The sequence below is a fragment of the Microbulbifer mixtoriginis (SeqCode) genome, assembly GCF_052467705.1.
The window spans coordinates 361,237-476,579 of record NZ_CP174322.1 but is presented as its reverse complement, the minus strand read 5'-3'; the positions used below and the strand labels follow the sequence as shown (position 1 = coordinate 476,579).

The window sequence follows — 115,343 nt, the reverse complement described above, 5'->3', positions numbered from 1 at the left end:
TTCGAACGTCTGCGCTACCGCACCGCCAGCCAGTTTAATCCGGTAGTCCCCATCTGGTTCGACCGCGCCCTGGAGCGCGGATGCAGTATCGACCTGGAACAGCGCTATTCCACCCTAACGGAATTTATGCACGACCTGGCCAATCCGAACCCGGATTACCTAAAGGAAGATCCTACTGAAAAAGGGGATGCCTCTTTGTTCTGGAAGATTCTTTGTGGGATTTGGGTGGCTACTTTGTTGGCGGTGGCGGCGTTATTTTCTTCTAGTGGTTGAGACTAGGGAGGTACGGTAGCCTCACTTAAGAACATGCTGACCCAGAATACCTATAAAGGGCTCTAGTTTAGCAGATAGTTTTGGGCGGATATCATCGATCACACTTACTCTGTTCCACTTTGATATACAGCACTACACTTTACGATTACATATTTTGTTATGAGCGCAGATCAAGAGTAGCTTCGTAAATTCATAGTAACGGATGCGCTTGCATATTGATTTTTAATAGTTTAATTCTTTAAAAAAAACGAAATATAGTACAGCCGTAATATGTCCACTAAGGTAGTTTTTTGCCGATGCTGGCCAACCTGCTGAATGATATGTCTTTTTCTGGTTAAGGTGGCTTCCCATTCTAGAAGTATGTTAATAAGTGATATGATGCAGCTTCTTTTGAATACGCTGTTATAAATCATTATGAGTACCGAAGAAATATTTAAAATAGCTGCAGCAATTATCGCTTCATTAGGCGGCAGTGCATTATTACTTGGCGCTTTCTCTCATTGGTTAGGAAGCTTATGGGCTGAGCGAATGCTGCAAAATGAAAGAGCAAAGCATGAAGAAATCCTTCAAAAATTAAAAGCTAAGAATGAGGCTACCTTAGAAGATTTGAAAGCTCAAATAGACTCTCTGAAACAAAAAGAGTTGAATCGCCACTTTGATAAACTAGCGATCTATAAAGATGTAATTCATATTGTTTCAGAAATTCTACGAGAAATAGAAGCTGTTGCTACATCAAAGCAAGAATCTATCAGTTCAGAAATTGAGCATTCTTTTTCATTAAATCGAAATAAAGCTTATGGTTACATATCGCTAGTTTCATGCCAAGATGTTTTGGATAGATACAATGAAATGATCGACTTCTTTTTACCTTTGCTTTACGAAGGTGGGCAGGCAACATGGGCTGAATTGAGAGAAAAGGCTGATTCTATGTTAAATGCCATGCGTGTTGACCTTGGAATAAATGAAGGCGAAGTCATGTACAGAGGTACAAGATGATTTAAAACAAGTACTCGGACACAATTTATGCTGCGCTTCAATTTACTCGGTGTTCCGGGCGTTAAGTGTCTAGAGCATTAATATGATTTCGAAGCCTGATCTGATAAAGATCTTATGGGGTATCGCAGTCCACAATAGCTACTAGATTGACTTAAATATCAAAATTGTTGGCGACGGTGGAGAAATTATTGCAAAATAAGAGCAGTATTTTGCACGTAAAATTGGAATTAACTTCCTACAAGTTAAATCCGAGTTATATAAATTTAGTGTGAATAGTAGTATTGATATCCCAGCTATAGTTTTGTCTAGAAAGATTCCAAAAATTTTAAAAGGAACAAAGGCGGCCAAATATCTAGATATTTGTATTGAGCAAACAAGGCTATTTAGAAATGAAAATAATTAACAATTTTATCAACGAACGTCACTGCGTGGTTGGATAGCCGATGGGGTGGCCTTGCCCGCATACTGCCCGTTATAAGACAATATGTGAATGAGAAAACATGATGAAAGTAGCGGCTTCTATATTAATTATATTATTTTTAGGGAGTTGCTATCTCATTTGGCTAGATGATCAAAATTGGAGAGACATAATACCTATAGAATTCGATCTAGGTAGCACGCTTCACAGTAACAGTGATTTACAAGGTATAAGAGAAGCTTGTGGTGTTCATATATATGAGCTTGAAGAAACAACTTTAGATAAAATCAAAGCGGAGGGTCTTGAATTTCTCAATACAGCCAAACAGGCACGAGGGCATAGCAGATTTTATTATAGCTATGGAGAATGGATGCATACTCCAAGAAAGGATTGGAAAAGACCTGAAAACTGGGCCTATGAACTGATGTGCGCAAAGATGCCGGTAAAACTACAAGGGATCATTATTGATAGTGCAATAGCACCAGGCTCTTTTTACTCCCACGGACAAGAAAAAGTTCTCATGGTAATACCTGATCACAAAATCTTGGTTTTAACACACAATGGCTAAACTTTAATCACAAAAGATTTAGGCAAGCGGACAAATTACTCCGTTTTCGGCTCCGTAATTTGTCGCTCTTTCGAACGTTCCGCAGTCGCGTAAATTTTTTACCGATCTCCGTTTCCCAAGTTAGACCCTTTCTGTAAGCGAATATATATTTCCTCACGGTGAACAGGTAAAGATTTGGGAGCACGTATTCCTATCTTCACCTGATTCCCCTTAACTTCCAATACAGTGACTGAAACATTGGTCCCAATCCTCAAGTTTTCACCAGTCCGGCGCTTTAAGATCAACATAGTTATTTCCTACTGATACTCAAACCATGGGTAGACCTTCTCTGATGGAAGGCTGAGAAAGTAACTTTTTGAGGAAATACGGGGTGGTGCGCGAGAACGGTAGGCATAGAAGAAGAAAAGGCAGGCACAACGCTTCCAAAGCTTGGGGAATCGCTCCAAGCCGCTGGATGTACTCCACTTTATTGAAGACGAGCGGGTTTCTAGCGTATGATCCATATAGCCATCTTGATAGGTCATTTATCAATTTGGTTAGCTGGCCCCTGGTGTTGCTGCACCTTGGGTCAGCGCCTTTTACTTACTGTTACGTCACGCTACCGTTCTCCTGTGAGAAGATGGTTCTTTAGAAAACTCTTAGATGTCTTGATTCTCTCGAATCCCTTTGGCCTTTGGTCATCGGCCTACAAAAGGCCACCCAATTCCGGCCAAAATATCAATAAATATCTATCGATTTTACGCAGCTTTGACACTAAAACAAACTGAATAAAATCCAATAAGATCATTTTTGTGCCTATATTTTATGCTCCTTAGCTTAGATAATTTGCGTTATCCATAAGAATGATGGTTTAGGTGGTTACTCTTTACTCGCTTTCACATGAGGAATAAAAGCAATTAATCATAAAACAACCACTCCGTGTGTCATTCTTGTGCCGATAGAAAAGATCCAAATGGCCTAAGGCTTGAAAGTATTACAGTGAGACATGGAGAGTTGTTCACTTTTAGTCGCCATGCCATTTTTATAAAGTACTTAAAACCCTGGTTAATCGGTACGTATGTTCCTATCTATGCATTGGTGATTTTTCGCCTGTACTGGCTAACTTACCGATTGATATATCCGTTCTGAGTATAGTTGTTTGCCATTTTGGCATTGGTCGACAAGTGATATGATCCAGCTTCAGTTGAGCACACTATTAAAGCTCTTTGGCAGGAAAGCATGAACTATAGAAATCTACTGTTAAAAAGAGGGTTTGGTTTCCATTAGCAATTCATAGCCAATGGAGATCCATATGGGGTATTTTCGACACCCTAAAACTAAGAACGAGATGAAGCAATACTATGCTTCGTTGGAAAATGAACTAGAGATCCCAATAAAGATTAGAAACCGTCGTCAACCAAAATGTTTACCAAACGCTTGGGATGACTATTTTCCTAGTAATATCTCTAATCGTAATTGGAAGCTTTTTCGAAGGAACCAGTCAAAGGGGTAGTTATCCACTTTAACAGGACGCTCCTGCTGAAAATCATAAGCTCCAGCTTTGACTCTACTTATGTTTTCAGCAGAGCTTGGTGTTGTATACAACCATGATTCAATTTACGGCGACAGCCACCTTGGGCACCATGAACTGCCCAAGCAAATCTAGAAACGGGATCAAACTTTACGGCATCTTACCAACTAAGAGAAAATAGCTCTTCAAATATAGTGGAAATATTTTGATTTAAGTATAGGAAATACTATGGAAGATTCAGCTTTTCACAATTACCCTTCTGTTATTGGATACTACCAAGCGCTCAGGGAAGAGGTTTGGTCTATTACACAGGAATCATGGCCCCAGACATCAATAAAAGGCATTAGTTTGAAGACAGCAAGACTGGCTGACTCTTGGAAAGAAATGAGAGGATCTAATCTAAGATCTTCGAGAGCCAGTTGGGACTGGGAGCCAGAATTTAATGCATATCAGAAGAAGCCAAAAAGATATGAAATGTCAGTTTGGTTTGAGAATCAACTTTGCGGGCTTTGTTATGGATTTGCATCCAAGCATGGTACAAAGGTAAGAATGAACCTTATCGAATCTACACCGGTAAGACCAAATCCCTTGGGAGAAGGTGTCTTTCCAATATTATCTTTTGGAGCTACGGTTTATGCCAACTTGATTAGTGCTGACGAGGTTTGGGTGTTAGACCCAGTAAAAGGTGCAATTGATTACTACGAAAGCCAAGGATTTTCAGCGCCTGAGATTTACCACGGAAAAAGAGTCGGAATGAAAAAATTATGAGTGGCTATAAATTCTCACAAGAAGAGAAAGATCGAATCAATAAGATTCGATCAAAGATGAAGAAACATGCTGAAGAAGTGAAAAAGAAATCAAAGGATACAACAATAGAAGAACCATCGGGAAAACAAACGAATCCAACTGAAATTGACCGTATGAGAGATCGAAAAAATGACGATTAAAGACAAACAGATTAGCAAGGAAGATATTAGAAAGTTTGTTGAGAAAAACAAATCTAAAATATTGAAAGAAGCTAAAGAGGTTGAAACAGCCATAAAGTCAAATAGATTAAAGAACCAGCAGAAACTATGAATCTTATACATAGTAGCTCTAGTTAATCGAGAAATAGAAGAGGCTGAATCTTCTGGACCACCTTTAAATCCGGTAAGATCTAAGGATTGATTTTATAGCTAGCTATCGCAAAGGTTAGATGATGAACTTAGCCTGCAGTTCCTTCAAAATGGCATTATTTTAAACAAGTCTCAAGCCGAGTATATCTGTCGTTTCTTTTGGGCTATGGTAGATGCATCAATTGAGGACGAAAATAACGGAGTAAAGCTTCAATGGAATGAAGGAGCTGAATTTTGGAACGAAAAAATAATGAACTCCATTTCGGCACACCTTGAAGCCTTAGGCTATGAAGAAGAAAGGGAAAACGAAGTCGATAAGCAATAGGCATAGCTAGGAAGGATAGAGCGCGCGCAGCCGCGATCTATCCAGATGGTGAACGCCATCAGCCCATCAAGACGACAGCGTCTATGAGTATTAATGATCTTCAGAACAATCAAAACCTTGACGATATATATGCTAACTAAATGAAGAAGATAGCGATATCATTTTTAGTGAAGTTAATTTTTTATACGTAGTGAACATCAAATGGAAAAGCGCAAAAAATTACTTTGGTTTAGCCTTCTTACTGTCTCTCTAATTGGAATCGGATTCATAATTGGCATGTTTGGCAGTGCCCTAAAGCCTCCAGCAAATGCTGGTGAACTATCTTCTAGTATTGATATAGCTGACCTGGAGCCGGGTGAAATACTTACTCGGGATGTAAATTATGAGGCGGGAGGGAAGTGGGGCTTTAGATACATAATTTATAAAAACTATGAGTCTGAAATCACAGTTTTTGGTGTTCCCCTCAGAGAAGGCATGGTAAATATGCCAGATATAAAGTGGTGGAGGTGGGGCACAGAATGTAGGAATTTTGGGCCGACCATGAAAAACGGTAAGGTAGTCCCACAAAGCCAGTTCAAATGTCATGATCACGAATTAAATACGTGGTTCGCCAAAGAAAATGTCTGGGATCTTGATGGGAATAACCTCGGAAAATATACAGAAGACATGGAAAGAGTAAGATTTTCAATAAAAGGTTTTGACCTAATACTACATATGTATTATTAGAAAATAAATCTACCCAGTCTGTCATAGAGCTTTTTAATGTCTGACCCGTTTCATTATGCGAGAAGTAAAAATAAAAATAATATGGGAAGAACAAATTATTTAGTATGTAGACTTAGTATCGCGATGCTATGTGGGTTCATCTCATATTTGCTGGTAGCGACCTTTCCAGCCCTTATTGCTCCAGAATTAACAAATTTTTATGGAACACTAGGACTGTATTTCCTTTATACAGCCGTTGCTCAGTTAGTAGGGTTGTTATTTGTGATATTTAGGAGCAAGCGAGTACTGAATATCGCAAACCTAGTCTTAACCTTGATGTGCTTTATACCTGTAATAATTTACTTTATAAAAATAGCTCCAGATGGCCTAAACTAATAAAATTGGTACGATCGAACCTTTTCCGCTGAGCAACTGTCGCTCTGCTGCTACAGAATTTACTGTAAGTCTTGAGTATTCCATTGGGAAGGCAAAGGTACTATTATCCAAATAGATCCTGTTAACGGTTGTGAGTAATGAGAGCAAAGTTACAAGAATTAGTAAATGATAAACCCATAGAGCAAAGCCCTCATTATCTTCTGAGCCAAGAATTAGAGTTCGAATTTTTAAAGTCTAATTTGTCATTTGCAATGGCATTTATAGGCGGCATTATTACTCTCAAAACTGCTCTTGGTATTGATACACCTATTTCTGAAGGGTTCACCTACTCTTTGACCGCCGCCGTCTTCTCAGCTCTACATGCCTTTCAAGCACAGCAAGAATTAATTAATGACCTACGTAATGGTCGAACGCCTAGTAAAATAAAACGCCTATTTAGACGTTACCCCGGACCTGTCCTCCTTGGGTTAGCTATCGGATATGCCTTTATCTATTTCGAAAGCTCACTGCACTAACTGTACAAACTTTATAATTTGTTTAAGCACTCTGGTCTCTAAACGAGTAATTAGAATAGGGGGTACGGAGAATCTGCTGTATTCTCATTCCCTGAATTTGTGGTAGCTGCTACATTGGAACGAAACAATCAATTGCACAACAGCCGTGAACTGATGATTTCATGTGTAAGTAGGAATATCCCCCAATGAAATGGAGCAAGCTTAAATCCCTTGTTGGAGAAAAATTTTCTCCATCTTTGGGTGGCCGTATTTCTATTAACAGTACCAGATATGGAAACTGTTCATGTGGCCATGCCTGGTTGACTCTTGATAAGGCGGCAATAGCAAACTTCTGTACAATGGCCTTTTGGAATAGAGCGAATGGTAATTTCTATCGAAAAGATAATCGGTGGGTAACAGATTCCGATGTGCCTGAGCACGTAAGTGAAAAGCAGAAAATATCTTATGGTGAGATGGAATATGGAGAATTATCTCGGCAAGATGCCTATCAAGCCTGCTGGGAATTCGTTCATACCCTCAAAATTGATGAAGCTATAAACTCCGAGAATCCATTGATTCAATCCCTAGCCACACTAGATAAGCGCTTAGGAAAACGTAGGCTTAAAGAAATAGACACTTCGACTTTACACCCACTAGCAAAAAAATTGTTGGCCATAAGGTTGGAATCAGAGGGATTAAGGATTACGGTTTGCACATAAGACATATGCTTCAACATTATTCTGAAGATTTCAATTCCCTTGTTACGCATGAAATAATTGTTGAATACTAGGTTAGATGTGTGAAAAAACCTAGGTTCATCCCAGGGTCTCGGATCTCATTTATAATGAGAGAATGACATTACTCGTAAACGCCCGATACTTACGATTGACAAGGATATAATACGGCCCTTCACATAGGATCACCTTCTTAATTTGCTGTCGTTCATGAGTCTCTACGGTAGAGTTTCTAAAAAATGCTTAAGCTAAGACAGTTTGATAAGTCTGATATTGATTCATTAATATTGTACCTTAATGATAATGAGGTAACGCAATATATAACAGATGCCATACCTCAACCTTATACAGTGAGTGATGCTCGTTGGTGGGTTGAAAATAGTGAGAATTCAAGCCTAACAAAAGCGATCGAGTACAATGGAGAGCTTGTGGGATGTATATCGGCTAAGGTAGGTGAATTTGAATATAGCTGCGGCGCTGAACTGGGTTACTGGATTGGAAGGAAATTCTGGAGCAATGGAATTGCTACTGAAGCAGTTGGAGTCTTTACGGATATGCTTTTTAAATATACAGATCTCGTCCGGTTATTTGTTTCCGTAGTTTCCATGAATGGTGCATCTATTAGAGTCCTAGAGAAAAATGGCTATTTGTATGAAGGTACTCTTCGAAAAGCGTCATGTAAAAATGGCCAATACTTCGACGAATATTTATATTCAAAAATTAGTGAATGAGGATACTTGAAGTCAAGGTCAAAGGTTCATTGTATGGCCCACCCCTCCACCACACGCTATACACTATGACTGAGTTCTTACATAAGTTTGCATGCTTCGATTGCCAGGTTGCCTTTTAGCGCCAGCGATTGAGGATACATCATCGGGCTCAGCACATCAGTCTGATTCAAACATCATCCATAAGTGTCCAAATTGCGGTCCTCTTTACTGCCATCCCGCTATCGAAGGTTTGTACGGACCAACTTGTGCATAACAGAGCTTTGACCCAAAGCGCTATAATCAAACTCGCGGGATAGGCTCCGCCTAGTTTGTTAAATTTTTTAAGCTGCATGACAGCTCGGTCAACCTTAGCGTTAGACAGTGGTAGGTGTCTGTCCATGCGTTCGACCACAATCGGACGCGAACGGAGAAGAATCGAAAAATGAATAGTGAACAGGCCGAAGCGTTTCTGGATGAGATGGCCAAGGCGGTATGTGATCCAAACGCTGATTCCAAGGTCACCGACCGCTACTTTACCGAAGACTTCGTGTAGGTTATCGACGACACAACGATTGGGCGATCGCAACTCGATTCGCGTATCAATTTGCTCCGAATGGAGTACTCGGCCGTCAGGTTCGATTACCTTTCCGTAATTGGTGAGGGCGATCGGATAGCTGATATGCATCTGGTGCGCGCGAAAGCGAAAAATGGCCAACAGCTCACAATCAAGGTAATCAGCCTGTACACGCTAAGAGACGGCCGGATCGCGCGCGCCGAATCCCTTAGCCGCCTTATCGAAGGGACTGCGGAAGACCTGCAATTACTCGTGCGTGGTGAATGAGGCGATCGGACGGCGTGGACCTTGGTTTCACTGAAGACGATAACGCAAACCGCCTCCGGGTATCGTTTTGTCGAAGTCCTCCAGCTTCCTCTCGAATTGCTTAATCAGCTTAAGAGTCGCCCAGAGCTTTATGATCATCTAAGGCAACACCCAAGTGCTAACCAAAGCATCCCCCTGTCCGGTACTCACGTGCCGGCTGGCATGAAGACATACCACATAACAAATGACTATGGTTACTCGTCAAGCTTTTAAGCAATATTTTCATCCCAATAGGTGTTGTTTTTCACCATGGTAGTCAGGATGATAAATTACTTTCTCAGACATGCAATTAGAGCCACATTCTTAAATTTTCCAACGTCGACTAGACGTTTCTACATTGGCTTTAATATGAAGTGGGACTTGATAGCGACATTATGGAAATACACAGGACCATACGCACACGATGTCGACCTGCCCATATACAGTAAGTGAGCGCTCTTCGCACTATAAAGGCTACAGCGATTTAGCTCACGAGAAATGGTTTTGTTTAAACGACTGAGTTGTTGCGCAATGGCTCTGGCTGTATAGTTCTGGCCCGTTGAGGACTTAAATCTGATATCGTTCGTTGAGGGTCAGCTGGCTGGTGCAGGTTCCATGGGATTGCTGGCTTATTTGCGTGGAAGTTAACCAGCCTACAGCCAACTTTCCTCCTTGGCTATCACCAAGTGTGTCGCTTTTAGTGGGGGTCTAGGATTTATGTACTGCAATATATAGGAAAATACCGAATTACAAAACACGGATTATTTACAAACAAATCATTGGGAAACAAATTTCAAGCCCGTGCTGTCCACAAAAGAACTGTTTAATATCAGTATTCCATATGCAAAGGCTATCCAATAAAACAAAGTCGCCCTGCATAATTTTTGCTACTGCCATTATTGAGCTATCTGATTCTGATGCTACTGTTAAGTTTGGTAAATATGGGGTATTGGATTGAAAACCGAATAATGCAAGTATATTGTAGACTTCTGTAGCCGTTGGACCATAGCTAAGTACGCTATAGTCAAATCCAGCTATTCCTCTACTAGTAAAAGTCAAACTATTAATAAATATTTCTCTTTCTATTTCCGATAATGCATTCAAAGGTGATTTCTCAGTTGGAGTAATCTCTAAGTATTTTTCTAATTCTAATTGATTTTTTATTGGAGCAAGCTGGTAATCCTTTTCTCTCTTATCCATCCAATATTTTTGTTTTTGTTTAATTAAACTACTGCGCGTAAATTTTTCGCCTTGACTTTTTAGTGAAGCATCTAGAGAGAACGCTGGCTGTAAGAAAAAGAAAGATAGTACTGCAATAACTAAAATAGTTAGTGTGAATGCCTTCATATTATGCCTATTTGTAAACGATGACATTTGGTTCAACGCAATAATAGCGCTAATGATAGATATTAAGTGACTATATTGGCAATCTGAGTGACAACTTTTAAAGTCTATCTCAAACCTGTTGAAAGAGAGTAATTTTGCTCTTACAAATCTAAAAAATGTGATCAGATCTCTAATTTACTTATTAAGGTATCAATTTTTCAGCCCTAGATGCCAGCATTATCATCTACAGGTTTAGCTGTTTTACAATGCTAATGGCATTCTTGATACGTCTACGGGTTTATTTTTCATTACATAGAAATATTGAGTAGTGATGTTATCAATCTCGGTAAAGTCCATTAGCCACCCCTATTCATTACAGATATTTGTTTTTCAGAACGATTCAAACCGACATTCCTGAGAGCATTATTCAGTGCTTCAGGTTCTCCCTCTCGTGGCCAACCAACAAAGTATTCGATAAATTTACCATCAGAAAAGAAATAAAATGCCGGAGTTCCTATGTTGCTACGCAACTCAGGTAACTCAGACCATGGTGGAGTCTCATGCATCAAACCTGTGGGTAAGCTTGGATAATTTCGCGACCAATCTAGGAACCCCTCAATATACAGTTTACCCCTAGGCTCAGTGAGCCAATATGAATATTCAGAGAAGATCTCTAATAGCTCCTCATCAACAATAATATGTTGAGCTGCTGAAATGGAAAAACTACATAAGGGGTTTGATGCAACCAAAATGAATGGGCCATTGTCTGGTATGCTAAAAGCACTCTGTTTAATAGAGTTCTTCTCGACTTTCCAAATTGTAGGATGCCTAGATGTTTTTTCGCCAACCCTATGAACTTCCGGTATAACTTGTAAATATCCAGAACTTTTTTGTTCAACCATGTTGCTGGCTAATTCAAATTGTCGAGTTGCAATATAGGCCTCCTGCAGAGCAACTAAGTGACGCTCTTTCACAAGATTTTTTATCTTTAAATAATGTAATACTCTAGCCATATCTTTGGCGTAATTGACATCTGGATCATAAGCAATAGCGGTTTTTGTAGCTTGAAATAGGTATTCCAGTTCAATTCCACTAAAATCACTTAAGGCTTCAGAATTTATAATGGGACTAAAGTTATCTGAGTAAAACTTCTTAGGTAATTTGTTCCCACTTAGATCCATTCGTGTATCTTTGTAGATTTGATTTATTTGGTTGTAAAGGCTCTTTATTGGTTTGTTTGTACTTGCCCAAACCTCAATGCTTGCATTAAAAATTAGCATCACAAAAATCAATATTTTAATATTATTCATTTTTTAATCATCTATTTTAAAAAAGGAGATGAGGTTATTATTATTTCTTACTGCGAAATCCTGCATCTACTACAACTGTGAAAATCGAATTGAAATTGAAGCATGTAAATATTTCAGTAATCTAACCAATAGACCTCCTCATAATGTAAATTTTAGATTCGTAAACCCAAGTATGATTTTGAAATCTCATCCAATTAGATAACAATCTCAATATATAGAGATAACCCTTCTAGCCTTCTTGATATCCCCACTCAGTTGAGTGGGGATATCAACCTAACTAACTATCAGGTGCACCAAGCAGGAAAGCAAGTTTGAAATGGAGTAAAAAGACAGGAAAATTGGTTAATAGGGCTATTCCACCTACATTGATAATCAAGCAACTGGGATGCGACTGGCATAGTATCGGCCGCATTCATTATCGATTTATCCGGTCCGGATGTTACTGATAAACCTGGTAAAAATGGAGTGACGGATTGAGACCCGAATAGCGCTAAAATGCTATAAACTTCGGTAACACTCGGTCCATAAGTAAGTGCACTGTAATCAAATGAAGCGAGACCTTTTTTGGTAAAGACCAAGCTATTAATAAATATATCTCGCTCTATTTCCGGCAGAACTCTCAGAGGACTATTCTCTATTGGAGTAATAGCTAAATAGTTTTCCAAATCAACTTCATTTTTTATTGGGGCCAATAAAAAATCCATTTCTATTTTGGCTTTATACCCGATGACACATCTGTAGAAAGTGCTTGGTAAGAGAGAAGCGAGAATAATATTGCAACTACCGGTAGGTGTAAGTTTAATTTTTTCATTTAACGCATCCTTACGAAAAAACAAATATTGAAATTGACACAAAATTTACAACATGATTATTTTGCAGTTACTTTTGCTAGTAAGTCAATAAAGGCAAGTTAATTTTTTACCATTTGGCGTATAAAGCATCACATTATTAAACCAGCGATGCTAGATCCAGCAGTAAGTCTCTAATATTAAATTTACAGGTTTTATTGGCGATAACATCGACTTCTTTGCCTCCCTAAAGTGAGCAATTTCGACAGCATCCAGCTGGTCAGCTTTGGCGAGTTGCTCTGTTGACTTTACAAAGTTTCTTACATTTGAATGATTGCAAATAACTATAGGCAGTCCCGCCTTGTGAGCAGCACAGACAAACTCCAATTCAAGCCTTCCGGTGGACTCGATAAGTACTCTTCTGGGTTTAAGGCACTACAGTTGTTGAACGGTGTCCTTAATACCATATTTATCATTGGTAACAGTAAAGAATTGGCCAGTTGATATCACAAAAATATCGAGCTGTATGCTACTAGCATCGATACCGACATTAATCTCTTGAGGTTCCATAAAATATAGGTATTTCGGCCTCACTATTCGGGCTTGAGTCCCACATAACTATTCGAGTTATGCCTAATGAGTGTCTGTTACGTTCATACTTGTTATCGGCCTTTATGAACCGACAATGCAACGAACTGTGGCAGAAAAGATCTTCGGTGACCGGCGAAGGTGTGTCTCAATTTACCCGTTAGCGAAAAGGGTTTTCAACATTTGAATCGAACTAGAACAACCATACAAACGCAGCTTTCATCTGAAAATAGCGCGGGCTGGGACGATCTATACACCGCTTCGCTCTGTTTCGGCCGCCCATATGCTCAGCGTTATATTCCACCCAATTTCAACCCCGCCTGTTGGCGACACGCTTGCAATAATTTTGTAACGGAACTCTCGTTACCTATGATTCTTGCTATGGCTACTGCACCAATGAGCATTGCAGTTATTGACAAAATATCATCTTCGTCGCAATCAACATAGCTTTTGGCGTATTCCAAAATTGCTTTGTTCATGCCATCGTAGATGCTTGCATAAGTTGCTTTTGTTTCTTCATCCTGCATGGTTATATCCGTAGCTAAAAATGCAAGTGGACATGGGTATTCACCCCGCACATGCTCTAAGCTAAGGTATCCATCAAGCAATAGGCATAGCCATTCCTTATCGGTAGTGCCATCTGGTTTAAGTTCGGCAAGCTTAGTGCCATTGACTGCAAATTTTAAGGACTCACGATACAACACCGCCTTGCTGTCAAAGTGAGCATAAAACGCTCCTCTGGTGAGCCCGCAATCTTTCATCACTCCATCCACTGTAACGCCATCAAAACCCTTGACCGTAAAAAGCCTGAACGCGCTTTCAAGAATTCGTCTACGAGTAATTTCCTTATGCTCTTTTGTATAAGGCATGAGTTCTTATGTGCCTACAATTTAATATGATCTGTATCATATATTATATGTCGTTTAACATGTAGCCTTACCTTAAACCGAAGAAAATAAAATAAATGAATATAATCAACGGTTATATTTCACGGAGATGCAAAATTGAATAAAATAAAAGGCGGCTGTCATTGTGGTTCTGTAGCATGGGAATTTAATCTTCCTATTAAGACAGTAGTGAAGTGTCATTGCTCTATGTGTAGAAAGTTACAAGGCTCTGATCACAGTACCTATGCTGTTGTTCCGAAAGAACAATTCTCATTATCTAAAGGCGAAGACTCGGTTATCAATTACCAAGCTACCGAAAAATCATACAAAAATTTCTGCTCCACATGTGGAACACCAACCCACCTTATTAACGGGAAGCATTTCCCGGGCGATTTTGTTTTACCACTAGGTATAATTAAAAATTATACTGATGAGCTAGCACCAAAAATCCAAGTTTATACATCAGAAAAGCCTCCTTGGTCGAACATCCATGATGATGTGCCACTATTTAGCTAAGGATATAAATCGGGTAGCCGGTAGTTTCTAGCTACCGGCCTCCACACCACCCATCGTACGGGTCCGCAATGGGCGGCTCCCAATCCGTAATGGATTTAGGTTCAAGCCTTCACCATGACCAAGGTATTAATCTTGGTATTAGACTACTATGTCGCCGGCTGACTTCTGCCTAATCACCTTGGTCATTACTGACTGAGGCACTGCTATGTTTCACTACTTCTTTTCCCCGCGATGGTGGCTAGCGGGTTGGGACTAATTATGAGTCAGCGGCCATGCTGACAGCTTCATATCAGCAGGTTACACAGATCTCCGCTGATACGGGGGTGACTTTCACTACACAACTTCATCATTTACTCTACCCATTAGATCACATGGCTTCAGTGCCCTTGACCACTTCGCCTCTAGGCTAAGCATTAAATGATATTTCTATTCGATAATTTGTAGTTTTTCAGTGGCACCCTTACCCAAAGATCTCACCCTGTTGCAGTTGCCATTCACTGGTAGTTAGCATTTAATGGAGTGCCATTAAATGGTGATCTTCCTACAGGGGAGTTTCACCCTATTAGTTCACGCCTATGCTTGGCGTACCAAGTGCCTGCAATCCGATCTGCGGTTGCTGTCACCTTTTTTGTCAAAACCCTGACAAAAAGATGCCAGTAGCCTCCGGCAATTGAGGCGAGCGTATCTTTCATCGTAATTGGCGCTAATTATTATGCTCTTTAAGGGATCGTGTAAATGTAAGCGTTGGCGGGTTGAGGTTCAGTTAGCTGGACCGATCGAAGGTTTGAATCCGCGCATTTGCGATTGTAATTATTGCCAAGCCAACCCGTCACTTATTATTAGTGATCCGAATATGTCAGTGGTTTTCATTGGTGATGGGATTTTAACTAAACAAAATGGTGATCAGCTTGCTAATTTCTACCATTGTAAAGCTTGTAATGAACTGCTAGCCGTAGGCTGCAATATAAATGGTCGGCTTCGCGGAGCAGTAAATTCCAATTTATTGCAAGACGTGAATCAACTTGGCAACCCTATTCAAATTCAGCCAAGACTGTTGAGTGCCGCTGAAAAGCTTGAACGCTGGGATAAGTTGTGGGGTGTCCTTAATGGTTTTTGAAACTTAAAATGTTAAGGCTTTCGGACGCTTCGGTCCGCAGCATGAGGCTTTATGAGTCAGGGAGAAAAAAACAGCGCCGATAACGCCTTGGCATTTATACAGGAACTGATATGACTAGGTCTGATAAGTTCTGGGATAGAAAAGCAGAGGAGTATGCTAGGAGCCCTATTTCTGACGAGGCAAGTTATCAGAAGAAGCTCTCAGATACCCAGAAATTCTTTACGCCTGATATGAATATTTTGGAGTTTGGTTGCGGAACAGGAACTACAGCGATTTGCCACGCTCCACATGTGCAATATATTGAAGCGGTAGATATCTCTGAAAATATGCTTGAGATTGGCCGAACTAAGGCCAGGGAAGCCTGTATCGATAATATTAGATTTACCAGAGGTACATTAACCGAATTCAATGCTGAATCGGCGAGTTTTGATGCAGTATTGGGTTTAAATGTTATTCACTTAGTACCAGATAGAAGAGATGTTTTGGCAGAAACTGCTAGAATCCTCAAGCCTGGTGGTATTTTCGTGAGTAGTACCGTTTGTATGGGTAATTCCTATATACGGTTTATTAAGCTCTTAGCACCTCTGGGAAAATTCATGGGTATAATGCCCGATGTCTTCATCCTAACAAAAGTAAAATTAGAGAAAGAAATTCAAGACGCTGGTTTTACCATTGAAGTTATATGGCAGCATGGAATGCATGACATGGTAGTTTTCATTATTGCGCGTAAAATATGAATGATATTTCTAAAACTTCGTTATGTCTCCAGAAATACAAACCATACTTAGATACTTAACAGTGAGGATACTCAAATGAATACAAATGCAGTTTGTTGGTTTGAAATTTATGTAAATGATATGGTTCGTGCAAAGTCATTTTATGAAGCTGTTCTCAAGCAGGAGTTAACTCGACTAGACAATCCTGACGAAGCAAAAGACTTCCCTCAACCCGAGATGTGGGCATTTCCAATGAAACAAGAGCCGGGGGCAAGTGGAGCAATTTGTAAAATGGATGGGGTTGAAGCTGGAGGTAATAGCACTCTAGCGTATTTTGATAGCGAAGATTGTTCTGTTGAACTGGCCAGAGTTGAGCCCGCAGGTGGGAAGGTAGTAGTGCCTAAAATGTCTATTGGAGAGCATGGCTTTATCGCAATAGCGCAAGATACCGAGGGAAATAATATCGGTTTTCATTCAATGAAATAGCTAGCCCTCACAAGAAAACATTAATTCACATAACTGGTTACTTAAATATCGTACATTGTCTTCATCAAGGCACTGGGTTGTGCTCAAATTAAGCCGGCTTACCCTATTGATGAAATTAAAATTAGCGTGGAATAGCTACGGCTAGCAATTATGTGCAGTTAACGTTTTTGGCTAGCCTTACTAAAGTAGCCCACTACCATTCCGTATCCAAAGTGCAACTGACAAAGCCGTTACACACCAAAGAACCATTTATCACAGTGCAAGAGGATGAGTTTTGAAAGGATTTAGAATTCTGACCTCCACTTTATTTCTACTCACCAGCTCTATCGCTTTATCAAGTAGCGTTAGTGTGCAAAAAGTATCTGAACACCTACATATCTTGAGTGGAAAAGAGTTCGGAACGAATATTGGCTTAATATCTACGGAAAATGGATTGGTACTCATTGATCCTATGCCAGGAAATAATCAGTTAAGTGCGTTAGATCAAGAAATTCGGTCAATTTACGATAAGCCTATCTCCTTCATCTTAAACACACACTCGCATTCTGACCACACCGGTGGAAACGCGCACTTTGAAAAGCAAGGTGGAAAACTGATAGAGAGCAGCTTCAATTTAAATGAACTCACTCACATTAAAGTCAAGTCTCATACAACAATCGACAATATCTATTACCATAAGGAAAGTAATTCTATATTTGTCGGTGATGTATTCGATACCAGCTGGCATCCAACATTTTATGCTGGCGGAATTAAAGGTTTTAATGAAGCCATTGAGGCCATTTTAAATTTGGGTGATGATCAAAGTTTGATAATACCCGGCCATGGCACTCCAGCAAACAAGCCATCTTTGCTTGAATTCAGGAAAAATACTTTTACATGGATAAATAAAATTCAAGAGCTTCATCAAAAGGGATTGGGTGTGGAACAAATAATGATTGATACACAAGTTAAGGATATTTTGGAAAAGTTCAATATAAATAATAAATCCCCATTCCTACCCCAAAAAGCTTATAAAAGATTTATAGAAAGAACTATTTAAGTGATTAATGATGAAAATTATAGACAACAAGGAAGCTTATTAGGATAAGTTCATATTAACGCTATTCTTTTTTTGTCGGAGGAAAAGCTACTCCAGCAAGGTTTTATTCATTTATGAAAATTGCAACCTCATTTTTACTAATTATTTTATCCTCATTTTGTCATGCTGAAAACATCACTCCTTGCCCAGAAAACCTTTAGCGCATTGAGAGATATGACCCTAAATATCCAATGAGAGAGTACCGACGACCTGTAAATGGCTGGGTAGTGCTAACTGCCCTGCTTAATCCTGATGGAACTTTGCAAGATATTGAAATTGTAGAGTCAGAGTCGGATAACTTATTTGATCGATCTGCTGTAAAATCAGTAAGAAACTGGAAATTTGACTGGTCAGGATGCTGGTGTAAATCTAAGACTAGATTGAGCTTCAAATTCAATGGCTAACGGTTTACACCTAGGTTGCCCATCAATACACTAGAGGCTGTTTCATAACTTGAAATCGGCTATTCTCACGCAATTACATAGAAAAAAGTCCAGCAATAGTGAGCCGATTCAAGTCAGAGTTAACCAATGATCAATGGAAATTGATCGAACCTTGTCTTCCTGAGTTAAAACGAGGAAAGGGAGGCTCTAAACCCATTGATAATCGAGCTTGTTTTGAGGGTTTTGCGTTCTGGAACGCGATGGAAAGATCTTCCTTCACACTATCCATCACCGAGTACATGCTGGAGAAGGCTTCAATTTTGGGAAGAGCAAGGAGCTTGGTTACAGGCATGGAGAAGATTTCTGTAGCTGTTGGATCAGCAGTCTTTGCTTAACTGGGAAGAGGTCTTTTCTGATGGCAGCTTTGCACCAGCAAAAAAAGGGGCTTCGAAATCGGGAAAACCAAGCGGGGCAAGGGTTCAAAGTGGATGGTGGTGGTCGATGGCGAAGGTATTCCACTGGGAGGCACCATTACTTCGGCCTCACCAGCAGAAGTTAAATTATTACACCCATTACTTGATGTTATGTATAAAAATACAAAGATTCATCGCTTAGTTTATGATAAAGCGGCGGACTCGGATCCTCTTAGAGATAGTCTGTTGAGTCGTGGAATCGACCTTATCTGTCCACACAGGAGAAATAGGAAAAAAGTCTCAAGGCAGGATGGCAGAAAGCTCAGATGGTACGCTCGCCGTTGGAAAGTTGAGAGGACTTTTGCGTGGTTGGGAAATTACTGCCGTTTAGTTATTAGATGGGAGCGATATTTGTCCACTTATCGTGCTTTTTTCTATATTGCATGCATGCTAATTACCTTAAAGAAGTTATGAAACGGCTTCTAGTATAAACCATGAAAAGATATGGCTACTAATTTACCAAGGATGATGGTGGCCTTTCCAAATTAAGCGGACTTAGATTCTTTATCGGGCTGTGTGCTTTTTTCAGTACAATTACCAGCTTGATATTCTCTGGACAGAGCCAATTAAAGTTATATTTGGCCTCACTCTTCGCTTTCTGGCTTTCTGGCTTTCTGGCTTTCTGCATTCTTGGCCGAAGTTGCCCCCAAAGTAAGATCCTACCCGGTTATATTTTCCGCAATAACGGCAAGTATAATTTTCTGGATTGATCCGAGAAATGTTTTTATAGTCCATCATTATGAAAATTGGCACTGTGTTGATATTGAAAATTTGAACGGCAAAATAATATATTTAGGTTTTTGTGGCATAGTAATAATCGCTGCGCTTTGGTCTTTGCGGAAGCAATCTCGCTGCATGTTTAGGTATCATGCTTTTTCTTTGATACGAAAATCTTAGCTACAAATAATACGTCAATTAACTAACAACTGATCCATAACTTTCTTAGCTTAATTAACATGCAGGCAATATAGAAAAAACTCTGTAAGAAGATAAATAGCGACCCCACCTGGCGACCACATAACGGTAGTTCTTAAACCATACAAAAGTTCGTTCAAATTTTTAATATCGAATATACCCACTAAGCTTTCTACCATATTTTTTCAAAGGTTTTCTACTATTCCTACAGCGAGGGCAAATCAGGTTAATTTCATGGCCGATAAAGCTATAGAGTAATAGATCAGAGTCTAGAGCTTTCTCGTAAACTAAGCGTTAATTTTTTTATTTTCATAGGTAACATTGAGTAATGGATATATTAAATTTACTTCTGCTGGTGAGTCCGGAGTAACGGTACTTCCCAATGAAATATCTTCGTCATCGACCACCACAATCCACTTTGTAACTTCGCGCCGCTTGGTTTTTCCAACCTCTGCTCTCCTTTTTTCTACTGAAGTAAAGCCTGACATCCGAAAAGACTTCTTCCCTGTTTGACAGGGCTCTTTGCTTGAGCTGTCCGAGAAACTTTCTCTAACCCCCTAACTAAGCGCCTTGCTCTTCCCCAAATTGGAGTCTTCTCCAGTATTTACTAGGCGTGATGTAAGATGAAGAGAGGTCCTTCCATCTTACTTCGGAGCGAAATTTCCACAAGATACCTTTACAACAAGCACAGTCATCAACGGGTTTTCAGCCACCTTTTCCATGTTTTAGATGGGGAAGGCAAAGCTCAATTAATTTCCAGTGAACATCGGTTAATTCAGACTGAAACTTGCTTACATATTCTTGCCTTATCGTTCCATGAGACTATAAGAATAACTGATTTCAAATTATGTAATTGCCTTTATAAATTTAGGTAAACCACTTAAATGAGCCTTCTGAAAGTCAATATATTTTATTATCTGAATAAAACGTTATACTTTGTGGTTTTATTTGAGAGAATGGTAATAAGTGGATATCGAGATACTAATAGTTAACCTGCATATTCATGCAGACTTTAAGAGGAATGTATTTGCAAAACTCTTTTAGCTACTGCAGCTTTCTGTACTACTAACTATTGTAACAATACAGATCTATATATTTACAGTATTATTTTGTGATATGAAGCAATTGAACTTCATGAATCACTTGGTACAAAAATTTAGTTCGTAATGATAGGGTTGAAGTTGATAGACATAAATTCTTTAATTTCATTAAACAAATTACTGAGCTAAAGTTGCTTCCTTTAAATCTATTCCTAATTTTTTTGAAAAAATCATATTTACAGGCAAAATTTTACCTTATCATCCTAACTGTTAAATTTTTAAAATCAAATATTTTCATATTGAATGATTACTAATTTTACGAGCACCCATACTAATTCGCGTGTAAGCAACATACCATTCATCAATCACTCGGCACATTAGCATACACGCGGCTTTATATTTTTAAGCTGTCTTTATTGAGCCAGTATTCATTAACTCTTCTGGATATGAATTTAAACTTTTATTATTATAGTTTTGAACCCATTTTCCAAACTGGTCAGACCATCTAATAGTTGGCAGATCAATCCATCGATAAAAAATTTCAGCAACCAAACAACTTGTAATAATAGTAATAAAACCGGCACCCATAGAGGCTACTAAATAACCATTATCTTCTTTAAGAACAAGAAAACTATAAAGCCCTAGAGATGAGAGAACCAAGGGGTGTACCAAGTAAAGCCCAAAAGAAATTTTTCCTAACCATCGCCCCAAAGTGCCACTTAGTAATCTACCACAAATATTATCTTGAACAATCAAATAAACCAATAGAAGTGCCCCAAGACATGGGAAAAAAATTGGCCAGTAGAAGGTAATAAAAGTATTATTCTGAATCCATACTGCAATATCTACTACAGGTGCATAAGCTTCGCTACGCCAGTTATAGCCTCCTAAATAAAGTGCAAACATAAATACAATGGGATACCAAAAGCGAGACAAGGGTGGTACAGGAACTCGATTTATATACGCGCCTAAGATGAATAATGATAAGTAAATCCCAGCTTTACCTATCACATCACTACTGCCAACTAGCACAGCGCAAATTAATAAGGCTATCAGCCAGCCAAAACGGAAATGACCAAAAAGAGCTAAAAATGAAAACAGTAAAAAAGATCCTATTAACTCAATTTGTATTGTCCAAAGAACATAATTATAAGACCTATCCCGAAATAACATTGCACCGTAGACACCTTCCTTGAGAGCCTCAACGAAGCTTGCAGAGTGCACCATTGCTTTTCCAAGAAATCCATCCACGGCAACATCTCGAGCTGGATAGAAGTCTAGGCTGATCAATAACCAGCTCAACATCACTGAAGCGAATACTGGTATTCCCAAGCGAATATAACGTTTAGTAGCTGAGTTTTGAAGTTTAGCAAGGTTATAAGATTTAAAAAAACTTAGAGACAATACATAACCACTAATTACAAAGAAGATAGCAACCGCAAAGTTTCCTTTATAGAAAAAGCTAATGGGGCTATTAAAAATAGTCTCTTCTAAGCCTGTTCCTGATGTATCACCTGTTCCAGTGTGCAGGTAGGGATAAAAGGCCAAAACAATATGTGATAGTATAACGCTAAAGGCTGCCACCCCTCGCAATCCATCAAGGCTATGTAATTTCTGTTTCATTAGTGATTGATTTTCGTTAATAATACTGACTAAATCGAGTAGTTTAACTAAAGAGAGCCACTCTGACCAATTAACTTCCCCTCATGCTTGGCATCTGATAAAAGTTACTAATCAGCAGGCGCATCGGGGAAAATGGAAGCAAGTTTGAATCTACCATTAAAGTTCAAGTTGGCCATCAACTGAAAATACAAATCCTGAAGGAAGCACTAGACGCACATTGCTTAACTTATGGGCTCACCCGTCCTCAAAGACCAAAATTATGCTGCGAGACATGGGTATGGCTGTTACTTCGAAATCGGTTTGGCGCCCCCCCCTTTTTTTGTTATCCTGCAAGTTTTAAAACCAGACAGTCCATCGAAGCATGTACTAATTGATAAAAAAATGACCGCTGAGACATCTCAACCCTAAACTGAGTAAAGCGCCCCTTTCCGACTTCATATCAATAAAGCCCGTGTAGTTGTTTACACAAATCATTCCAAAAATGAACAATTCCGGTCTCTAACTTAAGGCCACCATCAAACCAATTCATCATCAAATACTCCGGGCAACTCACCGATTTCTAGTAACTGACCGGTAAGATCGATTTCACTGACTCAGATGCGCTACCTTATCCTATTGATTAAATCCAATTCTTTAGCCTCACCATATACATGATAAATCTACGGCACGTAGCCACGTTCATCCATCCGCATACCCAGGTATCGAATCAGGCCATTGCGAATATCGCAGATCCAGCCGTGCAAGTTGAAACGCTGACTGCGGTCTCAGCCCTGCTGCATTATTTATATCATGGTCAGGTCTTGCACCTGCGCCAGGCCATTTAATTTATCTTGGCGCAATCGCGTGCGAACAGTTGGCGAATCTCTGCCCCTCAGTGGGCCTCCCCCGATAAATCCAGGCCGGAGATTTGCGCGGCTTGCACCATTTTTTGCAGATAGTCGCTAGTCATCTGGCGGCGGCGTTTTTCAGTTAGGTATTCCTCGATTCGCTCCGAAACATATTCGTATTCCAGCGGGCGGCCCGGCTCGCAGTGTTCCACATATATCAGATGCACACCGTAAGGGGTCTCCACAGGTTCTGCTACCAAACCGGTGCCCTGCTCGAATATTGCGCGCTCGAATGAGGCGACGGTATCACCGCGCCCTACTTGGCCGAGGCTGCCACCGGCTTCGGCGGAGGAACAGGCGGAGTGGGATTGGGCTAACTGGGCGAAGGTCTGTAGCGGATTGGCATCGTTGCGGATCTGCTTGAGCATTTCCTCAGCGGCGGCGCGCGCTTTGGCGCAGGCTTCGGAGTCATCCGGTGCGGCCGGGATCAGGATATGGCGCACTTCGGCGAGGGGATCGGAGCGGAATTTATGTGGGTGGGCTTCGAAATAGGCGCGGCACTCGGCTTCACTGGCCGGGGGCACTTGCAACTCACCTTTCAAAAGATCTGAAACGGCGTGATCGAAGGCCTCGCTGTGCAAGTCTTCATCGGCAGCGCAAAGCCCCTGCCCTGCGGCCTTTTCCCGTAACAGCCAACCGATAACCAATGCCCGTGCAGCGCGGTAAATTGCTTGGCGCGGGGAGTTGGCGGTCTGGTATTGCATCTCCTGGTAAATCAGGTCTGCGGGAATTTCACTGCCGTTCACGGCCACGGCTTCAGCCAGTTCGAATTCGTGCCCGGTGGCGTCGGAAGCTAGTAATGCACTCATGACTCTTCTCCACACAAGGCCCACACTTGTCGGGCCTGGTTAACGATTGCTGGGATTAGCGCGCGGCTTTGGCGCGCACTACCTGGTAATTGCGGCGGAAGTACTGCACTGGAACACTCCATACGTGCACCAGGCGGCTGAAGGGGAACAGCAGGAACAGGGTCATACCGAGGAAAATATGCAGCTTGTAGATGATATTTACGTCGGCGATAGCCGCTGCGGCGGCGGAACCATCGAGGGTGACAATGGACTGGGCCCAGGTCATCAACTTGAGCATTTCGGCACCGTCCATATGGCCGGCGGAAACCAGGATACTGATCAGGCCGAGGATTAACTGGGCGTAAAGCATCAGCAGTATGGTCAGGTCCATTTTGGAAGTGGTGGCGCGCACTCGCGGATTGGTGAGGCGGCGCTTAATCAAAATGGTTAGGCCGATAAAGCAGATTACCCCGAAGAAACCGCCGATAACCATTGCCATCATCTGCTTGGTGGAAGCTTCAATGCCGAGTAAGTGCCACACCGCTTTGGGCGTAAGCAGGCCGACAAAATGGCCCGCGAGAATGGCAATCACCCCGATATGGAACAGGTAACTGCCGATGCGCAATTGCTTGTGCTCCAACAACTGGCTGGAGCCGGTGCGCCAGGTATATTGATCGCGGTCATAGCGGATCAGGCTCCCCACCAGAAACACCGTGAGGGCAACAAAGGGATAGATGGCAAAGAGCAGCGTATTCAGATAGTTCATCTTGTTACTCCTGTGGTACGGGCTGGGCAGAATTCTGCGCGGCATCTTTGGCACTGGAGGCCCAGGTTAGGGGCTGGCCGTCGCGCAGCTGCGCAGCGCTGGGCCGCGCTATGGACTGGTCACAATTGTTGGCGCCGGTAAAGCTGACCACCTCTTCCTCCCAGATCTTGTCCAGCGCCTCGGGGGTATCGTCGCGCTCCTCATTGGCGACTTCTTCTTTGAGCGCGGTCAGGTCGACGAAGACTCCGGCCATCTGCAAGAGCGCATCCATCAACAGGTGATAGGGGCTCTCGCGCTTTGACAGGCGCGCGCTCAACAGGGCAATCACATGGGTGATATCGTGCACCCAACCGTAGGCCGCTTCACCTTGGGTGGCGCAGAACTCTAAGTAGGTGGGCAGGTAATCTGGCAGTTCGCGCTCATTCAGTTCCAGGCCGGCGGCTCTGTAGCGGTTCATCAGATCCACCATGGCCTGGCCGCGATCGCGGGATTCGCCGTGGATATGCTCGAACAGGTGCAGGGACACAGCCCGGCCGCGCTCAAACAAACCGTCGTATTCACTCTGCCAATCGAGCGCATCCATACGCTCGTAATGAGAGATAAACGCCAGCAGCAAATCGCGCAGGGGCTTGTCTAGGTCTTCGGATTCCGCCACCCAGTTGGTTAACTCATCCAGATGCACCACCAGCTCATCGGATGGGTAATCCAGCAGGCGGGCGATCAGGTTTAATACTTTCATCGGTACTCTCCCCTCAGCCTCAGTCGACTACTTTGGCCGGTATCACTTCGCGCACTGCATTCTGCTTGCCACCGAAGATGTTGGTGCTGTCGTTGCCGGTGCTGCAGCCGTTGCCGAAGCTAAAACCACAGGAGGACTTCATGTCGTAGGCGTTTTCGGCGTAAGCCTTATGGCTTGAGGGCACCACGAAGCGGTCTTCGTAATTGGCCAGGGCCATATAGCGGTACATCTCTTCTACCTGGGCTACGGTCATCCCGGCCTCTTCCAGCAACTCGCGTTCCTGCACGCCGTCTACATGGATGCCGCGCATATAGGCGCGCATCACAATCATGCGTTCCAGGGCGCGGGCCACTGGCTTTTCGTCGCCGGCGGTGAGCAGGTTGGCCAGGTATTGCAGCGGGATACGCAGGGTGGAGAGATCGGGGATCTCGGCGCCGCGCCCCACGGTGACGGTTTCCACTTGGCCGGCCTGCACTGCGTTCTGGATCGGAGACAGCGGCGGCACGTACCAAACCATGGGCAGGGTGCGGTACTCCGGGTGCAGCGGCAGGGCGATCTGCCAATCGATGGCCATCTTGTACACCGGGGATTTCTGCGCGGCTTCGAGCCAGGCTTCGGGGATACCCTCGGCGCGAGCAGCTTCCTGGACTTTGGGGTCGCTGGGGTCGAGAAAAATATCGCACTGGGCTTGGTAGAGGGCTTTTTCGTCTTCTACCGCAGCGGCTTCTTCGATGCGGTCGGCGTCATAGAGCAGCACCCCCAGGTAGCGGATACGGCCCACGCAGGTCTCGGAACAGATAGTTGGCTGACCCGCCTCGATACGTGGGTAACAGAAGATACACTTCTCGGATTTACCGGTTTTCCAGTTGTAGTAGATCTTCTTGTAGGGACAGGCAGACACACACATGCGCCAGCCGCGGCATTTGTCCTGGTCGATCAGGACGATGCCGTCCTCTTCACGCTTGTAGATGGCGCCGCTGGGGCAGGCAGAGACACAGGCCGGATTGAGGCAGTGCTCGCACAGGCGCGGCAGGTACATCATAAAGGTGTTTTCAAATTCACCGTAGATATCCGCCTGGACCTGTTCGAAGTTCTTGTCCTTCTTACGCTTGTCGAATTCGGTACCGAGAATCTCTTCCCAGTTGGGACCCCATTCGATCTTTTCCATGCGCTCGCCGCTGATCAGCGAGCGCGGGCGGGCTACCGGCTGGTGTTTTTGCTCCGGCGCCTTGTGCAGGGTCTGGTAGTCGAAGTCGAACGGCTCGTAGTAGTCGTCGATTTCCGGCATATCCGGGTTGCCAAACAGGTTGGCCAGCACCCGGTGCTTGCTACCGATCTTGGGCTGCAACTTGCCGTTTTTCTTGCGGGTCCAGCCGCCGTTCCACTTGTCCTGGTTTTCCCACTCTTTGGGATAGCCGACACCGGGTTTGGTCTCGACGTTGTTAAACCAGGCATACTCGACCCCCTCGCGGGAGGTCCAGACGTTTTTACAGGTCACCGAGCAGGTGTGGCAGCCGATACACTTATCGAGGTTCAGCACCATGCCGATCTGGGCTCTAACTTTCATTGTTACACCTCCTCTCGGTTCGGCTCTTTGACGTCTTCGCCATCCAGCCAGTCGACCTTGTTCATTTTTCTCACCACCACAAACTCGTCCCGGTTACAGCCCACTGTGCCGTAGTAGTTAAAGCCGTAGGACTGCTGGGCGTAGCCGCCGATCATATGGGTGGGTTTCATCACCGCGCGGGTTACGGAGTTGTGGATACCGCCGCGGGTGCCGGTGGTTTCCGCTCCCGGTGTATTCACGATGCGCTCCTGGGCGTGGTACATCATGGCCATGCCGTCTGGCACTCGCTGGGACACCACCGCGCGGGCAGCAATGGCGCCGTTGACGTTGAAGATTTCGATCCAGTCGTTGTCTTCAATACCCGCCAGCTTGGCGTCGTTCTCACTCATCCACACGATGGGGCCACCGCGAGACAGGGTGAGCATCAGCAGGTTGTCGGAATAGGTGCTGTGGATACCCCACTTCTGGTGCGGGGTGATCCAGTTCAGCAGGATCTCCTTGTTGCCATTGGGCTTCTGGTTCAGCACCGGCTGTACGGTTTTCAGGTTGATGGGCGGCTTGTACACACACATGGTCTCGCCGAAGTCGCGCATCCACTCGTGATCCTGGTAGAACTGCTGGCGGCCGGTGATGGTGCGCCAGGGAATCATCTCGTGCACGTTGGTGTAGCCGGCGTTGTAGCTCACATGCTCATCTTCCAGGCCAGACCAGGTGGGCGAGGAGATAATTTTGCGGGGCTGCGCCACGATATCAGCGAAGCGGATCTTCTCGTCTTCCTTGGGCTTGGCCAGATGGGTGTGATCGCGACCGGTAATCTTGCCCAGGGCTTCCCAGGCCTTCACCGCCACCTGGCCATTGGTTTCAGGGGCCAGAGACAGGATCATCTCAGCGGCATCTACGGCGCTGTCGATACGGGCGCGGCCATCGCGGGCGCTTTCATCTTTCCAGGTGCGGTTGAGCTTCTTGAGGAAGTCCACCTCGTCATCGGTATTCCAGCTGATGCCCTTACCGCCGTTGCCGAGTTTTTCCAGCAATGGGCCGATAGAGGTAAAGCGGTTGTAGGTGTTGGGATAGTCGCGCTCCACCTCGATCATGCTCGGCGCGGTAACGCCGGGGATCAGGTCACACTCACCCTTCCACCAGGCCTTCACCCCAAAGGGCTGGGCGATTTCGGTGGGGGTATCGTGATGGATTGGCAGGGTTACCAAGTCCTTCTCCACCCCCAGGTGGCCGTCGGTCAGTTCGGAGAATTTCTTCGCCACACCTTTGAAGATGTCCCAGTCGCTGCGCGCTTCCCAGGCCGGGTCCACCGCTTTGGTGAGCGGGTGGATAAAGGGGTGCATATCGGAGGTATTGAGATCGTCCTTCTCATACCACGTAGCCGTTGGCAGCACGATGTCGGAATAGAGACAGGTGGTGGACATACGGAAGTCCAGTGTCACCAGCAGATCGACTTTGCCCTCACTGGGGGTATCGTGCCAGGCCACATCTTCCGGCTTCTTGCCGCCGGCTTCGCCCAGGTCCTTACCCATCAGGCCATGCTTGGTGCCGAGCAGGTGGCGCAGCATGTACTCGTGGCCTTTACCGGAGGAACCCAGCAGGTTGGAGCGCCAAATGAACATGTTACGTGGGTAGTTCTGCGGATTATCCGGGTCCTGGTTGGCGAACTTAAGCGCGCCGCGCTTGAGCTGCTGTACGGTGTAATCCTTGGCGGACATACCCGCAGCGGCGGCATCTTTGGTCAGTTGCAGCGGGTTCATTCCCAACTGCGGTGCAGAGGGCAGCCAGCCCATACGTTCGGCGCGGCTGTTGTAATCGATAATGGAAGCCTGCCACTTGCTCTTGTCGGCCAGCGGCGAAACCACTTCATCCATCTCCAACTTCTCATAGCGCCACTGGCTGGCGTGGTTGTAGAAGAAGGAGGTGCCGTTCATATGACGCGGCGGGCGCTGCCAATCGAGACCGAAAGCGAGCGGGGTCCAGCCGGTTTGCGGGCGCAGCTTTTCCTGCCCCACATAGTGGGCCCAGCCACCGCCGCTCTGACCGATACAACCGCACATCATCAACATATTGATGAGGCCACGGTAGTTCATATCCATGTGGTACCAGTGGTTGAGGGCGGCACCCACAATCACCATGGAGCGTCCACGGGTTTTGTCGGCGGTGTTGGCGAACTCGCGCGCAACCTGGATGACGTTCTCGCGGCGACAGCCGGTAATCTTTTCCTGCCAGGCGGGTGTGTAGGGCTTGTCTTCGTCGTAACTGTGCGCACAGTTGGGATCGTCGAGGCCGTGTTCAACGCCGTAGTTGGCCAGGGTCAGGTCGTAGACGCTGGCAACTTTGAGCACCTCGCCGTCTTTGTTCTGCACAAACTTCACCGGCACCTTGTAGTCGATCACATCGCTGTGGTCGGTGTGCTGGAAGTAGTCGTGCTCGTGGGTCTGGCCACCGAAGTAAGGGAAGGCCACCTGGGCGATTTCATCGGCGCAGTCTTTCAGGCTGAGCTTTAGCTTTACTTCTTCACCACTCAGGCCGTCGCGCTGCTCAATGTTCCATTTTCCCTGCTCGCCCCAGCGGTAACCTACGGAACCCTGGGGTGACACCAGCTGGCCATCGTGGTTGACGGCGATAGTCTTCCACTCCGGGTTGTTGTCCTGGCCGAGGTCATCTGCCAGATCGGAGGCGCGCAGGAAGCGGCCCTGTACCAGCTTGCCGTCGCGCTCTTCCAGGGTCACCAGCATCGGCATATCGGTGGTGGTGCGCACATATTCGGTGAAGTAGGCGCTGGGCTTATCGACGTGGAATTCTTTCAAAATCACGTGGCCGAAGGCCATCGCCAGGGCCGCATCGGTACCCTGACGCGGTGCCAGCCAGGTGTCGCCAAACTTGGAACACTCGGAGTAATCGGAAGTGATTACGCAGGTCTTGGCGCCCTTGTAACGCACCTCGCTGAGGAAGTGCGCATCCGGGGTACGGGTCTGCGGCACATTGGAGCCCCACACGATCAGGTAGTTGGAGTTGTACCAGTCGGCAGACTCGGGCACGTCGGTCTGCTCGCCCCAAATCTGTGGAGAGGCGGGCGGCAGGTCGCAGTACCAGTCGTAGAAACTCAGGCAGTTGCCGCCGATCAATGACAGATAGCGGGCACCGGCGGCGTAGGACACCATGGACATGGCGGGAATCGGCGAGAAGCCGGTTACCCGGTCAGGTCCGTATTTTTTGGTGGTGTAGACGTTGGCAGCGGCGATCAGCTCATTGGCTTCATCCCACTTAATCCGCACAAAGCCACCCATTCCCCGGCGTTCTTTGTAGGACTTGGCCTTGGCCGGGTCCTCGACAATGCTGGCCCAGGCATCCACCGGATCACTGTGTCTCAACTTGGCTTCGCGCCAGAGTTTTACCAGACGCTTGCGGATCTTCGGGTACTTGAGGCGGTTTGCCGAGTACATATACCAGGAGTAGCTGGCACCGCGCGGGCAACCTCGGGGCTCATGGTTGGGCAGGTCCGGGCGGGTGCGCGGGTAATCGGTCTGCTGGGTCTCCCAGGTGACCAGGCCGTCTTTGACGTAGATCTTCCAGCTGCAAGAGCCGGTGCAGTTCACCCCGTGGGTGGAGCGCACGATCTTGTCGAACTGCCAGCGGCGACGATAGCCGTCTTCCCAGCTGCGGTCGTCATGGGTCTTTTCCCCGTGTCCACCGGAAAAGGGCTCTTTTTGTTTCTTCAGATATTTCAGTCGGTCCAGGAAATGGCTCATGCGGTACTCCCAGGGCATCGAAATGCGGTTAAAGCATCGGTTTAGCTGGGAATATAAAAGCGCTGTAAAAGAGGATCACCTGACCAAAAAGGGGTAGAAAAGCGCTGAGCTACCCATGAGTAGGTAAGAAAATGGCGCCAGTTGATGGTTGAGGTTGGGCGTAAGTCCCGTAATGACTTAGGCGGTATTTAAAACACAGGCAATAGGTTAAATTTTGTGCAAAACTGGCACTCTTTGGTGGTACTCACAAATTTGAGCGCTTGTAAGCGGCACAATAGAGGCTATCCAACAGCGGCCCGAGATCGAAGTGAACTGATATGTTGAATCGAATCCGACAGTCCATCGTCTATCGAATCGGCACCCTGATGCTGCTCACAGTGTTAGTCGCGCTGAGCTCCATGGTGGCCTCTTACATTATCTCTGACGCCGCGGAAAACGATGCCGCCGCAGTGAACCTGGCCGGTTCCCTGCGCGCTATGAGCTACCGGCTCGCAGCGACAGCACCCTCTGGTGATATGGAAGCCACCGCCACACTATCGAACGAAGTGACTTCGCGCCTGAGCCGGGTATTGAGTATTTCCGACTTCAGTGCCAGCGATAACCTGCGCGCGGCGCGCAACTACCGCAAGGTAATCGGCAGTTGGGAGGAAGAGATTCGACCACTGTTGGAATCCATCGCCGTCGGTCGCACCAGCATGGATTCCCTGCAGTTGGCCACCCACCTGGAACCATTTATTCACGATGTAGACACCCTGGTACTGGACTATCAAACCATCGCCGAGGAAAAGATCAGCCTGCTGCGCCTGGTACAGGTGGCTTCCCTGTTCGCCATAGTGGCGCTTGTTTACCTGTCCATGTACATACTCCATCGCTCCGTGGAGCAACCTTTGAAGCAACTCATCAGCCGATCAATGAGCATCGCCCAGGGGAACTTCAACCAAAATCGCCTGGAGATCGACAGCGAAGACGAGTTGGGGGTTCTGGCGCGCACCATCAATTATATGAGCGACGAAATTCACGCAACCCACCGTGACCTGGCCCACCGCGTCGAACAAAAAACCGCCCAGCTACAGAAGAGCCACGAGGCACTGGATTTCCAATACCGACTGGCACGGCGTATCAGCGAGGGGCCCCTGGCCGGGTCCGAGCTGGGGCAATGGCTGGGCGAGTTCGCCAATGTCGCCGACTTGAACAACCTGGACCTGTGCCTGATGACACCCGAAGGCGAAGCCCCCTACGAACATCTGGTGCAGGGGTTTGGCAACAGCCAGTGCAGCGGCAGTGACTGTCGTGTTTGCGTGAGCACCTGCGGTCCCTCCGATGAGGGAGAGTTCCGCGTGTACCGCTTTCCCCTGGAAGTGGATAAGCGCAATTACGGCGTACTGATGTGCACTCTGCCCAGAGGCAACAGCCTCGATGAGGAACAGCAACAACGCCTGGCCACCTTTGCCGACAGCGTCACCGCCGCCATTGCCATCAACGAGCGCGAGGCCCAAGAGCGCCGCGTTGCCCTTCTGGATGAGCGCGCGATCATCGCGCGGGAACTGCACGACTCCCTGGCCCAATCGCTGTCCTACCTGAAAATCCAAGTCACTAGGCTCAATCGCGCCAATCGCAGCGAGCAGGTGGATAAGTCCAAGGTGAAGGAGATTATTACCGAGCTAAAAGAGGGATTGGACTCCTCCTATCGCCAGCTGCGCGAACTGCTCACCACCTTCAGGCTGCAGATAGGCCCTGGCGGCCTACGCAATATCCTCGAGCAATCCATCCTCGCTTATCGCGAGCAACACCCGCAGATCACTATTTTGCTCGACTATCACCTCAATGAAGTACCGCTCACTCCCCACGAGGAAATCCATCTGCTGCAGCTGGTACGCGAAGCTACCCAGAATGCCGTATACCACTCTCAGGGCGATATGGTGCAAATCAGCATGATTCAGGCTAATAACCAATCGCTCAATGTGCGCATCCGCGACAATGGTGTGGGTATCAGCAACGCACCGGAAAAACGCAACCACTTCGGTATGTCAATCATGCAGGAGCGTGCCAGTAATCTGAATGGAAAATTGAATATTCAGCGGCGTACGCAGGGGGGCACAGAGGTACAATTTAACTTTATTCCCCTTTATGCCCGAGAGCGGGAATTAGTTTGGAAGGATGCGGGGTGATAGCGCCCCATCCTAGACAGCAGAGTCACTGGGTACGGATGAGCAATCACTGTATCCAGTATTTTAAATTTAGCGAAAATGCACGTTAATAATTTTTTTCGATAACCCCAATTTTTTTTCCGGCTGCATCCTCCCTATACCCATCGCTTCATGTGAAGCCGGATATCCCGTTTCCACGAATTCCTTTATTCCCCAAGATACCCAGTAAAAAATACTGTCTCCTAAATTGGCCCTAAACGGCCAGAACCAAGCACATATGCTACAAGTAGTTATCGCCAGCCATCCATGATCTACACCGATCTTCATAGTGAATATAAGCGCTATTAAGCGTCTGGCATTAAATTTCTCGTATAGGTAATAACAAGATCGATTCAATATAGAGGAGAGGTTTATGAAACTCAGTTCATTACCCAAAATCGCTTATTTAATAATGGCGATGTTTTTACTGGCCTATTCCACTTTCACCACTGCAGATAACCACAATAAAAAAGAAAAAGACTCACCAACTGCCAAACATGGATCTGGCGAGAAAGCCTGGTCCGATGCCGGAGATGACAAGCGGTTTACCATTTTTAAGGCCGACCTGACCACCGCTAACGAAAATATGCTCGGTAAAAAGGTGAATCCACAAACCCCTAAAGATGCGGGTGGCTTCTTTATTGGCGCCTACAACAACCAGACACATATGCTGAGTTTTATGGTTGGCTACAGCGATCTATCACCCGGTGGGGTAGCGATGTCGCATTTCCATATGCAATGCGCTGGCGATGGCAAAGAGCCGCCTATCTGCAAGCCCGGCAAAGCGAGCGGTCCGATTATCCAAACTATCTGTGGAATGCCGACAAACCCCGGCATGGTTCCCGATTGGCCCAAGACCAAAACCGATAAGGATAAACACGGACTGGAAAAGAAATGCTCCGTGGGCACCAGTGGATTTATTATGGGTAAATGGATGGTGGAAGAGCCTTATCGAAAAGCGCTAATGGATGGAAAGGTCTTTATTAATATGCACAGCAAACTAGATCCCAAGGGTGAAATCTCTGGATTGCTAATGAAAGGTAAATAGCATTCTTTACAATGCCTTCCAGACCCAGCTTCGATGACCCTATGGAGAACGGTGATGTCCAACTACACTACATCATTTTTTAGCCCAAGTTCCCGGGAAGATGCTTACAAGGCAGTAACCGAAAAAATGTCCCAGTGGTGGACACCGGTAAGCGCACCCTTCCTAAAGGTGGGTGACATCGCCAAAACCGGTTTCAAAGGTCAATCTTACTGGGTCTTTCGCGCCAAAATATTGAAGCCCGAGAAATTGATTGAGCTTGAATGTACTGAATCCAATATGGTTTCAGATAACGTAGATGACCCCGAGGAGTGGAAAGGCAGTACTCTGCGTTTCGAATTTTCTGAGGAGAATACGGGAACTCTGATTAAATTTACCCATATTGGTCTATCCCCAGAAATGAAATGTTGGGATATGTGTAAAAGTGGCTGGGATTATTACCTGCAGGAAAGTCTTCAGGATTACCTCAAAGATGGGGCCGGCAAGCCAAACAGCTACTAGCGATATAGACGGCCCTATAAGGACAGATTTCACAAAAAAATCTGGTGAATTCTGCCGTTACCGTTGCAATAGAATATTAAGTTAGGGCAATGAATGCCTAAAGATGTAGGGCATATCAATGCCCTTTTACCTACTGTTGACACATATTTTTTCAATTTTTACCGACTACCTCTCGCCACTAACCCTCATCCTCTTACCACAAATCGATAGCCACACCGATTAACTGGCACAAAGAAACCACTATTAGCCATTCGTAAACATGGGACACTGGTGTGGTTTCAGAATGTTATGTAAGCGTTTCGCAGTTTCGATAAGATCTTTCTCTTGGCCTTTAAGGCCGATCAGCTGTGCTCCGACCGGAAGCCCGTTCCTATCAAATCCTATTGGTAAGGTCACAACAGGATGACCCGTCAGTGAAATCGGCGTTGTAAAGGCTGCCATCGCATCAAAATAATTTACCGGTTGCTCATTGATATACATAGGGAGGGCGTAATCACGCACACCATTGCGATCGCTGGTTGGCGCCATATGCTTAAACACCGAAGTCGCCGTAACGGGCAACACCCATACACTGTTATCTGCCAAAAAGGCATCAATAGCATCAGACAATATCTTTTTTTCGTCAATTGCATTGCTAAGGCGGCTTTTATTGTGGCGATAGCCAAGCATGACATTCGCGATGAATTCTGGTGAACGGCGCGCACTTGCACGCCCAAGAATGCTGGAAAGAAAACGTACAGGCGCCGACATTAAAGCGCTTGTTTCAAACCCCATAATTTCACCAAATGCGCGACGTGCCCGTTTAAAATCGAAATCTTTTGGTTGAGCCTGTACTACGTGAACCCCAGATTCTTCCCATGCGTTTTTCGCATTTTCAAAACATTTAACGATGCTCTTACAAACTTCAATCCCGCCGCTATCGACACTCCAGTTGACCTTTGGCATTTTAAACTCTTTCTGCCCAACGTCTGGCTGGTTATTCATATGTGTCCATACCAAGTCCAAGTCATCGCAAGTTCTGGCAATCGGCCCTATTCGAGCAAAATGCTTCAGCGGTGCAGCCTGGTTTGGCATAGTCCCATCAATGGGAATGGCATCCTCGCTCGGCAGAAGGCTAAACACCCCACAAAATGAGGCGGGGATACGCAAAGACCCACTCAAGTCTGTACCAATATCGACAAAGCTCATCCCCGCCGCTATCGCAGCTGCGCCGCCACCACTACTCCCCCCCGGTGTGTATTCTAAATTCCAAGGGTTGTTAGTGGTGCCAAATAGAGTATTACTGCACTGAAAGTCCATCGAGAGAGGCGGGAGATTCGTTTTACCCATAACCTGTGCACCGGCATTCAGCAGTCGTTCCACGGCAGATGCGGTTTGGGTAGGGTGGAACCCCTTGAAACGTTCCGACCCGAATGTGCAGGCCATCCCTCGATAGTAAATTTGATCCTTCAGGGTGATGGGCAAACCCGCCAACGGACGCATGTTACTTGTAGGCTGGTTTTCATTAAGTGTTACAACGGCATTGATCACCGGGTTGAGGCGCTGTATACGTTCTAGCTGGTGGTGTATTACCTCTTTGGCCTGGATATCCCCTGCCGACAAGGCTGCACAAATCTGGGTGGCTGGGTATTGATGAAGTTGCATGGCTTAATCCCGAACAATTTTGTTCCGGACGAATTTAGCAAGTAAAGTGGAAACCTGCTGTTCCTATCATGCTTTTCTGAGTGGAATATAAATACGAGTGAGTTGTTTTGCTGGGGCGATGTAGTTCGGTGTTCCCGAATAAGCTTCGAACGGAAATTCATCACGCAGCCTATAGGCTGTCTGAGCAAGCCAGTTGCGATAAATCTGGTTCCAAGTTTGGTAGAGGAATTTGTAATCCCCCCAGTGTTCAAAGACCGCCCATGTTCCAGCGTCGAACATGTGCCAATTATAGCTTTTGTTGTTGTTCGGGCGTTCTGAGTAGGCTCCACCGTACCAAACTGTAACGGTATCATCATTGAGCATCTGGGGCGTGTTAGGAAAACAGCTCATTAAGAATTGATCCGGTGGCACTGTCTCTTTGAGTAGCGCTAAAAAATATGCACCAATATCTAAATCACTCTTGTGGAAAAACTGGCCTTCATAGGTTCCTCTCGACTGCTGAAACCGGAAATAGAATGGTCGTAGAGTGACGATCTCGACTGGCTCAATCACCTGGCGCGGCGGCTGATTGATCAAATACGGGCGGCCCTGTTGCACCCCTGTTTCCGCGGCTTCGGGAGAATTGCGAAAAGCAGAGGGGCTTATTCCGAACTGTTTTTTGAATGCCCGAGAAAAAGCGCTATGGGTTTGAAAACCGCAATTTATTGCAAGCTGCAGTAAGTTGATGTTTGGAGTGTTGGTGAGTTCCAATGCTGCGGTCTCCAGACGGCGCACAGCAATATAGCGATTCACAGGTTCTCCCATATAAGCAAAAAACAATCGTTGAAAATGAAAAGGCGATAGATGGACATGATTAGCAATATCGGTGATTTTCAAATTTCTATGAAGATTTTCCTCAATTAACTGCGCTGCTTGAGTTACTTTATTTCTATTTTTATCTAACTTCTTCATCGGATTACTTTAGTAGCCCTTGAACCGATCTCTCATGAAAAATCTACAGCCAGTATTTATATCTTCGTCTAGCTTCTTTTCCTGCACCCATACGTATTAACGTCGACAAAAAATTCTATTTGGAAAAATCTAAAATGGTTTTTTTATTGTAGACACAGGGTTCAAAGCATAATTTGCTTACTCCACTGGTCAACAATAGCGGTGACAATACGATTTGAAAGGCCAGGCTTTTACGGCCTGCACGAATAGTTTTAATAAGAACCGGCATTCCCAGTCATAAGGACAAAGTAAGGGAAGTCCGCAAAATCTGTCTGCAGCCCTTCCCCTGAGCACCGTCTATCTTAGTCACTGCCTAAGTCCTTAAAACTCAAAGCTTACTTGATAGCTTGCTACCTTAAGCTGTTGGACGCAGCTTCACCAAATCATTAAGCACGCCTTCTAGGCCGCCATAAACTGATATTTTATCGATGCGTGTACTGACTTTTTCTAAGGATTCCAATTCTTTTAGACGCAGTAATGTAGGATTGTTATCCATCATCTTGGCAGTGTTATGCAGGGAACGCATAGCCTGGGTCTCTTCACGACGCTTTATTAAATTCGCTTCAGACTCCTTCTGAGCTTCCACTACCTGATTAAGAATCATCTTCATGTCGCCTGGTAAGATAATATCTTTCACTCCGACACTGACAATCTCGATACCATAATGCGCTAGTTTTTTATGGATAGCCGTTGCAATAACAATATTCAGTCGATCTTTATCTGCTAATAAGCTATCCAGAGTCTGGGTACCCACCGCTTCACGCAAACTTAGTTGTAATTCACGATAAATATGGTTTTTATAATCACTGAGCTTCAATGCCACCCGCTGTGGATCTGTAATCTTGAAACTGCCACTTAAGTTGATACGCAGGCTAACTCTATCTTTGGTTAGAATTTCCTGGCCACTCACTTCAATAGTTTGCAGGCGCATGTCTATCGATTTCACTGCGATAGAGCGATTGTATTTCCAAAATCCATAACGACCCGGCTGCAGCGCTTTCTCCAACTTTCCATTGACAACTAAAAGACCCACATGCTCATCGGGGACTTCGTTATAGCTTACTGCCTGAGCAGCGATGCGTATTTGGCTTGCGCAGGCACCGCGACCGAGAAGCCCCAGTACATTGTCATCAATGGTGTATTCCCTGGAAATATCCACAATACCTACACGAACGGTTTCCCCTCCTTTCCATATGGCCCGGTATGAACCAGGGGGAAGGATATCTACCAGGTTACCATCCCGATAGAAAAGTCCGACTTGTTGATCAGACAATTCGTAGGACTGCAAATATTCACCTAACACTTCGCTATAAGTATTCAGCAGGAATTTTGCTTTAATCGCATCAAAAACCACCTCAGTAATATCATAGGTCTCCACCCGTACATCACCTGAGAGCAGCCAAATACGGTGACGCCCTGGTGGCAGCACCCTTTCAAATCGGCTGCGGCGAAACAGTAGTGCTCGCTCGTTATCAGCCACATTGACAATCTTCCATATTTTAAAGAGAGACTTCATTTCTCCGATCTCTTATCATTTTATTCCTTTAGGGTGGGGCCCACTCGATCTCAGAGTGGCCCAACGCTTATACACAGAGGGTGCAAAATACAGCGGTTCTGCAAAGTTCTTCTTGCACCCATCCTGGGTAACGAAGCCAACATCCTTGGCCAAAATAGAATCAATGCAAATGCTGTAATCCACACGCACAGCGTAAACCCACGCAAGGCGACACTGCCGCCGGCGTGCCTTTATGGCTAGCTATTGCTGCAATTCCCAATAACCGAAACCATAAGGCACTGTAGGCCCCGGATAGATTTCAACAAAGAGGGCTTCTTTGTGGGGACTCGAACCCCAGGCTCTCGCCTTCCCTTAAGGTCGCTTTCCAGGCGACGTGACTTTGACAGGAATCGAACCTGTAACAAACCGATTTAACGGTTGCTCTACCAATTGAGCTACAAAGTAGGCGTTTGAAGATTGCCCCAGTGGGTACACCTACCGCCAGCGTCGGGGGTGCCAGGCCGGCATACAGAACCGGCTCCGCTGACTGGAACACAAACATTCAAACTTGATTGCGGAGAGCCTGCCCTTTAGGCATAACTTCCGACATTCCTCACTATTAAACGCCTTATCCCTGGCCTGTGCTAACTATCCTTTGACACAGACTACCTGCTTGAGGGTGTAAACGATTTCCACCAGATCTTTTTGTGCTGCCATAACCTTCTCAATAGGTTTGTAGGCCGATGGGGTTTCGTCGATCACACCTTCATCTTTACGGCATTCCACGTCGACAGTAGCCGCGCGATGCTCTTCCAGGGATACCAGTTTTTTCGCCTTGGTGCGGGACATCACCCGCCCGGCACCATGGCTACAGCTGCAGAAGCTTTCCTCGTTTCCTAACCCCCGCACAATAAAAGACTTGGCCCCCATACTTCCGGGAATAATGCCCATTTCATCAACACGCGCCCTTACAGCGCCCTTGCGCGTTACCAGTACCTCCTTGCCATAGTGTTGTTCGCGGGAAACGTAATTGTGATGGCAGTTTACCGCCTCCATGCGCGCCTCAAAATCCATACCCAGTGCCTGCTTCACCGCGCCAATAGTGCGTACCATCATGACTTCACGATTGATGCGAGCAAATTCCTGCGCCCATTCCACCGCCTGCACATAGTCATCGAAATGCTCGCTACCCTCGGGGAAATAGGCCAAGTCACTATCGGGCAAGTGGATATGCCAGCGTTCCATATCCCGCTTGGCCTTTTCGATAAAGTAGGTACCAATACGGTTACCCACACCACGAGAGCCACTGTGCAACATCAGCCACACGCTGCCTTGCTCATCCAGGCACATCTCAATAAAGTGATTACCGCTGCCAAGCGTTCCCAAGTGATTGATATTATTGGTATTTTTCAATACTGGGTGCTTCTCTTTCAGCGCCTCAAACTGCTCTGCCAACGGCGCCCAGCCGGCAAGTGCATCGTCCGGCGGATTCTCCCAGGCACCCTTATCCCGACCCCTACCCCGGTGTCGACCAGTGCGGCCGTGGGGCACGGCGCGCTCAATGGCACTGCGGACGCCCGCCAGGTTGTCTGGCAGCTGTGCTGCAGTGAGGCTGGTGCGGACTGCCATCATGCCACAGCCAATATCCACACCCACAGCTGCGGGGATTACCGCTCCCAGGGTGGGTACCACACTGCCAATGGTGGCGCCTTTGCCCAGGTGTACATCGGGCATTGCCGCCACCCACTTGTGGATAAAAGGCAACTGCGAAATATTTTTAAGCTGAGCCCTGGCTTCTTCTTCAAAGGGCACACCTAAGGTCCAGGACTTAATCGGTACCCCACCTGCCTGCATCACTTCATACGGCAATGGCTTCATCTCTCGCTCCTTTAAGAATCTCATGAAACCAAGAATCTCATGAAACCGCGTTACCACTTCACGCGCTTCTTTTGCCATTGATATAGCGAATTGAGTGCCAACTTTTGCAGAAACTTTCCAAATTTCTGTAACTCATTGTTTTTTATGAAAAAATTATTTTATAGGTAGCATTCTAAGCGATAGTTAGCCCAGTACGATGTTTATAAAATCTATCTTTTAAGATAGCTATTTATTATTTTAGATAGTATGAAAACAGTAGCTATCAGTATTCTCGGCACGACTAAAGACCGGCGCGGTAAAAGTGACAAGCGTTGGGACAAGTGGCGCCCCAATATCTCTATGTGCCAGCACGATGACCTGCTGATCGATCGGCTTGAGCTCCTTTTCGACAACCACTCGAAAAACCTGGCAGACCAGGTCACTGAGGACATTGCACGTATTTCCCCTGAAACCAACGTGGTCCATCACCGGGTCAACTTCAATGACCCCTGGGATTTCGAGAGTGTGTACAGCAACCTGCTGGATTTCGCCCGCGATTACGCTTTTAAGCCGGATCAGGAGCAATACCTGGTACATATCACAACTGGCACCCACGTGGCCCAGATCTGTCTCTACCTGCTCACAGAGGCCGGTTATTTCCCTGGGCGCCTGCTGCAAACTTCTCCTGCACAGAAAAACAGTAATTTGCCGGATCAGTACCAGATTATCGATTTGGATCTATCCAAGTACGACCAGATTGCCTCACGTTTCCAGCGAGAACACCAGGAGGGCACTACCTACCTGAAAGGCGGTATCGAAACCAACAACCAGGCCTTTAACCAGATGATCGAGCAGTTAGAGCAGGTCTCTATTCGCTCCGATGCGCCCATTCTCATTACAGGACCGACGGGGGCAGGAAAATCCCAGCTGGCCCAGCGTGTCTATGAGTTACGTAAACAACGCGGAAAATTGGAAGGAGGCCTGGTAGCAGTAAACTGCGCCACCCTGCGTGGTGAGAATGCCATGTCCGCCCTATTCGGCCACCGCAAAGGAGCCTTTACCGGTGCCACCACACACCGCCCTGGGCTATTAATGGAGGCGGATAAGGGTCTGCTATTTCTGGATGAGATTGGCGAGTTGGGACTGGACGAACAGGCAATGCTACTGCGGGCCATAGAGCACAAGCGCTTTATGCCCTTTGGCTCAGATAAAGAGGTGAGCAGTCACTTTCAGCTGATCGCTGGCACCAACCGGGATCTAGTACAGCTCAGTCGCGAGGGTAAGTTTCGTGCAGACCTGCTGGCCCGTATCGACTTATGGACCTACCGCCTACCCTCTCTGCGTGAGCGTATTGAAGACCTGGAACCCAATATCGACTTTGAGCTTGAAGCCTTCTCCACAAAGTCTGGCCACCTGGTGAGCTTCAATAAAGCGGCGCGGGAGAGGTACCTGAACTTTGGCCGCTCGGTAGAGGCCAGCTGGTCAGCGAACTTTCGCGATCTTAACGCCAGTATCCTGCGCATGGGCACCCTCGCCGACGGCGGGCGTATCACGACCCAGGTAGTGGAGGAGGAAATTCACAGATTACAGATTAAGTGGCAAAGCCCACAGAATAAGTCATCACTGCCCTTGGCCCGTATTGAAACGTTGTTGGGCCGTGACCGCATCGAACAGATGGATTACTACGAGCAGATCAAGCTGGCGGGACTGATTCAAGTTTGTGAGGAGTCCAACTCTATGGCGGCGGCCGGACGCAAACTGTTCCAAGTAAGCCGCACAGCAAAAAAATCCAATAACGACTCTCACCGGATACGCCAACTTTTAGATAAATACGGTCTTAAATTCGACCAACTGAATAAAACATAGAGGCCGCCTGGCACCATTTTTTGTTAGTCTCATTCCTAAACCCTGATGCTGGATCATGGAATGAGATCTATCTACTTTTTCCCGCTTATTTTTTTACTCAGTGCCTGCGAGCCAACTCAGTTTGCAGGCGGAACCGCCTTGCCAGATGGCTCGGTATACAAGGGCGATATGTTAAACGGCCTATTTCATGGGCAGGGCCAACTCGAATGGCCCAATGGCAGCCTTTATCGTGGCAACTTTCGAGAAGGTCGCATGACGGGCGAAGGCGTATTAACCGGAAATGATGGTTGTACTTATGAAGGCGAGTTTCTCAATGGGGAGCCCCACGGCAAAGGTCGCTATACCTGCAATGGAACTGTGTGGATAGGTGAATTCCTTGAAGGGGAGCTAAAAAACGGTACGTTAAATTGGGATGACGGTGACATTTACAATGGCGAATTTTTGGCTTTTGACCCTCATGGCGAAGGCAAACTCAGTACCGATGATGGCAGCCTTTATCAGGGCACTTTTGAAAACGGCTATTTAATACAAGGCAACTTCTCGAATAGCGATGGCTATCGTTATACCGGCGGCTTTGAGTACGGCTCATACTCTGGCGAGGGTGAACTCACTCAGCCTGACGGCACTGTGATCCATGCCACATTCAGCTATGGGGAAGCTGAGGGGGAAGGTAAACAAATTAGTAGGGATGCTGAAGGCAACATTATCGAGAAACCTGGCTATTTCTCCGAAGGTATTTATTACCCTAGCGAAGCTGCTTGGCGCGCACTGGCAAATATACCCGGCGCCCAAGCGGAAACCCGCCTCTACAGTGAGAGTGAACGCTTACGAAATGCTATAAACGCACTGCCCCCACAAAGACCCGGCATCCGTGATATTTACACACTACTAGTAGGTGGTGATGGTACCTCTCCGGTATTTGCAAGGGAGCTGGAGTGGGTGGCAGAACGCCTAGATGAAGCTTTTGATATCGACCAGCGACTGCTGCGCCTTAGTAACGGTGGCGGTTACGGTTTTCCATTGGCCACTCGAACCAGTATCCAGGAAAGTCTAACAGCTTTAGACCAACTGATGGACCCCAAAGAAGATTTGCTTCTGGTGCACCTTGTAAGCCATGGTGCTCGCAATGGAGACTTCAAAATTGCCGAAGGTGAAATACCACTTAACGACCTATCTCTAAAAGATGGGCAACAGTGGCTAGACAATATTAACGCCCAGCACCAATGGATCATAATTTCGGCTTGCTTTTCCGGACAGTGGATAGAAGCTTTAAATAACCCCAACAGAGTAATCTTTACTTCAGCTGCTGCCGACCGTAGCTCCTTTGGTTGCAGTGACGACTCTCAGCGCACCTGGTTTAGCTCAGCCCTTTACGGTGAGGCCCTTAACCAAGGTGTAGACAATCCTGAAGCCTGGTTTGAAGCTACAAAATTAAAAGTAACCGAAATGGAGCAGGAGCAGGAAATTAGCAGAAGCCGTCACTCCCTGCCCCAGTATTCAGTGGGAGAGGACTTCCTGATGTGGTGGCAGGGGAAAGAGAAAGCAAATTAGATGGGTATTTCTTCGTCAGAAATAAGTTATTTCTTATTAGTTTGGCTGGAAATCTATAAATGCTTCTTCCTGTAAAAAATATTCAGGCTTTATTAGCTAATAAATCTAACAGTAGGCGAAAGGAGGTATCTTTTTGGATTTCGCTAGCTTCTCTACAGAGTTATTACTTATCTTATTTTTCGTTGCTATTGTTGCCGGCCTACTCGACACATTAGCGGGTGGCGGCGGCCTGATAACCGTTCCGGCCTTAATCTTAAGCGGTGTTCCGCCACTATCTGCCTTAGGTACCAATAAATTACAAGGCAGTATCGGTACAGCAACAGCCACTTATATGATGATTAGGGGTAAAAAAGTAAGCTGGGATGGGATTAAAAGGTTGATGCTATCCGCCTTTATTGGAGCCGCTATTGGAACCATAGCCGTACAACTTATCAATACTGACATATTATCTTTTGTTATCCCTATAGTACTGTTATTTATTGCTATTTACTTTCTGATTTCTCCGGCTATAGCCCAGAATAATGATGAACCAAAATTATCTAGCAAGAAATATCAATATGGGGTAATTCCATTTATTGGATACTACGACGGCATGTTTGGGCCTGGGACTGGGTCATTTTTCACTTTGTCAGGCATTGCTTGCCGAGGACAAGATTTATTGACCGCCACCGCAATGGCAAAGCCTCTTAACTTCTCCACCAACGTAGCCTCTTTATTGGTATTTTTAGTTGCAGGGCAAGTGGTGTGGGTTATAGGTATCCTGATGATGGCTGGACAAGTCATAGGTGCATGGATAGGGTCACACTGCCTTTTTAAAATCAACCCCACCTATTTGAGAGGGGTAGTCGTACTGATGTGTAGCGGGATGCTAATAAAATACGCACACGCTATGGGATGGATAGGTTTTATCTGAAAAAAAGCTGCTTTACCGCTTGTATCAATAATTTGCCGGTTATACGCCGGCTTATTCTTGCAATCCCCCTCTAACAATGAAGAGTGGGATTGCAAAATAATATTCTTTAAGTGGCTTTCTGCTCCGCAATAAACCGTTGCATTTGCTCTTCCAACATGGAAAGCGGTAGGGCTCCATTTTTTAACAGTGCATCGTGGAAAGCACGCAGATCAAATTTTTCTCCCAACTCCTTTTCCGCTTGAGCGCGTAGCTGGCGGATCTTAATTTCTCCCATTTTATAAGAGAGGGCTTGGCCCGGCCAGGATATGTAACGATCCACTTCTGCACGTACATTCGCTGGAGATAGCGAGGTATTACTGGAGAGGAAATCGAGCGCCTGCTGGCGAGTCCAGCCCTGAGAGTGAATACCGGTATCGATCACCAAACGTGCCGCACGCCACATTTCATAGCTGAGACGGCCAAAGTGTTCATAAGGCGTTGTATATAAGCCCATTTCCTTGCCAAGGCGCTCGGAGTAAAGCGCCCATCCCTCACCAAAAGCGCTTAAGTAAAGTTCACGGCGGAAGTCCGGTACATTCTCCAGTTCCTGAGACAAAGCACCTTGCAAGTGATGACCGGGTACCGCCTCGTGTAAGGTCAGTGCAGGCAGTTCATATAAGGGGCGCTGATCCAGGCCGTGTGTATTCAGCCAATAGGCCCCACCACGGGTGCCACCGATAGCGGCAGGATTATAGGAAGCCGTGGTGTAGTTGGGCGCGATTTCGCTGGGTACCGGAACGACGCCATAGGGGGTGCGTGGCAGCAGATTAAAGAACTCCGGCAACACATAGTCGATTCGCTTAGAGATATAGGCAGTCTCCTTTAGCAGCTCTTCCGGCGTTTTGGCATAGAACTGGGGGTCCGTACGCAGAAAGTGAGTAAATTCCGCAAAGCTACCTTTAAAACCAGATTCCTTTATTAACGCTTCCATTTCCGCACGAATACGCTTCACCTCGGCCAAACCTGTGCGGTGAATTTCCGTTGGATCCATATCCAAGGTGACGTAATAGCCGATGTTGTAGCGATAGTAATCCTTACCACCACGCAGCTGTTCAGCCCCAAGGGTCTCACTGGCGGCTTTCAGGTAATCCCCTTCAAGGAAGTTTGCTACACGGTCAAAAGCCGGAATAGCCACCTGTTCAATGGCTTCTTTGCCGGCATTGCGCAGGCGCTGCTGCTCTTCAGTAGTAATTGCAGCAGGCATCTCCGCAAATGGCTTATACAAGCTGCTTTTAGTTGGGTCTTTATAAACCTGGGCTCGCACCGTGGGGGCTATGCCTTGCACCACTATTTTGGGCAAAACAAAACCTGTGCGAATACCCTCGCGCATATTGGCAATATTCTCATCGAAGAAGCGGCCAAACTCGCGGATACGAGCGATGTAATCCTCATAATCCGCAACGCTGGCCATCGCCAGGCCACTATGCGCATCCAGGGCCGTGCCGAAAAAACTAGAGAAGGTATTGAGCGGTATACGCTTCAAGAATAACTGATTGGCCTCGATGGAGTTTTCCAGTACCCAGGTGAGCAACTCCCGATTAACCTTGTCCGAATCCGCTAATTCACTAGCGTCTATCGTTTGCAAGCGCTGAAGCAATTCTTGCTCGGACTTCAACCGACGCGCTCTATCCTCAGCAGTCACCCCCGGCAACTGACGGTTATAGTCCGACACCCCCATACGTCCCGCAGTAATTGGATCCTCGCGCAGACGATACTGCCAGTGGTCTTCGATCACATCCTGGAGCTGTTCTGTTGCCGTTGTGGCCCAAGATACTGGGGTTAGTACACAAGTGGCCAAGATAACGCCAGATAGCCGCTTAAAGTGTTTTGCCAGGGCCTTGCCGGATTTCACGCTGCTCTCCATTTAATCGCTAAGTTTATGCTCATCGAAATTGATATTCGTTATGATCGGCCAACCTTAACATGAGTGACACACTGCAAGATTGTTTTCCGTGACTCTGAAACCGAGATAGTTCGTGACTTGAGGACGAGGTGGTTGATGATTGATTACATAAAATGGTGTGAATTGAGAGGACTGTGGGAGCCGCAGTGGCTGCAACTCCCACACTATCGGTGACTAATTAGCCCCTGCGCGCATAAGAGCGAATAGCAAAGCCACCACTCAAACCGGCGGAATACATGGACTGATACCAGAAGGATTGGGTAAACCAATTAAAGAATGAAGCGCGGGATTCAAACCAGAATTCGCCAAAGTTCGGATCAAAGAAGGCGATGTCTTGCGCTACCCAGGCAGCCATGGTGTGACCGGCGAAAGTGCCATCCAGGCTGATTTTTTTATAGCAGCCCGCTCCGCCCGTTTGATCGAGAATAATTTCCCGAGCCAAGGCATTGGGAGAGAACAAACCGCTCTGCCCATTGGCTCTGCGCGGATTATTAATACCACGAATCGTATTACCACCACGCCCATTGGGGAAAGCCCCCCCAAAAATATTCTGACTGACAGGATACAGGTTTTGCACCCCCAACCAGGCTTCGGTAATCCGATCCTGATCATCGTGCATGCCTGCCTGTTGTAAAGTCATCACATGATAGAGATGGCGCTCATCGAGCGTGTTATTGGGGTATAACCAGCTCCACAAAGTACCGCCTTCAGAGTGATACTTCATCCAAAAAGCCGAGAGGGATTCACACACACCACCAGCAGTATCTTCATGCATGGTGATCAACCCCTTCACCGGATCGAAGCATTGGCTAAAGTCCTTGACAATTACTCCATTGTATCTGGGCACCGCCTGCTGCACGGGCTGTACACGTGTACCAGTTACGGTAAGAATGGTTTTGTCGACCCAAATAGGCATTTTTATTCTCTCACTTCTACTAGGCAAGAAAAGCGCTTTTAAAATCCCTTTTAAAAATTTCGTGGAATTTTTCTACGCCACTTATCAGATTGGGCCGGCATTGAAGCAGAAAAGTTTCAGCGCCAACAGGAAATAGAAAAGCTTTTTAAATCGACTCTGGCACTCTTTTTCCAGGCCGCATAAATACTTATTTTGAAGGGAGGTTTTAAATGGTGCTGGCCAAATTTTATTGGCTATAGTGGTATTTTTTTGTTCAACCACGATAAAAACAGATAGTAAGATTTTAAAAATTACTGCTGAAATTTTAATTGGTAGGGCTTTCCCTCGGAATTACCATTTCTGCTAAGACCATATACAAAACCACCCAGTTTTTTAATTGCTTAAAAAGTATAAAGAAAAAATGGAGAGGGAAATTTTTGCAGAAAACGATTGAGAAATTTCAGTAGCCATCCCCCTACGAAACTGGACCTACACTAAAAAGAGCTTGTTAAACCAATATGGGGTTCACCCTATCCAAAGTTCGCCTCAAGATAAGTGGGGCTAGCAAAGTGAGAATTATCATTCTGTTACATTTCATTCTCATTATCAGGTTTTGGCTTTATCAATACTCCGTAATAAAACTGGAGAAAAAGGAGACCCTTAGTGAAAAGCCTTTGTGTTGCAGCAGTGCAAATGGTCAGTGGCGAGAGCGTTACAAATAATCTCTCACAGGCCTACAAACTACTTGTGGAAGCTGCCGGGCACGGCGCGCAACTGATACTACTGCCGGAAAACTTTGCGCATTTCTCAGATAAAGGTAGTTTTTCCGTGGCCGAACCTTTTTGCATTTCTGGTAAAGCCAACGCAGATAGACAACCCATTCAACACGCCCTTGCAAATTGGGCAGAGGAGCTGGGTATCTGGCTGGTCGCAGGCTCGATACCCTTACTGGAGCGAGCCGACGGTAGCCCTACTGAGGGGAAGCGCAGCCGCTCAGCGTGCCTGCTATTCGACGATCAAGGCGCTTTGCTGGCTCGCTACGACAAAATACATTTATTTGATGTGGAAGTTGAGGACGCTACCGGCAGCTATCGTGAATCCGCCAGTATTGAACCCGGCAACGAGCCCTGTGTGGCGACATCGCCCTGGGGGGCTCTGGGGCTCAGTATCTGTTTTGATCTGCGCTTTCCCGAACTCTACCGCCAGCTAGCCATAGCCAGTGCTGAGATTTTTTTGGTGCCTGCGGCATTTACCCACACCACAGGGCGGGCACACTGGATGACCCTGTTGCAGGCACGTGCGATTGAGAACGGCTGCTTTGTAATTGCAGCCAATCAGGGGGGGACCCACTCGGAGAAAAGACGTACCTGGGGACATTCCGCGATTATTGATCCCTGGGGTGAAATTCTGGCCGAAGCCGGCGAGGGTGAAGCAGTCATCACTGCCACACTGGAAGCTGAAAAGTTGGCCAATATACGGCGGCAAATGCCATTACTTTCCATGCGTCGGCTTGGGGTCTAACTAAAAGCAATCTAAATAAAAGGTGTCTAAATAAAAAAGGGCCACCTAACGGTTGCCCCTTTTTTACGACATAAACTGTGGCAAAAAGGTGATATTAAACCTTCTCCACTGTCTGCTCGATACGCCCAAAAATAGACTGACCTTCACCATCGAACATCTCGATAGCGATAGTGTTGCCGAAATCCATAAACGGTGTACTAGGTGAACCATTCTGGATGGTTTCGATCATGCGGATCTCAGCGATGCAGCTGTAGCCAACTCCACCCTCTGCTACCGGTTTGCCGGGACCGCCATCCAGCTTATTGGATACGGTACCGGAACCGATAATAGTACCCGCACAGAGTGGGCGGGTCCTCGCCGCGTGGGCGATCAACTGGCCAAAGTGGAAGGTCATATCCACACCAGCATTGGGCTCACCAAACTTCTCACCGTTCAGTTGTGAGACCAGTGGCAGGTGCAATTTGCCCTCACGCCAGTTTTCACCCAGCTGCTCTGGAGTCACGCATACCGGTGAGAAAGCACTGGAGGGTTTGGACTGGTAGAAGCCAAAACCTTTAGCCAACTCCGCAGGAATCAATCCACGCAGGGAAACGTCATTCACCAACATTACCAATTTGATATGGGAGAGCGCATCCTCGGCGGATACTCCCATGGGTACATCGTCGGTGATTACGGCGATTTCCGCCTCGAAATCGATACCAAAGCCCTCACTTTGCGGCATGGTCACCGGCTCGCGCGGGGCCAGGAAGGTATCAGAGCCCCCCTGGTACATCAGCGGATCGCTATAAAAGCTCTCAGGCACCTCGGCACCGCGAGCCTTGCGCACCAACTCAACATGGTTCACATAGGCACTGCCATCGGCCCAGTGATAGGCGCGCGGTAGAGGCGATGCACACAGGCTCTGCTCGAATGGCTCTCCGGCAATCTCGCCGTTGTGCAAACGCTCGTGCAGCTTCTCCAGCTCGCCACTGACGGCTGCCCAGTTGTCCAATGCACTCTGCATGGTGGGAGCGATATCGCCGGCCGGCACCATACGGGTAAGATCATCGCTAACAACAACCAGTTGGCCATCGCGGCCGGATTTAAGGCTGGCTAACTTCACTGTGCCTCCCCTTCAGTTTTTTCCACAAACTCTTCTTCCCCGTGCATCCAGGCGGCGTGCCTTGGGGCTTTTTTAGTACGCGACCACTCTTCCAACATATCCTCAGCAACCCGCTTCAGCTCTTTGTGCATACCAGGCTTGGCGGTATTGGCGGCCAGCTCTATACGATGGCCGTTGGGGTCGAAGAAATAGATAGACTGGAAAATCGTGTGATTGGTAGGGCCGAGTACGTCGACCCCGGCCGCTTCCAGTCGCGCTTTGGTCGCGAGCATTTCTTCCATAGACTCCACTTCGAAAGCGATATGTTGCACCCATTTGGGTGTATTTTCATCGCGCCCCATCTCCGGGGAGTTGGGAATTTCGAAGAAGGCAAGCACATTCCCCATACCCGCATCCATAAAGACATGCATGTAAGGGTCCGGCTCACCGGTTGAGGGTACCTCGTTTTCGGCAATGGCCAGCTGGAAGTCCATACCGAGAAGATCGCGGTAGAATTCCACCGTCTCCTTGGCGTCCCTGCAGCGATACGCCACGTGGTGAATGCGCTTAATGCCCATAGAAGCCTCCGATTGTTATTCCTTTTCTTTAATGACGCCACGCTTGAGCTGGTCGCGCTCAATGGATTCAAACAGGGCTTTGAAGTTGCCCTCGCCGAACCCTTCGTCTTCCTTGCGCTGGATAAACTCGAAGAATACCGGGCCGAGCATATTGGCAGAGAAAATTTGCAGCAGCAGACGCGGCTGGCCGCCCTCAGTGGTGCCATCCAGCAGGATGCCGCGGCTCTGGAATTCCTCGGTAGGTTCGCCATGCCCTGGTAGGCGCTCTTCCAGCATTTCGTAGTAAGTGTCCGGCGGCGGGGTCATAAACTCCATACCGCGTTCTTTCAGGCGATCCCAACAGGCAATTAAGTCATCACAAGCAAAGGCGATATGCTGGATACCTTCGCCGTTGTACTTCATCAGGAACTCTTCGATCTGGCCACCGCCACCAGCTGCTTCTTCGTTCAGCGGGATACGGATCTTGCCATCCGGTGCAGTCATCGCCTTGGACAGCAGGCCGGTGTATTCGCCTTTAATGTCGAAGTAACGGATCTCGCGGAAGTTGAACAGGTCTTCGTAATACTTGGCCCAGTAATCCATACGGCCGCGATACACGTTGTGGGTAAGGTGATCCAGAGTGTGGAAACCACAACCTTCCGGACGACGGTCAACGCCCTCTTCCCAGATAAAGTCGATATCGTAGATGGACTCACCATCTTCGTAGCGGTCGATCAGGTACAGAGTCGCACCACCGATACCCTTGATAGCCGGCAGTTTCAGCTCCATAGGGCCTGTCTGTACATCTACCGGTTGAGCGCCCTTGCGCAGAGCTTCTTCGTAGGCAAACTTGGCATCTTTCACCCGGAAGGCTAGGCCACAGGCAGAGGGACCATGCTCCTGGGCATAGTAGTAGGCGTGGCTGTCGGGCTCGTAGTTGGTGACAAAGTTGATATCACCCTGGCGCCACAACTCCACGGCTTTAGAGCGGTGGCTGGCCACCTTAGTAAAGCCCATGGCGCTAAACACAGTCTCGAGAATGCCTTTCTCCGGCGCAGTGAATTCTACAAATTCGAAGCCATCCAAACCCATCGGGTTCTCAAATAAGTCGGCCATGCAGTCCTCCGTCTCTTATCATCGCGGCGCCATTTATCGGGGCTGCGCGCTGGTTAATTTCTAGCGCAAAGGAAGTTAGTTGCAGATGTAACTAATGTCAAGGGGGCCAGGAATACGTACCCAAAGGCAGTATTCAGTCACTGAACATGAGGGGATTATGCATTCACGTGAATTGTAAAAAGGACCGCTAGATAAGCGATTCAGGTGAGAAAGAGAGGCGCAGCACAGGCTTGTACCGCACCCTCAGCAGCAGATGCTATTTACGAGCGCACTTGCCGGTATCGGTGCGGCACATATGCTCTTTATGAAACTTGCCGCTCATCTGGTCGCACTGGGATTTGGTAACATCCCCGGCGCAGGCACTTTCTGCATGCTGGCAGCACCCAGTTTCAGCAGTGCCCATCCCGCCTTTCTCCATGGACTCTTCCTTTTTCCTCTGTTCACAAGCGGAGAGGGTCAGCACCAGCGCAGCCGCCAGTATTCCGATTGAAGCTTTGAATTGCATATAGGCCTCCTAACTAGCCGGCGAGTGGCCGGTGACATGGATGTCGCGGAATCCGCCGCCCATGGCTCTGTGCGACCCGCGTAAACATACCCGACATCTCCACCAACTGAGCGGGCTTCGCACCGGGGCACAGAGCCTCTCAGCCATCCCGTAGATTTACCGGGCCATGCATTGACTGTAGCCCACACTGGCAGCGGAACCATCTGACTGGCGGGACACTTTCGATTTTTTACAGATATCGCGCCTACCTTCTCAGCAATTCACTGATTGTGACGCCGAGAGCCGGTACAATCGCTGACCGTTTGTCGGGTCATGCCCCAATCCGCCTGTATCTTTTGAGGACTGCCTATGCTTCTCGCCGCTCTCGCCATTATCGCCGGCTTTATTGTGCTGGTCTGGAGTGCTGACCGCTTCGTGGAAGGCGCCGCTGCCACAGCCAAGCACGCCGGTATGCCCACGCTGTTGATCGGCATGGTGATTGTCGGTTTCGGTACTTCTGCCCCTGAGATGGTAGTTTCAGCCATTGCCGCGCTGGATGGCAGCCCCGGCCTGGCCCTGGGCAACGCCTATGGTTCCAATATCACCAATACCGGCCTGATCCTTGGCCTCAGCGCCCTGATAATTCCCTTGAGCGTACATTCGAAAATTGTGCGCAAAGAGCTACCGCTATTAATGGCCATCACTCTTCTGAGTGGCGCCTTCCTATGGAATGACAAGCTGGAGCGCTGGGAATCAATCATTCTGTTACTGGGTTTCTTCGGCTTGATCGGTTGGAGTGTATTCTCCGCCCTGCGCGGCAAAGGCGATAATCTGGAAGGTGAGGTCGCTGAGGAGCTGGAAGAACACGCCATGCCCCTGGGCCGGGCTCTGTTCTGGGTAGTCGCCGGCTTGGTACTTCTGATTGTCAGCTCGCGGTTGTTGGTTTGGGGCGCAGTGACCATCGCCGAATCGCTGGGCGTTAGCGATCTGATTATCGGCCTTACTATTGTCGCCCTCGGTACTTCTCTACCAGAACTGGCAGCCACCATAGTAGCCGCGCGCAAAGGCGAACACGATATTGCGATAGGCAACGTGGTGGGTTCGAATATGTTCAATCTGCTGGCCGTGGTGGGGATTGCCGGCACTATCGCTCCCATGTCCAGTGTGCCACCGGAAGTACTCACCAGAGACTGGCCCATGGTGATCGGCTTGACCCTGGCCCTGTTTGTCTTCGCCTATGGCTTTCGTGGCCAGGGTCGAATCAACCGCTGGGAAGGCGGTGCTCTTTTGACAGCTTACCTTATCTACACTGGCTACCTCATCACCACCATTACTAAAGCCGCACTTTGACCGTACTTGGGGTGGCTTCACACCACCCCAAGTTTACCGCCTGAATTCGCCATAATTTGCCCCCAAAAAGCCCATTCTTCCAGACCAGTGCCAGCTAGTATTGGCAGCACCTCAAGGGAAATAATGACGGAGATGCTTTTATGAGGCGGAGCTTTTTTGCCAAAGTTGGCATGTTGGGTTCTTTATTCGGCTTTGGAGCTATTTACCTATTAAATGCTTCCTGGTTGGCTCCAACACCCCAGGGCGAGCCCGTTCTTATTTCCCATCGCGGTGTCTACCAAACCTACAATCGCGATAATCTAGGGCGTGACGATTGTACGGCTATTCGCATATTCCAGCCTGAGCACCGCTATCTTGAAAACACAATTCCCTCCATGGAAGCAGCATTTGCGCATGGCGCGGATATTGTCGAACTCGATATCCATCCCACAACCGACGGTGAATTTGCCGTATTTCATGACTGGACTTTGGATTGCCGTACAAATGGAAGAGGCGTCACTCGGAAGCATGCCATCACTGACCTAAAGAAGCTCGATATCGGCTATGGGTACACCTTCGATGGCGGAAAAAGCTTCCCTTTTCGCGGCCAGGGCATTGGACTACTACCCACATTGAAAGAAGTTCTGCAACACTTCCCAGATCGACAATTCCTGATCAATATAAAAAGTAATGACCCCAATGAAGCAGACCTACTCAATAACTATTTACGCCAACACAAACTACTCTCCGATTCCCGCTTAATGGTCTACGGCGGCCCCCTCCCAATCGCAAGAATACGGGAGTTAAGGCCCAAAGCTTTGGCCTTCAGTAGGGACAGCGCAAAAGATTGTGCACTGGGATATTTGCTGATTGGGTGGAGCGGCTATATCCCCGAGGCTTGCCGCAACAGTATTGTTATGGCACCCAATACCTGGCATTGGGCACTCTGGGGCTGGCCGAACCGATTTATCGACCGGGTAGCCCAAAGCGGCAGTTTAGTCATAGTGCTGGATCATCGAGATAAAAAGGGCGGCCTTACCGCTATCTACCGACCAGAGGATTTAAATTTCCTGCCTAAGAATTACAACGGTGTTATCTGGATTGAGAAAATTGAAGTCATTGGTCCACTGTTACAAGCCAGCCATGAATAAACACTAACGTTTTCGCCGCTGTTCTAATCGCGCCAGCTGTGCTTGTAACCGCTCTATCTCTTCGAGTAATTCCAGCGCCAGCGCAGCACCGGCAAGATTGACTCCAAGATCCCGCTCCAGCGTGTAGACACGACGAACCCTGCGCACGCAAATACCACTAAAGCGCCAGCGGGGTTTGCGCGCACGTGGCTCGATAATACCTTCCTCCACCAGTGCCAATATACGTTCAGCAGGAAGCTCACAGGCGCGGCACAATTCGCTCAAACTCAGTTCACTCTCTTCATCAAGCAGCACACCGGTGACCTGTTCGGCCTTTCTAACTCTCATTATCAGCTCCCCATGGATTGGCGCGGATTAAAGTCAAAGGCCTTACTGAATTGACGATAGGCCTCGCGCTGGGCATCGCTAGTGGCAGAGGGGGTAACTGTCTGCAGCACGATGTACATATCACCAGGTTGTTTGGCGGGGATACCCCGCCCCTTGAGGCGAAGCTTCTTGCCGTTATCACTATTGGCAGGGATGGTAACTTTCAGGGGCCCGCTCGGTGTTGGTACCTGTACTTTGGCCCCCAAGGCCATCTCCCAAGGGGCCATGGGTAAGTCCAGATAAACCGTTGGGCCCTCGGTATGATAGAGACGATGAGAGTTGAAAATGATCTCGAGATAAAGGTCACCGGGTTTACCGCCGCCAATGCCTGCTTCACCCTGCCCGGCCAGACGAATTTGCTGACCTTCAGTAATCCCTTTTGGAATCTTGACGTTTAGTGTGCGCTCCTGCAGTTGCGGGCGCCCATCCTCCCCCAACACCGTGTGTTTAAGGGTAATCTGCCGACTGCTGCCGCGATAACTGTCTTCCAGATCTATGGCGATTCGCGCGTAGGTGTTTTCCCCCTGAGCACTGTACTGGCGCCTCTGTCTGCCGCCATAGCCCTGACTAAATCCGCCTCGCCCAAATAAGCTCTCAAAGAAATCGCTGAAGGCCTCACTATCGGCATCGGTATAACCACCACCGTGAAACTCAAACCCCTGATCCCAATTAGGGGGCGGCCGGAAATCCTGACCGGACTGAAAGCCACTACCCAACTGATCATAGGCCGCACGTTTCTCTGGATCCTTAAGCACTTCGTAAGCCTCATTCACCTCTTTAAAGCGCTCCTCGGCATCCTTCTCACTACTGACATCGGGGTGGTATTTACGTGCCAACTTTCGATAGGCACGCTTGACCTCCGCCTGATCAGCATTCCGCTCCAGACCGAGAATCTTGTAATAGTCCTTGTATTCCATGGCTTTAATAAAAGCCGATGATGAGAGGGTTCGCCACGTATTTAAAGTGAGAAAATCGACGCGACTATTATCTGATTAAGTAGATGTCCACTGGTAAATAGAAGCGCCGATAGAACAATCGGCGCCGTAGTATTAACTTAATGCCCAGTTTCGTACCACATGTTGGCTGTTACATATTCGATACTTCCATCCTTGTAATGGATATAGGCCTGCGCCTCGTTGGGTGAATAAGCTCTGACTGTCACACCGCATGAGAGCCCAGAATTACAACCTTTTATCCAATGGACCCGATCAATAGATTTAGAGATATTGGTAATACTCCAACTTCCAGAAGTGGAGCTTCCAAAACTGAAATCTATTCCATTACAGTGGGAAGTGCCATTTCCAAACACTTGGCCGCCAGATTTGACATTTAGTTGGCAAACAAGATTGGCAGAAAAAGCCGGAACGGCTAAAGAGGAAGCAAAAATTAGGGAACTCGCTAATAGAATTTTTTTGATAGTCATTTTCCTAACCTAGTTATTTTTATATATTAGTTGTCGCAGCAAACCAAATTAGCGACCTTAATCAGGTTAACATCCAGATTTTAATCTTCAAAGGCGCTTCCAGAATCCTAACGAAAAAAATTGAGAATCTTTTATCAATTTTATGCAATTTTTATCCATTACCAATAGATCAGTTTATAAAATCCAAATACGGATAATTTAAATGTCGATTCAGCCTTTAAAGACGACACCAAAAAAAGAGTATTGATGCGCCATTTCAATTAGCGACATAAATAGCACATAAACATCAACTACTCAGCTAAAGGAAACAAAAATGAATCATGCTCCCAGAGTAACATCACTACAAAACTGGTAATTATCGCTCTGCAGAATAAGGATCTTCCGCGGTCAAATAGGCAAGAATATCTGCTTTCTTTTCTTGGGAATGTAACCACTCTCGAATTTCTTTTACTTTGTCATATAGCTCTTCGCCAAATCTGCTTCTATAAACCTCAGAAAAAGTCTCTTGTGCCCTAGTATCCCTAACCTTTTTCTGCCACTCATGGGTAACCAATGAGTTCAAAGAAGCAGCAAGCCCCTCAGCTCTCAGAAGCTCCCACTCTCCCTTATCCAGCCAAATACCACCAACTGTAGGGCTATAATCTAAACGGTGTTCACTAGCCGCAGTAATTTCTAACTTCTGCATGATCATGCCTGTTACCGGACATAAAATAGCTTTCTTGGTATCTTCGGCCACGATTTCATTTAGCACAGCTATATTATCGGAAAACTGGTACTCGGGATTTTTTCTTTTCCAAGTCAGATAGTCTTCAACCAAAATCCAGTTCCCACCACAACTTGAGCAGGTATGTGCACGAAACAACTGCTCAATGACAACTGGTTTGAGTACACCTTTTTTACAACTGGTACAGCGTTTCATAATTTCTTTTCCATAAAAAATAACCCAGATCTTTTTTAAAGACCTGGGCTGCGAGATTAGAGTTTTTATCAGATAAATAACTAGTAAATAAAGCCCGAATATCGTTTATCTACCAAATCTGAAAAATATTAACTCTCTGTCTCAACGGGTTTACTTAAGTTGCCAACACCCGCTTCTTTCAAGAGAGAATCCACCAAAGGGGCCATCGCACGGTGCTTCAGAGCACTGCCGACTAAAGCTTCCGGCAGGCTTTGGCCTTTAGCTTCCGACTCTCCATCCAGAATTCCACTGGAGGCACGACCATCCACACCATTTAAACCTTCGACAGAAATAATTTTCATGCCATCAATACTTTCCATCGGTTTAACACTTTCCCGGATAATATTGGGCAGATTCTCATGCAGGCTCAGCACCTTCTTCAATGCAATCTGAGCTTCACTGAGACTGTTGTATGCCTCGTTCATCAGACGCTGACCTTCAGCATCTACTGCGTATTTCTCGCGATCTGCTTCGACCTTGATACGAATTGCCTCTGCCTCTGCAGAAGCCTGCAGGCGAAGTGCTTCGGCTTTATCTTCTGCAGCTGACTTCTCCGCTTCGGCCATTACTTTAATACCGGTAGCCTGACGCTCAGCCACTTTCTGGGCTTCGATAATCTCGATGCGCTTATCACGCTCTGCCACTTCCACGTCCTTGGCAGTGCGCACCTGCTCTTCGGCTTTTACAGCTTCAGCCAGTGCAACGTTGGCCTGCTGATCTGCCTGGGACTGCTCTTTGGATTTTTCCGCAACGGCAATTGCTCGCTCCTGCTCCGCAATCTCTACAGATTTCTCTTTGGAGATACGCTGCTCATCGAGAATACGCTCGCGCTCAATTTCCTGCTCTCTCAGGCGGCGCTCCTTTTCAATCTCCAACAGTTTAGTCGCCTGCTCTGCGGCAATCTGGGATTGGCTAACTTCACGCTGGGCTTCAATTTCTGCCTGACGCGCAGCCCTGTCTTGAGCGGCCAATTCACGAGCAATATCAGCTTTTTGTGCGGCTTCGCGATTTTCCAGCTCGCGTTGTTGCTCCAAATGGGCGTAACGTTTTTCCTTATCAATTTCCAGCTTCTGGCGCTCGGCTTCGAGGTTTTTCTTCTCGATCTGCACCATAGTTTCCTGTTCAACGTCGTTCACTTCCTTGCGGCGCGCTTCAATGGAGCGAGTCATGCTGGCAAGGCCTTCGGCATCGAAGACATTATCCTGGTTAAAAAACTCTTTGTGAGTCTGGTCCAGACCGGTCAAAGAAACAGACTCCAGTTCCAGTCCGTTTTTCAACAAATCCTCGGAAACTACCTGTTGTACTTTTTGTACAAACTGGCTGCGTTGTTCATGCAACTCTGCCATTTCCATTTCGGCGGCCACAGAGCGAAGCGCATCGACAAATTTGCCCTCAATCATTTCCTTCAAGGCTTCGGGGTCCAGAGTGCGTAGGCCCAAAGTCTGTGCCGCATTGGCAATCGCCTCGGCATCAGGTTTCACGCGCAAATAGAATTCCGCAAGTACATCGACACGCATGCGATCTTTGGTAATCAGCGCCTGGTGCTCTTTGCGGGATACCGCAAGGCGCAGAGTATTCATATTCACCGGAATAATTTCGTGCAACACCGGTAATACCAGTGCACCACCATTCATAATAACTTTTTGCCCACCCATACCGGTACGCACAAAAGAACGCTCTTTAGAGGCACGGGTATAAAGCCGTGCAAAAATAGTTCCAATAACAATCAGGGCCACTAATATAGCCCCGGCAATAAATACCATAATCGGAAGGTTTCCTATCACTGCTAGATTCTCCATTTAGTTATTCTCCATAAGATGTATACTGCTGGGGCGAGTTACTCGAAAATGTGCTCCCAGCTCTTCAACCAGTAACACCTTATCCCCCTGATTAAATTTTTCACTCTCATCTGGCTCCACCATTACATAGTGTGTGGTTCCATATTCATCACTAAAACGCGCCTCTGCCGGTGAACCGATTTCTGCTCTGCCGATCGTAATAATCGCTACACGGCCAATAAAGGAGTTTCTCTCAACCGCCTCAGATTCATCACCCACGGCAAAGCGTCGCATGATATTGCCAACAAAACGTACCTGGGGGAGAGCCAGGAAAAGGACTCCGACAGCAAGTAAACCGCCCGGCAATAGATACCCAAAGAATGACTCCATGAGTATTTGGATTAATAGGCCCGTTACTCCAAAACCAAGCAAAAAAGTAACTAACAGGATAAGTGCAGGCACCTCCCCAAAACGTAACCATCCGAGTAGTTTAGTCATCCCCCCAGATAACCCTGTGTCTGGTACGTCAACATTAAAATCTGGTAGTACGTTATCCAGTAAGTCTGAAATACCAACACCAATCAATGTCATCACGCCTTCAAGAAGCGCTATCATAAACATTAAAAGTAGCGCGCCAGTGAAGATCAGGTTTTGATCTTGCAACAAGAATATCATCAGCCCCCCGATTTAATTTTGGCTAAACGTTCTTTCACACGATTATTTCGTGCAAACTCCTCAAGCTCTGCTAACTTACTGGCATCTATTTCGGAATCAAATGTCGATATAGCTGTACTACCTATTGCTCGATTAAATGCATCTGTAGCTTGTTCTACCTGGGCTTTCGACTTTCTATCCCTACCATATTCATCAGTAACAACGCTACCTCTTGCATTTTTATTGACTGCAATAAATTCCTGTAATTGCTCACGCATTTCACGCTTCTTACCTTGCAAAGCAAGAATATAAGAACCTAGTTCCTTTATTTCTATCTCATTTTCACTGATCGCTTTCTCTAAAATTGGAAGCTGCACCTCAATATCCATTTGCTTGGCGATGGCGACTTCAGCCAAATCATCACGACCTTCATTTACAGCGATGGTAATTTGTTCAGCTAAACGTTTATGACGTGTTTTTTCTTCGTTTAACGTTCTACTATTTAGATATTTAGATGCTTCTGCTTTCCCTAGCTGATCTCGCACATCCTTAATCGCATCATCCACATCCCGGATTGCCTGTTCCATCACTGACTCTGGCGCAGCAGCTTCAACTGAGTCCACAACTGTATTCGCAGACACAGAGATTAAGCGTGAAATGCGCTTAATTAATCCTTCCCTCAAAATTTTCTTTCCTTTTACTGTTTAATTTCCACCAAAGCCAGACCAAGTCCCTCAAGATCTGACAAACTCTATTAAGTACTTACCACAACAGACTGTGGATTTACCGTTTTTATTTCAACAGTAATTCTGCCGCTTGCTTAACCATAAAACTCATTTGCGCAGATACTTATTCCGCAGTTTCACTTTCAAGGCGTTCACGAATTCTCACGGCGGAATCACGGTGAATGCTGCGTGGACTGCTCTGTTGTGACAACAGCAACATTTTTTCCAGGAAAGCCTCGACACTTGGCAACAAGTCTTTCTCTAATTCCGGTGCCATTGGCTCTTTACCGGCCACATTTTGGATAATGGCGGCACCTTCTGTGAGCAGGTCCATTACCGCCTCAATCAACAGGCTCCGCTGGTTTTCCTCCAGATAACGAGCCTTTAACGGCAGCATGGCCTCTGCAGAGGAGAGATAGCTGCGGGAAAGACAATCCCCGCCAATAGACTCTCTCGCCAGTGCAATAATTTCGCGTACTTTTTCACTTTGGGTCACCGCCCCATTGCGATCAATCGACATCAAATATGCATAATCTTCCGCCGATAGGCGTGCCGATATAGATTGTGTTTTATTGAGCATAATGATCCCTTGCTTGCCATGTATACAAAAGTACACACCACTATGTGTAGGGTCAATTAAAACTCGCATGACCTATTGGTACGACAGAACCAGCCGGTGTGGAAAAATAATCTTTTGTTGATTGTGTTATCTATAATTCAGGGGATTTTTGTAAGGATTTGTTCTGATTACCGCCAGTTGTTTTAAATTACACATCCTTACAGGGATAAATTCCCGCACAAATATTTTTGTTTTCACACCCAGAAACAGGCTTTTGGCGACACACCTATAGTTCCATCGCCAACTGACGGATGTAATGTCGATAGAAAACCTGATTCTCAATGTCGATAGCTATAAAGCCAGCCACTACCTGCAATATCCACCAGGTACGGAATTTATTAGCAGCTATATCGAGTGCCGCGGCGGGGAATTTTCTGAAACGGTATTTTTTGGTTTACAAGCTTTTATTAAACAGTACCTACAAAGACCTATCACATTTGCCAATATCGAAGAGGCAAAAAAGCTACTAGAAACCCACGGTTTGCCCTTTAATCGCGCGGGCTGGGAACATATCGTCAGTAAACATCGAGGGCTGCTGCCTTTAGAGATTTGTGCTGTAGAGGAGGGAAGCATTATTCCTTTACACAATGTTATGGCACAAATTGTTAATATCTGCCCATCCTGTTTTTGGTTGACCAGTTATCTTGAGACCGCACTGGTGCGCGCTCTCTGGTATCCCTGTACTGTCGCCACACAGAGCCGGGAAATCAAAAAAATCATTGCGCATTATTTACAGCAAACTGCCGACAGCCAGAAGAGTCTCCCCTTTCAATTACACGATTTCGGTGCGCGTGGGGCCAGTAGCTTGGAAAGTGCCACGTTGGGCGGTATGGCTCATCTAGTGAATTTTTACGGAACAGATACTCTCTCAGGAATATTAGGTGCGAGAAATTTTTACCATGCCGATATGCCTGGATTTTCTATTCCGGCTGCGGAGCATAGCACCATTACCGCCTGGGGCCGGGATGGGGAAGCATTGGCCTATCAGAACATTCTGCAACATTTTTCCGGAAAAAATAAAACCGTTGCGGTGGTCAGTGATAGCTATGATTTATGGCATGCAGTGGAAAATATCTGGGGTGGCCAATTAAAAAACACGATTCAAAACAGTGGTGGGACCTTGGTTATCCGCCCAGACTCCGGCAACCCTGTACAGATTGTTGTCGATTGTATAGAGCGATTGATGCATATATTTGGAGCTCACACCAACAGCAAAGGTTACCGTGTTTTGCCTGAGTATATTCGTGTTATCCAAGGAGATAGTATCTCCCGCTTCACTATCCCCAAAATACTGCAGGCAATGCAGAAGCATAAGCAGAGTGCCGAGAATGTCGCTTTCGGTATGGGCGGCGGACTGCTGCAAAAAGTCGACAGGGACTTAATGAGCTTTGCCATGAAAGCCAGTGCTATTCGCATCAACGGTATCTGGCGAGACATCTACAAGGACCCGCGCACAGGGCCAGAGAAAAAATCCAAGCGCGGACGCCTGGCCCTGATTCAATGCGAGAATGGCGACTTCAGAACCATTCGTCTGGAGGATGTAAATCAATACAAGAATTTTCTGAGACCAGTGTTTCGTAACGGCAATTTGCTTATAGAAACGACTTTTGCTGAGGTGCGCCAGCGCGCAGCCATTTAGCAACTTGATTCATACCCCTCCTCTTTCCGTAACCATTTGCCCCTAGCAAACCTCATTTCACCGAACCAACACTTTACAAAAGCAATCATGGCCTGTTACCTGTATAGGTTTGTTGTCTGGACAAGGCGCCCGGCCGGGCCTCTTGTATGTATCGGGCACAATAACAATAAGCACACCCCCAAACGCTATGGGGGGATAAAGGTAGCCAATGGAAAGAAGAAAATTCCTCAAGATCGCCGGCGTCGGCTCCAGTGGTATTTTATTACCACTGCAGGGTATTCAGGTCAGCGCCGAGCAACTGCTCAATGAGGGCATGCACAGCTCGCACAAACGACACCTGGCAGATGTCGCCCTGAATACGGCGCGCAAAGCCGGTGCCAGTTATACCGATGTGCGCATCGGTCGCTATCTCAACCAGTACGTGATGACCCGCGAAACCAACGTGGAGAATATCGTCAATACCGAATCCCTCGGCGCCGGTATCCGCGTAATCGCCAATGGCACCTGGGGTTTCGCCGCCACCAACGATCTGACTGCCGATGGCGTTGCCCGCGCCGCACGCCAGGCGGTTGCCGTTGCCAAGGCCAACGCCAAATACCAGACCGAGCCCGTGCGCTTGGCACCGGTTAAAGGCGCAGGCGAGGTTTCCTGGCAGACACCGATCAAACAGAATGCCCTGCAGGTGCCCATCAGTGAGAAAGTCGATTTCCTGATGGATGTTAACAATGGGGCACTCAAAGCCGGAGCCAGCTATATCCGCTCTTCCCTGTATTTAGTCAATGAGCAGAAATACTTTGCTTCCAGCGACGGCTCCTATATCGACCAGAATATCCACCGCCTGTGGGCGCCCATGCAGGTGACCGCTGTAGATAAGAAAAGTGGGGCCTTCAAAACGCGTAATGGCCTCAGCGATCCAGTGGGAAGGGGTTATGAATACCTGGCTGGCCACGACAAAGACAAAATTCGCGGACAGACCACGCTCTACAAAGCCTCCTACGATATGGCCGAGGATGCCGTGCTCGCGGCAGAGCAGGCCAAAGCCAAGCTATCGGCCAAATCCATCGATCCGGGCAAGTACGACTTGGTACTGGAACCCTCGCACCTATGCCTGACCATCCATGAATCTGTGGGCCATCCATTAGAACTGGACCGCGTGCTGGGCTACGAAGCCAACTATGCCGGAACTTCCTTCGCCACCCTGGATAAGTGGCGCAGCGGTAAATTCCACTACGGCAGCGACAAAGTCACCCTGTTTGCCGACAAGGTACAACCGGGCTCCCTCGGTGCCGTCGCCTATGACGACGAAGGGGTTAAAACCAAGCGTTGGGATCTGGTGAAAGATGGCATCCTGGTGAACTACCAGGCCACTCGCGATCAGGTGCATATGATCGACCAAAAGGAATCTCACGGCTGCAGCTACGGCGATAGCTGGTCCAGCGTGCAATTCCAGCGCATGCCCAATGTCTCCCTGGCTCCGGGAGAGAAGAAGTACTCAGCCAAAGACATGATCCGCGATGTGGAAAAAGGCATTTACATCGTCGGGCGCGGCTCCTACTCCATTGATCAGCAGCGCTACAACTTCCAGTTCGGCGGACAGCTGTTCTATGAGATCAAAAACGGTGAGATCGTCGGCCAGGTTGAAGACGTTGCCTACCAGTCCAACACGCAGGAATTCTGGAATTCCTGCTCGGCGATATGCGACAACAGCGACTACCGCCTGGGCGGAACCTTCTTCGATGGCAAGGGCCAACCCAGCCAGGTAAGTGCGGTATCCCACGGCTGCTCCACCACCCGTTTTGACAAAATTAATGTAATCAATACCAAGCGCAAGATTTCCTGAAGGGCGCACAAGAATAAGTAATTGGAGAAAAGGCAATGGCAATTCTGAGTAGAAGTGAAGCGAAGCGTATTCTCGATAAGGTTTTGAAATACAGCCGCGCCGATGAAGCCAGCGCGCAGCTGGCCGGCAGCGAGACCGGCAATATTCGCTATGCGCGCAACAGTGTTTCCACCAGTGGCATCGTCAACGATATCGAGCTGGCGGTAGAGGCCCGTTTCGGCAAGAAATCGGGCGTAGCCACCATCAACGAATTCAGCGATGCCTCCCTGGAAAAAGTGATGCGTCGCGCGGAAGAGCTGGCCAAGCTGTCCCCGGAAAATCCTGAAGCCATGCCGATGCTGGGACCACAGAAATATGTCAGCGTGGACGGTTTTGCCAAGTCCACCGCAGATATCACTCCAGACCAGCGCGCCAAGGCAGCCGCAGATTCCATTATTGCGGCCAAGGAAAAGAAGGTGGTTGCCGCGGGTTACCTGGAAGACGAGCGCTCTTTTGCCGCAGTCGCCACCAGTAAAGGCCTGTTCGGCTACCACGCCTCCACTTCAGCCAACTTCACCGTAACCATGCGCACCGAGAATGGCCTGGGCTCCGGTTGGGCCGAAAGTGATGTTACCGATTTCGGCGCAATGAATACCGGCAGCACTTCCTCTGTCGCCATCGACAAAGCGGTCCTGTCCCAGGAAGCCCGCGCCCTGGAACCGGGCAAGTACACCGTGATCCTGGAGCCCAATGCAGTGTCCGGCCTGGTGGGTTACATGATGAGCGGCTTCGATGCGCGCAGTGCCGACGAAGGCCGCAGCTTTATGAGCAAAAAGGGCGGCGGCAACCGCACCGGCGAGAAGATGTTCGACAAGCGCGTAAATTTCTACTCCGATCCCACCAGTCTCGATGTGCCGGCCCAACCCTGGACCGACGGTGACTTTATGCAGCTGGGGCGCACCGAATGGGTGAAAGACGGCGTAGTGAAAAACCTGGCGCGCAGCCGCTACTGGGCCGAGCAAAGCAAAGGCGAAGTGGTCCCCGAGCCCAAAAACCTGATTATGATCGGCGGCGATAAAACCACCGAAGAACTGATCAAAAATACCCGCCGCGGTATTTTGGTATCCCGCACCTGGTATATCCGTATGGTCGATCCGCAGTCCATGCTGCTCACCGGCCTCACCCGCGACGGCACCTTCTATATCGAAAACGGCAAGATTAAATACCCGGTGAAGAACTTCCGCTTCAACGAGAGCCCGGTAATCATGCTCAACAATATCGAAGATATGGGCGTCCCCCAGCGAGTGGGTATGTGGGGCATGTCCGCCATGATTCCCGCACTGAAAGTACGCGACTTTACTTTCAGCAGCCTTTCTGACGCCGTTTAACCGCCAGCACCACTTGAGGATAACGAAATGGATAGAAGAAAATTTCTCCAGCTCAGCGGTGCCGGCCTGGGTGTTTCCATGTTGCCGCTGTCCGGCAATCTGGTGGCCGAGAGCAAACTGACCCAAAGCGGTATTGATCTCTCGGTAAAAAAAGAATTTGCCGATGTCGCCCTGAATACCGCCACTAAACTCGGCGCCACTTATGCCGATGTGCGTATTGGTCGCTACCTGAATCAATACGTAATCACCCGCGAGATGAAAGTGCAGGACGTGGTGAACACCGAATCTATCGGCATGGGCATTCGGGTTATTGCTAATGGCACCTGGGGCTTTGCTGCCACCAATGACCTGACCGCCGATGGCGTCGCCCGCGCCACCCGTCAGGCAGTAGCCACGGCCAAGGCCAACTCCAAGTACCAGCAGGAACCAGTACAGCTGGCTCCGGTAAAAGGCCACGGCGAGGTGAGCTGGCAGACACCCATCCAGAAAAACGCTATGCAGATCCCCCTGGCCGACAAGGTGGACCTGTTAATGGACGTGAACAAGTCCGCTATGGATGCCGGCGCCAGCTATATCAATTCCATGTTGTACCTGGTGAATGAACAAAAGTATTTTGCCTCTACCGACGGCTCCTATATCGACCAGGATGTTCACCGTTTGTGGGCGCCCTTCTCGGTCACCGCAGTGGACAAGAAAACTGGCGGCTTCCGTACCCGCCAGGGCCTCAGCCAGCCGGTAGGACGCGGCTTTGAATATCTGGATGGCCGCGCCGAAGACAAGATCCAAGCGCAGACAGTGCTCTACCGCGATTCCTACGATATGGCCGAAGACGCGCGACTGGCGGCGCAACAAGCCAAGGAAAAGCTCACGGCTAAATCGGTCAAACCAGGCAAGTACGACCTGGTGCTGGACCCAAGCCACCTGTGGCTCACCATCCATGAATCCGTCGGCCACCCGCTGGAGCTGGACCGCGTGCTCGGCTACGAGGCCAACTTTGCCGGCACCTCTTTCGCCACTATCGATAAATGGCGCAGCGGCAAATTCCAATACGGCAGCGACAAGGTCAACCTGTTTGCCGATAAGGTACAACCCGGCTCTCTCGGCGCCGTCGGCTACGACGATGAAGGCGTGAAGACCCGCAACTGGGATCTGGTAAAAGACGGCGTACTGGTGAACTACCAAGCCACCCGCGACCAGGTACATATGCTGGGGCAAAAGAAATCCCACGGCTGCTGCTACGCAGATAGTTGGTCCAGCGTGCAGTTCCAGCGTATGTCCAACGTTTCGCTGTTGCCTGGCAAGGAGGAGCTGAGTGTTGACGATATGATCAAGGATGTGGAGAAAGGCATTTATATTGTGGGTGCCGGTTCCTTCTCCATCGATCAGCAGCGCTACAACTTCCAGTTCGGTGGACAGCTGTTCTACGAGATTGAAGACGGCAAGATTACCGGCATGGTGGAGGACGTCGCTTACCAGTCCAACACCCAGGAATTCTGGAATGCCTGTTCGCAGGTCTGCGACAAAGATGATTACCGCCTGGGTGGTTCCTTCTTTGACGGTAAGGGACAGCCGATGCAAACCAGTGCGGTATCCCACGGTAGTTCCACTGCACGCTTCGACGGTATCAATGTGATTAACACCAAGCGCAAGCTGGGCTAATCACTGATCCACGCAGGGGTCAGGCCGGATAACCGGTATGGCCCTAGCGTTATGATTAAAGGAAAGCAGGCACTTCACTCAAGACACGCTGTTAATACGTCCCTGTACGCTCGTAATCGGCATCCATGCCTCATACGGTCTTGAGTGAAGTACCTACTTTCCTTTCTAGCTAACAATAAACCAACGCAGTAACAGAGTTATCCCGTGTCCCTCACCCGCAAGGCTTTTCTCCAGCGCCTGATCCTGGGTAGCTGCGCCGCAGCGCTGCCGCTGGGCACACGCGCACAAAATACCGCACCGGGTAGTGCGCAGGAGCACTACGATTTTTATTTCACCCGCTTGATGTACGAGTCCGGTGACTGGGATGTGGATCAGCGCATGCCTTCCAACCTGCTCAATTCACTGGTGGAATACACCAATCTCAGGGTCGATCCCAAAGAGCACATAGTGCCGCTGGCCGATAAGAAAATGCTGCTGGCGCCTTTCTGCTACCTGGCGGGACACAAGCTGGTGCAATTCACTACGGAAGAGGCAAAGAATTTTCGCGATTACGTCAATCGTGGTGGCTTTGTATTTGTCGACGACTGCAACCACGATATCGACGGTCTCTTTGCCAAATCCTTCGAAGCGCAAATGGCCGAGCTGTTTGGCGAAGACTGCCTGCAAAAGCTCCCGGACGATCACGACATCTACCGCTGTTTCTTTCAATTCGATGAACTGCCGGTAACCAGCTTTGAATTAAATGGCTGGGGTGATGATCTGGTACACGACTACCTGAAAGCCATTGTTGTTAACGGCCGTATCGCCGTGCTCTACAGCAACAAAGATTTCGGCTGCGAATGGGACTACGACTACCGCAACAAACGCTGGCTCGCCATCGATAACACAAAATTTGCGGTGAACATTGTTATTTACGCACTGACGAGCTGATTATGCTGACCACCCTGGAAAATAGTATCGAAGAACAACTGCACAGCCTCGACAATCTCCAACAAGAGATTGCGCGAGTGATTGTCGGCCAGAAACCCGTGGTGGAGCAGATGTTGATCTGCCTATTGGCTGGGGGCCACGCCCTGCTCGAAGGGGTGCCGGGGCTGGGTAAGACCCTGCTGGTAAAAACCCTCGCCGATGCCAGTGCGCTGGATTTTAAGCGGGTGCAGTTCACCCCGGATTTAATGCCCGGAGATATTCTCGGCAGTGAGATCCTCGAAGAGGATCACAGCACCGGCAAGCGCTTTTTTAAATTCCAGCAGGGCCCGGTTTTCACCAATATCCTGCTCGCCGATGAAATTAACCGCACACCGCCGAAAACCCAGGCAGCCCTATTGGAGTCCATGCAGGAAGGCTCGGTAACGGTGGGCGGTAAAACACTGAAATTGCCCGATCCTTATTTCGTACTGGCCACACAGAACCCCATCGAGCAGGCCGGCACCTATCCACTGCCGGAAGCTCAGCTGGACCGCTTCCTGTTAAATATTCATATCGACTATCCCGATGAGCGGGATGAAGTGGAAATCCTGCGCTCCACCACCGGTGCCAGCAGGGTCAAACCCAGCCCCAGCCTGGATGCGGAGCAATTGCGCGAAATGCAGAAACTGGTGCGGGAAATTCATGTCAGCGACGATTTGTACCGCTACGTGGCGGCACTAGTGCGCGCTACCCGTATGGAAACCAGCGGCAGCGATACCCTGCAACAGTGGATCAAGTGGGGCGCCGGCCCCCGCGCGGGGCAGGCTCTGATTCTCGCCGCCAAGGCACGGGCCCTTTTGCAACGACGCCTCGCCATCACCCGCGAGGATATCCGCAGCTTGTTACTGCCAGTGCTGCGCCACCGGGTGCTGCTCAGCTTCCAGGCCCAGGCCGATGGCGTGCAGATGCCACAGCTGATTGATGAATTACTGACGGCGGTGCCGGAACCGGGCCGGGACTGATCAGCGTGGAATACCTGTCCCCCAAAACCCTGGCCAGTTGTCGCGACCTGGTGTGGCTGTCGCGGCATATCGCCGAGGGCGTGATGCTCGGTGTGCAACACAGCCAGCGCCGTGGCACCGGTCTGGAATTTCACCAATACCGAGGCTATCAAGCGGGTGATTCCATCCGCCATATCGACTGGAAACTGTTCGCCCGCAGCGATCGCTACTATGTGCGCGAGACCGAGCAGGAGAGCCGTATGCACGTGTGCTTTGTACTCGATAGCAGCGCCTCCCTGGGCCAGGCAAGTTTTATCGAGCCCAGCCTGAATAAACTGCATTACGCCAAGTGCTGGATCGCCAGCCTGTGCTGGCTGCTCAACGCCCAGGGAGACAGCTTTTCCCTATTGGCGTTTAACAGCCGTCGGACGGTTTATGTGCCCGAAGGCCAGGGCGAGAGCCACCAGCGTCAAATCGCTCTTCAGCTACAACAACTCGACGCCAGCGACCACTGGCCAGATCACACTCAACTGGCGCCACTGTGGCAATACTTTGAGCGGCCCTGTCAGGTGGTGTTACTGAGTGATTTTTTTGAACAGGGTAATGAGATCGGCGATTTTGCCGCACGCCTGCATGCCGCCGGCCGCCCCTGCCTGCCACTGCAATTGTTAATTGAGGCAGAACAGACTTTTCCTTTTGGCGGAGAGCTAAAGCTGCTCAATCCAGAAGTAAGCGCCAGTACGCCCGCTACTTTAGAAGTGGATGCCGAGCGGCAACGCCAGTCTTACCTGGATGCTTTTGCTCAAGCGCAGAGGGAGTTAAAAGCACGCTTTGCCACACTGGAGTATTCACTGCAGACCGACCTCATCGAGCAGCCTGTGGAAAAGTCACTGCGGCAATTTATTCAACTGCACGGCAGGTTGTGCTGAGATGTTGTGGATAAATAACTTATTTCAATCCCCACAGTGGCTATGGCTATTCACAGCCCTGATTATCCCTATCGCCATTCATTTGCTGCGCCGAAGTAATCCACAGCAGATCTCCTTTGCTGCGCTGCAATGGGTACAAAGATATTCACAGAGTCGCGCGCGCCGCCCTATTGTGGATAACAAGTGGTTGCTGCTATTGCGCCTGCTAATCGTCGTACTGCTGGCAGGTTTATTGGCACAGCCGCTGATTAAACGGGAAATTTATCCCCAAGAGGGCGTGATACTGGTAGACCCCAGAATTGGGGCGGGCGAAGCGAATACATTTATCCACAATTCACTGCCACAGCTTGTCGGGGAAGGTTATAAAGTACTGTGGTTATCCCCAGAAACACCTTCCGTAACCTCACCCCCACCACAAAATGTGGACCTGTGGAAAACTCTATCAGTACTATCACGCCGGGCGGATTTGCGCAGGGCTCATATCCTGTTGATAAACAACGGGGTTCCAGCATCCCACCAGGCACTAAGAGTCAGTCCCCATTGGCAGTGGCACGGCCTCGACAAAACATCCATAGCTCCGAGCCCGGTATTACCGAGTATCGCTTTAATGGGCAAACCACCCAGCTGGTGGGCGCCAGTGCTGGAAGACTGGCACAGCAATATGCCGGGACTATCGGTGCATATTCAGGAACAAGAAGAGACACCCAATGCCGAGCAGGCAGATTGGTTAATCTACACAGGCCCCGCTCCCCTGCCACAAGCCGTGCTGGAATTTGTTGCAGGCGGCGGCCTGTTAATCACCGACAACAGCATCCCCCCTGCCGATAATCTCAACTTCGTTGCTGTGGATAACAGCCAGTCAGCTCAAGCGGCCTCAGTGGGACGGGGAAGTTGGCTGCGCTACGAAAGTGACTGGTACAGCGAGGCCTTTTATCGCCGCGCAGATTTACCTGAACGTTTATGGCAGCACTGGTCTGGGCAAGACTGGGCTCTGCAACACCAAAATCGTGGCCACTGGTCTGCCAATAAAGTAGTGGCAGGCCTTCCTGTAGAAGACAGCGAGGTAGAAAACCGCCGTATTGAACAACTGCAACCCTGGTTAATAGCCGCCCTACTGTTACTTCTGGCTTTTGAACGCCTAATTGTCCTATCGCGACCCGCAGTCATCATGGCAACCGATAGTAACGGGGAGGCCGACCATGGATAAGCGTGAGTCCACCCTTAACGCTGTGCGCAGGCGCTGGCAACTGACAGCCCTTCGGCCCTATCTCTGGCTTGCCACTGGCCTCAGCCTTCTGGCTGGCTTGGGCATTTTTGTATTCGGCTGGCCACAGTGGCTATTGCTCGCCTGGCTCGGAATTACTGTTGTAGCAATTCTATTGGATCGCAGCTGGCGCCCTAGTCCTGAAAGCCTATGTCGACAGTTGGATGGACAATATCCACAGCTGCAAGACAGCAGCCAGTTGCTTAGCCAACAGAAAACCAACCTAAGTCCATTGCAGCAACTACAGCGCACGCGTATCGAAACAGAGCTGCAACAACTGCTGGAAAGTGGCGACCGGTCGTCTTTCGGTCCAAAAAAACTCCGCAGTACCCTGACAAATGCCTTCGGTGCCTGCCTGGGACTGTTGTTATTTGTACTGGGCGATTCTCACTTCACCGTGGATAAAACTGAGACCACGCAACAAAATACAGCTATTCCCGTTGCCGATAAGCTCGCCATAACACGCGCGGCAACCCATATTCAGCCGCCCGCCTACACTGGGCTCACAGCCAACAACCAATCCCTACAAATCGATGTGCCGGAGCAGTCTGCGGTCCAGTGGCAACTTGAATTGAATCAACCGGTGCAAGGGCTGGAAATGCTGGCCGAAACTGAGCGCTTCGCCTTTTCTCCACTAGGTGATCTACCCAGTAAAAAATGGCAATTACAACGCACGATCGCTAAAGCAGACTTTTACCAGCTCTCAGTGCAACTCGCGGAGAGCCAAATGCTATTGCCGGAAATTCATAATATTCGGGTGCAAAAAGACAATGCTCCGGAGTTTACCTTTGAGGCACCCAGCCTGCGCGTCGATACCATTCAAGGGAGCACCCAGGGTATTCCCGTGAAAGTAATCATTAATGATGATTACCAGGTGAGCTCTGCGGATTTATTGGTCACCCTCGCCAGCGGCACCGGGGAAAATTTACGTTTTCGCGAAGAGCGTATTGCACTCACCAGTTTGCAATCCACTGCTTTATCAACAACCCCCTCGGAAGATAAGAAAGCAGCTCGCTACGATTTCCTCCTGCCCATCCACCAGTTTTCCATGGAAGCGGGAGATGAACTCTACTGGTATCTGGAGGCCAGGGATAACCGCGAGCCCAGCGCCAACGTTGCCAAGAGCCAACACTTTATCTTGCGCTGGCCGCAAGAAGAGATTTTCGGGCTGAGTGACAGCGAGGGGATGGCGATTAAGATATTGCCGGAATACTTCCGCAGCCAACGCCAGCTGATTATTGACACCGAGGCCTTGCTAGCCGAGCGAGAGCAGCTGCATCCGCAGGAGTTTCGCAAACGCTCCGAGGGTTTGGCCTATGAACAGAATTTGCTGCGCATGCGCTACGGCCGCTTTCTCGGCGAAGAGGATTCAGAAGCGGAGCATTCTGGAGCAGAGAGCGAGAAGCACGATGATAAAGAAGAATCCGAACACGGCCATAGCCACGATCATACAGAACAAGGTGAGCACCAGTCACATGGCGAAGAAAATGCCACTCCCTTTGCACAGCGAGATTCCCATTTCCAACAGGCAGAGCGCATAGCTGCTTCTGCCGGACACCGGCATGACAGCTCAGAGCATGCCACCCTGTTCGACCCCCAAACCAAGGAGCTACTGCGCAACGCGCTGAATGCCATGTGGAGTTCCTGGCGCGACCTGTCGGTTATAGAGCCCCAAGCCTCCCTGCCCCACCAGCACCGGGCTCTGCGCTTTATCAAGGAAGTACAGCAGGCTTCGCGTATTTACTTACAAAGAGTCGGGTTCGAGGCGCCCCCCATAGACGAAAGCCGTCGGCTTAGCGGCGAACGGGAAGACGTAGCGCCAGAAACCCTCGACAGTGCCTTTGAACAAAAACAAAGAGCACAGGTGCTCGCCCTAATGGCCCAAGTAGACTCTGGTGCCGAACTCGATACCGATCTGCTGGTGCAGATAAATGAGCTAGCCACAGAGCAATCATTAGATCTTGGCCTGGAGCTGTCCAAACAGCTGCGTTTATACCAGCAGCGCCACCAGCAACCGAATTGCATTGATTGCACAAAATCCCTGAATCAGCTGCTCTATCAGCTACTGCCAGCACCGGAATCTGCGCCTTCACTGCCTTTGCAAACTGAGGCAGACGGCCATTTCAGCCGTTGGCTGAACCAGCAAGGGGAGAAGTCATTGTGATTGATTTCTTGATACCCGGCCTGTGCCTGTTGGCCTGTTTAGTATCACTCGTTCTGTTGCGCCGCCGTGGCGCCAAGCCGTTCGACTATGGCCTGCAACTGGCGATTTGGTTGAGCGCCTGGATACTTTGGCAGCCGCCGGCAATCATTCCCGCCGAGCGCAATATCTCTATCGACAGCAAACAGCTGGCGAGCTCACATCCAATAAATCTCAATGGTGTGGAAAATATCTCCCTCAATGGGGAGCCACTCGGCCGCGACAAACTGCGAGACCTGGCACCAGTGCGCCTGGAGTTATCGAAGATCCAGGAATCTGATAACAGTTGGGAATTCAACTGGCAGCGGCGAATTACCCTGGGTGATTCTTTAAAGTTAAAGGTTCACAACAACCAGCCACTGACTGAAAACCGACAAATTAGTCTGCTCAATCCCTACGGCCATATTGAAGACAGTCTTGAGCTGAAAGTGGGAGAAGCAATTCAGGCACAACTCACTGCCACTCCAAAACTCGCAGGCCCCCAGTTATACCGAGTAAGGACGGAGAACGAAGCCGGCGAAATCCATACAGATCCCTTACCCATCCTGGTGCGAGAACCGCTCCAGCCCAAGTTGTTACTGTGGCTGGCACGCCCCTCTTTTGAGGCAGCCGCCCTCTCCCGCTGGCTGCGTCAATCCGGTGTAGCGGCACAGGTGATGACCCAGTTGGCACCTGAAATTAGTAGAAAAGAGACTCTCAATGGGCTTCCACTTACCGAGTCTGCGGATCTACTCACAAAGGAAAGTCCTTTCGATTTAGTCATTCTCGATAGCCGTTTGTGGCCGCAACTCTCCTCTCAACAAAAGCATCAGCTCAACGAGCTGGCCACTACAAAGTCACTGTTATGGTTAGTCAGTGACGATAGCTCTGAAGAGTTTCTCCAATACGCTGCTGGCCATTCCATGCCTCTGCAAAGGGGAGAAGCACCCCATTTACATTCCGGCTTTGGCTACCAAAAAGCGGCCAATCCGGAGATTCCCCCACTGCGCAATCTAGGCCTTATAGCCGTGCAGCCCAGCTCCAGTGACTTCTTACTGGATAATGAAGAAACTCCCCTTTTCTGGGGACGTTCAACCCAGACGCAGCATCTGGGTTTTATTCTATTTAGCGACAGCCACCGCTGGCTAACCAGTGGGTTTGCTACTGAATTCGCCAGCCTGTGGAAGTCGATTATTGATTACCAGCTCAAACACTTGGGAAGTCAGCAACCAGTAACCCTCTCCAATAAGTTGCCGCGGACTCAGGAACGCATCACCCTATGCAGCCCATTTTTTTCTGATCAGAGACCAATATTATTAAGCTCCCAAGAAAACTCCCTACCCATCAGTGGTGTCGCCGTAAGTAGTAATTCCCAGGGCCAGTGCTACAGCTTCTGGCCACAGGGTTCTGGCTGGCATCAGCTTAAGACGGATTTGAAGGGCGAAGCGACATTGGATTTCTATATCTTTGCCAAGGAGGACTGGCCTCAGTGGCAGCAGTCTGTAAATGCCAGGGAGACCCGACAAATGGCCGCCGCGCGTTTGGGACCAATAGCTAATACCCACACAAACAAAGAGCCGATTGAACGCCAATGGCCGGCTCTGATTTTGCTGTTATTGGTCTGCACAAGCTGGTGGAGGGAGCAAAGAATCTTGAACAGGCCCTTATCTTGAAGACTGCGCGGAGGGTTTATTACCCGGCTGCGCCTCCTGCTTGGGGAAAATCAGCTGATCGACGGGATAACCCATCGCCTTAGCTTTCTGTAAAAACCGCTCCAGAACATCCTTGGGCATAGTCGGGGTGCGGGACAATATCCACAGATAGGATTTGTTATAGCCGGAAACCATCGCATATTGATAATCGCCTGCCAGGGCAATCACGATATAGGAAGAATAGAAGGGCCCAAGGAAAGAAACTTTCAAGTGTCCTACATCTTTTGCGCCAACAAACTCAGCCTTCCCTCTCGCCAATTGCCAATCATCACGCGCTTGTGAATAACCGGTATTCACCACTGCGACAGAACCATCGGGGTTGAGGCTGTAGTCCGCCGTTACCAGGGTCAGGCCCCGCTCGAAAGAGTGATCCAAGCGGGCTATCTCATACCAGTGGCCTAAATAGCGCTGCAGCTGGAAATTCTGTACGGGCTCAACCCCCTCCGGCACTCGTGTACAGGCACCTAGCCACAGGAAGGAAAACAGTAGTACTCCCAGCGAAAACCGCTTCATCTAGCCACTCCCAGCAAATTCACCCTCGAATCAAAATAGAAGGTAAGGGTTTCACAAGGTCAGGATAGTTTCGAGCGTTTGTATTTCACCCATAAAAAAACCACCCTGAGGGTGGTTTTTTTATGGGTGGACAGGCCAACTTACTTTTCGACGAAAGCGCGCTCAATCACATACTCGTGCGGTACACCTGCGCGTGTCTCCTTGAATCCCCAGTCATCTAGGATATTGGTGAGATCTTTCAGCATTGCTGGGCTGCCGCACAACATAAAGCGGTCTTCCTCGACATTCGGCTTGGGCACATCGAGATCTGTAAAGAGCTTACCGGTCAGCATCAAGTCGGTCAGGCGGCCGGTATTACGATAAGGCTCACGAGTTACAGTGGGGTAGTAGAGCAGCTGCTCACGCACCATCTCACCAAAATACTCATGCTCAGGTAGCTCATTCTCGATCTGTTCCTGATAAGCCAGCTCAGAGACATAGCGCACCCCGTGGGTAAGAATCACTTGGTCGAAACGCTCGTAGACAGTGGGATCCTTAATAATGCTCATGAAAGGTGCCAAACCAGTACCCGTAGACAGCAACCACAGACGCTTGCCAGGTAACAGGTGATCCGCAACCAGAGTACCGGTGGGCTTCTGGCTCACATAGATCTCATCGCCCGGCACAATTTTCTGCAGACGAGAAGTCAGGGGACCATCGGGTACCTTGATGCTGAAGAATTCGAGCTCATCTTCGTAGTTGGCACTGGCAATGGAGTAGGCACGCAGCAGTGGACGGCCGTTGTCCTGCTGCAGACCGATCATCGTGAAATGTCCGTTCTCAAAGCGAAAACCCGAATCTCGGGTGGTCTTAAAGCTAAACAGCGTGTCGTTCCAGTGATGGACATCCAACACCTTCTCTATATTCAATTTGGACATAAACTTAAAACCGGTTATTCCACGAGTCTCTTGATAGTTGAATTTTAGCTCTGGAAGATCTATTGGCAAAGTGGGATATTTCGATATTCCTTATCTATTTTAACGATTAAGTGGAGAATTCCCTTTGCGCTATACCTTGCGCCAACTGGAGGTATTCCTGGCCTGTGCCCACCACGAGAATGTGAGCCGCGCGGCAGAAAGCCTGAGCATGTCCCAGTCTGCCGCCTCCACCGCCCTAAAAGAGTTCGAACAACAGTTTGAGCTGCGCTTATTCGAGCGCACCGGCAAGCGCCTGCGCCTGAATGAGCTGGGTAGGCAACTATGGCCCAAGGCGGAGGAACTGCTGGAGCGGGCACAGGAATTAGAACAGAGCCTCGCCAGTCATCGCGATCTGGGGCGCCTAAAAATAGGGGCAACCCTAACTATTGGCAATTACCTGGCAGCGAATGTAATGGCGCTATACATGGAAGAGCAACCCGGCACACGAGTGGAGCTGGAAGTCGCCAATACCTCGGCAATTACAGAGCGGGTGCTCAACTTTGAGTTAGACCTTGGGCTTATCGAGGGCGAGTTTAATCACCCAGATCTGGAAATGATTCCCTGGCGCAGTGATGAATTAGTCGTCTTTTGCGCCCCCTCTCACCCCCTGGCCAAACGCAAGCGCCTGACAGACAAAGATCTGCTCAAAGCCACCTGGATTACCCGGGAACCTGGCTCCGGCACACGTCAGACTTTTGAGCGTGCAATGGTCGGACTACTACCAAAACTCCATATTTTGTTGGAGCTTCAGCATACAGAGGCAATTAAGCGAGCGGTGGAAGCTGGGCTCGGTATCAGCTGCCTATCTAGAGTCTCTTTAGCTGATGCCCTGAAGCGGGGTTCATTGATCGAATTGCCGGTATCGCAGAGAAATTTCCACAGAGAATTTTATTTCGCCCTTCATCGACAAAAATATAGAAGTGCGGGGATTGAGCGATGGTTGGAGTTATGCCAATCCATCGAAATCAATTAAATGAACCCCCAATGAGATTTAGTTTTCCGAGCACTACGGTATCAACTGCTAAATTTTAGCTTTTGACGGCAATATACATTTGTCAGTGTCGAGAAATTTAAAGATGACTGATGGGTATAAAATGAATATTGAGTTCCGCTATATTACTTTTCAGTGAAAAATCATCTGTCCTAAAGTTCGTTTAACCACTATTGTCAGGCTTTCTTATCTGGTAAATTATCGTGCATAAAAATTCGACAATTTATCAATTTGGCTACATCTGTATACTTCCTGGCAGTTGTATTATTCCTTTGAGGCAATATGAATATCAGCGGGTTTAAAGTCGTACTAGCTGGTACAATTTTAAGTATCTCTTCTTTAGCAATGGCAAAAGATGTCATTAAGATCAATTCAGCAGCTCACTATCATGATGAGAAAGTAATTGCTGCCAATATACTTAGTGAATGCCCGAATCTCGGTTCACAGTTTTCTAATTCGACCCAGAAGTTTCTTAGTAAATATGGATACTATATATCTTCAACGTCTGAACTAAATCCTCAGTCAGAGGGCTATAACCTCAAACTAAGTATTCTAAATGCCCTGAGTTCTGGTAACGCTTGGTTAGGACATAGAAAGTCGGTATCTATTGAAGCGGAACTTTACAATAATGGAAAATTAGTAGACAGTTTTACTAATACCAGGAATTCTGGTGGTGGGTTTGGTGCAAACTTTAAGAGTTCTTGCCAAGTTCTCCAGCGTTGTGTTCATACACTTGGTAATGATGTAGCCAAGTGGATGAAGAAAAGCCACGAAATTTAACCCTAAAATTAACAATAAGATATTTAAATGAAAAACTTTAAGAAAATATTATTCTCTGCGGCTTTTGCATTAACTCTCTCTGGCTGCACCAGCAATCCAGTTATGAATATCCAAGATAGAAGTATTCCTGACCGCCTTGATGGTTCTGCACAAACTCAGGATACCATTAAAAAATCAATTATCGCGGGATGTATAGCAAGAAACTGGACTTGTCGTGAGGTCGCCCCTGGACAAATAATCGCTTCAATTAACGTTCGCAAACATCACGCTGAAGCGGATATCAAATACGATATGGATAGCTATAGCATTACTTACAAGGACAGCAACCTACTTGATTACAATGAAAAATACTACACTATCCACAGAAATTACAATCGCTGGGTACGTAACTTGAATGACGCGATTATTAAGAAACTTTCAATTTAATTTCTCACCCCGCTACAGTTAATACTAAAGCGGGGACTACTATAAAAGGAAATGTAATTTTATTTATTCTATTCTTCACTTTATAAACTTAATGACACATGCTATTTTTTTCAAAAAATATATAAAACTTACTTACAATTTCTCATAAGAATAATCAATCAGTACCAAGAAGATTTTAATTTCAGATAAGCAAGAATGAAGTAACTGCTGGATTAAGAAAATAAAATTCTATCGCAGCCTTGATTAAGTAAAAATACTGAGATTAAATCTTTTTTATAACGGTAATTTAAAACGTATTAAATTACGCTCTTAAAACATGAAATTCATACATAGCTAGAAAAAAAATTGATTTAAAATCTAATGATGTACTTATATAAAGGATGAAGCAGTACATGAATAAAATATTTTTATTGATCACAGTTGCAATATTGAGTGGATGTACCAATTATCAACCAATATTTCCAGAGGGCTATACCGGAGGTCGAGCGACTGTCAGTGATACTTTTATCCAAGTAGGTTTGGGCGAAGCACAGTTTTTTTATGCTGAATCAGTTGATAAAATTTTAGTAGAGAATGCTCTAGATATAACATATAAAACTTCCAATAACAAAGGAAGAGTAATATATCCTTCTGGATATATTCGAGAAATTCCATCTCGACCACTAAAAATTAATATAATTGGTAAAAACGTATATTCAGCACCAATATTAGGATTACTAGATTCTGAAAATGAATATACAATTCAAGCAACTTTAGAATTTAGCCCCCAAAATAATCATGATTACTTGATAAAGGGTATCTTAGAAAAAAATTATCGTGCCATATGGATTGAAGATAATAGTGGAGAAATAGTCTCAAGTATATATGCACATACAAATGGAAAATCAGGATATATCTCAAGCAATGAACTAAAAGGATACTCACAATCAAACACTAAAGAAGAAATTTATTTACAAATTAGAGGTGGAGAAACCGACAAGACCATTGTTAAAAAAATTGGCCGTCCAGACAATATAGAAAAGTTATCTTCCAGCTTGTTTAGACCTTTTCGACAAACTATATTCAAATATAATGAGCTAGGAGAAATATATTTCTATGAATTTTTTGGTACTTTATATACAAGAAAAATAGTTCCAAATATAAGAGATATTAAGCTGGAATTAACTCATAAGTTGAATAGCAATGATCCAATATTCCTTCGCGAACTGGGAATTAGCTATTACCAAACAGATAACCTTTCTGTTAGTGAGTTAGATTTATTTGCCAAAAAAATAATGAAGCTAAAATACAGCAAAGATCCCTATATGGTTGATGCTTTAGCATGGTTTTGTAAAATTCTTGGAGCATCTAAAAATGAAAAATATGTAAAGTTTCTTCAAGATCTATCACAAGATGATGTGCATCGAAAATTAAGACGATATGCAAGATCAAGCTTTAAAGAGGTGAATGTCAAGTAAGATTTAAAATTAATAGGCTAACTTGCAGAGTAAAATTGCTCAACTTTATATTTTACTCTGCTTTTTTAAAGGCAAGTATAATTAACAGCATTAATTTCAATCGTAAATTTCGAATGAAACATATTACAAGAGCAGAATTTAAAAATAGCACTCCAGAAATATTTCATATTTAAAATGGAATGTATTTCTCTGCAATTTTTAATTTTATTTATGTGAGAGTAATAGATGATATTATCACGACGCATTAAAAATCGTTCAAAAACTTCTTTGTCTATTTTTCAGTTAAAATTTTTTAATCAAATATGAAGCTATTTCATAACAATCTTGGTTGTCACAGTTTAGAGCGGAGAAAAAATTACTCTATAAAAAGACAAGCTTCATATTCATTTGAAAGGGACCTCCAATCAGAAAGTTCTTATTTTAACTCCATTAGCTGATTCTGACTAAAACAATAAGAAACTACAAAATCACTAATGTTGGGGCAGAATCTAAATCCTAGGGCCTCTAATCCCTGCACACTAAATCCCGCACCTAGTATTTTGACACTCAACAACGTTTAAATATAAAACATTGTAATTCATTAAAATCACAGGCAGTCAACATTAATGGGCAGCTCAAAATTTTACTTAAAAAAACAAAAATACTTATCATCACCAACACTAAAAGAAAACATTTTTTGATTTAAAAATTACAAAAAATTTATACAACAAGCTCGTTAAAACTTAATACCGTAATTAATGACAAACGGAAAATCTAAGCCATCATTTTCATCAAACAAATTAGCATTTGAAAAGTGCTTCCAAGACACCATTAGTACTAGATCCTCCTTTTTCCTCCAGTTAATTCTTGCGCCATAACCCACCTGCGCCTGAAAAGAAAAGTTGTGCTCTTGGCGTCGATCGCCTAAATAGTTACTGGATATATAACTGGGGCCCAATGCTCGAACAAAGAAAAAGGGTTGCCCCCAACTTCTTTGCCTTGGGTACAAATTTAACTGCGGGTAAATGGAAAAAGCCCTTATGCGTTTATTTTCATCCGCACTAGTACTAATTTCTGTGTAACTTACACCTATATCAATATGCTGCCGATAACTCTTTTCAAACGTTTTAAAGGAGTAGTCTAAGCCAAAGGTCTTGTTATTTTGTTTTGAATCCGGCTGTGGTCCACCACCAAAACTTAACAACAATTCGTCAGCTAATACTGGCTGAGCTAAGAAAATTATTGAAACTACAGCCAGTATCCACTTCATCTGCTATCCCTTATTTAAAGGTCACTCATCTATTAATTAAGAATTTTTTTAAATATTAATGAAGTATTAATTCCACCAAAGGCGAAATTATTACTCATGACATATTCTGTATCGATGTGCTTGCCGGGGCCTTGGATAAATTCCAAGTCCGCACAATCAGCATCAACTTCTGCCAAATTCATTGTGGGATGGAACCAACCATTGCGCATCATCTGGATACTTGTCCAAGCTTCCAAAGCGCCGCAGGCACCTAGAGTATGGCCGGTATAACTCTTGAGGGAACTGATAGGCACAGCACGACCAAACGCATTGCGAGTCGCATGGCTCTCGGCAATATCTCCTCGGTCCGTGGCAGTACCATGTGCGCTGACATAACCTATCTCACTAGCATCTACGCCAGATTGAGCTATAGCTTGCTCCAGAGCCACCTGCATAGTCCCCGACTGGGGTTGAGTAACATGGCTACCGTCAGAATTTGTACCAAAGCCAACAACTTCCGCATAAATTCTGGCTCCACGTGCAACGGCATGCTCATACTCCTCCAGAATCAGCGTGCCAGCACCTTCACCGATCACCAAACCATCCCGGTTTCTATCAAAGGGACGCGGGGTCGCTTCAGGAGTATCATTTTTTGTGGAGGTAGCATAAAGCGTATCGAAAACTGCTGCCTCAGTTGCACACAGCTCCTCTGCACCACCGGCGACCATAATAGTTTGGCTACCATTGCGGATCGCTTCATAGGCATACCCAATTCCCTGGCTGCCAGAAGTACAAGCAGAGCTGGTGGTGTAAACCCGCCCACACAAGCCAAAAAATACTCCGATATTGACCGCTGCCGTATGAGACATCATTTTTATATAGCTGGTGGCATTAAGGCCGTCGGTGCGGTGATTTATCAACATATTGCCGAAATCAGCCACTGCTGACGGAGTGCCTGCTGACGAGCCATATGAAACTCCGACAGCTCCACTTTTGAGAATGGGGTCATCCAACAATCCCGCATCCTGAAGAGCAATTTCACTGGCGCGAACCGCCATTAATGAGACGCGCCCCATGCTGCGAACGCGTTTGCGATTGTAATGAGATGGCTTTTCAAAATCTTTTACTGGGGCACCAAGGCGAGTTTCAAGTCCCTCATACTTGTCCCAGTCCTCCATATAAACAATTCCGGAACGACGGCTCTGCAAAGACTCACTAACCGACTCCCAATCTTGGCCGATAGGAGATATTCCGGCCATTCCTGTAACAACAACACGCTTCATTAGCAGAGACCACCATTTACGGAAATAACTTGACGGGTAATGTAAGCAGCCCGCTCATGCATTAAAAAGGCTACAGTCGCTGCGACTTCTTCAGGCTTACCCATTCTGCGGGCTGGAACCATTTTTAAAATGTCTTCAACCGGCAAATCTTCATCCAGCATATCGGTATCAATAAGACCCGGAGCAACACAATTAACGGTGATTTTTCGTTTCGCCAGCTCCAGTGCGAGCGCTTTACTCGCACCAATCAAACCAGCTTTAGACGCGGAATAGTTTACCTGTCCTCGATTTCCAGCGACGCCAGAGACCGAAGTCATCACAACTATTCGACCGGGAGCACGGCGTCTAACCATGGGCATAGTCAGGGGATGCAAGACGTTGTAGAAACCATCCAGATTTGTGTGAACGACTGAATCCCAATCCTCGGCAGGCATTGCGGGAAAAGCATTGTCAGCAGTTACACCTGCATTGCATACAACCCCATAGTAACAACCGTGTTCATCGACATCTTCTAGCAAAACATCTTTAGTTTGGTTCCGATCAGAAATATCAAACTGAAGAATTCTACTTTTACTTCCTAGCTTGGCAATTTCCTCTGCAACCTCTTCAGCTTGCTCACGGCGGCTACGGCAATGTAAAACGATATTATAACCATCTTCAGCTAACTGAAGGGCAATTGCCCGACCTATACCACGGCTTGAACCCGTAACTAAAATCCACTCAGACATTTAATTTCTACCCTTCAAATACTGTTCCACGTTGTCCGGTTGATATACATTTAACCGCGCGCTTTGCTCGATGGAGGGGCCCTTTATTACACACTCAAATGTCGCCATGCCATTCTCAGCCTGCAGCAAACGCTGGACTTCAATCGTCAGTTCATCGCCACAGCGATAACTTTCAACATTTGACACAAATTTACGGGTACCCAATAAAAAGCCCAGGCGAACCTCTTCGCCCCGTTCCTTGGCGTGGTAACCGGAAAATGCCGCTATTGACTGGGCCATATACTCAATTCCCACATAGGCGGGAACACGACCATTGCGAGAAAAAATTCCATCATCTCGGACCCGCAATTTTGCCAGCAATTGTTCCTCATCTACTGAAACTACTTCATCGAGAAGTGACATATTTCCACTGTGTGGAACCAATTCTCCAGCAGTATATTTTTGCATATATTTTACCTCTGACTGCCCATAATTACCGAGCAGTTACTCCCACCAAACGCGAAGGAGTTACTCATTACGTAGCGCAATCCTCCAGCAGCTTCTTGGCCCTGGCAAAGGTTCAGCCGCACAATCTCTGGATCATAATGCCCATCATACTGATGGGGGGGGAGTTGATTATTTTGCAGGGCAAGCCAGCAAAAGGCCGCTTCAAGTGCACCAGCAGCTCCCAATGTGTGCCCGGTTAAAGGTTTAGTGGAAGAGCAAGGCAGTTGGCTTCCAAACACCCTTTCAACGGCTAAAGCCTCCATAGAGTCATTTTGTGGTGTGCCCGTACCATGGAGATTTAGATAATCAATATCGGTTGCATCCAAGCTCGCATTTTCCAGTGCTCTGCGCATACAGGCCTCTGCACCGCGCCCCTCTGGATCTGGAGCCGACATATGGTGGGCATCAGACGTGGCAGCAACACCGGATAGAATCACAGGCCCAGATTCTTTGGTCATCACAAATATTGCGCCAGCTTCCCCAAGATTAATACCATCCCGATTAACGCTGAAGGGGTTGGTCTGGCCCGCACTAAGTGCCCCCAGGCTATGAAAGCCACGAATCGTCATGCCACAAAGAGAATCCACACCACCAACAACCACAGCATCACAAACATTGGTAGAGAGAAGGCGCCGGGCACTGGCAAGGGCATTCGCACTGGATGAACACGCTGTAGAAACTGTAAGTTGTACGCCTTGCACACCCAGATACTTTGCGACAAAAGTACTAAGTCCTGCCATTTGCTGTTGAAGCCGGTAATTGTAACCAGTGTCTTTTTTACCACTGAGGTAAGATTCACCAGAATCGATCCCAGAAGTTGAAGTTCCCATAACCACTCCAACTCGGCTTGTACCATATCTTTCAACAAGACTACCGATCTCTGATTCGATTTGGCCCAGTGCAGCCAAAGCCAGCTGATTATTACGGCAGTGATAGGCTTGTAGCGAACTCGGTAATTCTGGCAACTTCTCCTGCACAATACCCAGGTTTCCCTGATAGTTTAATAATCGGTTTTCATCCGGTCGCATAAAAGAGCTATCACCGCTAAAAAGGGGTTTAGCTACCGATTCAGCAGAATTTCCCAGGGTACAGATGATGCCCATATGATTAAGATAGAAATTAGTCATACCTAAAAATTCCTGATGCTTAACCTGTAACCAATTCGTTTGTGCTCAAGCTCAACCTGTGCTTCCCAAATATCATTAGTACTGTAGCGCGCCTCTGTACTTATTTCTCCATTGTGGAAGAGCTGACGGATATAATTCCCCTCAATTACGGACTCTTGCAACTTCCAACCAACAGGTAATTGTTTCTGCAGCTGAGTAACTGGCCAATAGACAAACTGAATGTCTGCTAACAGTTTTTCAGGTGGCAGACTTGCCGCTCTACGCATGTAGTGATGAGTGCTGATCTCATTACCATCATATGCAATATCTAACAAACTCATACCTTCAGGGCTGAGAAGCGAAACCCTCATGTTCTCTGAAGAGAGCAAGGTGGCCGCAATCACTTCGTACACATTGTTTTGATAAACAATACGCAAATGTTGATTCATCTGACGCGGTTGCTCAGCTAAAAGAGGCGCCAAAGACCAGCCTTCAGACTTATCTTTTTCTACCCTTGGGGAAATACAACCCACCAGAGTAAAGATACTAAAATAAAGCACTAACCAGCGGAGCATATTTCCACCAGTGTATTCAATCTACGCTCTGCAGCAGCAACAAAAGGATTTTTCTTATCCCAGGCATAACCTGCCAATATTGAGCAAATCATTCCTTTAATTTCTTTTTGCTCAGTCTGATAAAAAATCACATCCTGAAAACGACCATCATACCAAGCCTTTACATACGTTTTAAAAACTTCAACACCCTGCTTTAAAGGCACAGAAAACTCTTTGTCCCAATCAACGCTCTCTCCAGAGAGTTGACGGTGTAAACATTCAGCGGCTAACTCTGCAGACTTCATTGCGATGGTAACGCCTGAAGAAAATACTGGATCAAGGAATTCACCAGCATTTCCCAAAAGAGCAAAGCCTGGACCCGCCAGCTTGGTTACATTGCTCGAATATCCACGAATACGTTGAATCTCGGTATCAAATTTTGCGTTGTGTAAAGTTTTTGCCAACTCTGGTGCGGCCGAAATAGCACCTTTCAGGATCTGTTCTGGATCCTGTCCCCAAGCCGCGATCTTTTCCTTCTCACCAACAACTCCAACAGAAGCTCTGCCATCGGCGAAAGGTATCAACCAATACCAAATATCTCTCTCATTGGGATTGACTGTGATAAGTATTTTATCTCTGTCAAAATTACTATCAGTAATATTGTCCTCTACATGTGTGAATACTGATTCACGTACAGGAAACTCTGATGGACGATCCAGGTCCAGTAATCTTGGTAGAACTCGTCCAAAACCACTTGCATCCAGAACAAAACGGCCCTGGAAAGCAAGGTCTTCGCCATTGTGTTCTGCAATCAGTTCCGCACCATTTTCGGCAATATCAGCTGATACAATAGAATGACGATAATAAATCTTTACTCCCTGGCGCTCAGCTTCATCGGCCAGTATTTTGTCAAACTTGGCTCGCTGTACCTGGAAAGTTGTGCCATGCCCAGGTGTGAATTTTTCACGAAAGTCAAATGCAGTACGGGCACCATCCCATTCAAAAGCAGCACCATTTTTAAATTGGAAGCCTGCGGATTTTACTGCCTCCAACATATCTGCGTTTTCAAGAGATTCCATACACTGTGCCAGCAAACTCTCGCCGATAGAGAAGCGAGGGAACATCTCTCGCTCAACGATCGATACACTCCAGCCATTTTTAGCCAACAAAGCACCGGCTACAGCTCCAGCAGGTCCGGCACCAATAATAACAACGTCAGACTTAATTTCTTTCATTGGCTAATATCCCTTACCCCGTGTACAAAAAAATAGAAATGCCAACAACAAAGTTAATACTGTGCCCACAGCCAGGACTAACCCAAAATTTGCAATCGCCGGTGTGCCAGACAATGCTAGCAAACCAAACCCTAAAAAAGTTGTTAACCCAGCCATAGCTATCGCCAGCAGGGTATAATGCTGCTCTGCTTTCCGGCTTGTATGGCTAAATATTGCGTAATCTATACCAATTCCAAAGACAAGTAATAAAGCCGCAACATGAAATAAATTAATTGCTGATCCCTGTAAAATCACTATCGCCAGGGTGCCTAGTATTGCGCTGGATGGAAGTGCAACTATACTTAAGGCTTGCTTTATTCCTGTTTTAGTTGCCGTCACTAAAAATACAACAATGAATATTAATGGCAGTAGTTGCAACAACAGATCACGCTGTTGTGACATCACATTAGAGATACTTCTGGTAGTATCGACATAGGTTACTCCAGGCAGTAACTCTAAAGATGACAAATCTTCTTTTAAGCCATAAATACGTACCACAGAATAACAGTGATTATTTTCACAACCCAACCATAATCCTTTATATTGCCGACCAGCAACTGGCAACCATTCAGAGAAATTAAAGGTATTGAATGGCTGTATTTTAGAACTTATCTGCTGGTTAATATCTTTTTCAGAATAACCCAATTGCTGATAAAAAGACCTGACAGAATCCCCACTGTAAAACTTCGACAATAACTTCCAGTCAGCTTCTTGAACCTCTTTTGGAGGTATCCGGTTGGTTACCCCCTGAAAACCACTAATAACTTCCTTTTCTACTAAATAGTCCAGTTGATTTCTAAGTTCCCATTCCCGTGTTAATACTTGTTGCTCCTCTTCACCAAAAACCAGAAAGTAACGGGAGTCTGGCCGGGTTCTAATCAGAGAATTTAGATCTATTTCATCTTGTGTAAGAAATTCTGGAGGCTGGTAAAACAGTTTTAGGTCATCATTAAATTGAATTTTATGAAGTGCCGCAGCTCCAAAAATCAACAGCCCAATCAATGGAAACAGGTAGTACTTAATATTGAGTTTAGGAAACTGACTGGAAAACGATAAAGGCCTATGCTTGATATTAATCCAGCCTGGGAATAGCAGGATTACAGTCAACCAAGCCCCTATTAAACCACAGCCGACAAAAACCCCTATTTGTTGTAAAAGCGGAAAAGGTGTTAATGCAAGAGAGAAAAATGCCAAGCAGCTTGATATCAAGCCCAGCAATAGCCCAGGTAATATATCCTTATCTTTTGGCTTGCCCAGCCTCAATCTATTACAAATAAAGTGAAATGCGTAATCGATTGCCAATCCAGAAACTGTTGTACCAAATACAAAAGCCAATATATGGATTTGGCCCAAAATGATAATAACACCTGATATACCACTGACCACGCCACATAGAATTGCGAATGTACAGGCTAGTAGAGGTTTTAATGAGCGAAAGACAACAATACATAGACAGCAAATAGCAAGGATCGAAAGAGAGCCAATTAGGCGTATTTCATCCTGTGCCATAGCAGCAGCATACTCTGTGTGCAGGGGGGCTCCAGCTACCAGCAGCGAATAACCATTTTTTTGAGCCCATTGCTTTAATTCTGACTGTAAAGAAAGAAGTGATATATCGCTCTCTCCAGTCAAATCAACTGGTTCTGCCAGCGTATAAAGCAGGGTAAAAACTTTATGTCCTTCTGTATGTACCGGAATTCCATCAAAGACTTGTGGAGTAACTCCAATATCAGCGGTAAAGTAATTGCGAAAAGTTGAGAAAGTATCTTTCTCCAAATCGATTCCAGCGCCGTCAGGCCCGTATAATTTACTCAATTGACGCTGTATAAGTTCCTCTGGCTTAGCGTCTAATAACGCCCTATCTTCAGGACTGAGTAGCTGTTGGCGCAGAGGAAAGAGCAGCTCCCACTCCTCTTTATAGCTTTCAGAATCGGCCCAACGATATTCAACAGACTCTAAAGATTTAGCGGCCTTAAGTTTCTGCGCCAACTCTTGGGTATGCCTGGCCAGACGTTGTGATTCTTTTCCTTGAGAAACTAAAACCCAAATTAAACTTCCCTGTAATTGCTGACTGACTTTTTTCTGGATGCCAGCACTACTTACCGAGTCGGAGTTATTATCAGCTAATAACAAAATATCTGTTTGCAGCCAGCTGGATTGATAGCGTAATACAGTTATCCCAATAATTACACTAATAAAGGAAAGCCAAATAACAACTCGACGTGACATGGGATTACTTCTGGTTATCTTCTGAGAATTCACTCAGTAGTTGACTGTTATTAGCTTCAACTGAATGTAAATTCATAATATCTATTTCAGTAATTGCCATGTTGGCTTCAGCTAGTACTATTTTCCGAATCTTTTTGTCTCCCACGACTTCTATCGATTCAATAACCTTTCTAAAAGCCTCTTGCTTGGGAATTAAGTTAATTCTCCATTGCTCTTCTGCGATCTGTGGTCCCACCGTAAAAGTCTGATCCAGCTCACTAAAATCACCACTGATAATCTTTAATAGAGGATCAGCTACATGACTTCCTACAATATTGCTATTGACCCGATTTCCGGAATCAGCATCATCTAGTTTAAATATTCGATGGGATTCTATTGGATTCTCTATTCGCCAGCTTAATCCTAACTCCTCAGAAATAGCCAAGACACCTGAAGAAATTAGAGGCCTTGGCAGCTGCGGCAGCTTCTTTGTCTGGGAAAAAGTGCCAAGCATCTGTGGAGATGACACAATATTTTCCTCTATCTCCCGCAAAACTGCCTGCTGCTCCGAAGTTAAAGCAGAAGCTACTGTGGAAAATAGAAAACAAATAACAAATACAACCAAACGCGTAACAGTCATCACTAATTTACCCCCAATTTTTCCAGCAAAATTGGAGGCGATGCGAACAGCATTTCGGCACTACTTATTTCGACAGCTACCTGTACGGTATGTCCTTTTGTTAAGCGTACACCGGTATCTCTATCTGTTATTGTATAATTGATCTTAAATCGATTTTCATATTCAGAAACCTCAGCGCAAATAACAATCCATTGCTGAAATCGTAAAGGCTTTGCATATCGTACGCGCAAATCTATGACCGGCCAGGCAAAACCTGATTCCTTCATTTGTTGGTAGTTATATTCCAACTGATCAAACAATGCACAGCGGGCAATCTCAAAGTACTTTGCATAATGCCCATGCCAGGCTATCTCCATCATATCCACATCGTGGAAAGGAATTTGTAATTCAACTTGCGCCGCCCATTTTTCAGGGCGCATCGATTTATTAGTTTTCATATAAGCGCCAATGTCTTTGCTGAATTAACGAAACAAATTTTCTCAACGGCTGTTCAAGCTCTCTATCTTCCTCCAGAAAAGAAAATTCATCTCCTATCTGCCTGATTGTGGTATTAAGAGCGGTAGATAATTTTTCCAAATCCACTCCCCCACTACGAGCTCGAAGCTGAATGCCCTGCCAAGCAACCATCAGTGCCGCTGCGGTTGTTTGCTCCGTTAACTGTAATACCCTGATACAGTCCCTGGCAGAAATGGTGCCCATACTGACCTTATCCTGGTTATGACACTCCGTTGATCTGGAAAAAACACTTGCGGGCATGGTCTGCTTTAGTGCTTCAGCAGTCCAGGCACTCGCACCAATTTGGACAGCCTTAAAGCCATGGTTAATCGATCTTCGAGGCCCGGTTACACCTGATAGGTTTGCCGGGAGCCCATTATTGAACTTAACGTCTACCAGTTGGGCTATTTGTCGATCCAGTAAATCAGAGAGGTTTGCTACCGCATTCTTCAGGCTATCCATGGCGAAGGCTATATGCCCACCATAGAAGTGCCCACCATGAAGCACCCTTTCATTTTCACCATCGATGATCGGGTTATCATTGGCACTGTTTAGTTCGTTATGAATAAACTGCTGGAGCCAAGGCAGAGAGTCCTGTAATACACCAATTACATGGGGAGCGCACCGAAGTGAATAGCGATCCTGCAATCGGCTATTTTGTCTTGGAGCCGCACCAACATTGAGGTCGTCATGAATCCACTTTGCAATCTGGTTTTGACCGGGGTGAGGCTTCACTGCAAAAAGCGCGCTATCGAAATGATAGGCATTGCCATCCAACGCAACGCTCATCATGGAGGTAATACGAGCACTCAGCTGTGCGAGGTATTCTGCCCGTTTGTAGGCTAAGCACGCTAAGCCAGTCATTGCGGCGGTGCCATTCATTATCGCCAAACCCTCTTTTGGGTATAGCTTTAATGGCTCAATCTGTAATTCATCGAATACCTCTGCAGTATCTCTATGATGGCCTCGGTACCAAACTTTGCGCTCCCCACACAAAACCGCAGCAACATAAGACAGCGGGGTCAAGTCGCCACTGGCTCCCACAGAACCCTCTTGGGGAATTACCGGAATAATGTCTTTCTGAAGTAACAGAACCAATTGCTGCATAAGCCGATATCGGACCCCTGAACTGCCCTTTGCAAGGCTGGTAATCCGGGCTGCGACAATCGCTCTACTCTGCTCAAGAGTAAAGACTTCCCCCATTCCACAACCATGGAAGGTAAATAATCGATGAGGTAACTCTTCCACCAGATCTGCAGGAATACTTTCGGTACAAGAATCACCATATCCAGTGGTTACTCCGTAGATCACACCTTCCTTCTGCCAAAGGCTATCCAGGAACTCGGCACCGCGATTTATCCTTGCGACAAAGCACTCTTCATCAGATAGAGAGATATCGCCACGGCCAGCTGCAATGGTATTTACCTGATCAATAGATAGATCTGTGCCATCAAAGACTATTTGGGTTCGTTGTAGTACTGCTGAATTCATTTTTGCTGATCCCAGAACGGGTAAAAGTTATACCATTGCAAAGGTGCTATATGACAATAGCGTTCCAACCGTCGTGCAAACTCCTCGACAAGAGAGCGAATATGCCCCTCTCTGTCACCGCGTTTCATCACAACGCGATCGCAGAGTTTTTCCATATAAATATCGTATCCGGAAGTACTGCGCAGGCAGAAAAGTGTGTACACCGGGCATTTGAGCAGCGCAGCAAGAATATAGGGCCCCTGGGGAAAAGGCGCTTTTCGCCCTAGGAATTCTGCCTCGCAGGTGCGCCCCATTGAGTTAATCGGTGTTCTATCACCGACAATAACAACCAGCTCCCCGGCTTCAACAGCCTCGGAGAGTCGCATCGCTAAAGCGGGAGTTACTTCTGTCACCTGGATAAGCCGCACTTGACTCAGGGGGTTGAGCATCTTCATCATGCGATTAAATTTCACCGCATGCTTTGTATGCACCAACACATTTACCCGTACCTTTGTCAGGCTGCCAAGTGCCCTGCAAACCTCCAGGTTCCCGAGGTGAGAGCCAATAATTAATCCACCCTGGCCACTAGCGGCCAACTGGTGAAGACCTGCTCTTTCTGGGAAATTTACCTGACTATCCGGGATACCCACAAACCAGGCTTCAAGCTTTTCTCTAGCGCTGTTAGCAAAATTAAGAAAGATTCTAAATCCGGTTTTCCAATTCGGTTCTATACCGCTAGATGGGTAGCGTTTAGTGAATAATTCCAAGTACTCCTGGATCGAATTGCGGCCACTCTGATTTTTTAGGTAATAGCATAAAACTACCGGGTATACCGCAACTTTAAAGGCAATCGGACCCAACCAGTGGTGCAACCAGAATAAGAATTTGATACCCAGGAAAAAGCCTTGTTCCCGGTATTTTGACCAGTGTAAATTACTCACGCTTTTCGCCCTACTGTCGAAATACGCAGAGTTCTGGCCAACATGCCAAAAAATAGACGGGTGTGCATTGCCGATATAAGGAAGTTATCCTCAAATCCCCGGAAATGGGAAACGCCATCTATTGGGTAGCTCACATTAACTGGTACCTGGCAGAGACCGCCTTTGCTCCAATACCACCGTACCAAGATCTCTGGATCAAAATCCATTCGATCACCGGTATACTCGTTATCTAACAAATCTACAGTTCGAGATAAGGGATAACAACGCAGCCCACACATGGAATCCTTAATCTCCAGAGAAAGAGTATTAATCCAGATCCATACATGAGTTAGATAGCGTCCCCACAAACGAACTTTAGGTACTGATTTATCGTATTGCGGATAGCCACAAATCAGTGAATCAGGGCACTTTCTGCTTTTCTCTAGGAATTGAGGTATATCAGCGGGGCTGTGTTGACCATCGGCATCGACTTGAATTCCATGACTATATCCAAGCGCTTTCGCAGCTCGCAGACCACTTTTTACCGCAGCACCTTTTCCACCATTAGCCTGGCGAACAACCAAGTGAACCCGGGAACCGTAGCTCTGCTCTAACCGCTGCAGTTCAATTCTACAGGGTTCATCACAGCCATCATCTACCAGAATGTAAGGCAGGTTAAAGTCATCCAGAGATGCTAGCGTCTCTGCGATTGCCCCCTCATGATTATAAACGGGTATTACAAAACAAAAGTTAGACATGGCTGAAGCACAACCTACCACTACTATATTCTAAATTGCCATCTTGAGTGTTCCGAAAAGAATAATTTAATTTGTTCTTTTCCTGGCTGAACTCCAAAGATAAAGTGACAGCATCACCGGGCATCATTAACTGCTTAAATTTAATCACTTCCATTTGGGTAAACGTACTGCCGGCTTTTACAAGTGGGCGGCCAAAATGCATAGCCCAATCCAGCTGTACTACTCCCGGCACTACCGGTGAGCCTTCAAAATGACCATCCAAGCAAGGCAAATCGTCATTAACCGTAAAATTAACTTCACGAGTATTATCTAATATTTCGCTGCTAATAATCTGTGGCACCATTGCTGCCGGAATTTCATCAAAAAGTTGCATTAGCAGGTCTCTCGTTATTTTTCCCTGTAAGTTAACGGGGATTTCATCAACAAAACGCCAAGAACGTGGCACAGCCACGCCATCAAGATCCTTGGCCAGGGTTTCTCTAAGTTTACGAACAAGAGAAGCCTTTCCTTTCTTTTGTAATAGTTCTTTCCCGGATTCCGTTAGTGTGGCAACAGCGGCAACTATTTTTCTTTTACGCTCCAGAACAAGTGCATTGGCTTTTACAATATATGAGCTACCAACTAATAGGGACTCAACTTGTGTAAGAGAAATTCTTTTCTCTTCAATCTTAACAATGCGATCAGCCCGCCCCTTAAGTTCAAACATACCGTCTGTACTTATTTGTACTTTGTCCTGACAAATAAACTCCTTGGGTAACCACGGAGAAGAGACTTTGAGTAATCCATTGCTGGTTTTTGCAATGTTCACTCCTTTTAGTGGACTCCAACTTTTCTGACGTAATTGATTACGCCAGGCAATCCCCCCGGTTTCAGTGCTTCCATAGACCTCTATAGGCTGGATTCCACACAACTGATCAATCGCCTTTGCGTCTACTTCCAGTAAAGGCCCCCCAGAAGAAAAGATATCTACCAAGGATTTTCCCAACGCCCATGGCCAGGAAGAAATACGGCGGCTTAACTGTGCAGGGCTTGCAACCCACACGGCAGGCCCCCACTTGTGGGCGTCTTGGAGTAATCCCACAATATCCACATAAGTCTTACTAACAAATCGACGCCCGCTGGCTAGTGGCCACAGTAATTTAAACAGTAAGCCATATATATGCTGATGGCTTACTGTTGCCAAAGTAGTTGTATTAGCTACCCGGGGTGACCACTTAAGATTATGGGCCTTAACCTCATTGAGCAGTTGATATAAGGTTTTATCAACGGTTTGTGGTTCACCACTGGTTCCTGATGTGAATAATTGAATACCAGCATCAAAACAACTGGGAACAGAAAGCTCCTCTCTACATTGATCCGGAATATTTATACTAAATGCCGAGCTATCTTCCCAGCTGCCCAGTAATAGGGTTTGCTCACCCAGTTTTTGCTGGGTAAATCGCTTATTATTTGCCGGTATAACAACGACTTCACAACAAGACATAGCAGCAAAAAAGAGCAGGCTAAACTCGTAACTATCTTCACAGAAAATGGCAGCTCTTTTGGACCCAGTTTCGTTAAGGGATTTTTTTAGCTTTCGCTCAATAAATGCCAATTCACGTTTAAATTGGGCGAAAGAAATTTCCCCACGACTTGAATAGCTAACTATTGCTTGGTCATTCGAGTAACCAAACACTTGTTCAAACTGTACTTTGTCCACGGCCTTAACTCACACCTTATTTTGGACACGACGACGCAGTAGCCATTCACCGCCCATCATAGTTCCCATTAGCACATATGAAACAAGGCCATTGTAAAGAGTCCAGACTTTCATATCGCCGTTTAAAACAGTTGCCAGTGCGAGGCTTCCATTAATTAAAAAGAATAGGCACCATGCCTTGGTAACCTTTCGTGTATATAGAATACCTTCAGGTGGTAAATCTGGAGTCTTAAGGCGAGCAAGCCGTTCTACTAATGTTTGTGGTTGACTCAAACTGTATAAAAACAGTGAAAATAAAATCTGGTTACAAAGTACTGGATACCAAAGAAGTCCACTTGAATCGCCCCTTAACCAGGAGACGCCAACAACAAAAGCCAAGGCCACGGCCATTAGCTTGGTGCCAATCGCCTTATTCGCGCCGCCAAACAATACCCTTGAAACCGCAACAATCAACAGCAGTAACAGAATACTACTTAAAGACAAGTATTCTATGCCAAAATAAATTGCCACAGGGTACAGTGTCAGAACAATGACCAATATTAGCTGCGCGAATCGACTCACTTCTCCGCCATTACCTTTTCAATTGCACCAACTACATCTCCAACAGTTCTTACACTTTTGAATTCTTCAGGTGCAATTTTCTTTCCAGTAAGCTCTTTTAAACGAACTATCAGGTCAACCGCATCAATGCTATCTATATCCAGATCATCAGCAAGGTGGGCTTCTTCTGTTATATCCTCTTCATCAACCTCAAACATCTCAACAAGGATTTCGGTCAATTTTGGAAAAATGTCTTCTCTATCTTTCAACATACATATCTCTCTTACGCGCGGCTACCATTAACAAATTTTGCCAGGCTGTTCACACTAGCAAAATGTGATTTGGTATCTTCATTTTCTGCATCGATAGATATGTTATATTTCTTCTGCAATGCCAGACCTAGCTCAAGCGCATCAATGGAATCCAAACCTAGACCTTCACCAAATAAAGGCTCATCTGCGATGATTTCCTCTGGTGTAATATCCTCTAGGTTTAGAACCTCAATAATCAGTGTCTTTAGCTCTTCAACCAAATCATTCACGCAGCACACTCCTCAGTATAAAATGCTTTTAATTCTTGGGTAACTTGCCTGGCTACCAATGGGCTTTCGCTTTTTTCTTTCATTTTGAGAATCTCCCAAGATTCAGAGACATCAAATTCAAAATGTGGCCGTGATAACGGAATGCTGTACCACGGGATATTTTTCATCAGCATTGGCGGGTTGCAGTGAATGGTAACCAGAGTCGGACTAATACCAGAACGAAGTGCCATATAGGCAGCCCCCCGCTGGAACTTGAATGGTTTCCCTGGCACAGAGCGGGTTCCTTCCGGAAATAAAACCACTGACTCCCCTTTTTTCAAAGATTTTGAGGCAAGCTCAATTATTTTTTCCGGGTCATCATTGGGAATATAACCCGCAGTCATTACAGCTCCACGCATAAAGGGATTTCGAAATAGACTCGCCTTTACAATACAGTTTGCATTAGGTATTCGAGATATAAGAAAAACGACATCAATAAGAGTGGGATGATTAGCCAGTATTAATTGGCCGGGCTCTTGCAGTTTAATCTCACCCTTGAAATCATAAGTATATATCCCTGTTTTGTGCATAAACCCAATAAACAAACGGAAAGCATAATGTATGATTAACCTCGCCTTACGCATACGTACATTTGCATTAGGGTATAAAATTCTGAGAGGTGGAAATAAAATAAATCGAAGGATCAGACCACCAAAACCAAATAGACTAAACGCAACGGCAGTGGCTATCAGCCTAAACCAATACCGATCATACCTCTTGCCAGACTCCAAATTAGTTTGCATTGATTAGTAACTCCCACCCTTTGGCAACAGGTACTTTTCCTGAATTTTTAATAAGTGCGCTTATCAGAGGTAGCTGATAATCTGCCTCTTCAAATGCCGTTTTTAGTCTGACGCTCGAAGAATTTACCAAAGTCACTCCAGTACCCTTACTTCCCTCAACTGGTAAGGTTAAGAGTAAAGCTGTAGCACAAACACCTGAGGGACTTTGGCTGCTAGGGTGATACATTTCTGGCAGGGGTTCCTCACAAAATATCAGCAGTATTTCTTTTGCACCTTCCCGCAAAATACCGTTAGCTTCCATTAAACCTGCCAGTAATGGATAGTCACCACCCGCTAAAGCAAGAGCTGGAGATCGTACTTTATTCGCTATAGACAATTGGCCGGCGATCGCATTGTGTACTGATAAACCAAACGCCGTAGGGGATAAATCTTCTTCCGCAGCAACCCCCTGTAGAAGAGAGTAAGTTCTCATCGCCTCTCCGTGCACAGAGCAACACAGCAGGGGGATATCTCTCTGCTGCAGAAGTGGGTAAGCACTATTAAATACGGCTTTAGACAATGGGCTCAGGCGGCGCCTGAGCATCGCCGGAAGAAAGGAGACATCAGCCAGGGTATCTTCCTGCAGTTCTAACTCGCCACTGTGCCATCGATGCCAGTCCGCAGGTTCCGAAACCCCCGCATACCAAGCTCGCCAATCGGAAATTAAAAATTCAATAGACAAACTACTCTTATGGAGCTTGACTCCAACCCTCAATATCAAGCCTTAGTATCCAGCCAGCTCTACCATTGTTTTTAGGTGGCTTTTTGAGCTTTTCGTGACCGGCAACAGGGCGGGAATGGTACACAAAATGATCAATTCCCGCTAGCAAAAGAACCTTCAATTGGGACTGGTGAGTTTCTTTATTACACCTAAATACACGAGAACTATTCCTTTGGACAGTTCTCGTATACTAGCACCCTTAATTTCACTGGCATAAGGTCAACTTAAGCCTTCGTGGGCCTCTAAAAATGATAAAGCTCTCACCAAGAATAAAATTCCCTTAAGGTGACAACTTAAAGGAAAAAGCTCTAAACTTAAGAATGATCCTTAATTGCCCAATCCGGCATTTATGGTCTATTTCTGAGGCATTTCTGAAGATGCATGTACCCCATCTTTTCCTCAACCATTTACCATGAGAGCCGTTCTGCTATTCAGCTTTGTTAGTGATTACAATCTAAGTCTGAATCGATAGATAAGACTTTATGCTTTATTTTACTTGCTCTTCATTCAAAAATTGGCCTGAGGATTGGCAGGCAAACTCATCTTTCTTATTGAGTGACACGGAACATTTACGTTTAAAAAACATTCGCAACCCGAATCGGAAAATGCAATTTTTAGCCGGGCGCCTACTCGCGAAAACCCTTATTGCTGAACGGTTCGGATGCCACCCTTCTGATCTGGAAGTTGACCCTAAGAACCCTACAGTTGCCAATTTCTCAGGAACCCCTATTGTCAACCTCTCAATCAGCCATACGGCAGACTACCTTGCAGTCTCCATTGGAAAAATTCCGGTTGGTATTGACTGTGAAAGAGACCATCCCAAAAGAGATTGGCTGGCAATAGCCCAGAATTACTTTAGCTCCTATGAGGTGTCCTGGTTACAAAGCTTACCGATAGCCCTCTTAAAGCAAGAGTTTATAAAATCTTGGACCATAAAGGAGGCGCTTGCCAAGTGCAGTGGTGATCCACTCGGTAAGCTGCTTAAAGTCTCTTCACTGGTCGGCCAAGTAGAAAATTGGCCTGAACCCTATTCTGAATACCGATGTTGGAGTGGGCAGCCTGAAGAAGATATCTACCTTTCACTTGTAGTTAGGCCTAGGCCCAATTTTACTTCTAAAGAGGTAATAGGTACTTACCGCAATAGTTTTAAAGGCCCTGCAACTCGAGAAATTCGACTGAAAGCTTCATGACCTGGAGATTCCCTGCTCAAATTAGCCAGGTATCAAGGGAATCTCCAATAACCACTAGTGCACGCTAACTACTGGCTAAACAGGTCCCCAAAGAAATCTCCCTCATACCATGAAGGCTTATCCGCAGCATCCGCCACTTCCCTGGCAATTAGATAATTAACTTCGGTGAACTGCCTAGCAGCTGCATAGCTCACCCCAGCATCAGGCGCATCTCCGGGTTTGTGATAGCTCTCTTTCAGGAATGCCACTTGTTTAGCGGTACCATCAATATTCGGGTCCTGAGCTTCGCGCCCAGTAATTAGGTAAATAGAGGGCACACCGCGGCGAACGAAATTATAGTGATCACTACGAACAAAGATCACTTCTTCAGGCATGGGATCAGGGCTCAATTTTAAACCGCTGAGTTTTGCCGCATGTTCCGCAATCTGGCCAAGGGACGAATGCTCGGCACCAAAGGCAATAATATCGCGGAATGGGTAGAGCAGCATGGGCATATCCAGATTGATATTGGCCACGATGGACTGCAGAGGTACGGTAGGGTATTCGGCAAAGTAGTCCGAGCCGAGTAATCCTTTCTCTTCCCCGGTCACCGCAACAAACAATAGAGAGCGTCGCGGTGCTTGGCCAGACTCCGCAAACAACCGTGCGGTTTCCAGCATTACTGCGATACCTGCAGCGTTATCTTGAGCGCCATAATAAATCTGGCCATCTTCTTTTTTACCGATATGGTCCAGGTGTGCAGAGAAGACCACATATTCATTTTTAAGCACCGGGTCGCTACCCGGTAATACGGCCACAACATTGGGGCTACGCACTTCCTGATGCTTAGAGCTTGTACTCAGGGCAGCACGGTAAGGGAGCGAAAATCCACGGGGATTTTGACCTTTTTCCATAATGCTGAAGATAGCTGCGAGGCTCTGTTGGGCATCGTCGAAGAGTTTGCTCGCCGCATCGATATCGAGCAATACACCAGGATACAAACCGGGGATAGCGCTGCCCGGCTCGCCTTTTCGGTTTACCCAGTCGAAAGTCTCATCGTGACGATGCTCCGCATAGCGCACAAAGGGGCGGCGCTTCTCACGTTCGGGGGTATAAATGGTGATATAACCCACCGCACCATGACGAGCAGCGGTCTCACCCTTGTTGCGACTTGATGCATAGTGAGCCCCCACTTCACTGGGCAGACTCTTCGGGCGACCACTCAGTATCACTGCAATCTTACCCTTCACATCCAATCCGGCATAATCATCTAGGCCATAGTCCGGCGCTTCAATTCCGTAGCCAACAAACACCAGCTCGGCCTCCAAGCGTGCCTGCTCACTGGACGCAGAAGGCGAGGTGATAAAGTCCTCCCCGAAGGCAAAGCCGACCTCACCTTTGCCCCCCTTTAAAACAAAAGTCGGCTCAGTGCCATTCCAGCTGGCACTACGGAAAGGTACATCCTGAAAATACCCCTGCTCACCAGCCGGAGCGAGCCCCATGGATTGGAACTGCGCGGCCACATATTGCGCCGCCTTGAGGTAGCCTTCGCTGCCTGTGTCTCTTCCCGCCAGCTCTGCAGAAGCCAGGTAATTCACATCCCGACTGATATTGTCGATATTCGCGCTTGGGGCTGTGCTGGTGGAAACTGGCATACAGGCCACCAGCAGCAACGACAGCAGGCCGCTGAGCAGGACTTTTCTTTTCATCGGATTACTACTTCTCGAATAAATCTTTGCGGTCTGCCAGACAGAACCAACACCGCACCAAAAAGGAGCGCAATCTTACCACGTTCAGACTTAGCGCAGAGCACCAAAATGTGAGTGATCACTTACTTGAAAGGATTAATATATAGAATTCAGGCGGCCTTGTAGAGACCAGGAAAGGCTCGGCTTATTGCGGCGGTCACTTCCTCATGGGCCCGATCCGCACAAAACTCTCCATGGGCTGCCAGAAAGTGTAGGAAGGGCAGCTGTAGCAGGCGCTCAAAATCCTCCTGCAGCCAACAGCGTTGGTCCCGGCCTTCAGGAGTCATCCGTGTTCGCCAGGCAGGCGGTACCTGCATCCCCGAGCGCATACCGGACAGTCGCAGCAGATTTCGGCCAAACCAGCTACAACCGCTCCACTTCCCCCAATACTGCAGAGCATCACAGCCCAGCAACAGGCCGTCATTGAAGGGCAACCACCAGAATGCCTCTGGGTAACGGCTGTAACGCAGTTCCACGAAGCGACTGCCGGGTATTGGACAAATTCCACCATCCCTCACCAACCTATCGGCACTGGGTGGATAAAAGTTCGAACCGGTCTGCCGCCAAAAAGTCAGATCAAAATGGTCACGGTAATAAAGATCATCCTGGCCGTGATGGTAGCCAAGACGCACTGCATGAGCTATTCGGCCGAGATCCTGCAACTTCTCTTCTTGCGCTGGGCGCAGGCGTATCGGGTTCACCAGTATCAGCTCTTCCTGCCAACGCACAATGGCCATGTTGCGGTTAATGGTAACCGCCGGAGCCAGTTTTACGGTCCCAGGGACGAAGAACAGGTCTGGTAGTAGTTGGCGAATCTCGCCGTGGGGCTGGGGTTTAGGGTAATTAATACGCACTGGCAAGCGCTCAGGTGTAATACACCCGATTACTGAGCCCGCGTAAAAGCTGTAAGGCTCGCTGCGCGCTCTCTTCAGGGACAAAGACATGATCGTGACGCAGGGCATTTACCATATTCGCCACTATGCCCGCATCAGCCAGCTCCCTGGCGACTGTAGCGGTAAGGCCCACCGCACTGAGACCGGAAAAGACCTGCAGGGTAATTTGTCTGAAGGGCCCGCTGGAAGCAATCCCATACTGCTGTGCCAAGCATCTGGGTAAGATCGCGCTCATCCCCTCGCCTTCGCGGAAGATACACAGGCTTTGAGTCAAGACTTCTTCGAGCCGAGCATCCGACACCTGGCAAAACACGTAGGTTTCCTCATGTAACTTTGGGCACATATTTCTCAGGATATTTGCGAGGGAAACTTCTGCAGTCATATCCGGTTTGCCGTTGAAAAAACCTGCTGTGAAAATACTCAGCGAATGGTTACCAGTCAGAAACCACCTAGTGTAATTATCCAGAGGGAACATTTCCCACAGGTAAAACTACATGGCCATAAGACCTGCTTGATCATCACGTTCTATTAATGGATGACAACACCACTGTCTCAGAGGTTTTTTATTTTAATTTCGCTGACGGGTTTTCACCCTCTTTTTATTGGTTTTTTTCAGCTCCTCTCCTTCTAGCTCTGGCTCGCCCGGAGCTGGTGCAGTATTCACCTCTAAATCGGGGGAATCTTTCTTTTCCCAGCGTTGCAACATTCTATCAATCGCTTTTTCCAGACGCACACGAGGGAACTCGGGACAGGGAGCACCCTTGCCAGGATCATGCCAGGCAGATAATGGTGCAACAAAAACAATCAGAGATTTATGCAAGCGATCCCGACCGATACTCACTTCCGTCCAGGTAGTCTGCCAGGCAAATTTACCTCGCACTGAATAATCGCTCTCATAGGATTTTAAAGTGAGAAAATAGGGATATATTTTTCCTCTGCGGCAAATGATTCTACGACCGGTTTTTATATTGGCCATTTGGGTGAAAGGATCAAAATACCAGTGGATATCGTAGCCAAAAGCAAATTGCATTTTTCCGTCATGTGGGAGAAAAGCGTAGGAGCGGCCAGTACCATCGGGTTTTAGACTCCATACATGGCGGGCCTCCCCATCTCTGGAGATTAGCCAGGCACCTACCCACTGGCTGGCATTCAGCTTGGATTGAGCGTGCCAGCCCGCATTGCGCTGCTGTGTCTGTTCACTCTGTTTTTCTTTTTTTTTCTGCTCCTCCTTGGCAAAAGCTGAAAATGCTGTGAGCAAAAATACCAGAGTCAAAACCAAGGACTTTTGCATCACAGCTCTACTCCAATGTTCGGCGCTCCCCTCCCTGAGTGGAAAATTCCTGTTTTGTTTCTTACTCGGACCCAAAAATCAGCTGGCAATGTTGGGGCAGTTGCTACCCGCTTTAGGCGTACTCCAGTCACTCAATCGGCGCTGGAAACTCAGTAACCCACCGCCAGCCTGCAGCCAGTGCCGCCCGTCTATTACGGCAAATAACAGAGTGGAGCGGCTCCAACCACGAAACGCCACCGAGACCACACCGCCCTTACAGCTAACGGAAGCACCGGTGCGGACCCGCACACGATCACCATCCAGTTGCCAGTTAATGGCAAAGCCATGAGTCAATCTGCCACCGGAGTTAAAGCCATAGGCATAACCGGAGCCATCGGCATTGAGTTGCCAAACCAGTTGGTCGTCACCTTCACTCACTACCAACCAGTTGCCAGCCCACCTTTGTTGAGCTGATTCCGCCGTTGCCATCGAGGGCAATAACAGGAACAGCATTAAGGCAATGGCACAACTCTGTCGTATGGCGACAAACACAAAATTCGAAGGGGGATTACGCAAATACTTCATGCGCTGCTCTACCGTAAGTGCTCCACGGTAAGAACCGCGGAAAGGGGTTGCTGTAAACGGCGGCTGGCGTCACCGCCAATTTTCCTGGCCGGTTACGGCCACAGGCCAAAAAAACCGGCGTGAAAAATCGCACAGGCGCTATTTTTCACATCCCTTGCTTAGTAAGGCTAGACGCTAAATCCCACAGTGGCATTAGAAGCATTAAAAATATTTATTGAGGCGCCACTATGGGGGAGTGGAATTAGAAAGGCTGTTAGATAGGGCTACGAGCAATCATTATTTTGAGTGAGCATCAGACAGGTTTTTATCCGCACGCCACACACGGTATTTCAATTGGACGCCCTCCGGCAGATACACCACCAGGGGCTGGCTACTTGAATAAGGCAGTATCAGGCCGTTACCGCGCACGCGGATAAAACGGCGCGATTCGGAATCGGACCCGCAAACTTTACTGGTACCTTTGGAGGGCTTTGGTTCTGCCAGCACATAATAGGGGTAACCCCAACCCGGTAGAACCTGGCGCTGTAAGGGCGCGCTATAACTGCGCAGGTTGCAATCGGCCAATGCATTCTTGCCTGGCACTAACTCAACCATAAAGCGGCTCTCATCGACCACCTTGGGCAACTCAATAACATGGCGCCGCTTACCCTCAACTTCTGCAGGAAAGGCATCTAGCGGTTCGGCCGCCTGAAGCGGCACCACACAACAGAGAATAAGAGCGGAGAATAAGGATCTTGCCACGGCGACTTCCTCACGGCTGATCAGCTGATTTGGCGCACAAACCCTTTAAAGTCTAGACCGCTTTCTCCAGCGCAGTCCCCACCAAAGTGACACCCCCAGTGCCAGTGCCAATGCAAAGAGCAATGCCGCCCATAAATAGCTGATGTGTCCCCCCGGCATTGGTTCCAGGCGTGCTCTGGCTCTTCCCAGCAAGGTGCCTAAATTTTGAATTGAAGCGATCACATCAGTATTGGGCGCGTTTGAGAGCACTTCTCGGCGCAATGTTTGCCATTGGGCTTGTAACTTGCTGTACAAAACCCGGTCGCTCATTTCAATGGATTGCTGTAACGGCTTATAGCCCTCTCGATAGGCAAGCATCAATTTGTGATAAGCACCGGCATTGTCACCGCCTCGATAAGCGGTTTCCGCCAAGCTTAGTAACCCCTCTGCGCGAGTAAGGGGGTGTTCGAGGGAGCGGATCAGGTGCGGGTGGCCCCGCCACCACAATAAGGCACTCCTGGCATCAGTAGGCAACTCAATCGGTCGGGTTACCGCCATACCCGGCAGACTGATCAGTGCTGGATAGCGCTCGGCAAGATCGGCGGAGGGTGGCAGCTGATTTTTTACGGCAAAAGCGGCCACCGTCACCGCGAGAGCCCAGCGCTGGCGACTATTTAAGGCGCCATCAACCCGCTCGCTATGCACGCTATGCACGCTATGCACGCTATGCACGCTATCCACGTTAGGGTCGAGAGTATTGTAGAGGTCATAAAGACTGAAACTCGCCATCCGCCTAGCATCGCGTAGATCGGGCAGGGCTCCATCACCCTGGCCCCATCTACCGTGGCAGCTGGCGCAGCGCTGTTGGAAAAGGGGAGCAGCCAAGCTGGCTGAAGGCAGTGAGTGGGCTGGTGAACGCTGCATTTGATAGAGAGCCGCCAATCGGTCGGCTATCTCATTGGCGCGCCTTCGCACTTTTTCAGCATCCTCGCGTCGGCTCAAAGCCGCCTGTAACCCTGCCATGCTGTTTTCCAGGGCTGAACGGCCCGGTTTATCTGGCAACTTCCGCACCAGATCCAGCGCCTCGGCAGCATGGTCTTGCTGGAGTTGATAGAGACCTGTATCGATAATTTGGCCTTTATCGATGGCATCCCCGTAACCCACAGCGATATAGGAAAGCAGGTTGCTCGCGCGCGCGGCAAGCTTGTCATTTTCCGCGACCTGCTGCGCCCAAAGAGATTGAACTGAGAGGGCCAGCAAGAGTAGTAAAGTCCATGAATTTCGCAAAAATGACTTCCTGTTACTGGCAGATAACGAAAGGGGTGGTAGTCGTTAATTGTGGCAAACGCCTAGATACAAAAAACCCCGCACTGGGCGGGGTTTGTTTTCAGATGGGCTATTAGCCTCGATCGGCGCGCTCCTTGGCGATCAAGTAATCCGCTACTTGCAGCATCAATTCCTGACCATTGCTTTTGCCCTTGTAACCCGGCAGAGAGGAGCTGATACGGTACTTACCAGCCACAACCACTTCAGGTGTACCAGTCATTTTATAGGCGCGCTGATTGGCAACACCCTGCTTGACCTTGCTGTTAATGGCGAAGGAGTTCATCAACTTGGCCGCTTTAGCACCATCGGCGCCATGCTTGTTAAATAAGGCTTCAATAGCAGCCAGGTCGGGCTTAAAGTTGCGACCTTCACGAATCGCCAGCATTTGGCGCTGGTTGTAGATGGTGTTGAACAGCGGAGTGTGCATTTTTTCCAGAACACCCATGGCATCAGCCACGTAGAACAAGCGGGCGTGAACATCCATCACTGGCTGCCAGATAGCCGGCAGCTTCACCAAGGAGACATCACTGGGCATTTTTTCTTTCCAGCGCTCCAGGGTCGGTTCGAAATGAAAGCAGTGGGCGCAGCCATACCAGAACATCTCGGTCACTTCGATTTTATTGGCGTTTTTTTGCGCTACCGCCTGTGGCAGCACTTGATAGTGTTGGCCCGCCTTGAATTCACCGCCTTCTTGGGCGCAGGCGACTAGGCTGAACAACACAGCCAAAACCATCGTTATAGGGGCGAGAACTGCTCTCATAAGTCTTCTCCAGCTTGTACATTCGTGGTTCGAGCGCCTGATTTGGCGGCATACTGTCGGGCCACTGAGGACACAATAGACAGCGCAGATTATTTAAGTTCCCAGCGCCAGGCGCAAGGAAAGGTCGCAAAAGTGGCAATACTTTACCCAATTCCCGCCCACTTGAGCGAGCGTCGGGCACAAAAAAGGCCGGTGTGTGACCGGCCTCTCGTTACTGTGGCTAACCCTTTTAGTCGGTCAGACCAGCGATATAGTTGGCAACCGCCTTGATCTCTGCATCGGAGAGCTGCTTGGCAACGGTGCGCATGGTGCGAATCTCACCATCATTGGCACGAGTACCCGCACGGAAGGCTTTCAGCTGCGCTTCAATATACTCCGGATACTGACCGGACAGACGCGGATAACCCGCTGGTGCATTGCCCTGACCAGTGGGAGAGTGACAGCCCATGCAAGCCGGTACGCCAGTTTCTTTATTGCCTGCGCGGAACAGCTTGCGGCCAAGGATTAGGCTATCGACACTGTCACCACTATTAAGCATCACCGGGAAGGCTGTGGAGCCAGTCAGCTGCATTGGCTGGGAGGCGAAGTAGGCGGCGATATCCTGTAGGTCTTGGTCGTTAAAGTTATCCAGCTGACCGATCATCTGCGGTATGTCGCGAGTTTTGCTCTGGATGTCTTGGAGCTGCTTATAGAGGTACTTTTCACCGAGGCCAGCGATTTTGGGGAAAGCCGGTGACAGGCTGTTGCCATCAGCACCGTGACAGGCGGCGCACTGGGCGGCCTTAGCCTTGCCCGCAGCAGCATCGCCAGAAGCCATTGCAAAAGGTACGGCCCCCAAGCCGAAAACCAAACCGAGTGCCAGAGCAGTGTTCTTGATAATGCTGTTCATACGTCGTCCCGTTGCGCGCTGAAATATGGCGTTTCGTGTCGCCCCCGATAGTCCTGCGACGCGAAAACCGCGGCATTATATACTTGCGCGCCAAGCGAGTGTACTGAATCAGCAGACTTAAACGATGCCAATTAACAAATTTGAAGCCCAACCACAGAAACTGAACTATCGTTCCATACGATTTCTCACCAGCGCCCCTACTCTGGCACAGTGTCCTGAAGACATTGGCGCCGAGGTGGCCTTTGCCGGCCGCTCCAATGCGGGCAAGTCCAGCGCCATCAATGCCCTGACCAGCAACAACAAGCTGGCGCGCACCTCTAAAACCCCCGGGCGCACCCAGCTGATCAACTTTTTCAGCCTGTCAGAAGACCAGCGCCTAGTAGACTTACCGGGCTATGGCTACGCCAAGGTAGCCCGTGCTATGAAAGACGAGTGGCAGCGCCATCTGGCCGAGTACCTGGAGCAGCGCACCTGCCTGCGCGGCCTGGTGTTATTAATGGACATACGCCAGCCTCTCAAGGAGTTCGATCTGCATATGCTCACCTGGGCGGTAGAGGCCGGACTGCCCGTGCATATCCTGCTTACCAAGGCCGATAAAATGAAAAATGGCCCGGCCAACAACGCCCTATTCGCCGTGGAGAAATCCCTCAAGGAGCAGGGGTTGAGTCGCGGCGTAACCCTACAGACCTTTTCTTCACTGAAAAAAACCGGCCTCGACAAGCTGGAGCGCAAGCTAAACACCTGGCTGGCGCCCCAGACCGATGCTGAAGTGCCAACCGAGACTGAAAGCTAAAGCAAACTCTGGGGGAGACGGGATCCAGTTACGCCTTGGCACGCGGTTCTGCTCAGTGAACATCTAGGCCAAAGCCACCGATCTGCAAGTCAAAGCGATGATCAAGGGGGTCGGGGGCTCCAAGATCACCCAGTCAGTTCCGGCCCGGCGAAATATGCTCTCCCCCGGGCAACAGCGAACGCAGTAGCAACTCGCGCAGACGACGTCGCGCTTGGGGGGTCGCACAGTGCAGCGCCTCTGCGCAAAGGGCACGCTGTGCTAACAGATCCACCAGGGTATCCTCGCAAATAGCAACAGTGAGCAGATGCGAGGGTTTTTCGACCTCTGCTGCCGCCTCCCCTTTAGTGCAACTGCAGGTTCGCCCCGCCATGGGATACGAGCTTTCCCCCGACAAGTAAGGGTGCCGGCTCGTCGTCCCCATCCGTATAGAGTGCGCTGATGCAGTCAGCGGCAAGCCGCTGTTTATCGCGATCTCCCAGTTGGCGGGCGAGAACAGAACTGGCTCCAACAAGGAGGTAGTGGTGGTGTTTTTCATCTCCCTGCTTCCGATAAGCCGCCATTAATTGAGCGGCACATTCACTAAAACGTGTTGCAGATACGGCATAGCTGGGCCACTCGCTCGTGAGCAGCATTCCCGCCACATCAAACGCGCAACCCAGGTAGGGAATCGCCTCACTATGATTTCCCTCTTCGTACAGCATCCTGCCGCGCTCCATCCAATCCAACCACGCCTGTTCCGCACGATCGTTATTCTCAATCAGCCACTGGCGGTGATTAGCACATAGGTAACGTAAATTCACGGTAACCCCCCTGTTAGGTTTACATTAAAGATAATGAGAAACATTATCATTTACAAGTGCATTTGAGTGAAAGAGACAAATGAAAAGACTTTTGGGGAGGTGTTGAGAACAAGATATAAAAAAAGCCGGCAGATGGGGGCTGCCGGCTAGGGGTCAGTGCCCTTGGGGTGGGGCACTTGCCAGACGCACCCAGGGGGACGGGTACGTCTGAGGGTTCCTCTACATATGCAAACACCTTGCATATTGGAAGGTTAGGCTGGCTCAGATTCGTTTCCCAGCCAGTAAACACCACGATCAGAGGTGCGCGAATACTATGCCCTTTAATCACTAATTTCCGGAAATAGGTTCCAAAGACATCAATAAATCAGCAGCTAATGAGAAAGGTCCAGAGTGGCGGAAAACAAATCCTCCTGCGCGCAGACAAAAAAAACCCCGGGGTTGGGGATTTCCGGGGTTAAAAAGCTGAACGCTTTGGGGTTAGGGAGCAACAATGATCTGTTTTATTCGATAGGACATTTGCCCCGTTTGTTCCCATTGCTTAAGTAAATAAATGTAAATGCGGCTCAGGGGCGGAAAAAATAACGCGTGATAGAAATGGAACGGATTTCAGAAGAGTATTTATGCGCCAACATTGAGTAAGACAGATGTGAAGCAGAGAGTTACTTTGTCGATAAGACTAATTTGCTGAAAAAATTAAAGTGTAAGCTCACTCACCGGACCACAATCATGCAGGCGCCTAATCGCTTCCGCCATCAATGGGGCGCAGTCGAGTAGATGGAAACTCTGTGGCAAATTTAACTGGGGTAAAGAGTTGGTCACTGCCACCGCCTCCAGGGGTAGTTGTGACAAGTTTGAGAAAGCATCGCCACTAAATTGGCCGTGGCTGGCCAGTGCCAGGATACGCTGCGCCCCGCCTCCATGGGCAGCTTCCACCGCCCGACAGAGCGTTGCCCCACTGGCGATAAGATCATCCACAACCAACACGACCGCCCCCTGCACTTCCCCCACCAAGGTGCCCCCGCTGATTTTTTCTCCACTGCGATACTTCTCGACGAAAGCGCAACCTACTGGGCGCCCCAGACGCTCACTCAGGGCCTCGCGCAAGGCCTCCGCGCGCTTTATACCGCCCTCATCCGGCGATAATACCGACAGTGGTCGCGGTTCCGCCAACAGCTGACTCAGCGCAAATTCCAGTAACAGCGATTCCGACAGCAAATGTAAGGTGCGGCAGCGAAAAGCATTCTCGAACGCAGCCAGGTTGTGGGCATCAAGAGTTACAACCACCTGAGTCCCCACGGCCTCAAACAAACTGGCCAGATAGCGAGTGGGCAGTGGATCGTGTAATTTGGTGCGCCGGTCTTTGCGTCCGTAGCAAAGGTAGGGCATTACTGCGGTAATACGTGCCGCCCCTGCATCGCGCAGTGCGCCAATGAAGAACAAACAACGCAGCAGTTTTTCATCGACACTACTGCAATGGTCCCTGTATAGGGATTGCACCAGGAAGACATCCGCCCCCTCGACATCATCCAATGGGCGCACTTTATGCTCACCATCGGCAAAGCATCGCTCTTCGTGACGAGCTAGTGGTTCACCCAGGGCTGCAGCCACACGACCAGCAAAATCGGCGCCGGCATCCAGGCTAAATAGTTTCAGTCTACTCATAGTAAACTCGCACGAAACCAGCGCTCGGTCATGCGCACTACTTCATCCATGGCACCGGGTTCCTCAAATAAATGACCGGCGTGGGGTATCAAGTGCAAGCGGGGCTCATTGACCATATGATTTAGGGCCTCTTTATTTAATTCCAGCACCTGCTTGTCATCACCGCCTACCAACAACAGCGTGGGCGCCTTAACCAGGGGTAGATCGGAACCCGCCAGGTCCGGTCTGCCGCCCCGTGAAACCACCGCTCCCACCAGGGACGGACGCTCGGCGGCGGCAATCAACGCTGCCGCAGCCCCAGTGCTGGCGCCGAATAGTCCGATATGCAGTGTCCGTGTAGTTTCCCCATGTGCGGCCCAATCGATCACTTCCACCAGGCGCCGGGCACTCAGGTCGATATCAAAGCGGTATTCGCTGGTAGCCTCATCTGCACGGGTTTCCTCTTTGCTGAGCAGATCAAATAAAAGTGTGGCAAATCCATCATCGTTCAGACGTCGAGCCACGGCGATATTGCGCGGACTGTTGCGGTTACTACCGCTGCCATGGGCAAAAATCACCAGCGCACGCGCCTCCTGGGGCAGCGTGAGAGAAGCCTGGAGAGTTTTGTGCTCCGCTGCCAACGCTATAGTTTTGTTCTGCATTGATGGCCCTCTCGGTAACCAGGGGACAGGGGCAGTTAATAATCCTAGCCGCCCAGGCGTTGTGGCAAACGAATGAAATCTTTGTAGTGCTCAGACTAGACCAGATGAACGCCAGCGGGCCTACGGGAATTACTTGTGTCGCTTAATCCATGAAAAAGCGAGAGCTGTAGAAGGGTTTAATTTGAAGGCAAAAAAAATGCCCCGGACTTGGGGGAGTTCCGGGGCAAACATCTGACTTCCTTGGGGGATGATGACGCATTCCAACGATCTTGCCTTTTTAGAGGGGATGTCGCCGGAACAGTTCCACGATTTCGCGCAAAGAATGCAAAAACGCCGACTAAAACACACTTATTGGCACTTTTTTCATCAAAAAGACGCCTATTAAGCCATCTTGTACCGGCGTATCTCATTGAACTGGCTCTTTTACTTAATGGATGAACCAGTCGCTTAAATTGAGAAACTCAATGCGCTTCATCCCAGCTCTTGCCGCGCCCCAGATCCACAATCAAAGGCACATGCAATTGGGCAGCGCCCTGCATAATCTCCTGTACACCACTGGCCACCGTCTCAACCTCATCCTTAGGCACTTCGAGTACCAGTTCATCGTGTACCTGCATAATCAGTTTTGTCGACAGCTGCTGCTCTTTCAGCCAGGCATCCACGGCTATCATGACGCGCTTGATAATATCTGCGGCGGTGCCCTGCATTGGCGCGTTGATCGCGGTACGCTCGGCCGCCTGGCGTTGCATGCCGTTGCGCGAGTTGATCTCCGGCAGATACAAGCGGCGACCAAACAGGGTCTCTACGTAGCCCTTTTCCGCCGCCTGCTTGCGGGTATCCTCCATATAGCGCAACACACCGGGATAGCGTTCGAAATAGCGGTCGATATAAGTCTGCGCATCGGCGCGTGGGATATCCAATTGCTTGGCCAAGCCAAACGCTGACATACCGTAGATCAGGCCAAAGTTGATGGCTTTGGCACGGCGGCGCTGTTCATCACTGACTTCATCCAGCGCCACTTCAAAGACCTCTGCAGCAGTGGCGCGGTGAATGTCGGCTCCGTGGGCGAAGGCATCCACTAAACCCTTGTCCCCAGACAGGTGCGCCATGATGCGCAGCTCAATTTGTGAATAGTCCGCTGCAATAATTTCACTACCGCCATTAATGCGTGGGTCCGCAGTAAAGGCACGGCGGATACGACGCCCTTCCTCAGTGCGGATGGGAATGTTCTGTAAGTTGGGGTCACTAGAGGACAGTCGACCGGTGGCCGCGACCGCCTGGTGGTAAGAGGTATGCACCCGCCCGCTGCTGGGGTCGATCATTTTCGGCAGCTTGTCGGTATAGGTATTCTTCAATTTGGCCAGACCGCGATACTGCATGATCAGCGCTGGCAGTTCGTGATTGTGGGCCAGTTCCTGCAGTACCGCTTCGGCAGTGGATGGCGCCCCCTTGGGGGTTTTCTTGATCACCGGGATCTGCAATTTCTCAAACAGAATGACTCCCAGCTGTTTGGTGGAACCCAGGTTGAATTCCTCACCGGCCACCTCGTAAGCCTTTTGCTCCAACGCGCGCATCTTCTGCTCGAGTTCGGCACTCTGCTCGGCGAGCATTTTCGCATCGATATAGGCGCCGTTGCGCTCCATAAGTGCGAGCACCGGTAGCAGTGGCATCTCGATTTCATCGAGTACCTTTTGCAGCGTCGGCTCCCTCTGCAGGCGTGCGCTCAACTCATTGTGCAGACGCAAAGTGATATCCGCATCTTCAGCAGCATAGGGACCGGCTTTATCCAGCTCGATCTGGTTGAAGGTAAGCTGTTTGGCGCCTTTACCGGCAATATCCTCAAAATGAACCGTGTGCTCGCCCAGGTATTTTAGTGCCAGGCTGTCCATATCGTGGCGGCTGCCGGTGCTGTCCAGTACATAGGATTCCAACATCGTATCCCGTGCGATACCACGCAGCTCAATGCCGTAGTTGGCCAGGATATGACTGTCGTATTTAAGATTTTGCCCCACCTTTTTCTGTTTTTCGTCTTCCAACAGAGGTTTCAGCTTGGCGAGAATCTCATCGAAGGGCAGTTGCTCAGGTGCGCCCATATAGTCGTGGGCCAGAGGCACATAAGCGGCTCGATAGGGCTCGACTGCGAAAGACACCCCCACTAGTTTTGCCTGCATATAGTTAAGGCTGGTGGTCTCGGTATCGAAAGCAAAGATCTCAGATGCCTTGAGCTGTTCAAGCCAGGCGTCGAATTCAGTCATCTCGGTAACGATGACATAATCCCGCTCAACCGCCTCAGCCATGGCCTCTTCAGACTCTTCACTGGTCAGCTCTTCCAGCCAGCCGCGAAATTCATTTTGGGTGAACAGCTCTATCAAGGCATCGGTATTGGGATCCGCATTATGCAGATCCTGTGGGTGATAAGGCATCTCCACATCGGTCTTGATGGTGGCCAGTTTGTAGGAGAGTTCTGCCGCCTCGCGGTGTTCGGCCATTTTCTTGCCGAGAGTCTTGGCGCCGCGGAATCCCAACGGTGCAATGGCGTCCAGGTCTGCGTAGATATTTTCGAGGCTGCCGAGATTTTGCAGCAGCGCCAGCGCCGTCTTTTCCCCTACTCCGGGGACACCGGGAATATTGTCGGATTTATCCCCCATCAAGGCGAGGAAGTCGATAATCAACTCCGGCCCAACGCCAAACTTCTTCACAACCCCTTCGCTATCCATCTCCGTGTTGGACATGGTATTGACCAGAGTGACGCCGGGGCGCACCAATTGCGCCATGTCCTTATCACCGGTGGAGATAATCACTTCCTGGCCCTTACGCTGGGCTTCCAGGGCCAGGGTGCCGATCACATCGTCTGCCTCGACCCCATCTACCACCAGGCGCGGTAGCCCCATGGCATCGATAATGTCGTGGATCGGCTGAATTTGCTCGCGCAGGTCGTCCGGCATGGGAGGGCGATGGGACTTGTATTCGGCAAACATCTCATCGCGGAAGGTTTTTCCCTTCGCATCAAACACCACTACCACTGGGCTTTGCGGATGCTCCTTCAAGTGGCGGCGCAGCATGCTGATCACACCACGCACGGCGCCGGTGGGTTTGCCCTGGCTGGTGGTCAACGGCGGAAGAGCGTGAAAGGCGCGGTACAGATAAGAGGAGCCATCCACCAGGATCAGCGGGGCGGCAGGGGTGCTTTGTTTACTCATAAATCTCGGGATTCTGTTATTTGTCCTGTCGGGCGCTCGCGGCGCTGGATTGGCCGATAGGATACCCCCCTTTGCACAGTTTTTCCGCTCGCTAGCGCCAGGTAGAACATTTACCGCCACCACCGTCCCTGCGGCAAAGCCAACTCATCTCGACGCTGGGTTACTAACAATCGACGCAGCAATCTCACCAAATGCTCAGGCTTGTCTAGTCTTGCCGGTAGCGACTTTCATTAATCGCCAACTCCCCGGAAAAAAATGCCAATGGCCGCCCACAGGCGGCACGGGGCCTTTTATT

The 115,343-nt window shown here is 47.7% G+C and carries 110 protein-coding genes and 1 tRNA gene (1 of these 111 running past the window's edge); 44 read left to right on the top strand and 67 right to left on the bottom strand.

The window, feature by feature from the left end; all coding sequences use genetic code 11:
- The 3 genes from ACJJIB_RS02245 to ACJJIB_RS02235 all read left to right on the top strand — a co-directional run.
- On the top strand, positions 1 to 273 hold the 3' portion of the coding sequence (locus ACJJIB_RS02245; protein ID WP_444887738.1) for a bifunctional protein-serine/threonine kinase/phosphatase. The gene continues 1,500 nt to the left of window position 1, outside the view; the window shows 273 of its 1,773 coding nt (coding positions 1,501-1,773); the start codon falls outside the window, past its left edge; the stop codon is at positions 271 to 273.
- Positions 274 to 687: 414 nt separating this feature from the next.
- Complete coding sequence (locus ACJJIB_RS02240; RefSeq protein ID WP_444887737.1) at positions 688 to 1,269, top strand: hypothetical protein; 582 nt, start codon at positions 688 to 690, stop codon at positions 1,267 to 1,269.
- 500 nt (positions 1,270 to 1,769) lie between these two features.
- Positions 1,770 to 2,255: a hypothetical protein gene (locus ACJJIB_RS02235; RefSeq protein ID WP_444887736.1), complete on the top strand. Its 486-nt coding sequence runs from the start codon at positions 1,770 to 1,772 to the stop codon at positions 2,253 to 2,255.
- Between the two features lie 98 nt (positions 2,256 to 2,353).
- Here ACJJIB_RS02235 and csrA read toward each other — a convergent pair whose 3' ends face one another.
- Both csrA and ACJJIB_RS02225 read right to left on the bottom strand, forming a co-directional pair.
- Positions 2,354 to 2,542, bottom strand: coding sequence for a carbon storage regulator CsrA (gene csrA / locus ACJJIB_RS02230; RefSeq protein WP_444887735.1), 189 nt, complete (start codon positions 2,540 to 2,542; stop codon positions 2,354 to 2,356).
- Between the two features lie 9 nt (positions 2,543 to 2,551).
- Positions 2,552 to 2,758 (bottom strand): hypothetical protein, encoded by a 207-nt coding sequence (locus ACJJIB_RS02225; protein ID WP_444887734.1) that lies wholly within the window; start codon positions 2,756 to 2,758, stop codon positions 2,552 to 2,554.
- 1,235 nt (positions 2,759 to 3,993) lie between these two features.
- Between ACJJIB_RS02225 and ACJJIB_RS02220 the strand changes: the two genes are divergently transcribed.
- The 8 genes from ACJJIB_RS02220 (at position 3,994) to ACJJIB_RS02185 (ending at position 9,085) form a co-directional block, all read left to right on the top strand.
- A complete protein-coding gene (locus tag ACJJIB_RS02220; protein WP_444887733.1) occupies positions 3,994 to 4,533 on the top strand; it encodes a hypothetical protein in 540 nt (179 codons plus the stop codon).
- The gene (locus ACJJIB_RS02215) at positions 4,530 to 4,712 is read left to right on the top strand and encodes a hypothetical protein (protein WP_152450517.1); all 183 of its coding nucleotides are present in this window, start codon (positions 4,530 to 4,532) and stop codon (positions 4,710 to 4,712) included. The genes ACJJIB_RS02220 and ACJJIB_RS02215 overlap by 4 nt, the downstream gene beginning before the upstream one ends.
- Positions 4,702 to 4,842, top strand: coding sequence for a hypothetical protein (locus ACJJIB_RS02210; protein ID WP_444887732.1), 141 nt, complete (start codon positions 4,702 to 4,704; stop codon positions 4,840 to 4,842). The genes ACJJIB_RS02215 and ACJJIB_RS02210 overlap by 11 nt, the downstream gene beginning before the upstream one ends.
- Positions 4,843 to 5,406: 564 nt before the next feature.
- Positions 5,407 to 5,931: a hypothetical protein gene (locus ACJJIB_RS02205; protein ID WP_444887731.1), complete on the top strand. Its 525-nt coding sequence runs from the start codon at positions 5,407 to 5,409 to the stop codon at positions 5,929 to 5,931.
- A gap of 512 nt (positions 5,932 to 6,443) precedes the next feature.
- Complete coding sequence (locus ACJJIB_RS02200) at positions 6,444 to 6,821, top strand: hypothetical protein (protein ID WP_444887730.1); 378 nt, start codon at positions 6,444 to 6,446, stop codon at positions 6,819 to 6,821.
- A 185-nt stretch (positions 6,822 to 7,006) separates the two neighbouring features.
- The gene (locus ACJJIB_RS02195; RefSeq protein ID WP_444887729.1) at positions 7,007 to 7,519 is read left to right on the top strand and encodes an SF0329 family protein; all 513 of its coding nucleotides are present in this window, start codon (positions 7,007 to 7,009) and stop codon (positions 7,517 to 7,519) included.
- A gap of 254 nt (positions 7,520 to 7,773) precedes the next feature.
- On the top strand, positions 7,774 to 8,265 hold the full coding sequence (locus tag ACJJIB_RS02190; RefSeq protein WP_444887728.1) for a GNAT family N-acetyltransferase: 492 nt from the start codon (positions 7,774 to 7,776) through the stop codon (positions 8,263 to 8,265).
- Between the two features lie 592 nt (positions 8,266 to 8,857).
- Positions 8,858 to 9,085 (top strand): nuclear transport factor 2 family protein, encoded by a 228-nt coding sequence (locus ACJJIB_RS02185; RefSeq protein ID WP_444887727.1) that lies wholly within the window; start codon positions 8,858 to 8,860, stop codon positions 9,083 to 9,085.
- A 783-nt stretch (positions 9,086 to 9,868) separates the two neighbouring features.
- Here ACJJIB_RS02185 and ACJJIB_RS02180 read toward each other — a convergent pair.
- The 4 genes from ACJJIB_RS02180 to ACJJIB_RS02165 form a co-directional block, all read right to left on the bottom strand.
- Positions 9,869 to 10,450, bottom strand: coding sequence for a hypothetical protein (locus tag ACJJIB_RS02180; protein ID WP_444887726.1), 582 nt, complete (start codon positions 10,448 to 10,450; stop codon positions 9,869 to 9,871).
- A 335-nt stretch (positions 10,451 to 10,785) separates the two neighbouring features.
- Positions 10,786 to 11,739, bottom strand: coding sequence for a hypothetical protein (locus ACJJIB_RS02175; protein WP_444887725.1), 954 nt, complete (start codon positions 11,737 to 11,739; stop codon positions 10,786 to 10,788).
- A gap of 284 nt (positions 11,740 to 12,023) precedes the next feature.
- Entirely contained in the window at positions 12,024 to 12,443 is a 420-nt protein-coding gene (locus ACJJIB_RS02170) for a hypothetical protein (RefSeq protein ID WP_444887724.1), read from the bottom strand.
- 965 nt (positions 12,444 to 13,408) lie between these two features.
- Complete coding sequence (locus tag ACJJIB_RS02165; RefSeq protein ID WP_444887723.1) at positions 13,409 to 13,984, bottom strand: TetR/AcrR family transcriptional regulator; 576 nt, start codon at positions 13,982 to 13,984, stop codon at positions 13,409 to 13,411.
- A 135-nt stretch (positions 13,985 to 14,119) separates the two neighbouring features.
- On the opposite strand from ACJJIB_RS02165, the gene ACJJIB_RS02160 reads away from it, so the two are divergent.
- The 8 genes from ACJJIB_RS02160 to ACJJIB_RS02125 all read left to right on the top strand — a co-directional run bounded on the left by ACJJIB_RS02160 (position 14,120) and on the right by ACJJIB_RS02125 (position 19,185).
- Positions 14,120 to 14,518, top strand: a complete 399-nt coding sequence (locus tag ACJJIB_RS02160) for a GFA family protein (RefSeq protein WP_444887722.1) — start codon at positions 14,120 to 14,122, stop codon at positions 14,516 to 14,518.
- Positions 14,519 to 15,371: 853 nt separating this feature from the next.
- The gene (locus tag ACJJIB_RS02155) at positions 15,372 to 15,635 is read left to right on the top strand and encodes a hypothetical protein (protein WP_444887721.1); all 264 of its coding nucleotides are present in this window, start codon (positions 15,372 to 15,374) and stop codon (positions 15,633 to 15,635) included.
- 110 nt (positions 15,636 to 15,745) lie between these two features.
- A complete protein-coding gene (locus ACJJIB_RS02150; RefSeq protein WP_444887720.1) occupies positions 15,746 to 16,372 on the top strand; it encodes a class I SAM-dependent methyltransferase in 627 nt (208 codons plus the stop codon).
- A 75-nt stretch (positions 16,373 to 16,447) separates the two neighbouring features.
- Positions 16,448 to 16,837 (top strand): VOC family protein, encoded by a 390-nt coding sequence (locus ACJJIB_RS02145; RefSeq protein WP_444887719.1) that lies wholly within the window; start codon positions 16,448 to 16,450, stop codon positions 16,835 to 16,837.
- Positions 16,838 to 17,111: 274 nt separating this feature from the next.
- The gene (locus ACJJIB_RS02140; protein ID WP_444887718.1) at positions 17,112 to 17,876 is read left to right on the top strand and encodes an MBL fold metallo-hydrolase; all 765 of its coding nucleotides are present in this window, start codon (positions 17,112 to 17,114) and stop codon (positions 17,874 to 17,876) included.
- Between the two features lie 230 nt (positions 17,877 to 18,106).
- On the top strand, positions 18,107 to 18,319 hold the full coding sequence (locus ACJJIB_RS02135) for an energy transducer TonB (protein ID WP_444887717.1): 213 nt from the start codon (positions 18,107 to 18,109) through the stop codon (positions 18,317 to 18,319).
- Positions 18,320 to 18,514: 195 nt separating this feature from the next.
- On the top strand, positions 18,515 to 18,667 hold the full coding sequence (locus ACJJIB_RS02130) for a transposase (protein WP_444887716.1): 153 nt from the start codon (positions 18,515 to 18,517) through the stop codon (positions 18,665 to 18,667).
- Between the two features lie 119 nt (positions 18,668 to 18,786).
- The gene (locus ACJJIB_RS02125; protein ID WP_444887715.1) at positions 18,787 to 19,185 is read left to right on the top strand and encodes a transposase; all 399 of its coding nucleotides are present in this window, start codon (positions 18,787 to 18,789) and stop codon (positions 19,183 to 19,185) included.
- A 788-nt stretch (positions 19,186 to 19,973) separates the two neighbouring features.
- On the opposite strand, the gene ACJJIB_RS02120 is transcribed toward ACJJIB_RS02125, so the two are convergent.
- From ACJJIB_RS02120 to ACJJIB_RS02090, 7 genes are all read right to left on the bottom strand, one after another.
- Complete coding sequence (locus tag ACJJIB_RS02120) at positions 19,974 to 20,174, bottom strand: hypothetical protein (RefSeq protein ID WP_444887714.1); 201 nt, start codon at positions 20,172 to 20,174, stop codon at positions 19,974 to 19,976.
- Between the two features lie 954 nt (positions 20,175 to 21,128).
- Positions 21,129 to 22,349: an acyltransferase family protein gene (locus ACJJIB_RS02115; RefSeq protein ID WP_444887713.1), complete on the bottom strand. Its 1,221-nt coding sequence runs from the start codon at positions 22,347 to 22,349 to the stop codon at positions 21,129 to 21,131.
- A gap of 871 nt (positions 22,350 to 23,220) precedes the next feature.
- Positions 23,221 to 24,045, bottom strand: coding sequence for a peptidylprolyl isomerase (locus tag ACJJIB_RS02110; protein WP_444887712.1), 825 nt, complete (start codon positions 24,043 to 24,045; stop codon positions 23,221 to 23,223).
- Positions 24,046 to 24,100: 55 nt separating this feature from the next.
- Positions 24,101 to 24,790 carry a respiratory nitrate reductase subunit gamma gene (gene narI, locus ACJJIB_RS02105; protein WP_252084097.1) on the bottom strand — a complete coding sequence of 230 codons (690 nt, stop codon included), beginning with the start codon at positions 24,788 to 24,790 and terminating at the stop codon, positions 24,101 to 24,103.
- A 4-nt stretch (positions 24,791 to 24,794) separates the two neighbouring features.
- Positions 24,795 to 25,529, bottom strand: coding sequence for a nitrate reductase molybdenum cofactor assembly chaperone (narJ, locus tag ACJJIB_RS02100; RefSeq protein ID WP_252084096.1), 735 nt, complete (start codon positions 25,527 to 25,529; stop codon positions 24,795 to 24,797).
- A 19-nt stretch (positions 25,530 to 25,548) separates the two neighbouring features.
- On the bottom strand, positions 25,549 to 27,096 hold the full coding sequence (gene narH / locus ACJJIB_RS02095) for a nitrate reductase subunit beta (RefSeq protein ID WP_252084095.1): 1,548 nt from the start codon (positions 27,094 to 27,096) through the stop codon (positions 25,549 to 25,551).
- 2 nt (positions 27,097 to 27,098) lie between these two features.
- Positions 27,099 to 30,851: a nitrate reductase subunit alpha gene (locus tag ACJJIB_RS02090; RefSeq protein WP_444887711.1), complete on the bottom strand. Its 3,753-nt coding sequence runs from the start codon at positions 30,849 to 30,851 to the stop codon at positions 27,099 to 27,101.
- Positions 30,852 to 31,168: 317 nt separating this feature from the next.
- On the opposite strand from ACJJIB_RS02090, the gene ACJJIB_RS02085 reads away from it, so the two are divergent.
- The 3 genes from ACJJIB_RS02085 (at position 31,169) to ACJJIB_RS02075 (ending at position 34,583) form a co-directional block, all read left to right on the top strand.
- The gene (locus ACJJIB_RS02085) at positions 31,169 to 33,019 is read left to right on the top strand and encodes a histidine kinase (protein WP_444887710.1); all 1,851 of its coding nucleotides are present in this window, start codon (positions 31,169 to 31,171) and stop codon (positions 33,017 to 33,019) included.
- A gap of 391 nt (positions 33,020 to 33,410) precedes the next feature.
- Positions 33,411 to 34,085: a CHRD domain-containing protein gene (locus tag ACJJIB_RS02080; protein WP_444887709.1), complete on the top strand. Its 675-nt coding sequence runs from the start codon at positions 33,411 to 33,413 to the stop codon at positions 34,083 to 34,085.
- 54 nt (positions 34,086 to 34,139) lie between these two features.
- A complete protein-coding gene (locus ACJJIB_RS02075; RefSeq protein ID WP_252084091.1) occupies positions 34,140 to 34,583 on the top strand; it encodes an SRPBCC family protein in 444 nt (147 codons plus the stop codon).
- A gap of 243 nt (positions 34,584 to 34,826) precedes the next feature.
- Here the strand turns inward: ACJJIB_RS02075 and ACJJIB_RS02070 are convergent, their stop codons facing one another.
- The 5 genes from ACJJIB_RS02070 to ACJJIB_RS02050 form a co-directional block, all read right to left on the bottom strand.
- A complete protein-coding gene (locus ACJJIB_RS02070; RefSeq protein ID WP_444887708.1) occupies positions 34,827 to 36,227 on the bottom strand; it encodes an amidase in 1,401 nt (466 codons plus the stop codon).
- A 66-nt stretch (positions 36,228 to 36,293) separates the two neighbouring features.
- Positions 36,294 to 37,178, bottom strand: a complete 885-nt coding sequence (locus ACJJIB_RS02065) for a helix-turn-helix domain-containing protein (protein WP_444887707.1) — start codon at positions 37,176 to 37,178, stop codon at positions 36,294 to 36,296.
- Positions 37,179 to 37,572: 394 nt separating this feature from the next.
- The gene (locus tag ACJJIB_RS02060) at positions 37,573 to 38,733 is read right to left on the bottom strand and encodes a slipin family protein (protein WP_444887706.1); all 1,161 of its coding nucleotides are present in this window, start codon (positions 38,731 to 38,733) and stop codon (positions 37,573 to 37,575) included.
- A 374-nt stretch (positions 38,734 to 39,107) separates the two neighbouring features.
- Positions 39,108 to 39,176: transfer RNA gene (locus tag ACJJIB_RS02055), tRNA-OTHER, on the bottom strand.
- 184 nt (positions 39,177 to 39,360) lie between these two features.
- Positions 39,361 to 40,590: an RtcB family protein gene (locus ACJJIB_RS02050; protein WP_444887705.1), complete on the bottom strand. Its 1,230-nt coding sequence runs from the start codon at positions 40,588 to 40,590 to the stop codon at positions 39,361 to 39,363.
- Between the two features lie 246 nt (positions 40,591 to 40,836).
- Between ACJJIB_RS02050 and rtcR the strand changes: the two genes are divergently transcribed.
- From rtcR to ACJJIB_RS02035, 3 genes are all read left to right on the top strand, one after another.
- On the top strand, positions 40,837 to 42,435 hold the full coding sequence (gene rtcR / locus ACJJIB_RS02045; RefSeq protein WP_444887704.1) for an RNA repair transcriptional activator RtcR: 1,599 nt from the start codon (positions 40,837 to 40,839) through the stop codon (positions 42,433 to 42,435).
- Between the two features lie 60 nt (positions 42,436 to 42,495).
- Complete coding sequence (locus ACJJIB_RS02040; protein WP_444887703.1) at positions 42,496 to 43,986, top strand: C13 family peptidase; 1,491 nt, start codon at positions 42,496 to 42,498, stop codon at positions 43,984 to 43,986.
- Positions 43,987 to 44,119: 133 nt separating this feature from the next.
- Complete coding sequence (locus ACJJIB_RS02035) at positions 44,120 to 44,899, top strand: TSUP family transporter (protein WP_444887702.1); 780 nt, start codon at positions 44,120 to 44,122, stop codon at positions 44,897 to 44,899.
- Positions 44,900 to 45,005: 106 nt separating this feature from the next.
- Here the strand turns inward: ACJJIB_RS02035 and ACJJIB_RS02030 are convergent, their stop codons facing one another.
- Together ACJJIB_RS02030 and ACJJIB_RS02025 are read right to left on the bottom strand one after the other, a co-directional pair.
- Positions 45,006 to 46,790: a DUF885 domain-containing protein gene (locus ACJJIB_RS02030; protein ID WP_444887701.1), complete on the bottom strand. Its 1,785-nt coding sequence runs from the start codon at positions 46,788 to 46,790 to the stop codon at positions 45,006 to 45,008.
- A 229-nt stretch (positions 46,791 to 47,019) separates the two neighbouring features.
- Positions 47,020 to 47,757 carry a YopT-type cysteine protease domain-containing protein gene (locus ACJJIB_RS02025; protein WP_252084082.1) on the bottom strand — a complete coding sequence of 246 codons (738 nt, stop codon included), beginning with the start codon at positions 47,755 to 47,757 and terminating at the stop codon, positions 47,020 to 47,022.
- Between the two features lie 642 nt (positions 47,758 to 48,399).
- On the opposite strand from ACJJIB_RS02025, the gene ACJJIB_RS02020 reads away from it, so the two are divergent.
- On the top strand, positions 48,400 to 49,257 hold the full coding sequence (locus tag ACJJIB_RS02020; RefSeq protein WP_444887700.1) for a carbon-nitrogen hydrolase family protein: 858 nt from the start codon (positions 48,400 to 48,402) through the stop codon (positions 49,255 to 49,257).
- Between the two features lie 94 nt (positions 49,258 to 49,351).
- On the opposite strand, the gene ACJJIB_RS02015 is transcribed toward ACJJIB_RS02020, so the two are convergent.
- From ACJJIB_RS02015 to ACJJIB_RS02000, 4 genes are all read right to left on the bottom strand, one after another.
- Positions 49,352 to 50,359, bottom strand: coding sequence for a fumarylacetoacetate hydrolase family protein (locus ACJJIB_RS02015; protein ID WP_444887699.1), 1,008 nt, complete (start codon positions 50,357 to 50,359; stop codon positions 49,352 to 49,354).
- Positions 50,356 to 50,916, bottom strand: coding sequence for a VOC family protein (locus ACJJIB_RS02010; RefSeq protein ID WP_444887698.1), 561 nt, complete (start codon positions 50,914 to 50,916; stop codon positions 50,356 to 50,358). The genes ACJJIB_RS02015 and ACJJIB_RS02010 overlap by 4 nt, the downstream gene beginning before the upstream one ends.
- A 15-nt stretch (positions 50,917 to 50,931) precedes the next feature.
- A complete protein-coding gene (gene hppD / locus ACJJIB_RS02005; RefSeq protein ID WP_444887697.1) occupies positions 50,932 to 52,011 on the bottom strand; it encodes a 4-hydroxyphenylpyruvate dioxygenase in 1,080 nt (359 codons plus the stop codon).
- A gap of 256 nt (positions 52,012 to 52,267) precedes the next feature.
- Complete coding sequence (locus tag ACJJIB_RS02000; RefSeq protein ID WP_444887696.1) at positions 52,268 to 52,516, bottom strand: hypothetical protein; 249 nt, start codon at positions 52,514 to 52,516, stop codon at positions 52,268 to 52,270.
- Between the two features lie 348 nt (positions 52,517 to 52,864).
- Here ACJJIB_RS02000 and ACJJIB_RS01995 point away from each other — a divergent pair, with 348 nt between their 5' ends.
- Both ACJJIB_RS01995 and ACJJIB_RS01990 read left to right on the top strand, forming a co-directional pair.
- Positions 52,865 to 53,845 carry a calcium/sodium antiporter gene (locus tag ACJJIB_RS01995; RefSeq protein WP_252084076.1) on the top strand — a complete coding sequence of 327 codons (981 nt, stop codon included), beginning with the start codon at positions 52,865 to 52,867 and terminating at the stop codon, positions 53,843 to 53,845.
- Positions 53,846 to 53,985: 140 nt separating this feature from the next.
- Positions 53,986 to 54,975: a glycerophosphodiester phosphodiesterase family protein gene (locus ACJJIB_RS01990; RefSeq protein ID WP_444887695.1), complete on the top strand. Its 990-nt coding sequence runs from the start codon at positions 53,986 to 53,988 to the stop codon at positions 54,973 to 54,975.
- A 3-nt stretch (positions 54,976 to 54,978) separates the two neighbouring features.
- Here ACJJIB_RS01990 and ACJJIB_RS01985 read toward each other — a convergent pair whose 3' ends face one another.
- From ACJJIB_RS01985 to ACJJIB_RS01950, 8 genes are all read right to left on the bottom strand, one after another.
- The gene (locus tag ACJJIB_RS01985; RefSeq protein ID WP_252084074.1) at positions 54,979 to 55,302 is read right to left on the bottom strand and encodes a chaperone modulator CbpM; all 324 of its coding nucleotides are present in this window, start codon (positions 55,300 to 55,302) and stop codon (positions 54,979 to 54,981) included.
- A 2-nt stretch (positions 55,303 to 55,304) separates the two neighbouring features.
- Entirely contained in the window at positions 55,305 to 56,258 is a 954-nt protein-coding gene (locus tag ACJJIB_RS01980) for a DnaJ C-terminal domain-containing protein (protein WP_252084073.1), read from the bottom strand.
- 137 nt (positions 56,259 to 56,395) lie between these two features.
- Positions 56,396 to 56,764: a hypothetical protein gene (locus tag ACJJIB_RS01975; RefSeq protein WP_444887694.1), complete on the bottom strand. Its 369-nt coding sequence runs from the start codon at positions 56,762 to 56,764 to the stop codon at positions 56,396 to 56,398.
- Positions 56,765 to 57,119: 355 nt separating this feature from the next.
- Positions 57,120 to 57,683, bottom strand: a complete 564-nt coding sequence (locus ACJJIB_RS01970; protein ID WP_444887693.1) for a TFIIB-type zinc ribbon-containing protein — start codon at positions 57,681 to 57,683, stop codon at positions 57,120 to 57,122.
- 128 nt (positions 57,684 to 57,811) lie between these two features.
- A complete protein-coding gene (locus tag ACJJIB_RS01965; RefSeq protein WP_252084070.1) occupies positions 57,812 to 59,521 on the bottom strand; it encodes a flotillin family protein in 1,710 nt (569 codons plus the stop codon).
- A complete protein-coding gene (locus ACJJIB_RS01960; RefSeq protein ID WP_444887692.1) occupies positions 59,522 to 60,175 on the bottom strand; it encodes a YqiJ family protein in 654 nt (217 codons plus the stop codon).
- Entirely contained in the window at positions 60,175 to 60,777 is a 603-nt protein-coding gene (locus tag ACJJIB_RS01955; RefSeq protein ID WP_444888890.1) for a PspA/IM30 family protein, read from the bottom strand. The genes ACJJIB_RS01960 and ACJJIB_RS01955 overlap by 1 nt, the downstream gene beginning before the upstream one ends.
- Positions 60,778 to 61,003: 226 nt before the next feature.
- Positions 61,004 to 61,459, bottom strand: a complete 456-nt coding sequence (locus tag ACJJIB_RS01950) for a hypothetical protein (protein WP_444887691.1) — start codon at positions 61,457 to 61,459, stop codon at positions 61,004 to 61,006.
- 295 nt (positions 61,460 to 61,754) lie between these two features.
- Between ACJJIB_RS01950 and ACJJIB_RS01945 the strand changes: the two genes are divergently transcribed.
- The 10 genes from ACJJIB_RS01945 (at position 61,755) to ACJJIB_RS01900 (ending at position 75,958) form a co-directional block, all read left to right on the top strand.
- Positions 61,755 to 63,137 (top strand): nicotinate phosphoribosyltransferase, encoded by a 1,383-nt coding sequence (locus ACJJIB_RS01945; protein WP_444887690.1) that lies wholly within the window; start codon positions 61,755 to 61,757, stop codon positions 63,135 to 63,137.
- A 208-nt stretch (positions 63,138 to 63,345) separates the two neighbouring features.
- Entirely contained in the window at positions 63,346 to 64,977 is a 1,632-nt protein-coding gene (locus tag ACJJIB_RS01940; RefSeq protein WP_444887689.1) for a TldD/PmbA family protein, read from the top strand.
- A gap of 35 nt (positions 64,978 to 65,012) precedes the next feature.
- Positions 65,013 to 66,344, top strand: coding sequence for a TldD/PmbA family protein (locus ACJJIB_RS01935; protein ID WP_444883341.1), 1,332 nt, complete (start codon positions 65,013 to 65,015; stop codon positions 66,342 to 66,344).
- 27 nt (positions 66,345 to 66,371) lie between these two features.
- Positions 66,372 to 68,003 carry a TldD/PmbA family protein gene (locus tag ACJJIB_RS01930; RefSeq protein ID WP_020413793.1) on the top strand — a complete coding sequence of 544 codons (1,632 nt, stop codon included), beginning with the start codon at positions 66,372 to 66,374 and terminating at the stop codon, positions 68,001 to 68,003.
- 204 nt (positions 68,004 to 68,207) lie between these two features.
- Positions 68,208 to 68,933 (top strand): DUF4159 domain-containing protein, encoded by a 726-nt coding sequence (locus ACJJIB_RS01925; RefSeq protein ID WP_444887688.1) that lies wholly within the window; start codon positions 68,208 to 68,210, stop codon positions 68,931 to 68,933.
- A gap of 2 nt (positions 68,934 to 68,935) precedes the next feature.
- Positions 68,936 to 69,934 (top strand): AAA family ATPase, encoded by a 999-nt coding sequence (locus ACJJIB_RS01920; RefSeq protein WP_444887687.1) that lies wholly within the window; start codon positions 68,936 to 68,938, stop codon positions 69,932 to 69,934.
- Positions 69,935 to 69,939: 5 nt separating this feature from the next.
- Positions 69,940 to 70,842 carry a DUF58 domain-containing protein gene (locus tag ACJJIB_RS01915; RefSeq protein ID WP_444887686.1) on the top strand — a complete coding sequence of 301 codons (903 nt, stop codon included), beginning with the start codon at positions 69,940 to 69,942 and terminating at the stop codon, positions 70,840 to 70,842.
- Position 70,843: 1 nt separating this feature from the next.
- Positions 70,844 to 72,049: a BatA domain-containing protein gene (locus ACJJIB_RS01910; protein ID WP_444887685.1), complete on the top strand. Its 1,206-nt coding sequence runs from the start codon at positions 70,844 to 70,846 to the stop codon at positions 72,047 to 72,049.
- Positions 72,042 to 74,270: a hypothetical protein gene (locus ACJJIB_RS01905; RefSeq protein WP_444887684.1), complete on the top strand. Its 2,229-nt coding sequence runs from the start codon at positions 72,042 to 72,044 to the stop codon at positions 74,268 to 74,270. Before ACJJIB_RS01910 ends, ACJJIB_RS01905 begins: the two co-directional genes overlap by 8 nt.
- Positions 74,267 to 75,958, top strand: a complete 1,692-nt coding sequence (locus tag ACJJIB_RS01900) for a hypothetical protein (protein ID WP_444887683.1) — start codon at positions 74,267 to 74,269, stop codon at positions 75,956 to 75,958. The genes ACJJIB_RS01905 and ACJJIB_RS01900 overlap by 4 nt, the downstream gene beginning before the upstream one ends.
- Here ACJJIB_RS01900 and ACJJIB_RS01895 read toward each other — a convergent pair.
- Together ACJJIB_RS01895 and ACJJIB_RS01890 are read right to left on the bottom strand one after the other, a co-directional pair.
- Complete coding sequence (locus ACJJIB_RS01895; protein WP_444883334.1) at positions 75,950 to 76,510, bottom strand: lipocalin family protein; 561 nt, start codon at positions 76,508 to 76,510, stop codon at positions 75,950 to 75,952. The genes ACJJIB_RS01900 and ACJJIB_RS01895 overlap by 9 nt on opposite strands.
- 140 nt (positions 76,511 to 76,650) lie before the next feature.
- Positions 76,651 to 77,427: a ferredoxin--NADP reductase gene (locus ACJJIB_RS01890; RefSeq protein WP_252084055.1), complete on the bottom strand. Its 777-nt coding sequence runs from the start codon at positions 77,425 to 77,427 to the stop codon at positions 76,651 to 76,653.
- A gap of 124 nt (positions 77,428 to 77,551) precedes the next feature.
- Here ACJJIB_RS01890 and ACJJIB_RS01885 point away from each other — a divergent pair, with 124 nt between their 5' ends.
- The 4 genes from ACJJIB_RS01885 to ACJJIB_RS01870 all read left to right on the top strand — a co-directional run bounded on the left by ACJJIB_RS01885 (position 77,552) and on the right by ACJJIB_RS01870 (position 81,120).
- Positions 77,552 to 78,439: a LysR family transcriptional regulator gene (locus tag ACJJIB_RS01885; RefSeq protein ID WP_444887682.1), complete on the top strand. Its 888-nt coding sequence runs from the start codon at positions 77,552 to 77,554 to the stop codon at positions 78,437 to 78,439.
- Between the two features lie 300 nt (positions 78,440 to 78,739).
- Positions 78,740 to 79,237, top strand: a complete 498-nt coding sequence (locus tag ACJJIB_RS01880; RefSeq protein WP_444887681.1) for a hypothetical protein — start codon at positions 78,740 to 78,742, stop codon at positions 79,235 to 79,237.
- 27 nt (positions 79,238 to 79,264) lie between these two features.
- A complete protein-coding gene (locus ACJJIB_RS01875; protein ID WP_444887680.1) occupies positions 79,265 to 79,663 on the top strand; it encodes an ApeA family protein in 399 nt (132 codons plus the stop codon).
- A 392-nt stretch (positions 79,664 to 80,055) separates the two neighbouring features.
- Positions 80,056 to 81,120, top strand: a complete 1,065-nt coding sequence (locus ACJJIB_RS01870; protein ID WP_444887679.1) for a hypothetical protein — start codon at positions 80,056 to 80,058, stop codon at positions 81,118 to 81,120.
- Between the two features lie 715 nt (positions 81,121 to 81,835).
- On the opposite strand, the gene ACJJIB_RS01865 is transcribed toward ACJJIB_RS01870, so the two are convergent.
- Genes ACJJIB_RS01865 through ACJJIB_RS01775 form a run of 19 tightly spaced genes read right to left on the bottom strand, consistent with a single transcriptional unit; the run spans position 81,836 to position 98,553 of the window.
- Positions 81,836 to 82,369 (bottom strand): acyloxyacyl hydrolase, encoded by a 534-nt coding sequence (locus tag ACJJIB_RS01865; RefSeq protein WP_444887678.1) that lies wholly within the window; start codon positions 82,367 to 82,369, stop codon positions 81,836 to 81,838.
- Positions 82,370 to 82,401: 32 nt separating this feature from the next.
- Positions 82,402 to 83,631, bottom strand: coding sequence for a beta-ketoacyl-ACP synthase (locus tag ACJJIB_RS01860; protein WP_444887677.1), 1,230 nt, complete (start codon positions 83,629 to 83,631; stop codon positions 82,402 to 82,404).
- Complete coding sequence (gene fabG, locus ACJJIB_RS01855; RefSeq protein ID WP_444887676.1) at positions 83,631 to 84,359, bottom strand: 3-oxoacyl-ACP reductase FabG; 729 nt, start codon at positions 84,357 to 84,359, stop codon at positions 83,631 to 83,633. The genes ACJJIB_RS01860 and fabG overlap by 1 nt, the downstream gene beginning before the upstream one ends.
- Positions 84,360 to 84,806: a hotdog family protein gene (locus ACJJIB_RS01850; RefSeq protein ID WP_444887675.1), complete on the bottom strand. Its 447-nt coding sequence runs from the start codon at positions 84,804 to 84,806 to the stop codon at positions 84,360 to 84,362. It lies immediately after the preceding gene.
- Positions 84,807 to 84,811: 5 nt separating this feature from the next.
- A complete protein-coding gene (locus ACJJIB_RS01845; protein WP_444887674.1) occupies positions 84,812 to 85,972 on the bottom strand; it encodes a beta-ketoacyl-ACP synthase in 1,161 nt (386 codons plus the stop codon).
- 2 nt (positions 85,973 to 85,974) lie between these two features.
- Positions 85,975 to 86,526: an ApeN family LolB-like membrane protein gene (locus ACJJIB_RS01840; RefSeq protein ID WP_444887673.1), complete on the bottom strand. Its 552-nt coding sequence runs from the start codon at positions 86,524 to 86,526 to the stop codon at positions 85,975 to 85,977.
- A complete protein-coding gene (locus tag ACJJIB_RS01835; protein WP_444887672.1) occupies positions 86,511 to 87,740 on the bottom strand; it encodes an NAD(P)/FAD-dependent oxidoreductase in 1,230 nt (409 codons plus the stop codon). Before ACJJIB_RS01835 ends, ACJJIB_RS01840 begins: the two co-directional genes overlap by 16 nt.
- Positions 87,741 to 87,743: 3 nt before the next feature.
- On the bottom strand, positions 87,744 to 90,008 hold the full coding sequence (locus ACJJIB_RS01830) for an MMPL family transporter (protein WP_444887671.1): 2,265 nt from the start codon (positions 90,006 to 90,008) through the stop codon (positions 87,744 to 87,746).
- A gap of 4 nt (positions 90,009 to 90,012) precedes the next feature.
- Entirely contained in the window at positions 90,013 to 90,627 is a 615-nt protein-coding gene (locus ACJJIB_RS01825; RefSeq protein WP_444887670.1) for a LolA family protein, read from the bottom strand.
- A 2-nt stretch (positions 90,628 to 90,629) separates the two neighbouring features.
- On the bottom strand, positions 90,630 to 91,064 hold the full coding sequence (locus ACJJIB_RS01820) for an acyl-CoA thioesterase (RefSeq protein WP_444887669.1): 435 nt from the start codon (positions 91,062 to 91,064) through the stop codon (positions 90,630 to 90,632).
- Complete coding sequence (locus tag ACJJIB_RS01815; RefSeq protein ID WP_444887668.1) at positions 91,054 to 92,613, bottom strand: HAL/PAL/TAL family ammonia-lyase; 1,560 nt, start codon at positions 92,611 to 92,613, stop codon at positions 91,054 to 91,056. The genes ACJJIB_RS01820 and ACJJIB_RS01815 overlap by 11 nt, the downstream gene beginning before the upstream one ends.
- Entirely contained in the window at positions 92,610 to 93,533 is a 924-nt protein-coding gene (locus tag ACJJIB_RS01810) for a lysophospholipid acyltransferase family protein (RefSeq protein ID WP_444887667.1), read from the bottom strand. Before ACJJIB_RS01810 ends, ACJJIB_RS01815 begins: the two co-directional genes overlap by 4 nt.
- Positions 93,530 to 94,270: a glycosyltransferase family 2 protein gene (locus ACJJIB_RS01805; RefSeq protein ID WP_444887666.1), complete on the bottom strand. Its 741-nt coding sequence runs from the start codon at positions 94,268 to 94,270 to the stop codon at positions 93,530 to 93,532. Before ACJJIB_RS01805 ends, ACJJIB_RS01810 begins: the two co-directional genes overlap by 4 nt.
- Positions 94,263 to 95,969 carry an ApeI family dehydratase gene (locus tag ACJJIB_RS01800; protein WP_444887665.1) on the bottom strand — a complete coding sequence of 569 codons (1,707 nt, stop codon included), beginning with the start codon at positions 95,967 to 95,969 and terminating at the stop codon, positions 94,263 to 94,265. The genes ACJJIB_RS01805 and ACJJIB_RS01800 overlap by 8 nt, the downstream gene beginning before the upstream one ends.
- 9 nt (positions 95,970 to 95,978) lie before the next feature.
- The gene (locus ACJJIB_RS01795; RefSeq protein ID WP_444887664.1) at positions 95,979 to 96,530 is read right to left on the bottom strand and encodes a COG4648 family protein; all 552 of its coding nucleotides are present in this window, start codon (positions 96,528 to 96,530) and stop codon (positions 95,979 to 95,981) included.
- On the bottom strand, positions 96,527 to 96,781 hold the full coding sequence (locus ACJJIB_RS01790) for an acyl carrier protein (RefSeq protein WP_252084036.1): 255 nt from the start codon (positions 96,779 to 96,781) through the stop codon (positions 96,527 to 96,529). The genes ACJJIB_RS01795 and ACJJIB_RS01790 overlap by 4 nt, the downstream gene beginning before the upstream one ends.
- A gap of 11 nt (positions 96,782 to 96,792) precedes the next feature.
- On the bottom strand, positions 96,793 to 97,050 hold the full coding sequence (locus ACJJIB_RS01785; protein WP_444883316.1) for an ApeE family acyl carrier protein: 258 nt from the start codon (positions 97,048 to 97,050) through the stop codon (positions 96,793 to 96,795).
- Positions 97,047 to 97,832, bottom strand: a complete 786-nt coding sequence (locus ACJJIB_RS01780; protein ID WP_444887663.1) for a lysophospholipid acyltransferase family protein — start codon at positions 97,830 to 97,832, stop codon at positions 97,047 to 97,049. The genes ACJJIB_RS01785 and ACJJIB_RS01780 overlap by 4 nt, the downstream gene beginning before the upstream one ends.
- Positions 97,822 to 98,553 (bottom strand): beta-ketoacyl synthase chain length factor, encoded by a 732-nt coding sequence (locus tag ACJJIB_RS01775; protein ID WP_444887662.1) that lies wholly within the window; start codon positions 98,551 to 98,553, stop codon positions 97,822 to 97,824. The genes ACJJIB_RS01780 and ACJJIB_RS01775 overlap by 11 nt, the downstream gene beginning before the upstream one ends.
- A gap of 521 nt (positions 98,554 to 99,074) precedes the next feature.
- Here ACJJIB_RS01775 and ACJJIB_RS01770 point away from each other — a divergent pair.
- Entirely contained in the window at positions 99,075 to 99,782 is a 708-nt protein-coding gene (locus ACJJIB_RS01770; RefSeq protein ID WP_444887661.1) for a 4'-phosphopantetheinyl transferase family protein, read from the top strand.
- A gap of 68 nt (positions 99,783 to 99,850) precedes the next feature.
- Here ACJJIB_RS01770 and ACJJIB_RS01765 read toward each other — a convergent pair whose 3' ends face one another.
- The 9 genes from ACJJIB_RS01765 to ACJJIB_RS01725 form a co-directional block, all read right to left on the bottom strand.
- Positions 99,851 to 101,470, bottom strand: coding sequence for a M28 family metallopeptidase (locus ACJJIB_RS01765; RefSeq protein ID WP_444887660.1), 1,620 nt, complete (start codon positions 101,468 to 101,470; stop codon positions 99,851 to 99,853).
- Positions 101,471 to 101,619: 149 nt separating this feature from the next.
- Positions 101,620 to 102,363 carry a hypothetical protein gene (locus ACJJIB_RS01760; protein ID WP_444887659.1) on the bottom strand — a complete coding sequence of 248 codons (744 nt, stop codon included), beginning with the start codon at positions 102,361 to 102,363 and terminating at the stop codon, positions 101,620 to 101,622.
- A 10-nt stretch (positions 102,364 to 102,373) separates the two neighbouring features.
- Positions 102,374 to 102,784 (bottom strand): ACT domain-containing protein, encoded by a 411-nt coding sequence (locus ACJJIB_RS01755; RefSeq protein WP_444883311.1) that lies wholly within the window; start codon positions 102,782 to 102,784, stop codon positions 102,374 to 102,376.
- A gap of 186 nt (positions 102,785 to 102,970) precedes the next feature.
- Positions 102,971 to 103,693 (bottom strand): hypothetical protein, encoded by a 723-nt coding sequence (locus tag ACJJIB_RS01750; RefSeq protein WP_444887658.1) that lies wholly within the window; start codon positions 103,691 to 103,693, stop codon positions 102,971 to 102,973.
- 78 nt (positions 103,694 to 103,771) lie between these two features.
- A complete protein-coding gene (locus ACJJIB_RS01745) occupies positions 103,772 to 104,257 on the bottom strand; it encodes a hypothetical protein (protein WP_444887657.1) in 486 nt (161 codons plus the stop codon).
- A gap of 276 nt (positions 104,258 to 104,533) precedes the next feature.
- Positions 104,534 to 104,998 carry an ecotin family protein gene (locus ACJJIB_RS01740; RefSeq protein ID WP_444887656.1) on the bottom strand — a complete coding sequence of 155 codons (465 nt, stop codon included), beginning with the start codon at positions 104,996 to 104,998 and terminating at the stop codon, positions 104,534 to 104,536.
- Between the two features lie 45 nt (positions 104,999 to 105,043).
- Positions 105,044 to 106,264, bottom strand: coding sequence for a c-type cytochrome (locus tag ACJJIB_RS01735; RefSeq protein WP_444887655.1), 1,221 nt, complete (start codon positions 106,262 to 106,264; stop codon positions 105,044 to 105,046).
- 112 nt (positions 106,265 to 106,376) lie between these two features.
- Positions 106,377 to 107,063, bottom strand: a complete 687-nt coding sequence (locus ACJJIB_RS01730) for a thiol:disulfide interchange protein DsbA/DsbL (protein ID WP_252084024.1) — start codon at positions 107,061 to 107,063, stop codon at positions 106,377 to 106,379.
- A gap of 229 nt (positions 107,064 to 107,292) precedes the next feature.
- Positions 107,293 to 107,952 (bottom strand): c-type cytochrome, encoded by a 660-nt coding sequence (locus tag ACJJIB_RS01725; RefSeq protein WP_444883307.1) that lies wholly within the window; start codon positions 107,950 to 107,952, stop codon positions 107,293 to 107,295.
- Between the two features lie 124 nt (positions 107,953 to 108,076).
- On the opposite strand from ACJJIB_RS01725, the gene yihA reads away from it, so the two are divergent.
- Positions 108,077 to 108,745 (top strand): ribosome biogenesis GTP-binding protein YihA/YsxC, encoded by a 669-nt coding sequence (gene yihA, locus ACJJIB_RS01720; protein WP_252084022.1) that lies wholly within the window; start codon positions 108,077 to 108,079, stop codon positions 108,743 to 108,745.
- A 133-nt stretch (positions 108,746 to 108,878) separates the two neighbouring features.
- Here yihA and ACJJIB_RS01715 read toward each other — a convergent pair whose 3' ends face one another.
- From ACJJIB_RS01715 to polA, 5 genes are all read right to left on the bottom strand, one after another.
- A complete protein-coding gene (locus ACJJIB_RS01715; protein WP_444887654.1) occupies positions 108,879 to 109,115 on the bottom strand; it encodes a hypothetical protein in 237 nt (78 codons plus the stop codon).
- Positions 109,087 to 109,545: a hypothetical protein gene (locus tag ACJJIB_RS01710; protein WP_444887653.1), complete on the bottom strand. Its 459-nt coding sequence runs from the start codon at positions 109,543 to 109,545 to the stop codon at positions 109,087 to 109,089. Before ACJJIB_RS01710 ends, ACJJIB_RS01715 begins: the two co-directional genes overlap by 29 nt.
- A 693-nt stretch (positions 109,546 to 110,238) precedes the next feature.
- The gene (locus ACJJIB_RS01705; RefSeq protein WP_252084020.1) at positions 110,239 to 111,207 is read right to left on the bottom strand and encodes a ribose-phosphate diphosphokinase; all 969 of its coding nucleotides are present in this window, start codon (positions 111,205 to 111,207) and stop codon (positions 110,239 to 110,241) included.
- The gene (locus tag ACJJIB_RS01700) at positions 111,204 to 111,848 is read right to left on the bottom strand and encodes a dienelactone hydrolase family protein (RefSeq protein ID WP_444883305.1); all 645 of its coding nucleotides are present in this window, start codon (positions 111,846 to 111,848) and stop codon (positions 111,204 to 111,206) included. Before ACJJIB_RS01700 ends, ACJJIB_RS01705 begins: the two co-directional genes overlap by 4 nt.
- 461 nt (positions 111,849 to 112,309) lie before the next feature.
- Entirely contained in the window at positions 112,310 to 115,048 is a 2,739-nt protein-coding gene (gene polA, locus ACJJIB_RS01695; RefSeq protein WP_444887652.1) for a DNA polymerase I, read from the bottom strand.
- Positions 115,049 to 115,343: the final 295 nt, after the last annotated feature.

What these genes read in the sequence shown, in the direction of transcription:
- ACJJIB_RS01980 (WP_252084073.1), bottom strand. Translation starts at nt 56,258, where the DNA reads ATGGAATACAAGGACTATTACAAGATTCTCGGTCTGGAGCGGAATGCT.
- ACJJIB_RS02195 (WP_444887729.1), top strand. Translation starts at nt 7,007, where the DNA reads ATGAAATGGAGCAAGCTTAAATCCCTTGTTGGAGAAAAATTTTCTCCA.
- ACJJIB_RS01870 (WP_444887679.1), top strand. Translation starts at nt 80,056, where the DNA reads ATGAATAAAATATTTTTATTGATCACAGTTGCAATATTGAGTGGATGT.
- ACJJIB_RS01890 (WP_252084055.1), bottom strand. Translation starts at nt 77,427, where the DNA reads ATGTCCAAATTGAATATAGAGAAGGTGTTGGATGTCCATCACTGGAAC.
- ACJJIB_RS02065 (WP_444887707.1), bottom strand. Translation starts at nt 37,178, where the DNA reads ATGAAGAAGTTAGATAAAAATAGAAATAAAGTAACTCAAGCAGCGCAG.
- ACJJIB_RS02170 (WP_444887724.1), bottom strand. Translation starts at nt 12,443, where the DNA reads ATGGATTTTTTATTGGCCCCAATAAAAAATGAAGTTGATTTGGAAAAC.
- ACJJIB_RS01860 (WP_444887677.1), bottom strand. Translation starts at nt 83,631, where the DNA reads ATGAAGCGTGTTGTTGTTACAGGAATGGCCGGAATATCTCCTATCGGC.
- ACJJIB_RS02165 (WP_444887723.1), bottom strand. Translation starts at nt 13,984, where the DNA reads ATGCCTTATACAAAAGAGCATAAGGAAATTACTCGTAGACGAATTCTT.
- ACJJIB_RS01920 (WP_444887687.1), top strand. Translation starts at nt 68,936, where the DNA reads ATGCTGACCACCCTGGAAAATAGTATCGAAGAACAACTGCACAGCCTC.
- ACJJIB_RS02010 (WP_444887698.1), bottom strand. Translation starts at nt 50,916, where the DNA reads ATGGGCATTAAGCGCATTCACCACGTGGCGTATCGCTGCAGGGACGCC.
- ACJJIB_RS01985 (WP_252084074.1), bottom strand. Translation starts at nt 55,302, where the DNA reads ATGAGAGTTAGAAAGGCCGAACAGGTCACCGGTGTGCTGCTTGATGAA.
- ACJJIB_RS01965 (WP_252084070.1), bottom strand. Translation starts at nt 59,521, where the DNA reads ATGGAGAATCTAGCAGTGATAGGAAACCTTCCGATTATGGTATTTATT.
- ACJJIB_RS02040 (WP_444887703.1), top strand. Translation starts at nt 42,496, where the DNA reads ATGAGATCTATCTACTTTTTCCCGCTTATTTTTTTACTCAGTGCCTGC.
- ACJJIB_RS02190 (WP_444887728.1), top strand. Translation starts at nt 7,774, where the DNA reads ATGCTTAAGCTAAGACAGTTTGATAAGTCTGATATTGATTCATTAATA.
- ACJJIB_RS01730 (WP_252084024.1), bottom strand. Translation starts at nt 107,063, where the DNA reads ATGAGAGCAGTTCTCGCCCCTATAACGATGGTTTTGGCTGTGTTGTTC.
- ACJJIB_RS02070 (WP_444887708.1), bottom strand. Translation starts at nt 36,227, where the DNA reads ATGCAACTTCATCAATACCCAGCCACCCAGATTTGTGCAGCCTTGTCG.
- ACJJIB_RS01990 (WP_444887695.1), top strand. Translation starts at nt 53,986, where the DNA reads ATGAGGCGGAGCTTTTTTGCCAAAGTTGGCATGTTGGGTTCTTTATTC.
- ACJJIB_RS01845 (WP_444887674.1), bottom strand. Translation starts at nt 85,972, where the DNA reads ATGACTAATTTCTATCTTAATCATATGGGCATCATCTGTACCCTGGGA.
- rtcR (WP_444887704.1), top strand. Translation starts at nt 40,837, where the DNA reads ATGAAAACAGTAGCTATCAGTATTCTCGGCACGACTAAAGACCGGCGC.
- ACJJIB_RS01820 (WP_444887669.1), bottom strand. Translation starts at nt 91,064, where the DNA reads ATGAAAACTAATAAATCGATGCGCCCTGAAAAATGGGCGGCGCAAGTT.
- fabG (WP_444887676.1), bottom strand. Translation starts at nt 84,359, where the DNA reads ATGTCTGAGTGGATTTTAGTTACGGGTTCAAGCCGTGGTATAGGTCGG.
- narH (WP_252084095.1), bottom strand. Translation starts at nt 27,096, where the DNA reads ATGAAAGTTAGAGCCCAGATCGGCATGGTGCTGAACCTCGATAAGTGT.
- ACJJIB_RS02225 (WP_444887734.1), bottom strand. Translation starts at nt 2,758, where the DNA reads ATGGATCATACGCTAGAAACCCGCTCGTCTTCAATAAAGTGGAGTACA.
- ACJJIB_RS02120 (WP_444887714.1), bottom strand. Translation starts at nt 20,174, where the DNA reads ATGTCAGGCTTTACTTCAGTAGAAAAAAGGAGAGCAGAGGTTGGAAAA.
- ACJJIB_RS01780 (WP_444887663.1), bottom strand. Translation starts at nt 97,832, where the DNA reads ATGCAAACTAATTTGGAGTCTGGCAAGAGGTATGATCGGTATTGGTTT.
- ACJJIB_RS02215 (WP_152450517.1), top strand. Translation starts at nt 4,530, where the DNA reads ATGAGTGGCTATAAATTCTCACAAGAAGAGAAAGATCGAATCAATAAG.
- ACJJIB_RS01895 (WP_444883334.1), bottom strand. Translation starts at nt 76,510, where the DNA reads ATGAAGCGGTTTTCGCTGGGAGTACTACTGTTTTCCTTCCTGTGGCTA.
- ACJJIB_RS01755 (WP_444883311.1), bottom strand. Translation starts at nt 102,784, where the DNA reads ATGACTGCAGAAGTTTCCCTCGCAAATATCCTGAGAAATATGTGCCCA.
- ACJJIB_RS01805 (WP_444887666.1), bottom strand. Translation starts at nt 94,270, where the DNA reads ATGTCTAACTTTTGTTTTGTAATACCCGTTTATAATCATGAGGGGGCA.
- ACJJIB_RS01940 (WP_444887689.1), top strand. Translation starts at nt 63,346, where the DNA reads ATGGAAAGAAGAAAATTCCTCAAGATCGCCGGCGTCGGCTCCAGTGGT.
- ACJJIB_RS01715 (WP_444887654.1), bottom strand. Translation starts at nt 109,115, where the DNA reads ATGGCGGGGCGAACCTGCAGTTGCACTAAAGGGGAGGCGGCAGCAGAG.
- csrA (WP_444887735.1), bottom strand. Translation starts at nt 2,542, where the DNA reads ATGTTGATCTTAAAGCGCCGGACTGGTGAAAACTTGAGGATTGGGACC.
- ACJJIB_RS02000 (WP_444887696.1), bottom strand. Translation starts at nt 52,516, where the DNA reads ATGCAATTCAAAGCTTCAATCGGAATACTGGCGGCTGCGCTGGTGCTG.
- ACJJIB_RS02050 (WP_444887705.1), bottom strand. Translation starts at nt 40,590, where the DNA reads ATGAAGCCATTGCCGTATGAAGTGATGCAGGCAGGTGGGGTACCGATT.
- ACJJIB_RS01880 (WP_444887681.1), top strand. Translation starts at nt 78,740, where the DNA reads ATGAATATCAGCGGGTTTAAAGTCGTACTAGCTGGTACAATTTTAAGT.
- ACJJIB_RS01725 (WP_444883307.1), bottom strand. Translation starts at nt 107,952, where the DNA reads ATGAACAGCATTATCAAGAACACTGCTCTGGCACTCGGTTTGGTTTTC.
- ACJJIB_RS01910 (WP_444887685.1), top strand. Translation starts at nt 70,844, where the DNA reads ATGTTGTGGATAAATAACTTATTTCAATCCCCACAGTGGCTATGGCTA.
- ACJJIB_RS01970 (WP_444887693.1), bottom strand. Translation starts at nt 57,683, where the DNA reads ATGAAACGCTGTACCAGTTGTAAAAAAGGTGTACTCAAACCAGTTGTC.
- ACJJIB_RS01950 (WP_444887691.1), bottom strand. Translation starts at nt 61,459, where the DNA reads ATGCTCAATAAAACACAATCTATATCGGCACGCCTATCGGCGGAAGAT.
- ACJJIB_RS02075 (WP_252084091.1), top strand. Translation starts at nt 34,140, where the DNA reads ATGTCCAACTACACTACATCATTTTTTAGCCCAAGTTCCCGGGAAGAT.
- ACJJIB_RS02175 (WP_444887725.1), bottom strand. Translation starts at nt 11,739, where the DNA reads ATGAATAATATTAAAATATTGATTTTTGTGATGCTAATTTTTAATGCA.
- ACJJIB_RS02220 (WP_444887733.1), top strand. Translation starts at nt 3,994, where the DNA reads ATGGAAGATTCAGCTTTTCACAATTACCCTTCTGTTATTGGATACTAC.
- ACJJIB_RS02185 (WP_444887727.1), top strand. Translation starts at nt 8,858, where the DNA reads ATGGAGTACTCGGCCGTCAGGTTCGATTACCTTTCCGTAATTGGTGAG.
- ACJJIB_RS01765 (WP_444887660.1), bottom strand. Translation starts at nt 101,470, where the DNA reads ATGAAAAGAAAAGTCCTGCTCAGCGGCCTGCTGTCGTTGCTGCTGGTG.
- ACJJIB_RS01830 (WP_444887671.1), bottom strand. Translation starts at nt 90,008, where the DNA reads ATGTCACGTCGAGTTGTTATTTGGCTTTCCTTTATTAGTGTAATTATT.
- ACJJIB_RS01840 (WP_444887673.1), bottom strand. Translation starts at nt 86,526, where the DNA reads ATGCTCCGCTGGTTAGTGCTTTATTTTAGTATCTTTACTCTGGTGGGT.
- ACJJIB_RS02025 (WP_252084082.1), bottom strand. Translation starts at nt 47,757, where the DNA reads ATGCCTATTTGGGTCGACAAAACCATTCTTACCGTAACTGGTACACGT.
- ACJJIB_RS01905 (WP_444887684.1), top strand. Translation starts at nt 72,042, where the DNA reads ATGGATAAGCGTGAGTCCACCCTTAACGCTGTGCGCAGGCGCTGGCAA.
- ACJJIB_RS01770 (WP_444887661.1), top strand. Translation starts at nt 99,075, where the DNA reads ATGCTTTATTTTACTTGCTCTTCATTCAAAAATTGGCCTGAGGATTGG.
- ACJJIB_RS02235 (WP_444887736.1), top strand. Translation starts at nt 1,770, where the DNA reads ATGATGAAAGTAGCGGCTTCTATATTAATTATATTATTTTTAGGGAGT.
- ACJJIB_RS02155 (WP_444887721.1), top strand. Translation starts at nt 15,372, where the DNA reads ATGTCAGTGGTTTTCATTGGTGATGGGATTTTAACTAAACAAAATGGT.
- narJ (WP_252084096.1), bottom strand. Translation starts at nt 25,529, where the DNA reads ATGAAAGTATTAAACCTGATCGCCCGCCTGCTGGATTACCCATCCGAT.
- ACJJIB_RS02210 (WP_444887732.1), top strand. Translation starts at nt 4,702, where the DNA reads ATGACGATTAAAGACAAACAGATTAGCAAGGAAGATATTAGAAAGTTT.
- ACJJIB_RS01750 (WP_444887658.1), bottom strand. Translation starts at nt 103,693, where the DNA reads ATGCAAAAGTCCTTGGTTTTGACTCTGGTATTTTTGCTCACAGCATTT.
- narI (WP_252084097.1), bottom strand. Translation starts at nt 24,790, where the DNA reads ATGAACTATCTGAATACGCTGCTCTTTGCCATCTATCCCTTTGTTGCC.
- ACJJIB_RS01835 (WP_444887672.1), bottom strand. Translation starts at nt 87,740, where the DNA reads ATGAAAGAAATTAAGTCTGACGTTGTTATTATTGGTGCCGGACCTGCT.
- ACJJIB_RS02150 (WP_444887720.1), top strand. Translation starts at nt 15,746, where the DNA reads ATGACTAGGTCTGATAAGTTCTGGGATAGAAAAGCAGAGGAGTATGCT.
- ACJJIB_RS02090 (WP_444887711.1), bottom strand. Translation starts at nt 30,851, where the DNA reads ATGAGCCATTTCCTGGACCGACTGAAATATCTGAAGAAACAAAAAGAG.
- ACJJIB_RS02200 (WP_444887730.1), top strand. Translation starts at nt 6,444, where the DNA reads ATGAGAGCAAAGTTACAAGAATTAGTAAATGATAAACCCATAGAGCAA.
- yihA (WP_252084022.1), top strand. Translation starts at nt 108,077, where the DNA reads ATGCCAATTAACAAATTTGAAGCCCAACCACAGAAACTGAACTATCGT.
- ACJJIB_RS02145 (WP_444887719.1), top strand. Translation starts at nt 16,448, where the DNA reads ATGAATACAAATGCAGTTTGTTGGTTTGAAATTTATGTAAATGATATG.
- ACJJIB_RS01790 (WP_252084036.1), bottom strand. Translation starts at nt 96,781, where the DNA reads ATGTTGAAAGATAGAGAAGACATTTTTCCAAAATTGACCGAAATCCTT.
- ACJJIB_RS02085 (WP_444887710.1), top strand. Translation starts at nt 31,169, where the DNA reads ATGTTGAATCGAATCCGACAGTCCATCGTCTATCGAATCGGCACCCTG.
- ACJJIB_RS02060 (WP_444887706.1), bottom strand. Translation starts at nt 38,733, where the DNA reads ATGAAGTCTCTCTTTAAAATATGGAAGATTGTCAATGTGGCTGATAAC.
- ACJJIB_RS02080 (WP_444887709.1), top strand. Translation starts at nt 33,411, where the DNA reads ATGAAACTCAGTTCATTACCCAAAATCGCTTATTTAATAATGGCGATG.
- ACJJIB_RS01865 (WP_444887678.1), bottom strand. Translation starts at nt 82,369, where the DNA reads ATGAAGTGGATACTGGCTGTAGTTTCAATAATTTTCTTAGCTCAGCCA.
- ACJJIB_RS01945 (WP_444887690.1), top strand. Translation starts at nt 61,755, where the DNA reads ATGTCGATAGAAAACCTGATTCTCAATGTCGATAGCTATAAAGCCAGC.
- ACJJIB_RS01960 (WP_444887692.1), bottom strand. Translation starts at nt 60,175, where the DNA reads ATGATATTCTTGTTGCAAGATCAAAACCTGATCTTCACTGGCGCGCTA.
- ACJJIB_RS02125 (WP_444887715.1), top strand. Translation starts at nt 18,787, where the DNA reads ATGGTGGTGGTCGATGGCGAAGGTATTCCACTGGGAGGCACCATTACT.
- ACJJIB_RS01995 (WP_252084076.1), top strand. Translation starts at nt 52,865, where the DNA reads ATGCTTCTCGCCGCTCTCGCCATTATCGCCGGCTTTATTGTGCTGGTC.
- ACJJIB_RS01745 (WP_444887657.1), bottom strand. Translation starts at nt 104,257, where the DNA reads ATGAAGTATTTGCGTAATCCCCCTTCGAATTTTGTGTTTGTCGCCATA.
- polA (WP_444887652.1), bottom strand. Translation starts at nt 115,048, where the DNA reads ATGAGTAAACAAAGCACCCCTGCCGCCCCGCTGATCCTGGTGGATGGC.
- ACJJIB_RS01850 (WP_444887675.1), bottom strand. Translation starts at nt 84,806, where the DNA reads ATGCAAAAATATACTGCTGGAGAATTGGTTCCACACAGTGGAAATATG.
- ACJJIB_RS02135 (WP_444887717.1), top strand. Translation starts at nt 18,107, where the DNA reads ATGAGAGAGTACCGACGACCTGTAAATGGCTGGGTAGTGCTAACTGCC.
- ACJJIB_RS01825 (WP_444887670.1), bottom strand. Translation starts at nt 90,627, where the DNA reads ATGACTGTTACGCGTTTGGTTGTATTTGTTATTTGTTTTCTATTTTCC.
- ACJJIB_RS01875 (WP_444887680.1), top strand. Translation starts at nt 79,265, where the DNA reads ATGAAAAACTTTAAGAAAATATTATTCTCTGCGGCTTTTGCATTAACT.
- ACJJIB_RS01930 (WP_020413793.1), top strand. Translation starts at nt 66,372, where the DNA reads ATGGATAGAAGAAAATTTCTCCAGCTCAGCGGTGCCGGCCTGGGTGTT.
- ACJJIB_RS01700 (WP_444883305.1), bottom strand. Translation starts at nt 111,848, where the DNA reads ATGCAGAACAAAACTATAGCGTTGGCAGCGGAGCACAAAACTCTCCAG.
- ACJJIB_RS02180 (WP_444887726.1), bottom strand. Translation starts at nt 10,450, where the DNA reads ATGAAGGCATTCACACTAACTATTTTAGTTATTGCAGTACTATCTTTC.
- hppD (WP_444887697.1), bottom strand. Translation starts at nt 52,011, where the DNA reads ATGGCCGACTTATTTGAGAACCCGATGGGTTTGGATGGCTTCGAATTT.
- ACJJIB_RS02240 (WP_444887737.1), top strand. Translation starts at nt 688, where the DNA reads ATGAGTACCGAAGAAATATTTAAAATAGCTGCAGCAATTATCGCTTCA.
- ACJJIB_RS02205 (WP_444887731.1), top strand. Translation starts at nt 5,407, where the DNA reads ATGGAAAAGCGCAAAAAATTACTTTGGTTTAGCCTTCTTACTGTCTCT.
- ACJJIB_RS01815 (WP_444887668.1), bottom strand. Translation starts at nt 92,613, where the DNA reads ATGAATTCAGCAGTACTACAACGAACCCAAATAGTCTTTGATGGCACA.
- ACJJIB_RS01935 (WP_444883341.1), top strand. Translation starts at nt 65,013, where the DNA reads ATGGCAATTCTGAGTAGAAGTGAAGCGAAGCGTATTCTCGATAAGGTT.
- ACJJIB_RS01705 (WP_252084020.1), bottom strand. Translation starts at nt 111,207, where the DNA reads ATGAGTAGACTGAAACTATTTAGCCTGGATGCCGGCGCCGATTTTGCT.
- ACJJIB_RS01975 (WP_444887694.1), bottom strand. Translation starts at nt 56,764, where the DNA reads ATGACTATCAAAAAAATTCTATTAGCGAGTTCCCTAATTTTTGCTTCC.
- ACJJIB_RS02115 (WP_444887713.1), bottom strand. Translation starts at nt 22,349, where the DNA reads ATGAAACAGAAATTACATAGCCTTGATGGATTGCGAGGGGTGGCAGCC.
- ACJJIB_RS02110 (WP_444887712.1), bottom strand. Translation starts at nt 24,045, where the DNA reads ATGAGTGCATTACTAGCTTCCGACGCCACCGGGCACGAATTCGAACTG.